The sequence below is a fragment of the Leisingera sp. CC-HEC093 genome, assembly GCF_059429195.1.
Genome location: NZ_JCAIJR010000004.1, coordinates 1 through 114,169, shown reverse-complemented (window position 1 = coordinate 114,169; position 114,169 = coordinate 1). Strand labels below are relative to the sequence as shown.

Genomic DNA, 114,169 nt, shown 5'->3' with positions numbered 1-114,169 from the left:
GGCCCCCTGAGCCATGTGGAAGTCACCGGCGAGCGCGAAGGCACCATCGTGCTGAAGGAACCCTTTGCACCGCTGTGGTCGATCGCGCTGCCGTACATCACCGGCAATATCGTTTCGAAAAAGGCCTGGGAGGCCGCGGGCGGCAAGGCGACCACCGATCCGCTGGCGGAATCCGGCCCTTACCTGCGAGACAGCTGGTCGCCCAAGGAAAAGACCGTGCTCAAGCGCAACCCGGACTGGAAAGGCGAAGCCCCCGCCTGGGACACCATCGAAATTCTACCGATCGACGACGAAAACACCGCGGAGATCGCATTCGAGGCCGGGGAACTGGACTTTACCCGTGTGTCGCTTGGCTCAGTCGCGCGCTACCGGGACGGTGTGCCGAACGGCGGAGCGCTGCTGGAATACCCGTCGCTGTATTATGCCTGGCTGGGCATGAACCTGGATCACCCCAAGCTGCAGAACAAGAAACTGCGCCAGGCGATCCAGCACGCAATTGACGTGCCCTCAGTTCTTGAGGCTGCCTATTTCGGTGCCGTGGAGCCGTCGACCGGCATCATCGCGCCGGGGCTGGTCGGCAACCGGCCGCAATCGCTGGTGCCGCCGCAGGCAGATTTTGCCAAGGCTGCTGAATTGCTGGCGGAATCCGGTGAAACCAACGTGACGCTGAAGCTCGACACGCTGAACAAGACCACCTTCACCACCGCCGCACAGGTGATCCAGGCGACGCTGGCGCAGATCGGCATCACGGTTGAGGTCAACGTGCTGGAGTCCGGGGCCTTCTGGGCCAGTGCGGACAACGAAGACCTGCAGCTGGTGCTGAACCGCTACTCGATGACCCCGGATCCGTATTACGCCACCTCCTGGTTCATTACTGACCAGATCGGCCACTGGAACTGGGAGCAGTTCAGCAACGAGGAGTTCGACAAGATCCACGCCGAAGCCTCGCAGCTGACCGACCAGGCCAAGCGGGATGAGATGTACCGGCGCGCGCAGGACGTGATGGAGGAGAGCGGCGCCTACCGCTTCCTGACCCATGAGGCGACGCCGGTGGTTCACTCGGCAAGCGTGGTTCCGGCGCTGCGGCCCGATGGGCTGGCACTGCTGCGCTACTTCGGCAAGGCCTGACACTCCCCACAGGCCCGGTCCTCCCCCCGGGCCTGACCTGGCACGGCTGCAAAATGCGGCGCAGCCGTGCCGTTTTTCCGCACAGCGAAAACAAGGGAGCCATGCGGCCATGTTACTTTATGCAACCCGGCGGTTCGCGCTGGCACTGCTGATCCTGATCGTGGCGGTCACCGTCATGTTCCTGATGATCCGCGCCGTGCCCGGCGATCCCGTCCAGATCATGCTGGGCCCGCGCGCCACGCCAGAGCTGCAGGCGCGGCTGACGGCGGAACTGGCACTGGATCAGCCGATCTGGAAACAGCTGCTGATTTTCTATGGCAACCTGATGCAGGGCGACCTGGGGATCGACGTATTCTCCGGCCGGTCGGTGACGGCGATTGTCTTTGAACAGCTGCCGCACACGCTGGCGCTGATCTTTGCTTCGATCCTGTGGTCCGCGCTTCTGGGGATCGGGCTGGGCGCCTATGCCGCCGCTCATCCCAATACGCTGATCGACCGCATCGCGGCCGCCATCTCAGTCAGCTTTGTGGCAGCGCCCGCATTTGTGGTCGCGCTGCTGTCGCTGCTGATCTTTGCTGTGCACTTGCAGTGGTTCCCCGCCATCGGCGCAGGCGAAGGCTTCTGGGGCCGCCTTGACCATTTGGCGCTGCCTGCCTTTGCCATCGGCCTCAGCTGGGTGGGCTACATCGCCCGGCTGGTGCGCGCCTCGATGCTGGAGGTGATGGGCGAAAGCCACATCCGCACCGCCCGCGCCTTTGGCATTCATGAACGCCGTGTGGTTATGGTCTATGCCCTGCGCATCGCCATTCTGCCGGTGGTCACGGTGATCGGCGTCGGCATGGGATTCCTGCTCAGCTCCGCGGTTTTTGCTGAGATTGTCTTTGCCCGCCCGGGGCTGGGCAAGCTGGTGATCGACAGTATTACCACCCGCAATTACCCGATCGTGATGGGATCGGTGCTGATCTCGACCGGCCTGTTTGTGGTGTCCACAGCACTGGCCGATCTGATCAACGCCTGGCTTGATCCCCGCGCCCGCACGGCAGTATAAGGAGGGCGTGAGATATGGCAAAATCCCGTTCCGAACTGGGCCAGATCCTCACCGGCGTCGCCCGCGACCCGCTGGGGCTGATGGGTCTGATCATCGTCGGCACCATCGTGTTCTGCGCCATCTTCGCCTATTGGATCGTGCCCTTCGATCCGATTGGTATGAACATCAAATCACGCCTGCAGGGACCGTCATGGACCCATCTTCTGGGCACCGACCAGCTGGGCCGTGATACATTCTCCCGCGTAATTGCGGGCGGCCAGGTGGCGCTTCAGGTTGCCTTGCCGGCTGTCTTTGGCGCCATGGCCATCGGCCTGACGCTGGGCATGATTGCCGGTTACGGGCCGAAATGGCTCGACAACCTGCTGATGCTCCTTTTTGACACCATCCGCTCCTTCCCGACTGTGATGTTTGCACTGGCGGTGGTGGCACTGGTGGGGCCGAGCCTGCAAACGGTGGTGTTCGTGGTGATGGCGACCTCCATCCCGACCTATGGCCGGGTGGCGCGGACCCAAACGCTGACCTTGCGCAATTCCGAGTTCATCCTGGCCGAACGCTCCATGGGCGCCAGCATGAAGCGCATTCTGGGTGTTCACATGTTGCCCAATATCGTCGGCGTGCTGGCGGTGCTGGCAGCAATGGACATTCCCACCGTGATCGCGCTGGAGGCCGGGCTGTCCTTCCTTGGTCTTGGGGTGAAGCCGCCAACGCCCAGCTGGGGCGCGCTGCTGAAGGACGGATATGCGCTGATCCGCCAGACCCCCTGGCTGGTGGTGGGCGGCGGGCTGCCGATCATCCTGGCAACACTTGGATTCACCTTCCTGGGAGAGTCCCTGCGCGACGTGGTTGACCCGAAACTGAGGAAACAGCGATGACCGATACTTTACTGGAAATCGACCGCCTCAGCGTCGACTATGAGACCGCCCGCGGCGATCTGAAAGCACTGCGCGATATCTCCTTTGACGTCCGTAAGGGCGAGATTGTCGGCATCGTCGGTGAATCGGGATGCGGCAAGTCCACTCTGATCTCCTCGATCCTGCGGCTGACCGCCCCGAACACCCGCTTCCGTCAGGGGGAGGTGCGTTTCAAAGGCGAAGACCTTCTGCAACTGCCGGACCGCAGGATGCGCGACCTGCGCGGTGCCGATATCTCCATCGTGTTCCAGGACCCGATGCAGACCCATAACCCGGTGCTGTCCATCGGCCAGCAGTTGCTGGATATCCAGCACCGCTCCAAGGCAACGAAGGCTGAGAAACGCGCGCGCGCCGCGCAGATGCTGGGGGCCGTCGGCATCCCGGACCCGGAGGCGCGGCTGGACCAGTTCCCGCATGAGTTCTCCGGCGGCATGCGCCAGCGGATTGCCATCGCCATGGCGCTGATGTCTGAGCCGGACCTGCTGATCGCGGATGAGCCGACAACGGCGCTGGATGCAACGCTGGAAGTGCAGATCATTGAACGGCTGCAGGAACTGCAGCAGGAATTCGACTGTGCCATCCTCTTTATCTCGCACCATCTGGGGGTGATTGCAGAACTCTGCGACCGGGTGGTGGTGATGTATGCGGGCGCCGTGGTCGAAAGCGGCGAGGTGCGCGAGATCTTCCACGACCCCAAGCACCCCTATACCCGCCGCCTGATCGACTGCGACCCGGGCCACATCAAGGAGCGCGCGCGCGTTCTGCCAACCATCCCCGGCGAGGTGCCGGATCTGGCCAACCTGCCCGGCGGCTGCATCTTCCGCGACCGCTGCGACCAGGCGATGCCGCGCTGCGCGTCGCAGGTGCCGCCACTGACACAGCTTGAGGACGGCCGCCACGCCGCCTGCTGGCTGAACGAGAAGGAGGCCGCAGAATGAGCCTGCTGGATGTACAGAACCTCAAGACCAGTTATGGCCCGGTCAACGTGCTGGCCGGCGTCAGCTTCACCGTGGAGCCGGGCGAGACCTACGCACTGGTGGGCGAAAGCGGCTCCGGCAAGACCACGGTGATCCGTGCGATTGCCGGGCTGGCCCCGGCGCAGGAGGGATCTGTGAAATTCGAGGACCGGGAGATCCGCGGCGCCTCGGAACGGGAACTGCGCCCCCTGCGCAAGGACATCGCGATGATGTTCCAGGATCCGGTCGGCAGCCTGTCGCCGCGCCTTACGATCCGCAGCCTGATCACCGAACCCTACCGCATCCAAGGCATGAAGGACCGCGACCTGGACGCCGAGGCCAAACGCCTCTTGGAGATGGTGAACCTGCCTGCGCATTTCGCCGACCGTTATCCCTATCAGCTGTCGGGCGGGCAGGCGCGGCGGGTTGGCGTGGCCCGCGCGCTGGCGCTGGAGCCGAAGCTGATCCTGGCGGATGAACCCACTGCGGGGCTGGACGTATCGGTGCAGGGGGAGCTTTTGAACCTGATGAACGATCTGCGCGAACGGCTGGGGCTGGCGATGGTGATCATCACCCACAACCTCAACGTCGTGCGGCACGTGGCCGACCGGATGGGTATCATGTACTTGGGCCGCCTGGTCGAGGAAGGCACGACAGAGGCGATCTTTAAGGAGCCGCGCCATCCCTATACCCGCTGCCTGCTGTCGGCAAACCCGGAACCCGACCCCGACGCCCGGCTGGAGCGCATCGCCCTGAAGGGCGAGCCGCCCAGCCTGCTGAGACGCCCCAAGGGCTGCGAGTTTCGCGAACGCTGCCCCTTCGCGCAGGACATTTGCATTCAAACCCCGCAATGGGAGGTCGAAAACGGCCACGGGCTGCGCTGCTTAGCACCTCTCAGCTGACGGCCTTCTGCTCGAAACCCCTCAACATCTGAAAGACCATGACCAGCACATTGTATTTTAACGGCGCTGTCCTGACGATGGACGCGGCCAATTCCTGCGCCCAGGCGGTGCTGACCGAGGGCGAAGTCACCCGCGCTGTTGGCGCTGAGGCGGACCTGCGCGCGCAAATGCCCGCGGGCACGCATGAGGTGGACTTGCAGGGCCAGACCCTGATCCCCGCCTTCATCGACCCGCACGGGCATTTCCCCGATCCCGGTTTCATCCGGCTGTTCCGGGTAAACCTCGCCTCAGCCCCCAGCGGCGACTGTCCGGACATCCCAACCGCGCTGGACCGGCTGCGGGCCAAGGCAGCCGAAACCCCTGCCGGGGAATGGGTGATGGGAGTGCTGTTCGACAATACCGCCATTGCCGAAGGCCGGATGCCAACACGCGCGGAGCTGGACAGTGTCTCAACCGAACATCCCATCTGGGTGATCCATGCCTCCGGCCACAACGGCGCCGCAAACTCGCTCGCGCTGGCGCACTGCGGCGTGAACCGGGATACGCCCGATCCCCTGGGCGGCCGCTTTGGCCGCGACCCGGACACCGGCGCGCTGACCGGGCTGATCGAGGGTCTTTCAGCAATGGGAGAGATGGGCGATACCGATTTCCTCATTGACCGAGAACGCTTCTGGGCCGGGTTCAACAGCTGCCGCGACGAATATCTGGCGCATGGTGTCACCTACGCTCAAAACGCCTGGGCCACGCGCAAGATGCTGGAGCATTTCGCCTCACTGCCCGCGGACCAGGACCCGGGCTATGACCTGATGCTGCTGCCGATCGGGGAACTGGAACCGGAGCTGAGCAGCGGCCCCGATGCGCTGGACTGGCCCGGCAATCCGCATTTCACCCTCGGCCCGCGCAAGCTGTTCACCGACGGGGCGTTCCAATTGCAAACCGCCTTGCTAAGCGCGCCTTACCACAAACCAGTGGACCCGGCGCACCCCTGCGGGATGTCATATGCGGATGCCGCTGAACACCGCCGCGAAGTAAAGAAGCTGCACGATCTGGGCTTTCAGATCCATTGCCACTGCAACGGCGATGCCGGGGCGCAGATGTTCATCGACGCAGTGGCGGAGGCGCTGGAGGCCAACCCGCGCGTCGATCACCGCCACACCATCATCCACGGGCAGGCCTTGCGCGACGACCAACTGCAGCAGATGGCGAAACTTGGGATCACCGTCAGTTTTTTCCCTGCGCATGTGCATTTCTGGGGCGACCGCCATTACGACACGTTTTTGGGGCCAAAGCGGGCAGAGCGGATTTCCCCCTGCGCCTCGGCGGAACGGTTCGGCGTGCGCTACACCATCCACAACGACGCTTCTGTCACGCCGACCCGGCCCATCCACCTGGCCCATTGCGCAGTGAACCGGCTGACCGCCAGCGGGCGGCGGCTGGGAGAAGCGCAGCGGATCAGCGCCTTGTCGGCCTTACGCGCCCAAACCATCGACGCCGCATGGCAGGTGTTTCAGGACGACATCCGCGGCTCCATTGAAGCGGGCAAGCTGGCGGATTTCGCGGTGCTGAACCGCAATCCGCTGGACGATCCGGACCAAATTGAGACCACCAAAGTCACCCGCACCATCCGCCGAGGGCGGACCGTCTGGGAGCAGGAACGCACATAATGCAAAGCAAACCGCGGATCGCCATTGCAGGCTTTCAGCATGAAACCAACTGCTTCGGCACCACCAAGGCCGGGCTGGCAGAGTTCGAGATGGCGGATTCCTGGCCTGCCATGCTGCACGGGGCGGAGGTGATCCGCGAGACCCATGGCATGAACCTGCCTATCGCAGGCTTTGCCCATGCGGCAGAGAAGGCCGGAATGCAGCTGGTGCCGATCCTGTGGTGCGCGGCGGAGCCCTCGGCGCATGTGACCGACCACGCTTTTGACACCATCTGCGGCAGGATCCTGAACGCGCTGCGCGCAGCCGGACGGCTTGATGGCATCTTCCTCGACCTGCACGGCGCAATGGTGACTGAAAGCCACCCCGACGGCGAGGGCGAAATCCTGCGGCGGCTGCGCGCCTGGGCCGGGCCGGACCTGCCCATCGCGGTCAGCCTGGACCTGCACGCCAATATCTCGCCTGCAACAGTAGAGCTGGCAGATTACATCGCGATCTACCGCACCTATCCGCATCTCGACATGGCCGAAACCGGCGCCCGCTGCGTGCCGGTGTTGCAGCACCTTCTGGCAGGCGACAGGCTGCACAAGGCATTCCGGCAGATGGACTGCCTGATCCCGCTGCACGCGCAATACACCGGCGCCGCACCAGGGCGGGATCTGTATGCCGCGCTGCCGCCGCTGGAGCAGGCAGGCATGCTCGCGGACATCGCGCTGGGGTTCACAGCAGCGGATTTCCCGGACACAAGGCCTTCCTGCGTCGCTTATGCCCGGACTGCCACCGCAGCGGTGCAGGCGGCGGACCACATTGCCGGGCTGTTCGCCAGGCTGGAGCCGCAGTTCAGCCACCCGATGCTGACACCCGGGCAAGCGGCAGAGATTGCCTGCCAGCCGCGCACTGGCAAACCGGTGGTGCTGGCGGATGTGCAGGACAACCCGGGCGCAGGCGGCACATCCGACACCACCGGCCTGCTGGCCGCACTGGCGCGGGCAGGCGCGCAGGGCGTGCTGATGGGGCTGTTTCATGATCCGGCGGCCGCCGCGGCGGCACATGAGGCGGGGCAGGGCGGCATTTTCCGCACAGCGCTTGGGGGACGCTCAGGCGCGGCGGGCGACCAGCCCTTTGAGGCGGAGTTCCAGGTTCTCGCGCTTGGCGATGGCAGCTGCCGCTATACCGGAGAGATGTATGGCGGCGGGGTGGCTGCGCTTGGCCCCACGGCGGCGCTGCGGCTGACGGGAGCCGGGGCGGACATCACCCTTGTTGTCACCAGCCTCCGCAATCAGTGCCTGGACCGGGCGCATTTCACCCATATCGGGCTGGATCCCGCCGCATACCGCACCGTTTGCGTGAAAAGCACCGCCCATTTCCGCGCCGACTTCGCGCCGCTCGCCAGCGCCGTCCACCCGGTTGCAGCTCCCGGCGTGTTTCCCTGCGATCTGACTCGTTTTCCGTACCAAAACCTGCATCCGGACGTCAGAACCGCCCCGCGATGACTCTTGGCGCGGCCCGGGTCACAGGATGTCGAGCGACACCTTCACCCGGTCCATCACCACCGAGGACGTAAACCGGCTGACATTGGATTCATCAAAGAAATACTCCTGCGTGAAGGTCTCGTATTCCTTGATGTCTTTGACGATGACCACAAGGATGAAATCCGCCTCACCGGTGGTGTAGTAGCACTGCTGGACCTGCGGCGCCTGACGCATCCTGCGCTTGAAGGCGTCCAGGTGCATCCGGCTTTCACGCTCCAGCACCACTTGCACGATCACCGTCATCTCGCGGCCCAGCTTGGCCGGGGACAGAATGGCGATCTCTCTCTCTATCACGCCGGTATCGCGCAGCTTTTTCAGCCGCTTCTGCACCGCAGGCGCCGACAGGCCAACCTCTTGGCTGATCGCCTCGGCGGTCAGCTGCGCATTGGACTGGATCAGCCGCAGGATGTCGTGGTCTTTGTTGTCCATGGCTGATTTTTGGTCCGGTTCGGCGGAAATGACAACGCGAAAACCCGCCGCAGGCACAACCAGCCGGCATCCTTAACCCGGTTTTGCGCACTCTTCACTGATGTGAAATCATTCAATGTGAATATGTCGCGGCCTGACGGATTGCGCCACCCAAGTGCCGGCAAGCCAGAGCACCGGCGACAGTATACTCAATTTTTTATAGCCCACTTCCGAAGGGTTGCCGGTTTTATACACCGTTCAAATTTGCGGCATCCATTTTGCGGAAATTCCATAAAACTTCATTTGCGCCGGTCCAACGGTACACACTTTCTTCAGGACTTTCCGGGTTAAGTCTCTTCTAAGCCCCGGTCTGCCCGGGCGCGAAAGACCGCAGGAGACCCTGGCCAATGCCCCGACTAACGAAACTGCCGCTGAAACTGAAACTGCCGCTGATCATGGTGGCACTGACGGGTGTCTTCCTGGTCACCGTGTCCGTGCTGGTCTATTCCATGGCAGAGCGCAGCATCCGGGAAAACGCCTTTGCCGCCCAGAAGATCGAGGCCAAATCCGGCGCTCAGGCGCTGGGGTTCCTGATTAAGGCCGCGCGTGCGGACGTGTCCAGCCTTGCCGGCCAGCCTGCGGTGTTCCGCGCGATCAGCAACTTCGAGCGGGTGATCGGCATGGTCGAGGAAGAGGATCCCATCGCCTATCTGAAACAGACCTATGCCACGGAAAATCCCAACCCGGCGCACCAGCGGGAGGAGTTGACCGATGCGGGCGACGGCTCCTACTACAACCAGTCGCATGTCACCTATCACCCCACATTCCTGCAAAGCCTGAGCCTCAACGGCTATCAAGACCTCTATCTGATCACCCCCGCGGGGCAAGTGGTCTACTCAGTGAAGAAGCAGGGGGATTTCATGACCGGCGTTCAAGAGGCACCGGACAGCGGCCTGGCCCAGGTTTTCCAGACCGCGCTGGAGGCAGAAGCGGGAACTGTTGCAGTGGCGGATTTCGCCGCATACAGCCACAGTCCGGAGGCCGCCGCCTTCATGGCCGCCCCAGTGTTTACCAAACGCGGCGGCATTGCCGGGGTGATTGCCATCCAGCTGGGCACCACCGGCGTCGTCAAGGCCTTGACCAGCAACCTGTCCGGCGGCACCCACCAAAACATATATGTGGTCAGCAGCGACGGTGTGGCCCGCAGCCCGTCTTCGGTCGACGGTCTGTTCCCGGTGTTGCAGAAGATGCCGGATTTGCCGCAGATCCTGGCCGCCAAAAGGCGCGAGACAGGCCAGTTCGAGGGCGTGGCCTCCTCGCTGGGGGAACGCGCCATAGCCCAGGTGATGCCGCTGGACCTGCCCGGTTTTGACTGGTCGCTGGTGCTGGAAACAGATGAGCACACCGCCTTTGCCGTGGTGGAGCGCATCCGCCTGATTGCCGCCGGCATGATCGGCGCTGCGCTGCTGGCAGCGATCGGGGTTTCCTGGCTGGCAGCGCGCAGCGTGACCCGCCCGATCCACGCCCTGCGAGAGGCCACCAATGCGCTGGCCGACGCCGACTATACTTCCGAAATCCAGGGGCTCGCCCGCGGCGACGAGCTGGGTGACCTGGCCCGCAGCCTTGACACCTTCCGCGGCAAGCTGAAGGAGGCGGATGAGGCTGCTGCCCGCGAAGTGGAGGCCGCCCGCCACACCGCCGCCGTGGTCGAAAGCATGAGCGCTGCCCTGGCAGAGCTGCAGCGCGGCAACCTGGCCTGCGACATCCAGGCGCCTTTTGACGGCCACTACGAAACCCTGCGGGAGAACTTCAACCGCAGCCTGAAGCGGCTGCGCGGCTCTATGGCAGAGGTGGTCGGTGCCGCCGAAAACGTCGGCCGCTTCTCCGAGGAGCAGCGCGGCGCCGCCACCGAGATGGCGCACCGCACCGAAGGCCAGGCCGCCACGCTGGAAGAAACAGCAGGCGCCATCCGCGAGCTGACCGGCGGCATCCGCGACACCGCCGACCGCGCAGGCCGGATGGACGAGACCATGCGCGGCGCCCGCAGCGAGGCAGAGCAGAGCACCGATGTCGTGACCTCGGCGGTGGAGGCCATGGACCAGATCCAGCAGGCCTCGGCCGAGATTTCCAAAATCATTAATATGATCGACGATATCGCCTTCCAGACCAACCTTCTGGCGCTGAACGCGGGCGTCGAAGCTGCCCGCGCAGGCCCCGCGGGCGCGGGCTTCGCGGTGGTTGCCTCCGAGGTGCGGGCACTGGCGCAGCGTGCGTCCAATGCCGCCGGCCAGATCAAGGGGCTGACTTCTGCCAGCGAAGAACACGTCGCCAACGGCGTCGCCATGGTGGGCCGCGCAGGCGATGCGCTGACCAGCATCATCGAACAGGTTTCGGCGGTGTCGGGGCTGGTAACGGAAATTGCTGACGGCGTGCGCGTCCAGTCGCGCGGGCTGGAAAAAATCGATGGCGCCATGCACCAGCTGGACAACATGACCCAGCAGAATGCCGCCATGTCGGAAGAGGCCGCTGCCGCCAGTCAGCTTCTGCAGCATGAATCACAAAGCCTGACAGACATCATCGGCCGCTTCGACCCGGGCGGCACTGGCGCTGCAGCAGCCACCGGGTTCCAAAGCGAACCGCAGCGGCTGATTGCCTGAACACGCTTTCCCCCGGCGCCTGCCCGGGGGAAAGCGCTCAACGGCATCCGGCATTATTTAACATAAGCAGGATTATCGGAATTAACCCTGTCGCCGCAAAGCAGTAATGTCACCCATCAGCAAAGCCGACTCTGAGTTCACTCGATCATTGCCGCAGTGCAGCCCGTAAAACCGGACCTTGCTCCACGGTGCAGCAATTCTAAGATCAAAGTTGGACAAGCGAGACAGCACTGCATTCGGCATTACGGCTGCCGTCGTTGCCCGTCTTCTTCAAGCCAAATGTTCGGGCAATTCGCTCAAAATTTCGGCGCGCATGGGCTGCATGAAAACCGCACTGGACCAGTTACCTTTACAGCCTTCTTCCGCCCACATCATGCTGTGCCGCATGCCCGATGCCCTTTCCATAATAGTTGTCGAAGCTGACCGTGAGCGCGCGTTCATGATTGTGGATGGGCTGCGCGAAGCTGGAGAATTCGACATGCAGGTCCTTTCGGAACCGTCAGGACTTGCACGTCAGATCCAGCTGCGTGACCCGGATGTTGTCCTCATCGATGTCGAAAACCCGTCCCGCGATGTACTGGAGGAATTGGCACTGGCATCCGGCACCAAGGACAGGCCTGTGGCGATGTTTGTGGACAGAAGTGAAGACGGGATGTCTTCGGCCGCCGTAGAAGCCGGGGTTTCGGCCTATGTGGTGGATGGGTTGCAGCCTGCACGGCTAAAGCCAGTTCTGGACGCCGCCATCGCCCGCTTCCGGATGTTTCAGCGCATGCGCACAGAACTGGCTGAGACCAAACGCGCCTTGGAAGAGCGCAAGGTCATCGACCGTGCCAAGGGGATGGTCATGAAGGCCAGGGGCATCGGCGAGGACGAAGCCTATGCGCTGCTGCGCAAGGCGGCGATGGACCAGAACAAGCGTGTCGCCGAGGTTGCAGAGGCACTGGTCACCGCAGCTGAGCTGCTGGCATGAGCCCGACGCGGATCCCCACAGGCTATGTACCGCTGACCGATTCAGCACCGCTTATTGCGGCGCAGGAAATGGGTTTTGCCGCCGAAGAACGGCTGACGCTGGAGCTGTACCGCGCGCCCTCCTGGTCGTCGCTGCGGGATATGCTGGCCTTTGGCCGGGTTGACGCCGCCCATATGCTCGCCCCGGTGCCGGTCGCTGCGGCGCTTGGCCTCGGCGGCGCCAGCCCGCCGCTGTCAGTGCTGTCTGTACTCTCCGTCAATGGCACCGTCATCGGTGTCAGCAACAGCCTGGCTCGCAGGCTGGCCGATGCCGGTCACACGTTTTCCTTCAATGACGCTGTATCCGCCGGCAGAACCCTGGGGCTCCATGGTGGTGGAACAGGGGGCAGGCGCGCTGCTGCTGCCTGGCCAAGCGGTCTGGTCCTTTGCGCCGGAAAAGGTGCTGGCTGTCCGCAGCACCTGGGCGGAGACCGAACCCGGCCTGTCCGGCCGCCTGATCCGGGCGCTGTGGCGCGCGGGACGCTGGCTGACTAACCCGGCCTCCCGCGGGCTGGCGGCCGAAATCTTGTCCTCCCGGAGGTATCTCGATCTGCCAGCCGAAATCATCGAGCGGGCTCTCTCGGGGACATTCACGGTCTCGGCGCAGGGCCTGCAGCGCGATGCGCCCGGTTTCATCGGGTTCCATGACGGTGCAGCTGGCTTTCCCTGGCGCAGCCAGGCCCAATGGATCGCCCTGCAGCTCGCACAGCGGAACAGCCTGGACCGCCAGGCGGCGCTTGCAAAGGCCGTGCATGTTTTCCGCAGCGATCTATACCGCAACGCCCTGAGCGGGACCGGTGCGGACTTGCCCGGCGCCTCTTCGAAACTGGAAGGCGCGATCAGCGCCCCGCTGCTGGCAGCGGGAGAACCGGAAGCCGTCAGCTTGCTGCAGAACCGGTTCTTTGATGGTCGCGTTTTTGACCCTCTGGCAGCGGATTGATGAAAAATCAGGCAGTTTTCCGGCAGGTCATGCTGCAGTGCAGAAAATTGTGCTGCATCAGCAAGGGAACTGTTGGCGCATCCCCGTTCTTCCGGCAGTTTGAATACAGACAGGCAACGGAGCCTGACTGAGAATTTTCCCGAAGACCGGGTTTCACTGAGCAAAGCCGCTCGACCCACCGCCACTCCTCCCGGCGGTGCGTGTCAGCGGCTTTTTCTGTTCCGCCCACTGGGCCGGACACAGCTAGGAAAAGGAAACAACCCGATGAAGAAACTCATCATGGCGCTTGCGGCCTCCACGGCACTGACCGGACCGGCGCTGGCCGGAACACTTGATCTGGAAAAAGATGTGCTGACCTTCGGCTTCATCAAGCTGACGGATATGGCACCGCTGGCAGTGGCTTATGAACAGGGATTTTTCGATGACGAAGGGCTGTTCGTCACGCTGGAAGCACAGGCGAATTGGAAAGTTCTGCTGGATGGCGTGATCGACGGCACCCTGGACGGCGCCCATATGCTGGCCGGTCAACCGCTGGCCGCGACCATCGGCTATGGCACCGAAGCGCATATCGTCACACCATTTTCCATGGACCTCAACGGCAACGGCATCACCCTGTCCAATGAGGTGTGGGAAATGATGAAGCCGAACCTGCCCACGGACGCGGACGGCAATGTCGCGCATCCGATTTCAGCCTCTTACCTGAAGCCGGTGATCGAAGACTTCAACGCCAAGGGCAAGCCATTCAATATGGGCATGGTGTTCCCGGTCTCCACCCACAATTACGAGTTGCGCTACTGGCTGGCAGCCGGCGGCATCAACCCCGGGTACTACTCGCCCGAGGACGTGACCGGACAGATCGGCGCCGAGGCCTTCCTGTCGGTGACACCGCCGCCGCAGATGCCTGCGACACTAGAGGCAGGCACCATCTCCGGTTACTGCGTGGGTGAGCCATGGAACCAGCAGGCTGTGTTCAAGGGCATCGGCGTTCCGGTCATCACTGATTACGAGCTGTGGAAGAACAACCCAGAGAAAGTTCTCGGCTTCACTGCCGAGTTTGCCGAGGAGAACCCGAACACCACCCGTGCCGTGGTCAAGGCTCTCATCCGTGCAGCCATGTGGCTGGACGAAAACGAGAATGCCAACCGCCCCGAAGCGGTGGAGATTTTATCGCGCCCAGAGTACGTCGGTGCCGATTACGAGGTGATCGCCAACTCGATGACCGGCACCTTCGAGTACGAAAAGGGCGACAAGCGCAATGTCCCGGATTTCAACGTGTTCTTCCGCTACAACGCCACCTACCCGTTCTACTCGGATGCCATCTGGTACCTGACCCAGATGCGCCGCTGGGGGCAGATTGCCGACCCCAAACCCGACAGCTGGTATGACGAAGTCGCCCGGGCGGTCTACAAACCCGAAATCTACCTCGAAGCCGCAAAAATGCTGGTCGATGACGGCCTGGCAAATCCCGAAGACTTCCCCTGGGACAGCAACGGCTACAAGGCCCCGACCCCGGCAGAGGACATCATTGACGGCATTCCCTTCGATGGCAAAGCACCCAACGCCTACATCGACAGCCTGCCGATCGGGCTGAAGTCCGGCCAGACCGTCGTCGGCAACGCCGTTCAGGGCTGACACCGCACGGGAGGCGTGCGGGGCGATACACCTGCAATGGCAAGCAGCGCACCCTCCCCAGCAATCCCAGAGGACCAGACAATGACCACCGTTGACCCCGACACGCTCAACTCCGAGGCGCGCCGCGCCCGGCTCTTCACCCGCATCAACAAGATGGACGCCTGGTTTCAGGTTCTTGGCCTGGCCTGGCTCACCCCGGTTCTGAAAGCCGCAGCCGGTGACAATCCCAAGGCACAGATGAGGGAAATTTGGCGCCTTCTGGCGGTTCCGCTTATCGCAATCGCCGCGTTTCTTGTTCTCTGGGGCACATTGGCACCCAAAGTGCGGACCTCGCTGGGCGCCATCCCCGGCCCGGCTGCGGTTTGGACCGAAGCCGTGAACCTGCACCAGGATGCGCAGGCAAAGGCCGCCAAGGAGCGTTCCCATTACGAAAAGGTTGAAGCCCGCAACCAGCGGTTCATCGACCGCGGGCAGCCGGAACGGGTCAAGGACATCCCCTTCACGGGCCCCCCATCCTACTACCAGCAGATCTGGACCTCGATCCAGACCGTCTTTTTCGGGTTCCTAATCGCCTCCGCGGTGGCAATTCCGCTTGGCATTCTGGCGGGCCTGTCCCCGGTTGCGAACTCCGCTATCAACCCTCTGGTACAAATCTTCAAACCCGTGTCTCCGCTGGCCTGGTTGCCGATCGTCACCATGGTGGTCTCCGCGCTTTACGCCACTAATGACGGGCTGTTCTCCAAGTCCTTCCTGGTCTCCGCGATCACCGTCACGCTCTGCTCGCTGTGGCCGACACTGATCAACACCGCGCTGGGGGTGGCTTCCATCGACAAGGACCTGGTGAATGTCTCCAAGGTTCTGAAAATGAACACCTACACCAAGATCACTAAGCTGGTGCTGCCCTCGGCCCTGCCGCTGATCTTTACCGGTCTGCGCCTGTCTCTGGGTGTCGGTTGGATGGTGCTGATCGCAGCCGAAATGCTGGCCCAGAACCCGGGCCTCGGCAAATTTGTCTGGGACGAATTCCAGAACGGCTCCTCCCAGTCGCTGGCCAAGATCATCGTTGCAGTCCTGACCATCGGCATCATTGGCTTCCTGCTCGACCGCGTGATGTATGCGCTGCAATCGCTCTTTACCTTCTCGAACAACCGGTGATCCTTTATGAGCGTTCTTGAATTCAACAATGTTTCCAAGAGCTTCGGTGAAGGCACCGTCCGCACCGACGTTCTGAAAGACATCAACCTGTCCGTCGAGGAGGGCGAGTTCCTCGTGCTCCTGGGCTTCTCCGGCACTGGCAAGACGACGCTGGTAAACCTGATGGCGGGTCTGGAAATGCCCTCCAAAGGCTCGGTCGCTTACAGAGGCAAGGAAATCACCGGACCTAGCCCCGAGCGCGGCGTGATCTTCCAGAGCTATTCGCTGATGCCCTGGCTCACAGTGAACGGCAATGTCTCCCTCGCCGTCGACACGATCTTCCCAACCATGGGCAAAGCGGAAAAACAGGCGAAGGTGGACCGTTACGTGAAGATGGTCGGCTTGGGCCACGCCGCAAACCGCCGTCCGGCGGAACTGTCCGGAGGGATGCGCCAGCGGGTCAATGTGGCACGCGCCCTGGCAATGGACCCGGAGGTGCTGCTGCTGGATGAGCCGCTCTCGGCACTGGACGCGCTGACCCGTGCCAATCTTGCAGACGAGATCGAGGCGATCTGGGAGGCGGACAAGAAAACCTGTGTCCTGATCACCAACGACGTGGACGAAGCGATCCTGCTGGCCGACCGCATCATTGCGCTGAACCCGGATGGCAGCCTGGGGGATGAGTTCAGAGTCACTATCCCCCGCCCCCGCGACCGGTCCGCGATGAACACTGACGAGACCTTCAAACGCCTGCGGGTTGAGGTGACCTCCTACCTGATGGATGCGGGCATCGAGGCCAAGACCGAAGGGGCGCGGATCCTGCCCGATGTAACCCCGATCCACGGGCTGCCCGCAGCCATTGCCGAGGCGTCGAAGTCGCTGACCGAAGAACGCTTTCTGGACTTCTCGCAACTGTACAAGATCTACCCGACCCCCAAAGGACCGCTCACCGTGGTCGAGGATTTCAACCTCAAGATCAACAAAGGCGAGTTCATCTCGCTGATCGGCCACTCGGGCTGCGGCAAATCCACCGTGCTGACCATGGCCGCCGGACTGAACCCAATCTCCAAGGGGGCAATCAAGCTCGACAGGAAACACGTCGAAGGCGCCGATCCGGAACGCGCCGTCGTGTTCCAATCGCCCAACCTGTTTCCCTGGCTCACCGCGCGGGAGAACTGCGCCATAGGCGTCGACAAGGTCTATCCCAAGGCCTCCCAGGCCGAGCGTCAGGACGTGGTGGAATACTACCTGGAGCGTGTCGGTCTGAGCGATGCCATGGACAAGCCTGCCAGCGCCATGTCGAACGGCATGCAGCAGCGGGTGGGCATTGCGCGCGCCTTTGCCCTGTCGCCCAAGCTGCTGCTGCTCGATGAACCCTTCGGCATGCTCGACAGCCTGACACGCTGGGAGCTGCAGGAGGTGCTGATGGAGGTCTGGTCGCGCACCAAGGTGACCGCCATCTGCGTGACCCACGACGTGGACGAGGCGATACTGCTCGCTGACCGGGTAGTGATGATGACCAACGGCCCCCAGGCCACCATCGGCAAGATCACCGAGGTCGGCCTGCCTCGCCCCCGCACCCGCAAGGCGCTGCTGGAGCACCCGGACTACTACACCTATCGGCAGGAGGTGCTCGATTTCCTGGAGGAATACGAACACGGGGCCAAGCCGGCCCCCAAACCAGCCTCAGACAAGATTGCAGCGGAGTAAGACCATGACCCAGAAACTCGTCATCATCGGGGCCGGCATGGCATCCGGCCGGGTGATTGAGCATCTGCTCGATGCGGACCCGGACGCCTATGACATCACCCTCTTCAACGCTGAGCCGCGCGGCAACTACAACCGCATCATGCTGAGCCCGGTTCTATCCGGCGATAAGACCTATGAAGACATCGTCACGCACAACGATGACTGGTACGCGCGGAACGGCGTCACTTGCCGCTTCGGTGAGCATGTCACTGCCATCGACCGGGCGCGTAAGGTTGTCACCGGCGAAAACGGCGAGGTGCCATATGACAAGCTGATTGTCGCCACCGGCTCCGCCCCCTTCATCATCCCGGTGCCGGGCCACGATCTGCCGGGGGTAATCTCCTACCGCGACCTGGACGACACCAACGCGATGATCGACGCCGCCGCCAAGGGCGGCAAGGCAGTCGTGATCGGCGGCGGCCTTCTCGGGCTGGAGGCGGCTGCGGGCCTGAAGGAGCGCGGCATGGACGTGACCGTGCTGCACCTGATGGGCCACCTGATGGAACGCCAGTTGGACGAGGCCGCGGGCTACCTGCTGCGCAAGGATCTGGAGGCGCGCGGCATCACCGTGAAGACCCAAGCCTCCACCAAGGCGATCCTGGGCGAGGACCGCGCCCGGGCGGTGCTGCTGGAAAGCGGCGAGACGCTGGGGGCCGATCTGGTGGTGATGGCGGTGGGCATCCGCCCCGAAACCCGGCTTGCAACCGATGCGCATCTGGATGTGGCGCGCGGCATCGAGGTGAATGCGCAGATGCAGACCTCGGCCCCGGATGTCTACGCTGTCGGCGAATGCGTGGAGTTCGATGGCCACCTGTTTGGCCTGGTGGCGCCGCTTTACGACCAGGCCAAGGTTTTGGCAGACAGCCTGCTGGGTGAGCGGAAGGCCTTTGTGGTCAAGGAGCTAGCCACCAAGCTCAAAGTCACCGGCTGCGACCTGTTCAGCGCCGGGGATTTTGCCGAGGGCGAGATCCGCGAGGACATCGTCTTCCGCGACCCCTCCCGCGGCATCTATAAACGCCTGGTGATCGAGGAGGACCGGCTGATCGGCGCCGTGATGTACGGCGACACAGCCGATGGCAGCTGGTTCTTCGGGCTGATCAAGGACGGCACAGATATCTCGGACATGCGCGACACGCTGATCTTCGGCCCAGCCTATGAGGGGGGGGCCTCCGCGGACCCTTTGTCAGCCGTTGCAGCATTGCCGCCTGAGGCGGAAATTTGCGGCTGCAACGGCGTTTGCAAGGGACAGATCACCAGCGCCATCGAAGGCGGCGCAACAGACCTCGGCGCAATCCGCGCTGAGACCAAAGCCAGCGCCTCCTGCGGCACCTGCACCGGGCTGGTGGAACAGCTGCTGTCGGTAACGCTGGGCGATGACTACGCCGCCCCCCAGGCCCAACCCATCTGCGGCTGCACCAGCCACACCCACGAGGACGTCCGGCGCCTGATCAAATCTAAGGAACTGAAGAGCCAGGCTGCGGTCTGGCAGGAACTGGGCTGGACCAGTCCCAACGGCTGCCACATATGCCGCCCCGCGGTGAACTACTACCTGCTGGCGGACTGGCCGCTGGAATATCAGGACGATCCGCAAAGCCGCTTTGTCAATGAGCGCAAGCACGCCAACATCCAGAGGGATGGCACTTTCTCCGTGGTGCCGCGCATGTGGGGCGGCCTCACCACCCCGGACGAGCTGCGGGCAATCGCTGACGCCGCAGATAGATACGATGTGCCGACGGTCAAGGTCACCGGCGGCCAGCGGATCGACCTCTTAGGGGTGAAAGGCGAAGATCTGCCCGCCATCTGGTCCGATCTGAACCGGGCAGGGCTGGTCTCGGGCCACGCCTATTCCAAGGGGCTGCGCACGGTGAAAACCTGCGTCGGCACCGATCACTGCCGCTTTGGCACCCAGGACTCGACCGGTTTGGGTATCAAGCTGGAGAAACACCTGTGGGGCTCCTGGACGCCGCATAAGCTGAAGTTGGCTGTCTCTGGCTGCCCGCGCAACTGCGCCGAAGCGACCTGCAAGGACATCGGCGTGGTCTGCGTCGACAGCGGCTATGAGATCCACGTGGGCGGCGCCGCCGGCATGGAGATCAAGGGCACCGAGCTCCTGTGCAAGGCCGGAACCGAGGAAGAAGCGATCGAGGTGATCTCGGCCATGACCCAGATCTACCGCGAGAACGCCAAATATCTCGACCGGATTTACAAGTGGCTGGCCAAGGTCGGGCTCGACTGGGTCAAGGAGCAAATTGTGAACGACCTGGATAACCGCAAGGCACTGGCAGAACGGTTTGCGCTGTCGCAATCCGTCTACCGAAAGGACCCCTGGGCCGAACACGCGCAGGACAGAACCACCCGGGCGCAATACGCCCCCCTTGCCGACCTTACTCTGGAGGCTGCGGAATGAACTGGATCGACATCGGCCATATCGACGATATTCCCCTGCGCGGCGCACGAGTGGTCAAAACGCCGCTCGGCTGCGTCGCCCTGTTCCGCACCGGCCCGGACGAAGTCTTTGCCGCCGACGACCGCTGCCCTCACAAAGGCGGCCCGCTGTCCGAAGGCATCGTGCATGGCCAAAGCGTGACCTGCCCGCTGCACAACTGGGTTTTCGACCTCAACACCGGCGAGGCGCAGGGCGCGGATGAAGGCCGGATCAGCACCTACCCTGTGCGGGTCGATGGCCGGCGTCTCCTGATTGATGGCGTTGCAATCGGTAAACGGAGCGCCGCGTGATGCCGGGTGCCGGCTGTAAGGAAACCCGCTCCACCTGCCCCTACTGCGGCACCGGCTGCGGCGTACTGCTGCGCCCGGATGGCGCGGGCGGGCTGGAAGTGCGCGGCGACCCGGACCACCCGGCCAACCGCGGGCGGCTCTGCTCAAAGGGGATGGCACTGGGGGAAACCGTAGGGCTGGCGGGCCGTCTGCTGGCACCGCAAGTGCAGGGCCGCGAAACCGATTGGGACAGCGCGCTGGACCTGGTAGCCCGCAAATTCCGTCAGACGGTGGATCAGCATGGCCCGGACAGCGTCGGGTTCTACCTGTCGGGGCAGATGCTGACCGAGGACTACTATGTCGCCAACAAGCTGATGAAGGGCTTTCTCGGATCGGCCAATATCGACACCAACTCACGCCTGTGCATGGCCTCCACCGTGGCCGGCCACAAACGCGCCTTCGGCACCGATACGGTGCCCGGCACCTATGAGGATCTGGAGCAGGCGGATCTGGTCGTTCTGGTGGGCTCCAACCTCGCCTGGTGCCATCCCGTGTTGTACCAGCGCATCCTGGCGGCCCGCGAAAACCGCGGCTCCAAGCTGGTGGTGATCGACCCGCGCCGCACCGCCAGCTGCGATCAGGCGGACATGCATCTGAAGCTGCGCGCGGGTAGCGACGTGGCGCTGTTCAACCGGCTGCTGGCAACGCTCTACGAGGGCGGTGCACTGGACGCGCAGTACCTGAGAAATGTGAATGGGCTGAGTGAGACGCTGGAAGCGGCCATTGCAGCCGATGCCTCGGTCACCGGGTTGTCTAGCTGCGAAATTACAGCATTCTGCAGCCTTTGGATGCGCACCGAAAAGGTAGTGACCATCTTCAGCCAGGGCGTGAACCAATCAACCTCCGGTGCGGATAAGGTCAACGCAATCCTGAACTGCCATCTGGCCGCCGGCCGCATCGGCAAACCCGGCTGCGGACCGTTTTCGGTGACCGGTCAGCCCAATGCCATGGGCGGGCGCGAAGTCGGGGGGCTGGCCAATATGTTGTCCTGCCATATGGACCTTGAGAACCCGCAGCACCGGGCTGCCGTGCAAGAATTCTGGAACGCACCGACGATGCCGGAGCGGGCTGGCCTGAAAGCGGTCGACCTGTTCCGCGCGGCAGGTAACGGACAGATCAAGGCACTGTGGATCATTCACACGAACCCAGCCGTCACCATGCCCGAAGCAGATGCCGTATCCGCCGCCATCAGGGCCTGCGATTTCACCGTGGTCAGCGACATCACCACCGCGACAGACACCGCCCGGCTTGCAGATGTTCTGCTGCCCGCCGCCGCCTGGGCGGAAAAGGACGGCACCGTCACCAATTCGGACCGCACCATCAGCCGTCAACGGACTGTTCTGCCGCCGCCCGGTCAGGCTCGCGCAGACTGGGACATTCTGGCGGAGGCAGGCAGGCGCATGGGCTGGGACACGGCGTTTGACTACCAGACGCCGACGGAGATCTTCCGCGAGCACGCAGCGCTTTCGGGCCTTGCCGGCAGCTTCGGGCTGGATTTCGACATCTCCGGTCTCGCCGGGATCTCCGGCCAGGAGTATGACGATCTGTCTCCGCAGCGCTGGCCGGTCAGCCGCAGTCGCCAGGGCGGCCGATTCTTTGCGGATGGGCAGTTCTTTCACCCGGACGGCAAGGCACGCATGCTGGCTGTCCGGCACCGCGCCCTGGCGGCCATGCCAAGCCAAGATTTTCCGTTCCGCCTGAACACGGGCCGCATCCGGGATCAATGGCACACGATGACCCGCACCGCTCGGTCCGCCCGCCTGTCGGGGCATTTCGCGGAACCCTTTGCTGATATCCATCCCCAGGACGCCAAGGCGCTGGGAGTGAAACCCGCGGACCTGCTGCGCCTGCGCAGCCCGCATGGCCGGGTCATCCTGCGCGCACGGATCAACACAGATGTGCAGCCCGGCGACCTGTTTGTACCAATCCACTGGACCGGTGAAACCGCCCCCTCTGCGCGCATCGATACGCTCGTCGCTGCCGTTACCGATCCGGTTTCAGGCCAACCTGAAAGCAAAGCGGCGGTTGTTGCAGTGGAACGCTTTCAACCCGCCTGGTACGGCTTTGCCGTTTCCCGCCACCAGATGACCCCGCGAACAGAGTATTGGGCGGTGGCGCGGACCGGCACCGGATACCGTGCAGAACTGGCCGGGCTCACTCCCATTACAGACCCAGAAACCGCTGCGCGGGACCTGTTCGCCATGCCGGACGCCGAGGTGCAATTGATGACAGACAGCCGTAAAGGCATTGCCCGGCTGGCCTTGTTTCAGAACGGCAAAGTCATGGCGGCGCTGTTTACCGCACCGGAGCCGGTAGCGGTCAGCCGGGACTATCTGGCGGGCCTGCCGGGCACCAGCGCCGCGGGCGTTCTAACCGGCCTTCCGGCGGCGGACCAGCCGGACCCCGGCCCGGTGGTCTGCGCCTGTTTCAACGTTGGGGCCAACATCATTCTGCAAGCTATCGAAAGCGGCGGGCTGCTGAGCCTAGAAGACGTCGGCATTGCCTTGCAGGCCGGAACAAACTGCGGCTCTTGCCGATCTGACATCGCCGGCTTGCTGGCACGGCGCCCATTTCCGCAGGCCGCAGAATAGGAAGACTTCGAATGACAGACGCTCCAGCAACTCAAGAAGCACAAGGCTCGCTTGCCCTGGTGGGCGCCGGACCCGGCGCACGCGACCTGCTGACGCTCCGCGCGATGCAAAGGCTGCAGCAGGCCGATACGGTTTTCTATGACCGCCTGGTTGATGAAGAGGTTCTGGAACTGGCCCCGCCCGCGGCTAAACGGGTCTTCGTCGGCAAACACGTTGGGGCCCACGCCTGGCCGCAGGACAAGATCAACGCGGTGATCGTGGCTGAGGCGCTGAAAGGCCGCCGGGTTGTGCGCCTCAAATCGGGTGACCCCGGTATCTTTGGCCGCGTTGCCGAAGAACTGGCCGCCGCCCGCGCCGCCGGCGTAGAGGCCGAGGTCGTTCCCGGGGTCACGGCCGCCTGCGCTGCCGCCGCGCAGACAGGTATCCCGCTGACCGAACGCGGCGTGTCGGACACACTTGTGCTGACCACAGCCAAATGCAAGGCCGGCGACCCTCTTCCCGACTGTGCTCGCTATGCAAAGCCAGGAACCACGATTGTCTTTTACATGGCCGTCAGGCAGGCATCCCGGGTACGCGACGGGTTGCTCCGGCTGGGCATGCCTCCATCTACTCCTGTCACGATTGCAGCGGATGTTTCCAAGCCCAACGCGCGAACGGTATTTTGCAACATCAGCGCGATACCGGAAACCATAGATCTGCACGAAATTTCCGGCTGCGCAACAATCGTCATCACATACCCCAAGCCCAGATCCGGGCAGATACCTCCCCAGGCAGCTGGGTCACGTCAGCAAATGGCACGGCCTGATTAACGTCAAGTCAGCAACTTCCAGACCCTTCTCGGCTAGATCGTTGTGGAAGGATGCGGTCCTGTGGAAATACTTTTGCTTGTTGAAGCACCCTTCGACCCAGTTTCGCAGCAGCTAAAGTAACCAACCGGAAACGATGCATTTTTTGGAACTCGCGCAAAGAGATCACGGGGCGTATTCTTGCATTGAACGGCCGTTTGGCGCTGGCTTCGTCAAGCTGCTGCCCGCAACGGCTATCACGATGGCTTTTGACATGTGGCGGCCGCGAAGCAGTCAATTACCGTGGTGCACTAACTACCAGGTTTATGGCCCCTAGCGGAAACGGCCCATTGCAGACACCCGACACAACCCGCCGCCGCAATGCAGCGGTCGTCAGAGCAGTCATTGGCAACCGGGTGCAGCATTTCAAACCATCCAGCACCTCCCGCGGGACCTTCCAGTCGTTCGCTGCGGCTGCGAAAAACCGGCGCCAAACAAGCCTCTTCCCCTAGCGACGGGCGGGAGGACGAAGCCGCTATCGCGGCAATGGCGCTTGTTGCTGGCGTAATAAGCCGATGCTGACGGCGCGTATTTTGCGATCTTGCTGACCTGTCTGACGATTGGGGTTTCTCAATCTGATGACAGGAGGTTCCCATGACAGAGGAGAAAATGAGCCCGCTGCGTGCGCGGATGATTGAAGATATGCGCATTCGCGGAATGTCACCGAAGACCCAGCAAGGCCATATCAGGGCGGTCAGGTACTTGGCCGAGTTCATCGGCCGCTCACCCGATACAGCGACACCGGATGAGCTGCGCGCGTACCAGCTTCACATGACAGATAGCGGCGTCTCGACCGGTGTATTTAACGCCAGGATCGTGTCGCTGCGCTTCTTTTTCGGTATGACCTGCGGGCGCGAAGAGATGAAGCGGTACATGCAGTTCCGGCGCAAGGCGAAGAAGCTGCCCGTTGTTTTGAGCGTCGAAGAGGTTGGCGATCTATTGGCGGCGGTTCCTGGACCGGGGCTGAAGTATCGTGCCGCCTTGGGGATCAGCTATGGTGCCGGGCTGCGCGCATCCGAAGTCTGCAATCTCAAGGTCTCAGATATCGACAGCGGCCGGATGCTGATCCATGTCGACGAGGGCAAAAATGACAAAGACCGCAAGGCCATGCTGTCACCTGCCTTGCTCGATCTGCTCCGGGATTACTGGCGCGAGGCGCGCCCCGAAGGTTGGCTGTTTCCGGGCAAACCCAAGATCATGGCGCTTTCACCGCGCCAGTTGAACCGCGCGTTCACCTCGGCCAAGCACATGGCTGGGATCAACAAACCCGCCACGCTGCACACCTTGCGCCACAGCTTTGCCACGCATCTGCTCGAGGCTGGAACGGACGTGCGGGTGATCCAGGTGCTCTTGGGACATTCCAAGCTCAGCACGACAGCGCGCTACACGCATGTCGCGACCAAGACCATCCGCGGCACTGTCAGCCCGTACGAGATGTTGGAGAAGCTGCAGGACCACACCGTCAGGCGGGGACTGGAGTAGCGGCTCAGGCGGTTGCCGCGCCCCCGGCTGGAGATTGCTGACATCTTTCGGAAGTATGGACCCACATATCGACGGGCCAATATGGGTCATGTCAGTCTCGGTCAACTGAAGGTAATGTCGGCGATAGAGGCTTGCCGAACCGACGCGCTCGGCGGCCACGTGGCCGCTTGCACCAAGTGCGACCATCACCACATTGCGTACAACAGCTGCAAGAACCGGCACTGTCCCAAATGCCAGGGACCTGCCGCTCGCGACTGGATGGAGGCGCGCGCAGAGGATTTGCTGCCGGTCGAGTACTTCCACGTTGTCTTCACTTTGCCAGCCGAGATCACCCGTATCGCCTATTGGAATCAGAAGGCGATCTACGGTCTGCTGTTCCGCGCATCTGCGCAAACCGTGATGACCATAGCGGCTGACCCGAAACGCCTCGGAGCAAAGGTCGGCATGACCAGTGTCCTGCACACATCGCACCAGAGGTGCGTTTCCTAAAAAATGAGGCGCGCCTTTGGCGCGACGGGATCGGCGCTGACACACCATCCCCACATCCACATGATTGTCCCCGGTGGCGGCCTGTCACACGACGGCACGAGGTGGGTCGCCTGCAAACCGGGGTTCTTTCTGCATGTGCGGCTATTGGCGCGGCTGTTCCGCCGCCTGTTCCTGGAAGGGCTCATGGATCGGCACCGCGCAGGTCAACTCACCTTCTTCGGCGACCTCAATAGCCTGGCACAGGCGGACAAGTTCGCGCAGTGGCTCTCCCCGTTCCGTAAATCCGACTGGGTGGTCTATGCCAAACCGCCCTTTGGAGGGTCCGAGGCGGTGCTGGCATATCTGAGCCGGTACACCCACCGGGTCGCGATCTCAAACCATCGCCTCGTCAGCGCCGATGCCGACACCGTCGCGTTCCGCTGGAAGAATTACAGGATCAAGCGCGGTGATCGCCAAAAGGTCATGCGTTTGGCAACGCCCGAGTTCATCCGCCGCTTCCTGATCCACGTTCTTCCCGATGGGTTCCATCGCATCCGCCACTACGGCCTGTTGGCCAGTGCTGCGCGCAAAACAAACATCACGAAGGTCCGAGCGCTGCTCGGTGTTCAAAACGCCGGTCAAACCACGGAAACAGAGCCAGAACCCGAGACCACCCCTCTCACTTTGCGCGAACCTTGCCCATGCTGTGGGGGCGACATGCGCATCATCGAGATCTTCCGGCGCGGCCAAAGACCAATGTCGCGCGCCCCACCCAAGGAGCGGGCCGCATGACACCAGACCTGTTCAACCAACGCGACATCAGCCGGCTATCCTTGGATGATCGGTCGAAACCGCTTGCGACCATCATTCGAAATGACGGCATAAAACGCATCATGCGCCCTCAATCGTTGAAATACTTACGACCGGGGTTGCCGAAAGCAAATGCATCAAAGGCATCTAACACAGTCAACCGCGCGCCCATGCAAACGTCAGCCTCACCCGTCGGTGCTCTTTCCCCATAGCTCGATCCCAGACCCCCGCGGCTTCCTCCTTCCGAGGTTTGTCAACGCGGGCCGCGCGTAGCTCTGAAGGCAAAGTTGCACCCCGGCCCACATCGAAAAACCTTCAGGGAAACGGTAGTTCACTAAAATTCTGCAAGTGCGAAGCCCAGACAACAAAAGCGGACCAGCTTTGCTCCTTGTTGGACTTTGTTGCACAAATCGGTTTGTGAGCGCACTTCCCCTTTCCCCGGACGGACTTATCCTACGGGCTCTGTGACAGGTATGCCAAGAGCCGTGTAGCGGTTGAGAACCGCGACGCGGACCTGGACTTCCGCGACTTGCCGCTCAAAGTCTCTCGCCATCAGGGATTGGCCGAGGAGTTTGATGCAGTTCATCTTGCTCTCGACGCGGCTTCGGCGGTGGGATCCGCTCCATCGTCGCCAGATCGCGCGGCCGAGGTAACGCGAAGCATTGACCGCTTCGTTGCGGGCGATGGCCCCGGCACTCGTGGGCTTCCAGGGTTTGGCATTCTTACGTGGCGGGATCACGGCATAAGCCCCTCGCGCCGCAATCGCGTCATGGCATTTGCGCGTATCGTAAGCGCCGTCTGCGGTCACCGATCCGACGCTCTGACCGGGTGGAATTTGGTCGAGTAGCTCCGGCAGCATCGGTGCGTCACCCACATTGCTGGTCGTGACCTCCACGGCCCGCACTTCCAGCGTTTCTTCGTCAATTCCTATGTGTATCTTGCGCCAGAGGCGGCGCTTGGGCGCACCATGCTTGCGCGCGTTCCACTCACCTTCGCCCTCCGCTTTGATGCCGGTGCTGTCCGCCGCCCGGCAGTGCATCACGCAGTGATGTCACGAGAGGGGATCAGCAAGTTCAGCGGGCCAGTGCCACCCTGGTAGGGCAGGCTCACGTTCAGCGTCTTCTGGCGGCGGCACAGGGTGCTATAGTCGGGCACTGTCCAGTCCAGTCCAACCAGCCGCAGAAGGCTTTGCACGACCCCGGTCGTTTGCCGAAGCGGCATCCCGAACAGCACTTTCAGCGTCAGGCAAGTCTGGATCGCAGAGTCGCTGAAACGCTGCTGGCGACCTCGCGTGCCGCTCGGTGGTGGCTCCCAGATCATCTCCGGGTCAAACCAAATCGACAGCGATCCGCGCTGCTTCAATGCTGCGTTATACGAAGGCCAGTTCCTGGTCTTGTACTTCGTCGGGGCCCAACTGCCCATGCTCCCCTGCTATCACTCTGGATCCACAAGATGAATCCCTCGCGGAATTTGTGCAACAAAGCCATTCGGACTGTTAATATACTCGCCGGTAAAATTCCCTTCCATTAAAGCAGTAAGAAATTCCAATTGCGCGTCACTCAATTGCATATGCCTGCATCCTTTCCATCACTTAATAGTTTGTTCACAGCGCCCTCAAGGTCACGAAGCGGGTCAATCCAAACTGACCAGTCCGCTTCTGTTGAACTCTCAGGAGGTTTCGGCCAATGACTTTCCAGGTCGCTTCCCGTAAAGAATGAGAACTGGACAGACACACCGCTAGATCTGACGGCTCCTCCCAAGCAGCTATGGGAATCCTTGAAGTTTGAATAAATTGGAAGGTTGGGCCAGCAGGTTATCTTCACGTCGTACCCGAAGAGATTTGGGTTCTGCAATAAGAACTCCTTTTTCCCGCCTTCTGATAGTTCAAAGAGCGGATGCCGATTTGGCCATTCGTCCAAAATCTCTTTACTCGCAATTCCGAATTTCAACTGCTGCAAACGGTAATTGCTCCCTCTCCCAAGCAGGGGCGTTGTTGCACAAAAGGTTGAGGGATTCACCTCGTGAATCCAATGTAGTAGCCGGAAGTCATGAGCAGACCTCCGAAGACGACCTACAAGACCACCAACTGGCAAAGCTACAATCAGGCACTGAGGCAGCGCGGATCACTGACCTTTTGGTTCGATCCCTCGATGCAGTGGGAGGCCATTCCGTCGGGGCGCCGCGGCCGTCAGCAGGCCTATAGCGATGCTGCGATCCAGGCCTGCCTCACCTTCAAGACACTCCTCGGGCTGCCGCTCCGCCAAGCGACCGGTTTCGTGGCGAGCCTGCTCGAACTGTCCGGGCTCGGCTGGTCCGCGCCGGACTTCAGCACTCTGTCACGTCCCATTGCCCGGCAGGCGATTTGCAAGGCAAATCTGCCGAGAGGGGCCAGAAGACCTTGAACGTGACGATCCCGTATCGCGGTTCCAAGGGGCCGCTGCATCTGCTCGTGGACTGCACCGGCATTAAGGTGGAAGGCGAAGGCGAGTGGCACACGCGCAAGCATGGCGGCTCGAAACGAAGGGTCTGGCGCAAGATCCACCTCGGGATCGATGAGGAAACGCTGGAGATCCGGGCGGTCGAGGTCACCTCCAGCAATGTCGGCGACGCGCCGATGCTGCCGGACCTGCTTGCCCAGCTGCCCCCGGATCAGGAGATCGCCACCGTTACAGCAGACGGTGCCGACGACACGCGCGCCTGCCACGACGCCGTCGCCGGCCGCGGCGCAGCAGCAATCATTCCGCCCCGCCGCAACGCGAGACCCTGGAAGCCGGACACGGCAGGAGCCCGAGCGCGCAACGAGATCCTGCGGACTTCAAAGTATCTTGGCCGGGCGCTGTGGCGGAACTGGAGCGGCTACCACCGACGTAGCAGGGTGGAGACGAAAATGAACTGCGTGAAGCTGCTCGGACAGAGGCTGATGTCACGCGACTTCGACCGCCAGGTTGCCGAAGTTCAGATCCGGGCGGCGGTCATGAACAGCTTCACTGCCCTCGGCATCCCGGTCACCGTGGCCCTGGGATAAGTGTATCCGGGAAAGGGGAACTGCGGTCATCAGCTGATTTGTGCAACAGCGCCACTCTCCTTGCATAAGGTAGCGAGGACGAGCGGACATGGACTGGTCATGGCTTCAGGCGCCATCGCCATGCTGATCCCGCCGCCCGAGCCTGAGCGGATGATTGCAACAGCAGCCTAGACCCCCAGGAACCGGTCCGCGGCGTCCGCGGGCAGCTCTGCAATCCGGCCCTCCCAGGCATTGCTGCCCTTGTTCAGGATCACCGCCCGGTCAGCGATGGCCGACAGCTCCTTCAGCGATTTGTCCACCACCAGAATCGCCAGTCCCGCCTCGCGTTTCAGCCGGGCAATCGCCGCCCAGATCTCCTGCCGCACCACCGGTGCCAGCCCCTCGGTCGCCTCGTCCAGGATCAAAAGGCGCGGGTTGGTCATCAGGGCGCGGCCAATGGTCAGCATCTGCTGCTCGCCGCCCGACAGCGACCCGGCGGCCTGCGCCCGGCGCTCCTCCAGCCGCGGGAACAGTTCTGCCACCTTGGCCATATCCCAGGGGCCGGGGCGGGCCGCGGCGGTCAGGTTTTCCTCCACCGTCAGCGGCGCAAAGCAGCGCCGCCCCTCGGGCACCAGACCGACCCCCAGCCGGGCGATCTTGTGCGACGGCAGCTGGCGCAGGTCGTGGCCGTCGAACCGCAGCGCCCCCTTGGAGGCCGCCAGCATCCCGCAGATCGTTTTGATGGTGGTCGATTTGCCCATGCCGTTGCGGCCCATCAGCGCCACCACTTCGCCCTCGCCGATCTCCAGATCGACCCCGAACAACGCCTGCGCCGGGCCATAGGACGCCTCAACCCCTTGCAATGACAACAGGCTCATGCGGCGTCCTCCTCTCCCAGATAGGCGCGGCGCACCTCGGCATTTGCGCGGATCTCATCCGCGGTGCCGGTGGCGATGATCTGGCCGTAGACCAGCACGCTGATCCGGTCCGCCAGGGCAAAAACCGCGTCCATGTCATGTTCTACCAGCAAGATCGGCGCCTCCTGCCTCAACCCGTCGAGGAACCCGGTCAGCGCCTTCGACCCGGCGGTGCCCAGGCCCGCCATCGGCTCATCCATCAGGAACAGATTGGGTTTCAGGGTCAGCGCCACCGCCACCTCCAGCTGGCGGCGCTGGCCGTGCGACAGGTCGGCGGTGCGGCGGTTGGCATCACCTGTCAGCCCGACCCGCTCCAGTGCCTCGCGGGCGGTCTCCTGCAGCGCCGCGTCCTTCATCACGTTACGGAAAAAACGGAATGGGCGGCCCTTCCCGCCAAGCGCCCCCAGCACCGCGTTCTGCAGCACCGTGTATTCCATCGCCAGCGCGGAAATCTGAAACGTCCGCCCCAGCCCCATCCGCGCCCGCGCCACGGTGTCCAGTGCGGTCACATCACGCCCCAGCAGCTCCACCGTGCCGCTGTCCGGCGCCAGGTTGCCCGCAATCTGCTTGATCAGGGTGGACTTGCCCGCGCCATTGGGGCCGATCAGCGCATGGATTTCTCCGGGCCGCAGGTCCAGCGAGACATCGCGGCTCGCCTGCAATGCGCCAAAGCTCTTATTCAGGCGCTCGGTTTTCAAGACCATATCAGCCATGCGCCTTCTCCCGTCCTGCAATCGCCCCGATCAGCCCGCCGCGGGCAAACAGCACGATGAGCAGCAGAAGCACCCCAAGGAAGATCTGCCAGTAGTCGCTGATGCCGCCCAGCAGATGCTCAAGCATGATGTACAAAGCAGCACCTGCGACCGGCCCGTAAAGCCGCCCCACCCCGCCAAGGATCACAAAAATCATGATCTCGCCACTGGTGTGCCAGCTGAGCATGGTGGGGCTGACAAAGCGGTTGAGATCGGCAAACAGGGCGCCCGCCAGCCCGGTGATGGCACCGGAAATCACAAAGGCCGTCAGCCGCAACGTGAACGGCGTGAGGCCCACCGCCTGCACCCTATCCTCGTTCTGCCGCGCCGCCGCCAGCGCCAGCCCGAAGGGCGACCGCGCCAGCCGCGCCGCAAAAACCAGCGCCAGGCAGAGGATCACATAAGCAATGGCAAAGAACTGGATCGGATCCAAAGTGTTGAGGCCGGGGAATTCATTCCGCACCCAGATCGACAGCCCGTCTTCGCCGCCATAGGCGCTCCAGCTGATCGCGAAGTAATAAAGCATCTGGCCGAAAGCGAGGGTGATCATGATGAAATAGACGCCAGAGGTGCGCAAGGACAGCGCGCCGATCACCAGCGCCGCGAGCGCGCTAAAAACAACCGCCACCAGCCAGATCAGCGGCATCTGATTGCTGCCCTCAAACAGAAACGGCCATTCAAACAGCGGCTCATAGTTCTGGGCGTGGGCGGCCAGGATTCCCATGGCATAACCGCCAATCCCGAAAAACGCCGCATGGCCCAGGCTGATCAGCCCGCCAAGGCCAAGGGCGATGTTCAGCCCCACCCCGGCCAGCGCCAGGATCGCCGCCTTGGTGGCCAATGTGATGATAAATGGCTCATCCAGGCTCCAGGCCGACAGCGGCACGATCAGCAGCGCCGCAATCATTGCCCAGTTGAGCAGGCTTTCCCGGGTCAGCATCATGCGCTCCCTCCATAAAGGCCAGAGGGGCGCACCAAGAGGATCGCCGCCATCAGAATGTAGATCAGCATCGACGCCAGCGACGCCCCGGCAGAGGCCGCGCTGGCCGGATCCATGAACAGGCCAAAGAGCTGCGGCAGGAACACGCCGCCCAGCGTATCGGTCATCCCAACCAACAGCGCCCCGGCCAAGGCGCCCTTGATGGAACCGATGCCGCCGATCACGATCACCACAAAGGCGAGGATCAGCACCGGCTCCCCCATGCCGACCTGCACCGACTGGATCGCGCCCACCAGCGCGCCCGCCAGCCCGGCCAGCGCCGCGCCCAATGCGAACACGAGTGTGTAGAGCTTGGAGATATCGACGCCAAGCGCGGCAATCATCTCCCGGTCGGCCTCGCCCGCGCGGATCTGGATGCCGATGCGGGTGCGCGCAATCAGCAGGAACAGCCCGGCAGCGACCCCCAAACCAATCAGGATGATCGTCAGGCGGTACAGCGGGTATTCAATGCCGCCCGGCAGGCTTATGGGTCCGGACAGATAGGACGGCACATCAAGGAACAGCGGGAAGGAGCCGAACAGCCAGCGCGTGCCCTCGGAAAAGATCAGGATCAGCGCAAAGGTCGCCAGCACCTGGTCCAGATGGTCGCGCCGGTACAGGCGCCGGATCACCACCAGCTCCATCAGCGCACCCGCAGCGGCGGCGGCAGCAAGGCTTGCCATCAGCGCCAGCAGGAAGGACCCGGTCCAGCCCGCCACCGCGGCGGCTGCAAAGGCGCCCACCATATAGAGCGAGCCATGGGCCAGGTTGATCAGCCCCATCACCCCGAACACCAGCGTCAGGCCAGCCGCCATCAGGAACAGCATGACGCCAAGCTGCAGCCCGTTCAGGATCTGCTCCAGAACAAGAATATAAGTCATTTGGAAGCTCTGCCGGGAGAAAGTCAGCGAACGCGGAGAGGCCAGCGCCTTCCCGCGCCCGGTTTCATCTTACATCTTGCACTCGCCTGCATAGGCGTCGGCATGATCGCTCAGGCCGGTGGCGATGATCTTATTGGTATAGACGCCGCCCTCCTTGATCACTTCGCGGACATAGATGTCCTGGATCGGGTGGTGGTTGTCACCGAATTTGAAATCGCCGCGGACCGATGCGAACTCCGCCGCCTTCAGTGCCGCGCGGAAGGCATCGGCGTCAGAGGCCTCCGCCTTGTCCAGCGCGCTCAGGATCAGGTTGGCGGTATCAAAGCCCTGGCTGGCATACAGCGACGGCAAGCGGCCGTATTTTTCCTGGAAGGAGGCGACAAATTCGGCGTTGGCCTCATTGTCGATGTCTTTGTTCCACTGCGAGGTGTTCTTCACCCCCAGCGCGGCATCACCCACCGCCTGCAGGATACCCTGGTCAAAGGAGAACGCCGGGCCGACCACCGGCAGATCGACGCCGCTGCCCGCATATTGCTTGAGGAAGGAAATCCCCATGCCGCCGGGAAGGAAGAAATAGACCGAGTCAGCACCTGAGGCGCGGATCTGCGCAATCTCGGCAGCATAGTCGGTCTGGCCCAGCTTGGTATAGATCTCACCGGCCAGCTCGCCGCCGTACATCCGTTTGTAGCCCGTCAGCGCGTCCTTGCCCGCCGGATAGTTCGGCGCCAGGATAAAGCTGTTCTTCAGCCCCGCCTCATTGGCATAGGCGCCTGCGGCCTCGTGCAGGTTGTCGTTCTGCCAGGCGACATTGAAGTAATTCGGATGGCAGCGCTTGCCCGCCAGAGCCGAGGGGCCAGCGTTGGGCGACAGGTAAAACACGTTCTGCGCGGTTGCTGCAGGCACCACCGCCATCGCCAGGTTCGACCAGATGATGCCGGTCATGATGTCCACCTTCTCGGACTGGATCATCCGGTCGGCGATCTGCACCGCCACGTCGGGTTTGCGCTGATCGTCCTCGATCACCACTTCGACGCCCTCCCGGCCGTCCTGTTCCATCGCCAGCATGAAGCCGTCGCGCATATCCACGCCCAGCCCCGCGCCGCCGCCGGACAGGGTGGTGATCATGCCGATCTTGGTGTCGGCCTGGGCCGCAGCCGCCAGCGCCGGGACCGCCGCTGCCATGGCGAGCATCCGAATGGTCTTCATTACGTCTTTCCTCCCTGAATATGCCCCGGCCCTTGGGACCTGGGTTCTTGATCAAATGCTTGCGACTTTAACGCCGCCCCGGCAGAAGCCAAGACCCGCCGCAGCCCGCATCCTTTCGGCTGATCTTGCGCCAGCCCTTGCGATAAGCCTACGCAGGCTTGAACATATATTTCAAGTATAAAATATATAGGGCAATTTTGTTTCCCTAATTGCCGCATTTGCGTGCTGGATCGCCTGTTGCAGATGCGAGGGGCCGGCCCCTCGCGCTCCCCGGAGCACTTTGGGAAAGATGAAACAGCGCTGCAGGCCCCGTGCTGGCGGCACCGGTCAGCCCGGGCCGAAACAGGCCGCCAGATGATCGATCAGCGCCCGGATCCGCGCTGTCAGGTGGCGGCTGGACGGGTAGACGGCGTACAGCGTTGCAGGATCGGTTTCCTGTTGTTCGAAAAGCACTTGCAGCCTGCCGTCGCGCAGGAACGGCAGCGCGGTGTAATGCGGGCAGCGGGCAATCCCGAGGCCGCGCGCGGCCATATGCACGACCGCCCGGGGCGAGTTGGCCCGGAAGCTGCCGCCGACGGCGATGGTCCGTTGCGCAGCCCCCTGGCCAAACACCCAGGCATCCGGCTGCGGCGAAGTCATCTGCAGCAGGCAGTTGCGGGCGGCCAGCGCCTCCGGTTCTGCCGGTTCGCCCTGTGCCGCCAGGTAGCCGGGCGAGGCCACCACCACCAGCCGCATGCTGCACAGCTTGCGCGCCACCAGCGTCGAATCCTTCAAGGCGCCGAAACGCACCGCCAGATCAACCCCCTCCTCCAGCATCGGCAAATGCCGGTCGGACAAAACCAGCTCCACCGAAACCTTGGGATGGGCCTGCTGGAACGGCTGCAGCGCTTCCACCAGCTCACGGCTGCCAAAGCCGGTTGGCGCGGTGATGCGGATGGGGCCTGCCAGCTCCTGCTGGCGCAGCTGCACCACATCCTCCAGCTCATCGAACTGCGCGAGCAGCGGCAGGCAGCGCTCCAGATAGGCCCGGCCTGTGTCGGTCAGGGTTACTTTGCGGGTGGTCCGGTTCAACAGCTGTGCACCCAGCTGCTCCTCCAGACGGGCGACGTATTTGCTGGCCAGCTTGGTGCTGATCCCCAGCTGCCGGGCGCCGGAGGTAAAGGAGCTTTGCGCCGCCACAGCAGCAAAGGCACGCATGCAGTCCAGCTTGTCCATCATGGGCCTCCGATGCCATCTATGAACAAGATGTACATAATCTTTCCCTGAATTGGAATATTATCGCCGAATGCAGCGCGGTGTATCTTCCCGGTGTCTTAGAAAACCAACGGCCCCTGCCGCAGCAAAGGACCCCAGACATGGCACTTCCAATCCGCATCCACAGCTTTCCCCTCTCCGGCCACGCCCACCGGGTGGAGCTGTTCGCCAGCCTCACCGGCATCGCCCATGAGGTGGTGAACGTCGACCTCGCCACTGGCGAGCACAAGCAGCCGCCCTTCCTGGCGCTGAACCCCGCAGGCCAGGTGCCGGTGATCGAGGACGGCGACACCGTCATCAGCGATTCCAACGCGATCCTGGTCTACCTCGCCCGTAAATACGCGCCCATCTGGCTGCCCTCTGATCCCGTGCAGGAGGCCGAGGTGCAGAAGTTCCTGACGCTGGCGGCAGGTGAAATCGCCTTCGGTCCGGCGGCGGCGCGGCTGATTACTGTCTTCAACGCCCCGCTGGATGCAGAATTCTGCGCCACCGTCGCGGCCCGCGTGCTGGGCAAGATCGACGCCCATATGGAGGGCCGCCGCTTCCTGGTCGGGGATACTCCCACCATCGCCGACGTGGCAGCATACTCCTACATCGCCCACGCGCCGGAGGGAGGCATTTCGCTGGAGCCTTACCCCAACGTCCGCGCCCTGCTGGCGAATATCGAGAGTTTGAAAGGTTTCAAGCCGATGCCCGCCACCAAGGTTGGCCTCGCGGCCTGATCCAGCAGGCGGCGGCCTCAGGGGCCGCCGCCGTATTTGTCCAGACACAGGAGGCTCCCATGCTCTATGACGCAGAAAGCCCCTCGCCCTTCCACGCGGGCGAACAGGAAATGCAGCGCCGCGCGGGCAAGCGCGACATGGCAGAAACCCTGGGCCGCCGGATGATCCGCCCCTTCATGCCTGATGAGCACCGGGAGTTCTTCGCCCAGTTGCCGTTCCTGGCGGCCGGCGCCGTGGACGATGACGGCTGGCCCTGGGCCAGCCTGCTCAGCGGTCCCCCCGGCTTTGCCGTATCGCCGGACCCGGAACACCTGCAGGTCACGCTGCGCGCCGCCAAGGGGGATCCGGTCCAGGCCGCTGTCCGCGCGGGCGCATCGCTTGGGCTGTTGGGGATTGAACTGCACAGCCGCCGCCGCAACCGGCTGAACGGGCGGGTCACGGCGGCAGGCCCGGACGGCTTCACCCTGCGGGTGGACCAGTCCTTTGGCAATTGCCCGCAGTATATCCAGGAGCGCGATCTGATCCCCGCCGCTGACCTGCCCCCTGCCCCCTCGCAGGCCTTTACCGGACTGCCGCCGCAGCACAGCGCGCGGATCGCACAGGCCGATACGTTCTTTGTCGCAAGCCACATCCCCGCCGCCGCAGACCCGGAACGCGAAGGCGTCGATGTCTCCCATCGCGGCGGGCGGCCCGGTTTTGTCCGCGTGGCGGGCAACACCCTCACCATCCCGGATTTTCGCGGCAACAACCACTTTAACACGCTGGGAAATTTCCTGCTGAACCCGCGCGCGGGCCTGGTCTTTCCGGACTTTGAAACCGGCAGCCTTCTGCTGCTGACCGGCACCGTGACGCTGCTGGAACCGGACCACCCGGATGTGGCCGCCTTTGAAGGCGCACAGCGCGGCTGGCAATTCACCCTGCACCAAGGCTTGTGGCTGGAAACCGCCCTGCCCTGGCGCACCGGTCCCGGCGGCTTTGCCCCTCAGACCCTGCGCACGGGCATCTGGGCAGAAGCCGGATCCGGTGCCGGGGCACCCGGCCCGTAACACACTCGCGGAACGCTCCCGCAGATTTCTCCGGACAAGACTGTCCAGGATCGCTGATGAATTGGACAGAAATGTCCAAAAGGAAGATTCGGGGCTGCTCCCCGGGTGTTCCGCGGCGGCAGACAGGGAGCAAGGCCATGAAGTCGCACTATCGTGCCGTTGTTATCGGGGGCGGCGTTGTCGGCGCCTCCGTCCTTTATCACTTGGCGAAATTAGGCTGGACAGACGTCTGCCTGATCGAACGCTCAGTGCTGACAGCCGGGTCCAGCTGGCACGCCGCCGGCGGCTTTCACGCGCTGAACGCGGACCCGAACATCGCCTCGCTGCAGGCCTATACCATCGACCTCCTATCGGAGATCGAACAGGAATCCGGCCAGACCGTCGACATGCATATGACCGGCGGCATGACGCTGGCAGGCACCCCGGACCGCTGGGAGTGGCTGCAATCGGCCTACCGCACCTTCCAGTCGATCGGTATCGACGACTGCCGCCTGATCACCCCGCAGGAAGCGGGAGAGCTGTGCCCGATCATGTCCACCGACGGCATCCTCGGCGGCATGTGGGCCGACCGCGAGGGCTATGTGGACACCACCGGCACCGTGCACGCCTATGCGGGTGCTGCCAAGAAACGCGGCGCGGAAGTGATTGAGAACAACCGGGTGCTGGAGCTGCACCAGGTGGAGGGCGGCTGGCAAATCGTCACCGAAAAGGGCACCATCCACGCCGAGCATGTGGTCAACGCCGCGGGCCTCTGGGCCAAGCAGGTGGGCCGGATGGCGGGCATTGAACTGCCGGTCTCGCCGCTCAACCATCACTACCTGATCTCCGACACCATTCCCGCGCTGGAGCGGCTCGACTTCGAGGTGCCGATGACCGTCGACCTCGAAGGCTTCACCTATATGCGGCAGGACCAGAAGGGCATCCTGCTGGGCATCTACGAGATTGACCACCAGCATTGGATGATGGACGGCGCGCCCTGGGAATACGGGTTCGAGCTGCAGCAGGAGGACCCGGACCGGATCGAGCGCGAACTGACGCTGGGCTTCGAACGCTACCCGGCGCTGCAAACCACCGGCGTCAAAACCTGGGTCAACGGTGCCTTCACCTTTGCCCCGGACGGCAACCCGCTGGTCGGCCCGGTGCGCGGCAAGCCCGGCTACTGGTGCGCCTGCGGCGTGATGGCAGGCTTTTTGCAGGGCGGCGGCGTCGGCAAGTCGCTGGCAGAATGGATGATCCATGGCGAGCCGGAGGCGGATGTCTTCGGCATGGATGTGGCGCGTTTCGGCGACTACGCCCAGAACAAGCGCTTCATTAAGGAAACCACAGGCCAGTTCTACACCCGCCGCTTTGTGATGACCTACCCGAACGAGCAGCTGCCCGCAGGCCGCCCGCTGAAAAAAGCCCCCGCCTATTCGGACATGACCCGCGCAGGCTGCCGCTGGGGCGCAAGTTACGGGCTGGAAATCCCGCTGTACTTTGCCCCGTCTGATGATTTCACCGAAACCCCGACCCTGAAACGCTCCAACGCGTTTGGGATCGTCGCAGACGAATGCAGGGCGGTGCGCAAGGCCGTGGGCCTTCTGGACATCTCCGCCTTCTCCCGGTTTGAGGTTTCAGGCGCAGGCGCCGAAGCCTGGCTCGACCGCATCATCGCCTCAAAACTGCCCAAACCGGGCCGTGCCAAACTGGCACCGATACTGTCGTCAGAGGGACGCCTCAAGGGCGATCTGACCGTCTTCAACTGGGGCGATGGCAGTTGGTGGATCATGGGCAGTTATTACCTGCGCGAATGGCACATGCGCTGGTTCCAGGACCACATGGACGAAGCGGTCGAGTTGCGCGATGTGACCGATGCCGTTACCGGCTTCAGCCTGTCCGGCCCGAACAGCCGCAAGGTGCTGGAAAAACTGACCGATGGCCCCATCGCTGACCAGCCCTTCATGGGCTGCGGCACCTTCGACATCGGCATGCTGCGCCTCAAGGTTGGCCGCCTCTCTGTCGCGGGCGAACTGGGCTATGAACTCCACTGCTCCTCTGCCGAACACATCACCCTGCGTGACACCCTGCTGGAGGCTGGCGCGGACCTTGGCATCCGCGAAATCGGCTTCAACGCGCTCCTAAGCCTGCGGCTGGAGAAAAGCTTTGGCATCTGGAGCGCAGAATTCACCCAAGGCTATACAGCGGCGCAGACCGGTATGGACCGCTGGATCGACTGGGACAAGGACTTCATCGGCCGCGAAGCAGCCCTAAAGGAACGCGAGACAGGCGGCCCCGCACAAATGCTGGTGACGCTGGAAATCGAAGCGACGGACGCCGATGCCAGCGGCTACGAACCTGTCTGGCACGGCGAAACCCGCGTCGGCTTTGTCACCTCCGGCGGCTATGGCCACACCACGGGCAAGTCGCTTGCCCTGGCCATGGTGGACCGCAAGGCGGCAGTAAAAGGCACCGAACTGACCGTCCATATCGTCGGCCAGGAACGCGCCGCGCGGGTGATTGCACCCTCTCCCTACGACCCATCCGGCACAGCGATGAGAGGCTGAGGCTATGACCATCGAAAACACCGGCGCCGCCCGCGGACGCAGACGGCGGGCGCGCGGGGGCGACGCCGCCCCTGCCCCGCAGCGCAATGTAAATTACCGCCAACTGAAAAACCCCTTCCCGATGATGGAGGTCTTCCCGCCGCATCAGATTGCGGAGATGCACGAAACCACGCTGAAAATGCTCGAGGAACTGGGCATGAAGGTGCTGCTGCCTGAGGCCCGCCGGATCTATGCCAACGGCGGCGCCCGCGTCGATGAAGACACCGAAATGGTCTATATCGGCCGCGACATCATCGAGGCGGCGCTGGCCACAGCCCCCCGCTCAATCACCTGCAGGGCGGGCAGCCGTGAACGCGACATCACGCTGGAACTCGGCAGCCTGGTGTTTCAGGCCGGTGCAGGCGCGCCCAATGCCACCGATCTGGAACGCGGCCGCCGCCCCGGCTCAGCCCGGGATTACCTGGAATACCTGCAGCTCACCCATCACTTTGACGTCTTCCACATGATCTCTCCCCAGGTGGAGCCGCAGGACGTCCCCATCCACTTGCGCCACTATTTCACCACCGAGGCGCAGATGACCCGGACCGACAAGTTCCCCTTCATCTTCTCGCGCGGCACGCCGCAGGTGATGGACTGTTTCGAGATGATCCGCGATTTCCGCGGGTTGTCGGATGCGGAATTCCGGTCTGAGCCGCGCTGCTACACCATCATCAACACCAACAGCCCGCGCACGCTGGACATTCCGATGGCGCAGGGCCTCATCGACTTTGCACGCCACGGGCAGGTTTCGATCATCACACCCTTCACCCTGATGGGCGCAATGGCACCGATCACCGTTGCAGGTGCCATCACCCTCAGCCATGCAGAGGTGCTGGCCGCCCTGACCCTCACCCAGCTGGCAAATCCCGGCGCGCCGGTGTGCTACGGCACCTTTACCTCCAACGTGGACATGAGATCCGGCGCGCCTGCATTCGGCACGCCCGCGCATTTTCAGGCTTCGCTGGCGGCAGGTCAGCTGGCGCGGCATCTTGGCCTGCCGTGGCGGTCGGCCTCAAACTGCAATGATGTGCAGGCGGCCAATGAAAACCAGATGGGCCTTTGGGGCTGCCTGATGGCCGGCGCCACCGTGATCATCCACTCCGCCGGCTGGCTGGAGGGCGGGCTGTCGGTGTCTTATGAAAAGCTGATCACCGATGCCGAAGTGCTGAACATGATTGCCGAGCTTTGCGCCGGCGCGCAGGCAGGCACGGAGGAAATCGGCTACGCCAGCGCGCTGACACAGGTGGAGCCGCAGGGGCATTTCTTTGCCGCGCCCCAGACCATGGACCGCTACAGCACCGAATTCTATCAGCCGGTTGTGCATGACTACGCCAATTTCGGCACCTGGACAGAACGCGGTGCCCTGGACGCCAACCAGCGCGCCACCCGGGTCTGGAAGGACATCCTGGCCCGTGATAACCGGCCCGCAACGGATGAAACCCGCGCCGAAGCCCTGAAGCGCTTCATCGCCAAGCGCACCGCAGAAGGCGGCGCCCCGCCGGAGAGCTGACATGGCCAGACGCGCCGCCCCGGTGCTGCACCGGGACAACCCCGATAAGGAACCCCTCAGCGGCCATGTGAAAGTCACGCCTGAGGACTGGCTGAACGTGGCGCGCGACCTTCTGGTCAGCGAGGGCGTGGCCGGGGTTAAGGTGCTGGCAATCGGCGAACGGCTCGGCGTCTCGCGCTCCAGCTTCTACTGGTACTTCAAAAGCCGCAACCACCTGCTGGAGGCGCTGCTGGACGATTGGGAGGCGCGCAACACCGCGCCCATCCTCGACCATTGCGATCTGCCCGCCGCCAATATCTCCTGGGCGGTCTGCAATTTCTTCCGCTGCTTTGTCGACCCGGACCTGTTCGACGCCAGCCTCGACTTTGCGGTCCGCGAATGGTCGCGCCGCGACGGTAAGGTGCGCAACCGGATCGACGCGGCGGATGCGCAGCGGCTGGCCGCGGTCACGGCCATGTATGAGCGCCACGGCTATGCCGCCTATGAGGCGGAGGCCCGCGCGCGCATTCTCTACTACATGCAATGCGGCTATCACGCGCTGGAGGTGCGCGAACCGATGCAGGCCCGCACCGCCCGGCTGGAAGGCTATCTGCTGGGCTTCACCGGGGTTGAGCCCGACCCGGAAGCCGTGGCCGCCGCCCGCGCCTTTGCGCAAGGAAAGATGCCCCGCTGACCGCACAGGCCGCGTTCACAATGGCTTGCAACGCGCGCCGCACAGCGCCTCAGGCTGGACAACTTTCCCCGCCTTGCCGCAGTACCCCCGCAGGGCCGCGCCGGGCGGAACCTTTGCGGGCCGCTGCACGTTACCAGTGGACAGCCGCCCGCCCGCGCCCGCGGCTCCCGAGGTTGTGACCGTCCCGTGGCTGCGAATCCCGCCGCAATGGCGCAGTCTTGACGGGTTAATGCCAGCCCCCCGGCCGGCCCCAAAGGAGCGAAGGAACCCATGTCCCAGCTATCCAGCACCGTCCTGGCGCTGCTCGAGTTTCTGTCCTACATCTTCATCTTTGCCATCGGCGCGGGCCTGCTGCTGGTTGCAGTGCTCTACATCCGCGACAAGACCCAGACCGCCAGCACCCTGCGCCGCAACTACCCGGTGATCGCCCGCTTCCGCTATCTGTTCGAGCATCTGGGTGAATTCTTCCGCCAGTATTTCTTTGCCCTGGACCGCGAGGAAATGCCGTTCAACCGCGCCGAACGCTCCTGGGTCTACCGCGCGGCCAAAAATGTGAATTCCACCGTCGCCTTCGGCTCCACCCGCGATCTGCGCCCGGCAGGCACCGTCTATTTCGCCAACGCGCCCTTCCCGGACCTCGAACATGGCACCACCCCGCCCGCGCCCGTTACCATCGGCCCCTATGCGCGCACGCCCTATACCACATCGTCTGTCTTCAACATCTCCGGCATGAGCTTCGGCGCCATCTCCGTCCCCGCCGTGCGGGCCTTGTCGCATGGCGCCAAAAAGGCCGGCATCTGGCTCAACACCGGCGAGGGCGGGCTGTCGCCTTACCACCTGGAGGGCGGCGCCGACATCGTGTTCCAGATCGGCACCGGCAAGTTCGGCGTGCGCAATCCGGAGGGCGGCTTTGACGAGGACAAGCTGCGCAAGGTGGCGGCGCATGACACCGTCCGCATGTTCGAACTGAAGCTTAGCCAGGGCGCCAAGCCCGGCAAGGGCGGCATCCTGCCCGGCGCCAAGGTGACTGAGGAAATCGCCGCCATCCGCGGCCTGACGCCGGGCAAGGACGCGATCAGCCCCAACCGCCACCCGGAGGCCGCCACCGTGGGCGAACTGCTCGACATGATCGCCTATGTGCGCGGGGTCACGGGCAAGCCGGTAGGCTTCAAGGCGGTGCTGGGCGCCCAGGGTTTCCTTGAGGGCCTGTGCCAGGAGGTCCTGGCCCGCGGTGCCGAAAGCGCCCCCGATTTCATCACCATCGACAGCGCCGACGGCGGCACCGGCGCCGCCCCGATGAGCCTGATCGACAACATGGGGATGCCCCTGCGCGAAAGCCTGCCGAAGGCGGTCGACGTCCTCACCCGCTATGGCCTGCGCGGCCGCATTAAGGTCTGCGCCAGCGGCAAGCTGATCAACCCGTCAGAGGTGGCCTGGGCGTTCTGCGCCGGTGCCGATTTCGTTGTCTCCGCCCGCGGCTTCATGTTCGCGCTCGGCTGCATCCAAGCGCTGCAATGCAACAAGAACACCTGCCCCACCGGTATCACAACCCATGACCCCAAGCTGCAGTTCGGCCTCGCCCCCCGCAGCAAAGCGGACCGGGTCGCCGCTTATGCCAAGAACATGGTCAAGGAGGCCACCACCATCGCCCACAGCTGCGGCGTGGCGGAACCGCGGCTGCTGAAACGCTACCACGCGCGGATCGTGCTGGACACCGGCCGCTCCGTCTCGATGGCGGAACTGTTCCCCGAACAGGCCGCCCAGCAGCACGCCGCGCAATAACCCCCGTTCCGAACCCGACAGGAGATTCCATGCCAGATTCCGCCCGCCCCGCCAAAGCCTCTGACCTGCTCGTCGCCGCGCTGGAGGCCGAAGGCGTCGACTATGTCTTTGGCGTTCCAGGCGAGGAAAACCTCGATCTGCTGGACTCCTTGCGTACCTCGAAAATCCAGCTGGTGCTGACCCGCCACGAGCAGGGCGCAGGTTTCATGGCGGCGACTTATGGCCGCCTCACCGGCAAGCCCGGCGTCTGCATGGCCACGCTTGGCCCCGGCGCCACCAACCTGGCGACACCCGCGGCCTATGCCCATCTGGGCGCTATGCCGCTGATCATGATCACCGGGCAAAAGCCGATCAAGAAATCGAAACAGGGCCGGTTCCAGATCATCGACGTGGTCAACCTCTTTGATCCGGTCTGCAAGATGTCCCGCCAGATCGTGCACGGCAACACCATCCCCGCCCTGATCCGCGAGGCCTTCCGCGTGGCAGAGGAGGAACGCCCCGGCGCGGTGCTGCTGGAGCTGCCAGAGGACATCGCAGCAGAGGAGACCGACGCCCAGGTCCTCTCCCCCACCCCGCGCAGTTACGCAGTGGCAAGCGGCAGCGTGCTCCAGGAAGCGGCGGAGATGATCCGCGCCGCCAAGATGCCGCTGATGCTGATCGGCGCCGGCGCCAACCGGCGCAAGGCGCGCGCGGCACTGTGCGATTTCATCGATCAGGTGCAAATCCCCTTCTTCAATACCCAGATGGGCAAGGGCGTGGCAGATGAACGCTCCGACCTGTTCCTGGGCACCGCGGCGCTGTCGGACGGCGATTACCTGCACTGCGCCATTGACCGCGCTGACCTGATCATCAACGTGGGCCACGACGTGGTCGAAAAGCCGCCCTTCTTCATGGAGCACGGCGGCACCAGGGTGATCCATGTGAACTACAAGGCGGCGCAGGTCGATCAGGTCTATTTCCCGCAGATGGAGGTGGTCGGCGACCTGGCGCAAAGCATCACCCAACTGGGCGAAATCCTCGGCGGGCCGCTGGATTGCGACCGCAGCTTTTACCAGCGCATGAAGGCAGAGACCGACACCCACATTGCCCAAGGCGCCGATGATCCGCGCTTCCCGGTGATCCCGCAGCGGCTGGTCGCCGACACCCGCAAGGTGATGGATGACTGCGATATCATCGCGCTCGACAATGGCATCTACAAGCTTTGGTACGCCCGCAACTATAAGGCCTACCACCCGAATACCGTGCTGCTGGACAACGCGCTGGCAACGATGGGCGCCGGGCTGCCCTCGGCGATGATGGCGGCGCAGCTGAACCCCGACCGGCGGGTGATGGCGATCTGCGGCGACGGCGGCTTCATGATGAACAGCCAGGAACTGGAAACCGCTGTCCGCCTGGGCCTCAATCTGGTGGTGACGGTGCTGAACGACAGTTCCTACGGCATGATCCGCTGGAAACAGGCGCATGTCGGCTTTGCCGACTGGGGGCTGCAGTTCAACAACCCCGACTTCGTGCAATACGCCGCCAGCTACGGCGCCACCGGCCACCGGATCACCCGGACCGAAGACCTGGCACCAACGTTCGAGGCAGCCTTTGCCGCAGGCGGCGTGCATCTGATCGACGTGCCGGTGGACTACAGCGAAAACCAGCGGGTGCTGATTGACGAACTGGCCGCCAAAACCTGCGCGATCTGACCGGCTGATCTGGCTGTTGCCCCTTTCCGCCGTAAGCTGCCGCCGCTATGACCGCGGCAGCTTACGCAAGGAAAGGCAGAAATCATGACCATCACCCGTATCGGCACCACCGCGCGCGCCAGCAAGATCGTCAAGCACAACGGCACCGTCTACCTCAGCGGCCAGGTGTCCGAGGCCGAAACCGCCGCAGAGCAGACCCGCGAAATCCTGGCCAAAGTCGACGCCCTGCTGGCAGAGGCCGGCAGCGACAAGACACGGTTGCTGCAAACCGTGATCTGGCTGTCGGACATGTCCTACTTCGCCGAGCTGAACGAGGTCTGGAACGCCTGGGTTCCCGAAGGCCACGCCCCGGCCCGCGCCTGCGGCGAGGCCAAGCTGGCGCGCGAAGTGCTGAAGGTGGAAATCATCGTGACCGCCGCCTGCGATTGACCCAAGCTGCCTGCCGCCGCGGCGGCCGGTGCACGGGGGGGTGCACAGAAGGTGTACAGGGGGTGCACGCACGGCACCCCCCGTTCCTACAGCAGGCCCATCTCAACTGCAGACCGCGGCGCAATCCCAAGATCGGTGAACCCCGCCATCCCCTCGCCTGCGGTATTGTCCTGCCGCATCAGCGCAACCTGCGCCGGGGTGATTGGCGGATGCGGCAGCTTTGCCAGCAGTGCCGCCGCAATCCGCCACAGCGCATAAGGCACCGGCAGAAGCAGGCGGCGGCGGCCGCTCCGGGCAGCCAGCCGCTGCAGGATTTCCCGGTAGGTAAAGACCTCCGGCCCGCCCAGCTCATAGACCTTGCGCTGCGCGCGGGGCCCGTCCAGCACACGGGCCACAGCCTCTGCCGCGTCGTAGACCCAGACTGGCTGCAGCCGGGTGCGGCCGGTGCCGAATAACGGGATAACCGGCAGTTTCTCAACGATCTTTTGCAAGTCCCCGAAAAAGGCGCCGCTGCGGCTGAACAGGACGCTGGGCCGCAGAATCACCGCATCCGGGCAGGCATTGCGCACCGCCACTTCGCCCTCGGCCCGCGCCCGCACATAGGCAGAGGGCGAATGCAGGCTGGCGCCGATGCCGGAGATATGAACCAGCCGCTGGCCGGGGGTCTCCTGCACCAGCCGGGCAATCCCGCGCGCCCCCGCCAGATGCACATCCTGAAAGCTCTGCTGCCGGGTCTCAGCGTAGAACCCGATGCAGTTGACCACCCAGTCCGCCCCTGCCAGTGCGCGCGCCATCACGCTCTGCTCCGCCAGGTCCAGCGGCACCTGCGCCACCCCCGGCGCCCATTCGTCCGGGACCGCCGCCCCGGGCGTGCGGGTGCCTGCGCTGACGCTGCAGCCCTGCTGCTGCAGCCGCCGCACCACCCGGCGGCCGAGAAAGCCCGTGCCGCCCAGCACAATCACACGCCGGGACCTGATCTTCATCTGAAAGCGCTCCCCTTCCGGGTCTGCGCCATCAGATAGCACGCCCGCCCCGCGGCGCCACATAGGCTCAGGGCTGCAGCCAAGCGTGGATCCCGCCTTCTTCTGGCCGGAAATATCCCCGGGGGAGCGCGAGGGGGCAGGCAGCCCCCTCGTTTCCGCCTGCGCAGATCAGCGCATCACAAAAGGGTCCGGGACCGGATCGTCGCTGGTGCGCAACCAGACCGTCTTGACCTTGGTGTAGTCCAGCGCCGCCTGCAGCCCGCCTTCGCGCCCGTGCCCGGACAGGCCGTGGCCGCCAAAGGGCGCAATCGGGCTGACCGCGCGGTAGGTGTTGACCCAGACAATCCCCGCCCGGATGCCCCGGATCATCCGGTGCGCGCGGGTGAGGTTCTGGGTGAACACGCCGGAGGCCAGGCCGAATGCGGTGCTGTTGGCAATCTCCATCGCCTCGGCCTCGGTCCCGAACTCCACCACCGACAGCACCGGACCAAAGAACTCTGTGGACAGGCAGGGCGCCTCCGGCGCATCGGAGCAATCCAGAACCGTCGGTGGGAAGTAGAACCCCTCCCCTTCTGCCGCCTTGCCGCCAGTGACCAGCTTGGCACCCGCCTCAACCGAGGCCTCGATCAGCCGCAGCGCATGGTCGCGTTGTTTCAGGGTGCAGAGCGGCCCGACCTCCGTCGCCATGTCATCCGGTGCGCCAATCACCACCGCTTCGGCTTTCTCCTTCAACCGCTTCAGAAACGCGTCCTTGATGCCCTTCTGGATCACCAGCCGCGATCCCGCGACGCAGCTTTGCCCGGAGGCGGCGAAGATCCCCGACACCTGTGCATTCACCGCGCTTTCCAGATCGGCGTCGTCAAACACGATAAAGGGCGACTTGCCGCCCAGCTCCAAAGAAGTGGAGGCAAGGTTTTCCGCCGAGTTGCGCACGATATGGCGCGCGGTCTCCGGCCCGCCGGTAAAGGCGACATGGGCGACCGATGCGTGGCTGGTCAGCGCCGCACCCGCCTCCGGCCCGCCGGTGATCACGTTCAGGACGCCAGCCGGGAAACCCGCCTGATCAAAGATACGGGCAAATTCCAGCATCGGCGCCGGGCCTACTTCCGAGGCTTTCAGCACCACCGTGCAGCCCGCTGCCAGCGCCGGGCCGATTTTCACGGCGGACAGGAACAGCTGCGAGTTCCACGGCACGATGGCGGCCACAACCCCCACCGGCTCGCGCCGCAGCCAGACCTCCATGTCCGGCTTGTCGATCGGCAGATGCGCGCCCTCGATCTTGTCCGCGAGGCCTGCATAATAGCGGTAGTAGTCCGCCACATAGGCGATCTGGGCCGAGGTCTCGCGGATGATCTTGCCGGTGTCGCGGGTTTCCAGCTTTGCCAGCTGCTGCGCGTTTTCCGCCACCAGATCGGCCAGCCGCATCAACAGCTTGCCGCGCTGGGTGGCACTCATCCCGGCCCACTCAGGGGAGAAAAACGCAGCCTCCGCAGCCCTGACCGCCCGGTCCACATCGCCTGCCGATGCGCTTGGCATCCGCGCCCAGGGTTTGCCGGTCGCGGGATCAAGGCTGTCAAAGGTTTCGCCTGCGTCCTCGAAAGCGCCGCCGATATACTGCTGGAAGGTCTGCATCAGCCCTCTCCCTTACTGAAACGCGGGCATCACTTGCGCGATGAACCGCTCAAGCGAGGCTTTCTTGCGCTCGAAACTCATGCTGCTGTCGATCCAGAACGCGTATTCATCATAACCCAGGGCCTCGTATTTTTTCAGCCGCTCGATCACCGCCGCCGGTTCACCGATCACCAGATCGCGCTCCATCGCCTCGGGCGAGTAGAACGGATGCGCGGCGATCTCCTCTTCGCTCAGCGGATCAATCAAGCCCTGGCTGACATCCCGCTTGTTCATGAACCATGCGCCAAAGTAGTTGTAGAAACGGTTCAGCTCCTCCGCCCCGCGTTTCACATCCGCCGCGCTGTCCGCGACATAGGTGTGCTGCAAGAGCATGATCTTGGGCCGCGGAACATCGCTGTGCTTGGCGCAGGCATCGTTGAACTTGCCCATCAGGTCGGCGATCTCCTCATCGCCCTTCCACAGCGGTGTCACCTGAACATTGCAGCCATTGGCCACCGCGAATTCATGGCTGTTGGGATCGCGCGCCGCGACCCAGATCGGCGGGCCGTTTTCCTGCAGCGGCTTGGGCGAGGAGGTGGTTTTCGGGAAGGAATGAAACTCCCCCTCCTGCGCGTAGTCGCCCCGCCACAGGCCCTGTACCGCCGGGATCAGTTCGCGCATCCGCTGGCCGGCCTCCCAGGCGTCCATGCCGGGCATCATGCGTTCATATTCGTAACTGTAAGCACCTCGCGCGATGCCCAGATCCAGGCGGCCATCTGTGATGATGTCGGTCATCGCCGCCTCACCGGCCAGCCGGATCGGGTGCCAGAACGGCGCAATCACCGTGCCGGTGCCCAGCCGCACGTTCCTGGTGTGCCGCGCCACGTCAATGAGGTTCAGGAACGGGTTTGGCGAGATGGTGAAATTCATCCCGTGATGCTCGCCCGTCCAGACCGCGTGCATGCCGCCGTCATCGGCGATTTTGCATAGCTGTATGAACTCGTCATACAGCTGCTTCTGATCCTGATCTTCGGAGATCCGCTCCATATGCGCAAAGAGGGAAAATTTCATGCGCCCTTGCTCCCTTTGGCAACGGGACGTACCTGCCCGCTGGTCTGATTGCCGTAATACACCCCGAAATTGCCCATCCGGGCCTCACTGGCGAACCGTTCCAGCATGGTGCAGACCGCCGCATCGGCGATATCCATCAGCGTGGATTGGGTCAGGGCCGTGAAAACGCCCTTGGCCGGTGTGCCGCCGGCCGATTGGCACAGGAACGAGATGTGCTGATGTTCGCGCGCTTCGTCCTCGAAGACTGAATAGATGAACCCCGGCTCCGCCTCGACGCCGGTTCCGGCAATCAGCCGGGCGAGCGCTGCGGAGGCGCCCTCCTTGCCCACCCGGGTTTCCGGCAGCGTCAGCTTGCCCTGATCGTTGCCCAAGAGCAGCACCTTGCCCTCATGCTCGATCAAGGCTGAGACGATCAGCTTGGCGCCCTGGCTGAGGGCCTCGGCCTCTGCCGCCGCCGTCACATAGGCGCCGCGGGCATAGCCCAGCCCCGGCGCGGGCGAGGTCTCAAACGCCTCCACCCGGCCGATCAGGATCAGGTGGTCGCCCGCCTCCACCCGGTTGTGCATGGAGCAGTCGAACCAGGCGGAAACGCCCGCAAATACCGGGCTGCCCTGCGGCCCGTTCTGCCAGCTGACGGCGGCAAAACGGTCCTCAACGGGCCGGGCAAAAGTGTTGGAGACGTCCTTTTGGTCCTCTGCCAGCACATTGACGGCAAAGCCCTCGGCCTGTTCGAACGCGGCGTAATTGCTGGAGGAATTGGCGATGCAGACCAGCACCAGCGGCGGGTCCAGCGACACCGAGGTGAAGGAATTGGCGGTAAAGCCGATGGGGTTTCCATCCGGGTCATGCGCCGTCACCACAGTAACACCGGTCATGAAGGTGCCAAAGGCGTTGCGTAAAGATCTCGGGTCGATATCGCTCATGACGGCTCCTCCCCTTCGTTCAGCCAGTCCCGCAAGGCGGCGTTGACCTCTGCGGGGGCGGTCAGGTTGACCATATGCCGGTGGCCGTCGATGACAACCGCCCTGCCCTGCGGCGCGGCGGCAGCCATGGCCTGCGCCATCTCCGGCGTCGAGTTCGGATCGCCATCGCCGGTCAGCGCCAAGAGCGGGCAGCGGATGCCGCCAAACCCGTCCGCATATGTGCTGTCGCCGCGGGCAAAGGCGGTATAGGCGGCGGCATAGCCGTTCAGGTTCACCGCCGACAGCCATCCAGCCACCTGCGCGCGGACCGCCTGGTCAGCCTCGCTCTCCCCGAACCACCGCGCCAGCGGCGTTTCCAGATCAAAACTGCCCGCGCGGATTTCCGCGGCGCGCGCTTCAACAGCCGCCCTGGCCTCGCCTGAGCGTTGGAACACCCCGTTCAGCAGCGCCACGCGGGACACGTTCTTTGGATGACTGACAGCATAACCGCCCGCAATCAGCGCCCCCATCGAATGGCCTGCCAACGACACAGGCCCCAAGTCCAGAGCCTGCAGAACGCCGTGCAGCCAGGCCACATAATCCGGCAGTTCCGCGCCATCAGGCAACGGCGCGCTGCCGCCGTGGCCGGGCATGTCCAGCGCGATCACCTGATGGGTCAAGCTCAGCGCCTCGACCTGTGGCCCCCAGGCTGCCGACTGCATGCCGACACCGTGGATCAGCACCAGCGGCGCCCCCTGCCCTGCCCTTACGCAGGTGACAGTGCCGTATGGTTCAGACAGCTGCAGGGTTGTCAGCGTCATGGCCCAGTTCCTTCAGGTCCTGATAGCGGTCGCCGATGCGGTGATGCGGCCGCCCGCCGATGGAGGCGCCAAGCGCGATCACAATCTCATCCGGCCCCGGCGCATCGGCCACAGACAGCTGGATGGTCAGGTAATGGCTGCGCCGCCCGCCGTCGTTCTTGTCCATCAGCGGGATCTGCAAGGGTGCATTGACTGGCCCACGGGTGTTGGTGAACGCGAGGTAGGATTTCGCCCCCACCGCCTCGCGGAAGTGGTTGCCGAAGCGCAGCGTGTGAATGAGGGCAGAGGCATGTTCCACCTCGCCATTGACGCCGACGATGGCGGATTTCCCGTAGCCCTCCACCCGGTCGCCGCCGCCTGCGGCCTCCAGGATCATCGCGGTCAGCTTCTCGCCCAGCCCCGGCGCGCAGTCTTGGATTGCCGGGCGCAGATCCTCGACAAACCCCTGCCCGGCCCAGGGGTTTCTGATCACCGCCACCGCGGCAATCATCTTGAGCGGGGTTTCCGCCGCCTTGCCGCCCTCGATCAGGGTTTCTTCGACATGCAGCAGCGTCTTGCGGATTTCGGCGGGCATGGGCGGATCTTTCCTGTCTGATTCCAGTTGCCGTAATATGGTATACCATCATACAGTATGTCAATGCAGACTTGTTCCGCCCTGCCCCCGTTGCTATCGGAAGAACCATGACAAGCCCCATCATGAGCAAAATCGACCACCCCCCGCAGACCCTGCGCGACATCGTGCAGGAGCGGATGCGCGAGGCGATCATCTCCGGCCAGTTCACCCCGGGCGAACGGCTGGTAGAGCGGCCGCTCTGCGACCAGCTCGGCGTCAGCCGAACCGTGGTGCGCGAAACGATCCGTTATCTGGAGGCAGAGGGGCTGGTGGAGATCCTGCCGGGAAAGGGCCCGATTGTGGCGCGGCTCACATGGGCCGACGCGCGGCAGATCTACGACATCCGCCAGATGCTGGAGACCGCCGCCGCCACCGCCTGCGCACAGAACATCACGCCGCAGCTGGCAGAGCGGCTGAAGGCGGCGCTGCTTGAGCTGCAAGAGGCGGTGGCCGCAGGCGTACCCACCCCGATGCTGCGCGCCACGACGGAGTTCTACCGGATCATCTTCGATGGCGCCGGCCACAACGTCGCCTGGGAAATCGCCCAGCGTCTGAACGGCCGCATCAGCCGGCTGCGGGCGGTGACGCTGTCGACCGCGGAGCGCCAGAAACCCGGCCCCGCCCATATGCAGGGCATCTGCGAGGCGATTGTGTCAGGAGATGCCGAAGCAGCCCGCACCGCCATCGAGCAGCACCTGAGCGACGCCAAAGAAACCGCAGAGCGGCTGCTGAGCGAAACATAGCCGTTTCCCTGCGAGGGAAACGGCCATGAAAAATCGATTTTTCATGGCAGAAATCCGCGCCGGATTTCTGCCTCCTTCAGATCAATCCAGGATGCCGGGCAGGTTCAGACCGTGCTCCCGCGCGCAGTCCTTGGCAATGTCATAGCCTGCATCAGCGTGGCGCATGACGCCGGTCGCCGGATCGTTCCACAGCACGCGGCCAATGCGGCGGTCGGCGTCCTCGCTGCCGTCGCAGCAGATCACCACGCCGGAATGCTGCGAGAAGCCCATGCCAACGCCGCCGCCGTGGTGCAGCGACACCCAGGTTGCGCCGGAGGCGGTGTTCAAGAGCGCGTTCAGCAGCGGCCAGTCGGACACCGCGTCAGAGCCGTCCATCATCGCCTCAGTCTCGCGGTTGGGGGAGGCCACGGAGCCGGAGTCCAGATGGTCGCGGCCGATGACGACCGGCGCGGACAATTCGCCATTGCGCACCATTTCGTTGAACGCAAGGCCCGCCTTGTGGCGGTCGCCGAGACCGATCCAGCAGATCCGCGCGGGCAGGCCCTGAAAGGCAATGCGCTCCTGCGCCATGTCCAGCCAGCGGTGCAGGCCTTCGTTCTCCGGGAACAGCTCCTTCATCTTGGCATCGGTTTTGCGGATATCCTCCGGATCGCCTGACAGTGCGCACCAGCGGAACGGGCCGATGCCCTTGCAAAACAGCGGGCGGATATAGGCGGGCACAAAGCCGGGGAAGTCAAAGGCATTCTCCAGCCCCTCCTCTAGCGCCATCTGACGGATGTTGTTGCCGTAATCCACTGTGGGCACGCCCATGGCGTGGAAATCGCACATCGCCTTCACCTGCACCTTCATCGAGGCACGGGCGGCCTTCTCCACCGCTTTCTTGTCGCTCTCGCGGCGTTCCTTCCACTCGCCCATGGTCCAGCCCAGCGGCAGGTAGCCGTTCACGGGGTCATGGGCAGAGGTCTGGTCGGTCACGATATCGGGGCGGATGCCGCCTGCTTCCGCGCGCTTCACCAGTTCAGGGAAGATCTCTGCCGCGTTGCCCAAGAGGCCCACGGATTTCGCTTCGCCCGCAGCGGTCCAGCGCTCGATCATCTCCAGCGCCTCGTCCAGGGTTTCAGCCTTTTCGTCCAGGTATTTGGTGCGCAGGCGGAAGTCGATGCTGTCGGGGTTGCACTCCACTGCCAGGCAGGATGCCCCGGCGAATACCGCCGCCAAAGGCTGCGCGCCGCCCATGCCGCCAAGACCGCCGGTCAGGATCCACTTGCCGGTCAAATCGCCGCCGAAATGCTGGCGGCCGGCCTCGGCAAAGGTCTCATAGGTGCCCTGCACGATGCCTTGGGTGCCGATGTAAATCCACGAACCGGCCGTCATCTGGCCGTACATCATCAGGCCCTTCTTATCGAGCTCGTTGAAATGATCCCAATTGGCCCAATGCGGCACCAGGTTGGAGTTGGCGATCAGCACCCGCGGCGCGTCCTTGTGGGTCTGGAACACGCCGACCGGCTTGCCCGACTGCACCATCAGGGTCTGATCTTCCTCAAGGTTCTTGAGGGTCTCCACGATCAGGTCGAAATCCTGCCAGGTGCGCGCGGCGCGGCCGATGCCGCCGTAGACCACCAGCTCATGCGGGTTTTCGGCCACATCCGGGTGCAGGTTGTTCATCATCATCCGCATCGGCGCTTCGGTCATCCAGGACTTGGCGGTGATTTCCGAACCGGTGGGCGGGAAGATGTCGCGGGTGTTCTTGCGGGGATCGCTCATGCCGAGGGCCTCCAGTTTTTGAGATCAGTCAGGATTTTGGTCAGATGGGTGCGCAGGTTGTCCGCGCGCTCCGGCAGATAGGTCCAGGGGGGGCTTTCCTGGCAATAGGTGGCCTGCGCCAGTTCCATCTGGATCGCGTGAAACCCACCCGCGGGCCGCCCGTAATGGCGGGTGGTCCAGCCGCCCTTGAAACGGCCGTTGAGGGTAGAGGTATAACCCTCCGCCGCCTCGCAATGGGCCACGGTCAGCGCCTCAATGGCCGCATCGCAGGTCTGCCCCATGTTGGTGCCCACGTTGAAATCCGGCAGGCGGCCTTCGAACAGGAACGGAATGCCGCTGCGGATCGAGTGGCAATCGTACAGGATGGCAAAGCCGTGGATTGCCTGCACCCGTTCCAGCTCTGCCGCCAGCGCGGTGTGATAAGGCACGTGATAGGCATCGCGGCGGCGGGCGATTTCCGCCTCATCCGGCTCCTTGCCCTCCTGCCAGATCGGCAGCCCGTCGAAATCCGTGAGCGGCACCAAAGTGGTGGTGTTTTGCCCAGGATAGAGACTGATACCGGCGGGATCGCGGTTCACGTCGATCACATAGCGGTGGATGGGAGTGCGGACTGTTGTGATGCCCTCCGCCAGCCCGGCGTAAAGGTCATGGATATGCCAGTCGGTGTCGGCCAGCGCCCTGCCTGTCTCGTTCAGGCAGGCCCAGACCTCCGGCGGCACATCGGTGCCGGTGTGGGGCAAACCCAGCACCAGCGGCGACGCGCCTTGGGTCACCTCGATCATGCCGTCACCTTCACGCCCGCCGTATCCGCCACCCGGCCCGCGCGCACCATGGCGCTGGCGGTTTCAATGTCGGGCGCCAGATAGCGGTCCTCTGCCAGCGCGGGGATATCCTTGCGCAGCATGCCCAAAACATCCTGCAGGCGCGCGGAGGTTTGCAGCGGCGCACGTGCCTCCACCCCTTGCGCGGCACAGAGCATTTCAACGCCCAGGATCACCGACAGGTTGGCGTTCATCTTCGACAGCCGCAGCGCACCGTGGGCGGCCATCGATACGTGGTCCTCCTGGTTGGCGGAGGTCGGCGTCGAGTCGGTCACGCAGGGATTCGCCAGATGCTTGTTCTCGCTCATCAGCGCGGCGGTGGTCACCTCTGCAATCATGAAGCCGGAATTCAGGCCCGGATCAGGCGTCAGGAACGGCGGCAGGTCGTGGCTGAGGGTCGGGTCGACCATCAGAGCCACCCGGCGCTGCGCGATGGCGCCGATCTCGGCCACCGCCAGCGCAATCTGATCAGCAGCAAAACCCACGTATTCGGCGTGGAAGTTGCCGCCCGAGACAATGCGGCCTTCGTTCACCAGCACCAGCGGATTGTCGGTGACAGCGTTGGCCTCGATCTCCAGTGTCTTGGCAGCCATGCGCAGCACGTCCAGCGCCGCACCGACCACCTGCGGCTGGCAGCGGATGCAGTACGGGTCCTGCACCCTTGTGTCGCCCTCGCGGTGGCTCTCGCGGATCTCGGAGCCGTCCATGATCCCGCGCATCTGTTGCGCAACGTCGATCTGCCCGGCATGGCCGCGCAGTGTGTGGATATCGGCGATCAGCGGCGCGGTAGAGCCCATAATCGCGTCCGTGCTCAGCGACGCAATTGCCATCGACGCCTCTGCCATGCGCCAGGCGTCAAACAGTCCGGCGAGCGCACAAGCGGTTGAAAACTGGGTGCCATTGATCAACCCCAAGCCCTCCTTGGGACCCAGCACAATCGGCTCTAACCCGGCCTTTTTCAGCGCATCCGCACTGGACATGCGGGTGCCCTCGAACGTGGCCTCCCCTGCCCCGATCATCGCCGCCGCCATATGCGCCAGCGGCGCCAGATCGCCCGATGCGCCGACTGACCCCTGCGACGGGATCACCGGCACCACGCCGCGTTCCAGCATCTGCTCGATCTGCTCAATCACCAGCCAGCGCACGCCAGAGGCGCCGCGGCCCATCGACAGCAGTTTCAGCGTCATCATCAGCCGGGTCTTGTCCTCCGGCAGCGCCTCCCCTACCCCGCAGCAATGCGAAAGGATCAGGTTGCGCTGCAGAGTAGCGGTGTCTTCCGGTGCGATCTTGGTCGACGCCAGCTTGCCGAACCCGGTGTTGATGCCATAGACGGCGTCCTCACCCGCGGCAGCTTCCGCCACCATCTGCGCCGCGGCCTCCACCGGCTCACGGGCAGAGGCGTCCAGCTTGGCCGGGGTCAGGTTGCGGTAGATATCTTCCAGCGTGGACAGGGTCACTGTGCCCGGAACCATCTGAATCATCTCGATCATTGTTTGCCCTCATAGATACGGGTGTAAAGCGGGTTGAAGCCGATGCGGTAGGCGAGCTCTCCGGGCGTTTCCACGTCCCAGACCGCCAGATCGGCGCGCATGCCGGCGGCGATCTGGCCGCGGTCCGTCAGCCCCAGCGCGCGGGCGGCATTGCAAGTGACGCCTGCCAGCGCCTCCTCCGGCGTCATGCGGAACAGGGTGCAGCCCATGTTCATTGTCAGCAGCAGCGAGGTCAGCGGCGAGGAGCCAGGATTGCAGTCCGTCGCCAGCGCCATCGGCACGCCGTGGGTGCGGAAGTGGTCGATCGGCGGCATCTGCGTTTCGCGGATGGTATAAAACGCCCCCGGCAGGATCACCGCAACGGAACCCGCGGCAGCCATCGCCTTGGCATCGGCCTCAGTCGCGTATTCCACGTGATCGACTGACAACGCGCCGTATTGCGCGGCCAGCGCGGTGCCGCCTTGATGGCTCAGCTGCTCGGCATGCAGTTTCACTGGCAGCCCCAGCTCCTGCGCGACCTTGAACACCCGTTCGATCTGGGCGGGCGCAAAGGCAATGTTTTCGCAGAAGCCGTCCACCGCATCCACCAGCCCCTCCGCATGGGCGGCGCGCAGCGCGGGAATGCAGACCTCGTCTATGTAGGCGTCGTCCTGGCCCTTGTATTCGCCGGGCGTGGCATGGGCGCCGAGAAAGGTGGTTTTCACCGTTACCGGGCGCAGCTCACCCAGACGGCGGGCGGCGCGCAGCATGTTGAGTTCGGTTTTCAAGTCCAGCCCGTAGCCGGATTTCACCTCCACCACCGTGGCGCCTTCGGCGATCAGCGCGTCCAGCCGCGGCAGCGCGCCCTGCACCAGATCCTCCAGCGCGGCCTCGCGGGTGGCCGAAACAGTGGAAACGATGCCGCCCCCTGCCCGCGCGACCTCCTCGTATGACGCACCGTTGAGGCGCATCTCAAACTCCATCGCCCGGTTGCCGCCAAAGACGATATGGGTGTGGCAGTCGATCAGACCCGGTGTGACCAGCCGCCCGGCCAGGTCCACATGCTTCCAGGGAAAATTGTCAGCTGACAATTCCTGCCGCGGACCGGACCAGACGATTTTTCCGTCCGAGATTGCAACAGCGCCGTCTTCAATCAGCCCGTAAGGCGCGTCCGAACGGGCCATTGTGGCCAGCTTGGCGCCGGTCAGAACGTAGTTCCCTGTCACGCAAAACTCCCTTGAGTCGCTTCATTGCCGATCCAGCAATAAACTACTTATTTATGCCATTATGTCTAGTCATAAAATAAGACAGCCGCGGCCACCCCGGCGCTGTCAGATGCGCCCATCCCGCGGTATCTGGGGGTGCAGATCGTCGATAATGACTGGATGCGCATGCGGGTGGCCGCCCTGCAGATGCGGATGGTCCGGCGGCAGATCCGGGTGGCTGTGCGCCACCGGTGCGGCGCTGCCCTTGGGCCACAGTCGCTGTGCCGCGGCCAGCCCCGCGGCAGCCAGAAGCGCCAGCACCAGCATCGCTGCCCCCGCGCCCCAGGCCGCCATCAGCCAGGCCGACAGCGGATAGAAGATCAGCCAGCAGGCATGCGACAAGGTGAACTGCGCGGCAAAGATTGCCGGGCGGTCCGCCGCATGGGCCGAGCGCGCCAACAGCCGCCCCGAGGGGGTCAGCACGGCGGAATAGCCCAGGCCGATCACGAACCAGGCGATTGCCAGCCGTGCAAATCCCAGCGGCTGCATCAGCGTTGTCAGCGCCAGCACCATCAGCGCGCCACTGCCAAGAGCCCCGCCTGTCAGCATCACGGTCCGGTCGCTGAGCCGCTCCAGCAGGCGCGGCAGCAGCATCGCCGCCAGCATTGAGCCGCCGCCGAAACAGGCCAGTACCAGCGCCACCGCACTTTCGCCCTGCCCCAGGCTGCCGCGCACCAGTACCACGGTGTTGACCAGCACCATCGCGGCCATTGCCGAAACCACCCAGTTCATTGCCAGCAGCCCGCGCAGCCGCGGGGTCTGCAGGTAGTTGCGGATGCCGCGGGTGGTGCGCTGCCAGATGGGCCGCGGTGCCTTGGGTTGCGGCGACGGCATGGCGATGGAGAGCAGCAGCAAGGCAGAGGCGGCAAACCCCGCCGCAGTGCCCCAAAACAGCGTCGAGGATGCGACCAGAACCAGCAGAGCCGCGGCCAGCATCGGGCTGATGAGGCTTTCCAATTCATAGGCCATCCGCGACAGCGACAGCGCCTGGGTGTAGTCCTTCTCTGCCGGCAGCACATCGGGGATCGCAGCCTGAAACGCGGGGGTGAACCCGGCTGAGGCAGATTGCAGCACGAAGATCAGCACATAGACCTGCCAGACCTCGCTGACGAACGGCAGGCAAACAGCGACAGCCATCCGCACCATGTCCAGCACGATCAGCATTCTGCGCCGGTCCACCTGTTCTGCCCAGGCGGCGGCAATGGGGGCGACGGTGACATAGGCCACCATTTTGATCGTCAGCGCCGTGCCCAGCACCAGCCCGGCGCGTTCGCCCGCCAGATCAAAGGCCAGAAGGCCAAGCGCCACGGTCGCCAGCCCGGTGCCGGTCAGTGCCACAATCTGGGCGAGGAAGAGATGCCGGTAGGTCCGGTTACTCAAAATGGACAGCATGTGGCCGGGTCCTTTGGCTGGAGATTTCGCAGCCACTTTGGCCATCCGGAGCTGCCAAAGGCAATGGCCTGATACGCCGGAACGTTGGGGTTGAGGACAAATTGTCAGCTGACAATTTCCGGGCAACCCATGTGATTTGGGCGTATCTCTGGCTTCTGCCGCCCCGGTTTCCGCACATTTTCCAGCCTCGCAGGAGGCGCGTCAGGGGCTTGTCAGCTCAACTCCTGCGCAAGATTGTCAGCTGACAATTTCGCCAATCTCAATCCCAATCCCAATCCGTGCCTGCCGCGCCAAGCTGCGGTCTGAGTTGCACACCAGACGGGTATCCGGTTTGCCCAAGAAAGCCGGAAATAGCAAAAACGTGTCAGCTGGCAAGTTCCGCCCGGGCACCTGCCTGCAGCAGCGCGTTCAGCATCGGGGCGGTGGAAAACTGTCCTGCGCGCGCCTTTTGCGCCAGCCGTCTGAGATAAGCGCCGGGGCTGCGGATGGTGGCGAGTTTTTCCAGTATGCACATCACCGCCGTTGCCGCGTCCTTACGTCCCATCGCAGCACGGGCGTCGCTCAGAACCGGCATCTCAATTCCCATCATGGGTGACAGGGTTTCCGCGATACGGTCGGCATCCTGCCAGTTGCGCAGCGCGCCAGGGTAATAGCTCTGCACCTCAGGGCAGGCACGCAGAACGGTGGCGAGATCATTGTCTTTCTCTGCATTGCTGCCGCTTGCGTCTGATTGCTGGATTTGAGGGCAGGGCGCTTTGGCCTGCGCTGCTTCAGAGTCAGAATCTTTTTTTAATGAATCCTGTATGTGCCGCTCATTCTGGCTGTCACGACCGCTCATTTCGCGCGCAAGCAGGCCGGTTTCCTGGGATACTTCCTGTGGCGCACGGCTGGCAATCTCACCGCTCAGCGCCTCGGCCATCGCGGTCAGTTCCGCTTCGCAGGGTTTGCGGCGCAGCAATTTGCGGGCGGCGTTCAGCAGCGCCTCTGCCGTGTCATCCGCCAGGTCCAGCAGTTGCTGCCGCAGCATCGCCACCTTGTCACGCAGCACCGCCAGGCGTTCGCTGCGTGCCTTGGCATCCAGTGCCGCGCCGAAGATCTGACTGGCATGGCGGGCGAGGGGGGAAAGGTCAAAGCCGAAGGCCATCGCGGTGTCCTCGCCAACCCGGCGGGCATAGCGTTTGCGGTTGGGGCTGTTCTTCCGGCTGACAATGCCGATGCGGGTAAGGGCAGCCAAGTGGCGGCGCAGGGTGCTTTCGGGCATCCCGTTCAGCCGCTCCATCAGCTTGCGGTTCGACGGGAACACGATGGCGCTGTCCGGTTCCGCAGGCAAGGCGCGCTCCGGAAAGAAGGTCAGCAGCGCCTTCAAGACGCCAAGGGTGCGGTGGCTCAGTTCAAAGTCCGCGGCGGCGTGCGTCAGCGCAGCCAGAAGGTCCCACTTGTCGTGAGTACCCGCCAACCGGCCGCACGGATCCTGCCGCCCAAATGCGATTTGGGACGCCTGTTCCATGATATTTTCACGAAAGACAAAGAATTCCCGCCCCCATGCAGCGCATGGAGTTGACAGTGACGAGTCTGAAGGGCTATTCCAAAGGTGCTAAATCTGAGAACGGCCTTCTGGGATGTAATGTCCTGGGGGGCTTTTCTTTTGCCTGCTTACGTGCCTCCTGTCCTGTTTTCTCTGCTCTTGCTCAGTCTTCCGGCTGCTCGGGCTGGTCTTTTTGCCAGCGGCCGTGAAGCTCTGCCATGATCTCTTCCGCGTTTTCGTCGAACCAGGCATCAAAGCCGGGCGCGTCCTTGGAGGAGATCGTCAGGGTGATGCCCTTGGCGGTTGTCTTGATGCTTGCGACCTCAGCGCCATTGCTGCCGGGAAGGGGGCGGGTTTTCGGCGGGGCAGGGGCTGGTTTCACCTCCTGCCGGTCGTTCTGGGCATGTTTCAGAACCGCCTCGAACCGGCCATCGGAGTCAAAGGTCGTGAAGTCGGGCCGGTTGGTTCGGGTGATTGCCCGGGCCCGTGCCGCGGGGTCCTGGAACAGCTTTACCAGCAGCATCCAGCGGTCTCGGCCGATGCCGGGAGCAGAGCCGATTGCGCGCAGGAAGGGCAGCTCAAACGCCGTGCCGACCTTGAGCATCCGCGAGACCATCGGCAGGTCGATCGACAGCGCTGCGGCGATTGTCGGCCGGTCATAGCCGCCGTCCTGCAGCTGCGCCGCAAAGGATGCCTTCTCGATGAAACTCAGATCCAGGCGCGAGGTGTTTTCCTGCCCCTGCGCCATCACCAGCGCGTGGTCGTCCAACTGCCGCACCATCGCCTTGACCGGCAGACCCAGTTCCCGCAGCGCCATCAGGCGGCGGCGGCCATAGACGATCTCGAACCGCCCCGGCGCTGTGGGATGCGGGCGCAGCAGCACCGGCACTTGCTGGCCGTAGGTCCGCAGGCTCTCCACCAGCTGGAGGTGCGCCGCGCCATTGAGCCCCAACCGGTCCTCGTATCCCGCGTCATCGATCAGGGCCGGGTCGATCTCCTGCACCGCGCTTTCCTGCAGCTTGCTGAGCGAGGATTGCAGCGCCCCGACGGCGCCGCGGGGCATCATCTTGGGTTTCGGCCCGCCAGCGGATGCTGCCGGGCTGCTGAGTGCCGTGCTGAGAATGCCTTTGCGTGCCATCAACGCCTCCATGCTTGTTGAAGGAGCGATTCTATTTCATCGTTAACTTGATTCAGTGAATCGACCGCACGGTCGTAGGTTGACCTGTGAAACATGGACCTTTCGACCTCATAAACGGTTTGCTGGGTCAGGCCTGCGTCGGAAATCGCGGTGGATTTCAGCATTGGCGCGACCATCACTTCCTCGCTGAACAGCTGCCGCAGAAATGCAACCACCTGTTGCTGCGGGCCGTCATTCGGCTCGTACCGGTTGATCAGGAACCGCAGGAAATCGAATTCCAGCGCGGCACCGGCGTTGGAAACCACATCCAGCAGTTCGGCAGACATCTGCAGGAACTGCGACATCGAAGCGATGTCGAGCATGTTCGGCACCACGGTGATGATCACGCCGGTGGAGGCGCAGAGCGCCGACATGGTCAGATACCCCAGCTGCGGCGGGCAGTCGAAGATGATCACGTCGTAATCCTTCTCGACCTCCTGCAGCGCCGCTGCCATGCGGGAGAAAAACGCGGGCTGCACGTTGTTGATCAGCGCCTGCGGGGTCTCATGCTCGAACTCCTGCAGGATCAGCCCGCCGGGGGCCAGGTCCAGATTGGCGAAGTAAGTTTCCTGGATGATGTCGCGCAGAGGCAGGGGCTCATCATAGCGGATTGCGTCATAAATCGTCCCTGTTTCGAGGAAATCGACCTCTGGCCGGTAGCCGAAAAGCGTCGTCAGCGATGCCTGCGGGTCAATGTCCACCGCCAGCACCCGGTAGCCTTTGAGCGCCAGCCGCTGCGCGGTGTGGATCGACGACGTGGTCTTGCCCGATCCGCCCTTGAAGTTCAGGAAGGACAGCACCTGCACCTTGTCGCCCTCGCGCCGTCCGCGGAGGTAGGTGCCGGGGGTCTTGGCCGCGGCATCCAGGATCTTGCGCATTTCCATCAGGTCGGCGGCGGAATAGTGGCGGCGGCCGCCCGGTGTGGTGTGCACCTCGGGGAATTTGCCGTCAAAATGCAGCTTGCGCAGGAAACTGGGGGAGATCCCCAGCATCTCTGCCGCCTCGCCGGCGCTGAACAGGCGCAATTCCTTCCTTGCATCCGGCGCGAAACTGGCCAGCATGTGGCTGTTGAGGGCCGCACTGAGGTTCTCCGCGTTCTCGCGGATACGCTGATTGATGTGGAGTGCTACTGCCACCTGCTGCCCTCTCGATAGTAACGCTGTTTTGCGTCAGCGCCTTATTTATCGTTTCTATACGCAATGCGCGCAGTGTTTTGCAATAGATTCCTTCATTTACAGGTTGCAGAAGCGATCAGCGGAGGAGTGCAAGATTGCAGGAAGTTCTGCAAAGTGCCAATTAACACACTGTAATTTATGTAAAAAATATTTTCTTCGGAGAGAATGGCAAGGCCATCGCAAAACCGGGTGTGACTTTGCATTTTGCGCAGCGCAAGATCCGGGCTGAGTCGCTGGGACACGGGAAAACCTGCAATTTCAGGCTCTAATCAGTGTCTGTGCGGGGGGATGGGGCAGGGCCGGTAGCGCCAGGCCGGTTCCGCCAGACGGAGTGTCGGTTTCTGCAACCGGATTTCGCAATCCTGCAGGTGAAACCGCATTCCTTAGGTGAAACTCACCGTCAAAGGAGACCCTTGCGATGACTGAGCAAGCCACTGCCACCCGCGCCCGCTCCGGCGGCCGCAATGCCCGCCGCGCCCTGCGCACCGCCCCCAAGTTCGACATGCTGCCCGGCCTGACCCGCAATATCCCGCTGTGCGAGGTGATGGACGGCGCCCAGGTCGAAATGATCGACAACGCCTCGATGGACATTCTGGAGAATGTCGGCGTCCAGTTCCGCGACCCGATCGCGCTGGAGGATTGGAAACGCGCGGGCGCCAAGGTTGAGGGCGAGCTGGTCTATCTTGACCGCGGGCTGGTGCGCGAACTGATCAAGACCATTCCAAGCGATTTCACCTACCACGCGCGCGACCCGAAAAAGAACGTGCGCCTGGGCGGCGAGCATTCGATCTTTGTGCCGATGACGGGCGCGCCGTTCCTGCGCGATCTGGACGACGTGCGCCGCAACCCGATGCTGGAGGATCTGGCGATGTTCCACAAGCTGGCGCATATGATGCCGGCGCTGCATTCCTCCGCCCACCATATCGTCGAGCCTTACGACCACCCGATCAGCCAGCGCCACCTGCGGATCACCTATTCGTCGATGAAGTACTCCGACAAGACGTTCATGGGCATGACCACCAGCCCCAAGAACGCCGAGGACGTGATGGACATGTGTGCCATCCTGTTCGGCGAGGATTTTCTGGAGGACCACCCGGTCACCACCGGCAACTGCAATGGCAATTCGCCGCTGGTCTGGGATGAAACCATGCTGGGCGCGATGCGCGCCTTCTGCAAACGCAAGCAGCCGGTGCTGTGCTCGCCCTTTGTGCTGGGCGGGGCCAACACCCCGGCCTCGGTCCCTGCCACTGTGGCGCAGCTGAATGCCGAGGCGCTTTCGGCGCTGGCCTATACCCAGGTGATCCGCAAGGGCGCGCCTGCGATCTATGGCCATTACCTGTCGACCGTCAGCATGAAATCCGGCGCGCCGATGGCCGGCACGCCTGAGATTTCGCTGATGAACTTCATGATCGGCCAAATGGCGCGCTACTACGGCGTGCCGTGGCGCACCTCCAACACTCTGGGCGGGGCCAAGACGTTTGACGCGCAGGCGGGGTACGAATCCGCCACCACGCTGCAGGCGGTGGTCCATGCGGGCGCGAACTACATCTGGCACTCGGCAGGATGGAACGAGGCCGGCATGCACTGCTCGGTTGCCAAGTTCATCGTCGATGCAGAGCAATGCGCGATGGCTTACCGGATGGCGGAAGGCCCCAAGTGGCACGACTTCGACCAGGCGATTGCTGCGGTGCCGGATGTCGGTCCCGGCGGCCACTATTTGGGCCACCCGCACACTCAGGAGAACTTCCAGGAGGCGTTCTTCATGCCGGAGCTGTTCGACAACAACTCAATCGAGCAATGGCAGGCTGAGGGCGGTGTCGAGATCACCGAACGCGCCCTGACCCGCGCCAAGAAGCTGCTGGCGGAATACCAGGAGCCGAAGCTGGACGCGGCCAAGAACGAAGAACTGCTGGAGTATATCGCCCGGCGCGAACGGGAAATCCCGGCAGCGGATGAGCTGAACCAGACTTACTAGGCTTCCTCCCCGACTGGCCCGCCCCAACGAAGATGGGCGGGCCTTTTTTTCCCACAGGGCACAGAACATGAAAATCGCGGAAATCCATATTTATCAGCACGATCTGCCGGTGAAGAACGGCCCCTACACGATGGCCAATGCTGAGGTCTGGGCGCTGGACACGACGCTGGTGAAACTGGTCGCGGACAACGGGCAGACCGGCTGGGGCGAAACCTGCCCGGTTGGCCCGACCTATGCTGAGGCCCATGCCGGCGGCGCCCGCGCGGCGCTGATGGCCATGGCCGAGGGCTTGATCGGTGCTGAGGTGGCGCCCGCGACCCTGCACCGGCAGATGGACGGGCTGTTGAACGGCCACAGCTATGCCAAGGCTGCCATCGACATTGCCGCCCATGACCTTTTGGGCAAGCATCTGGGTGTCAGCGTCTCAACCCTCTTGGGCGGCGCAGCTACGGACCGCGTGCCGTCCTACTACGCCACCGGCGTCGGTGCGCCGGACGACATTGCGCGCCTCGCGGCAGACAAACTGGAAGAGGGTTATCCGCGCCTGCAGATCAAGGTCGGCGGCCGCCCGGTGGAGCTGGACATCGAGACCATCCGCAAAGTCTGGGAGCGGATTGGCGGCTCCGGCATGCGGCTGGCGGTGGACGGCAACCGGGGCTGGACCACGCGGGATTCGCTGCGCGTCAGCCGCGAATGCCCTGAGATACCCTTTATCATGGAGCAGCCCTGCAACACGCTGGAAGATCTGCAGAAAATCCGCCCGCAGATCAGCCACGGCCTCTACATGGATGAAAACAGCACCAGCCTGAACACGGTGATCACTGCCGTCGGCACCGGGCTGGTCGATGGCTTCGGCATGAAGGTGACACGGATTGGCGGCCTGCAGCCGATGCGCGCCTTCCGCGACATCTGCGAGGCCCGCAACCTGCCGCACACCTGCGACGACAGCTGGGGCGGTGACATCATCGCAGCTGCCTGCACCCATATCGGGGCCACCGTGAAGCCTGGCCTGCTGGAGGGCGTCTGGCTGGCCGCCCCGTATATCGAAGGCAACTATGACGCGGCAAACGGCATCCGCATCGACGGCGGCCATATCGCCGTGCCGCAGGGGCCGGGCCTGGGCATCACCCCGGACGAGAGCCTGTTCGGCGCGCCGGTAGCATCCTTCTGAGTGGAGAGAATGAATGGAATTTCAGGGAAAATCTGCGCTGGTCACCGGCGCGGCGGGGGGCATCGGCGCCTCGATCGTTGAACGGTTGAGGGCCGCGGGTGCCAGGGTGGCCGTAGCCGACCGGGACACCAGCGCTATCGAGGCCGAGGCGCATCTGCCCGGCGACCTTCTGGATGCGGATTATGCCAACACGCTGCCGCAGATGGCGGCAGAGGCGCTTGGAGGCCTGGACATCGTCATCAACAACGCGGGCGTCATCACCCGCGGCCCGGTGACCGAGACGTCGGATGCCGATTGGGACCTGTCGATGGGTGTCAATGTCGAGGCGCCGTTCCGTATTTGCCGTGCTGCAATCCCGCTGATGGCAAAAAATGGCGGCGGCGCCATCGTCAACACCGCCTCCTGCTGGGGCGGCAGGAACCCGGGGCCGAACCATGCGCTTTATTGCATGACCAAGGCGGCGATTGCCTCGCTGACCCAATGCATGGGGATGGACCACGCGCATCAGGGCATCCGCATCAACGCGGTTTGCCCGAATGAGGTGAATACACCGATGCTGCGTACTGGCTTTGCCAAACGCGGCTTCGATCCCGACAGCGCGGTGGCGGAACTGGGCCAGACCGTACCGCTCGGCCGGATCGCCGAGCCGGAGGATATTGCCGATGTGGTGATGTTCCTTGCATCGGACGCGGCCCGCTACATGTGCGGCGCGCTGGTGGAGGTCAATGGCGGGAAACCGGTGTCATGAAGCGGTTTCAGGGCAAGGTTGCGCTGGTCACCGGCGGACGCAGCGGCATTGGCCAGGCGATTGCCCGGCGGCTGCGCGATGAAGGTGCCCGCGTTTTCACCGCGCAGCGCGGCAGAGATGCGGAGTTCGAGGCAATCGCGGCAGATTTCACCGACCCGGACAGCCCGGCGCAGGCGGTGGCGGACGCGGTCAGCCGGGCAGGGGGCCTTGATGTGCTGGTCAATAACGCCGGCATGATGCAGGAGGCGGGCGTCGAAGAGATGACCCTTTCCGACTGGCAGCGCAATCTGGCTGTGAACCTCACCGCGCCCTTCCTGATGATCCAGGCGGCCTTGCCTCACTTGCGTAAAAGCAAGGGCAGCATCGTCAACACTGGCTCAATCGAGGGGCTGGGCAGCAACCCCGGCCACGCCGCCTATTGCGCGTCCAAGACCGGCCTGCACGGGCTCACCCGCGCGGTGGCGGTGGACCATGGGGCAGAGGGCATCCGATGCAACGCGGTGGCGCCGGGCTGGATCGACACCGGGCTGAACCTGGATTTCATCGAGGGGATGCCCGACCCGGACGCCTTCCGCCGCGATATTGGCCGCATCCATCCGGTTGCCCGCACCGGCAAGCCGGAGGAGGTGGCGGCGCTGGTGGCCTTCCTGGCGTCAGAGGATGCGGGTTTCATCACCGGACAGGTCTATACCGTTGATGGCGGAAGGATGGCCAAGCTGAGCCTGCCCTGACTCAGGGCCTGGACCCTGGACTTGCCGGTCCTCCCCTGTTCATCTTTGCAAAAATACTCCGGGGGAGGCCGCAGGCCGGGGGCAGCGCCCCCTTAACCTGCTATTCCTTCCCGGACCGCCATTCTTTCCAGCGCAGATAGGTATTGGCGCCAAGCGAAGCAAAGGGTTCCGGCGGCAGCCTGGGCGGCATCGGCTGGGTCAGGAAATGGCTGGCGATTTGTGATCCGCCCTGCAGCACCAATTCCGCAACGCCCATGCCTTGCAACGTGCCGCGGGCGATGCCAAGGCCGTTCTGGCAGCAGGCGGAATAGACGCCCTGGTTCAGTTCTCCGAAAGCCGCAGAGCCATTGCGGCTGAGGCAGAGCATACCGGCCCAGCGGTGCTCCATCCGCACATCCGCCAGTTGCGGAAACCGTTCCTTGAACTTGCGGCCATGCACCCGGCCGGCGCTGCGCAGGCGCGCTTCGCTGGTCTCTATCGACGGGTTGAAGCTGGAGCAGGTACGGATCAGAATCCGGTCGCCGTAACTGCCCGAAATCCGCCGCACCGACGTGCCCATCGGGTCCGCAGGCGTGATCGACCAGCGCGGTGCGCCGCCAAGCCGTTTGATCTGCTCCGGCGTCAGGCGTTCGGTCATCGAGGCATAAAGGCAGATGTGCATCAGGCGGCGCTGGTAAAAGCCGAAGCTTTCCAGGTGGCCGTTGTTGGCCAGAATCACGCTGCCGGTGCTGATGCGGCCCTTGGGGGTGCTGACCACCCAGGCGTTGCCCTGCTTCTCAAACCCCGTAGCGGGTGTGTTTTCAAACACGCTGATCTGCCCTGCCAGATGCGCCGATAGGGCGCGGATATAGGCGGCGGGCTGGATCATCACGGTGCCCGGCGCAAAAAGGCCGGAGGTGTAATGGGGGCTGCCGGTCAGTTCCTGCATTTCTGCTTGCGAGTACAGCGTATGCGGTTCGCCCAGCCGCTCCAAATGGGCGGCGAAATCGCGGTTGTGCCGGTCGCCGGCATGGGTGGCGGCGGCGTTGATCTTGCCTGCAGGATCGAACATTTCCTGCGGCAGGGCGCTGTCTTCGGCCACCTCTTTGGCAAAAGCGATGGCCTTGCGGTTGAAGGCGATGGCAGCCTTGTCCGCTTGCAGCCCCGTTCCCGCGTAATTGTCCGAGGCCAGATCATGCGGCAGGTCGATCATGAAGCCGGAATTGCGCCCGGCGGAGCTTTCGGCGAAGCGCCCGGCTTCCAGCACCGCCACTTTCAGGCCGGGGTCCAGCTGGTGCAGGCGCCGGGCGGCGGACAGCCCCGCAAACCCGCCGCCGATGATGGTCACATCGGCGGTCAGATCGCTTTCCAGCACCGGCAGGGGACCTTGGGGCGGCAGGATGGCATTCCATCCCGCCGCGCCCGTTTGCCGGGGCAGGCGTTTGGCGGTGTAGGCGCTCAATCCACAGCCTCGTCGGCGTCGTCGGCCAGGTCGATCCAGATGGTTTTCAGCTGGGTGTACTGGTCGTGGGCATGGACGGAGTTGTCGCGGCCGCCAAAACCGGACTGCTTGTAGCCGCCGAAGGGCGTGCTGATGTCGCCCTCGCCAAAGCTGTTCACGGTTACCGTGCCTGCGCGGATCATCCGGGCGCCGCGAATGGCGCGCTTGGCGTTGGCGGTGAAGATCGACGCGCAAAGGCCGTACTGGGTGTCATTGGCGATGCGGATCGCCTCGTCAAAGCCGGTGACCTCGATTACCGACAGGACGGGGCCGAAGATCTCCTCGCGCGCCAGCACTGCGTCGTTGCCCGGCACCTCGACCACGGTTGCCTCGACAAAGGCGCCGTCAAGCGCCTTGCCGCCGATCACCACGTTTTCGGCCTGTTCCAGATAACCGCAGACCTTGTCGAAATGCGCGGGCGAGACCAGCGCGCCCATGCGGGTTTCCGGGTCCAGCGGGTCGCCCGCGTTCCAGGCCTTGGCGTGGTGCGCGATGCGCTCCAGCAGCTCTGCCTTCACATCCTTGTGCACGATCAGGCGGGAGGAGGCAGAGCAGTTTTCACCCATGTTCCAGAAGGCGCCGTTCACGACATGCGCGGCGACCCGGTCCAGGTTTTCGGCGTCGTCCATCACGATGGCGGGGTTCTTGCCGCCCATCTCCAGCACCACTTCCTTGGCGTTGCTTTCCGCCGAATAGGTCAGGAAGCGCTTGCCAGTCACGGTGGAGCCGGTGAAGGAGACCATGTCGATGTCCATGTGGCGGCCAATGGGTTCGCCGACTTCGGCGCCGCCGCCCGGAACCACGTTCAGCACGCCGCGGGGCAGGCCCGCTTCCATTGCCAATTCGGCAACGCGCAAAGCGGTCAGCGTGGTTTCCGCCGCTGGTTTTACGACTACTGAGCAGCCCGCGGCCAGCGCCGGGCCGATCTTCCATGCCAGCATCAGCAGCGGGAAGTTCCAAGGCAGCACCAGGCCCACCACGCCAATGGGTTCACGCACCACCATGGCGATGTGATCGTCGGAGGCGGGCGACACCTGATCATAGATCTTGTCGATGGCTTCGGCATGCCATTTCAGGCAGTGGATGGTCTCCGGCACATCGACGGTTTCGCAGTCATAGATGGTCTTGCCGCTGTCGATGCTTTCCATCACCGCCAGTTCATGGGCGTTGCGGGTCATCAGTTTGCACAGCCGGATCAGCACGTCCTTGCGCGCGGACGGATGCAGGCGGGACCAGCGGCCGTCGTCGAACGCCTCACGCGCCTTTTCGACCGCAAAATCCACGTCCGCGGCACCGCAGGCGGCGATATCCGCCAGCTTCTCACCGGTGGCCGGGTTCACGGTCTCAAATGTCTTGCCAGAGGCTGCCGGGCAGAACTTGCCGTCAATGAACGCGCCCGCCGGCAGGTCCAGATTGGCGGCGATGGATTTGTATTCGTCCTGAGTAAGCAAAGTCATTCCTTAACCCTCCGCCTCGATATCTGCGATTTTCTGTTTCAGCACCCGCACGACCTGTTCCAGCGCGCGTTTGTCGTCCTTGTTCAGCCCCTTCAGCGGTGCCCGCATGGCACCGGCTTCGATGCCGTTCATTGTGACGCCGTGCTTGATGGTCTGGATGAACTTGCCGCCCTGTTCGAGGACGCGCATCAAGGGCATCATCGCTGACATGATGCGGCGGCCCTTGGCAAAATTGCTCTCCAGCACGCAGGCGTTGTAGAGCGCGACGTGTTCGCGGGGCAGGAAGTTCGACCCGCCGCAGACCCAGAAGGGCGCGCCCCAGGCAAAGAATTCCAGCGCCTGGTCGTCCATGCCGCAGCCCAGCTGGATATGCGGATAATCGCGGGCCAAGAGATGCACCCGGTTGATATCGCCCGAGCTTTCCTTGATGCCGCAGAAATTGCGCGAGCGCCCCACCCGGTCGAGAAACTCCTCGCCCATCATGGTGCCGGTGCGGTGCGGGTAGTTGTACAGCATCACCGGCAGATCGGCAGCCTTGTCGATAGCCAGCGCATTCAATGCGTTTTCGCGGTCGGTCGGCACCGAGTAGGGGGGGGAGGCCAGCAGGATCGAATCCGCGCCGATCTCCTTGGCGCCTTCCGCAAGTGCAATGGCATCGCTGGTCAGCATCGCGCCGGTGCCCACCACCAGCGGCAGGCGGCCCGCCAGCCGTTCATGGGTGAAACGGGCCAGGGCGATGCGCTCTTCCACGGTCTGGGCATAGTTCTCGCCCGTCGAGCCGCCGGAGATCAGCCCGTGCACGCCGTTCTCAACCAGGTATTCGATCACCTCAGCCAGCGCGTCCCAATTGACGCTGCCGTCTTCGAAATGGGGTGTCACCACAGGGGTGTATATGCCCTCGAACCGGAATATTGGGGTCATTTCGTCCTCATGCAGGGGTTTTTCGCGCCACCGTTCCCAACGGCAGGTCAAGCCCGGCGGGCATGACGAACAGCTCGATCTGGTCGCGCGACAGGTTCCAATGGTCAATCGCCAGCTGGCCCGCCGCCGCCTCGTCGCCGGCCTCGATGGCGGCGATGATGGCGTCGTGCTGGGCGCTGGCCTCGCCCAGGTTCTCCGCCATCTGGCGGTCCTGGGGGCGGTAGAAGGTCATGCCGATGCGGGCATGATCGATCAGCAGCCGCTGGAAGGAGGGGGCAAGATAGATGTTGTCGGCCATCTCGCCGGTGATCTCGTGAAAGCGGTTGTTGGCCATCGCCCGGTCGGCGCCGGAGCCGGAGCGCAGCGCCGCCTTGAAATCCTCCTGCGCCGCCTTCAGCGCAGCAATCTGCGCCTCGGTGGCGTTTTTCGCCGCCAGCTTCAGCACCGCGCCATAGATCATGGGCGCGGCCAGGAAGAAATCCCGCAGGGTCATGTGCGACATCTCGCTGACCCGCGCGCCGCGGTTTTCCCGCAGATCGGCATAGCCCTCGCCGGCCAGCTGGCGCAGCACCTCCCGCAGCGGGGTGCGCGACAGCTGGAATTCCTCCGACAGTTTCGATTCGTCGAGATCGGCGCCCGGCCGCAGGGCAAGCGTCATGATGGCCGTTTTCAGGTGGCCATAAAGCTCTGCTTTCCTGTTTTTGGACGCGTCCTTCATCTCAGTCTCCATCGTTGCATCTGAACCTGTGCGGGCAGAATGACCCGGCGGCACAGGCCTGTGCAACCTGATTGCTCATTTTGTGTTATGAGAAAATACAAATTGTGTACAGAGAAAAAATGTGCTGTATGCTAGGAAAGTTTTCTGGAGGAGGGGAACAGGTGACGACGCAAGCTGACGAGGCGGTGATCGACTGCCGTAATCTGTGGAAGATCTTCGGCCGCCGCGCGGATGAGGCGATGAAAGCCGTTCAGGAACAGGGGCTTGGCAAGCTGGAAGTGCGCGACCGCTTTGACTGCGTGGTGGGGGTGCAGGATGCGACATTCAGCGTCGGGCGCGGCGAGATCTTCTGCATCATGGGGCTGTCCGGGTCAGGCAAATCGACCTTGATTCGCCATGTGAACCGGCTGATCGAGCCGACCTCCGGCCAGCTGTTCATCGAAGGTCGGGACGTCAATCAGCTCTCTGCCAGGGAGCTGCGCGAGGTGCGGGCTGAGAAGATCGGCATGGTGTTCCAGAACATGGCGCTGATGCCGCACCGCACCGTGCTGGAGAACGTCTCCTTCAGCCAGGAGGTGCGCGGCCACGACCCCAAGGAGCGCCGCGACAACGCGATGCGCGCGATCGATGCGGTGGACCTCAATGGCTGGGACCAGAAATACCCGGATGAGCTGTCGGGCGGGATGCAGCAGCGGGTTGGGCTGGCCCGAGCCATCGCCGCTGACCCCTCCATCCTCCTGATGGATGAACCTTTTTCGGCGCTGGACCCGCTGATCCGCCGCCAGCTGCAGGACAAGTTCATGTCGCTGTCGGCAGAGATGAAGAAAACCACCCTGTTCATCACCCACGACCTGGACGAGGCGATCCGCATCGGCGACCGCATTGCCATCATGAAGGACGGCGCGCTGGTGCAGGTCGGCACGCCGGAGGACATCGTGACCAACCCGGCGGACGACTATGTCGCCGATTTCGTCGCGGGCATTTCCAAGCTGGAGCTGATCTCAGCCGCCAAGATCATGACCCCCGTGGAGCAATACGAGCAGATGAATGGCCCGGCCAATAAGGACGGCTGGCCCGAGGCCCATCCCGGCCAGTCGCTCGACGATCTGGTGAACCTGTCGGTCCGGACCCAGCACCCGGTTGTGGTCAAGGCCGATGGGAAGCCGATTGGCATCGTCACCAAGAATGCCCTGCTGCGCGGCATCCAGGGCGATGTGGCAGACGCGGCCAGCCTGAAGCACTGAGGAGACGGCACCATGGCAGAAAATGAATTCAGCATTCTCGACCCGTTTTCAGCGGTTGATCTGGGGCTGGCGGAATCGGCGGACGGGGTCAAGCAGTGGGCGATTGCCAACCGCGCGCTGATCCAGCCGGTGAAGAAGTTCTTCAACGAAATGATCGTTGGCATCGACACTGCGCTGAATGCAGTGCCGCCGCTGGTCATGCTGCTGATCCTGATTCTGATCGCCTGGCAGGCCGCAGGCCGCCGGGTGGCGATCCTGGTCGGCGTCAGCATGGTTGTGCTCGGCTTTTTGGCGCCGAATGCGTGGGGACTGGCGATGACCACCTTGGCCATCGTGGTTTCGGCGGTGATCATGAGCTTCATCATCGGCCTGCCCCTGGGGGTGCTGGCCGGCAAGAATGACCGGTTCGAGGCGGCAATCCGCCCCGTGCTGGACACCATGCAGACGATCCCGGCGTTTGTGTACCTGGTGCCGGTTGTCATGCTGATCGGCATCGGCAATGTCTCCGGTGTGATCGTCACTGTGATCTTTGCGCTGCCGCCGCTGATCCGCCTGACCAGTCTGGGCATCCGCGGGGTCAATGCCTCAGTCGTGGAGGCCGCGCGCGCCTTTGGCGCCAGCCCGCGCCAGATTCTGTTCAAGGTGGAGCTGCCGCTGGCCACGCCCACAATCCTGGCCGGTGTCAACCAGACCATCATGCTGTCGCTGTCGATGGTGGTGATCGCCTCGATGATCTCCGTCAAGGGGCTGGGCAATGAGGTGCTGCGCGCCATGGGCCGGCTGGATGCGGGCAAGGCGCTGGTCGGCGGCCTTGGCATCGTGATCCTGGCCGTCGTGCTGGACCGCATCACCCAGGGCATGGGCCAGTCCGGCCGCGACCGCGGCCACCGCCACTGGTGGCAGGGCGGCCCCGTCGCCGCCGTGCTGCGCCTGGCCGGCAAAAACTGAACTTCACTTCAACTGAACACTAAGGGAGGACTTACATATGTTCAGGAAAACCGCTCTGGCTGCGCTGGCAGCCTCGACCATGCTGGCAGGCACTGCGCTGGCGGCAGACAAACCCGGCGACGGCGTCACCGTGCGCCCGGTGATCCAGCCGATCGCCGAGGAGATCTTTCAGCACCGCATCCTGTTCCGGGCGCTGCAGGACTTGGGCTATGACGTGGCCGAGCCGGAAGAGGTTCAGGCGCAGACCCTGCACCTGGCCCTGGGCACCGGTGACGCGGACTTTACCGCGGTGCACTGGAACGGCCTGCACAACACTTTCTTTGAGGAATCCGGCGGCGACGCGGTTCTGGAGAAGGTCGGCACCCTGATCGACGGCGCCCTGCAGGGCTACCTGGTCAACAAATCCGCTTATGACGCGGGGGTGCAGAACCTGGGCGATCTGAAAGATCCGGCCAAAGCCGCGATGTTCGACGCCGATGGCGACGGCAAGGCCGATCTGGCGGGCTGCGTGCCCGGCTGGGGCTGTGAGCGGGTGATCGAGCATCAGCTGGACGAATTCGGCCTGCGCGGCACCGTGAACCATAATCAGGGTGAATATAACGCCATCATCGCCGACACCATCGCCCGCAATGAAACTGGCGAGAACGTGCTCTACTACACCTGGACCCCTTATTGGGTGTCCGGCGTGCTGGTGCCGGGCGAGAATGTTGAGTTTCTGGCGGTGCCTTATTCTTCGCTGCCCGATGGCGCGACCGCGGAAACCACCTTTGACGGCAAGGACCTGGGTTTTGCCGTCGACAGCATCCGTATTGTCGCCACCGATGAGTTCTTGGCCGCGAACCCGGCTGCGGCCAAGCTGTTCGAGCTGGCAAAGATCGACATCAACGACATCTCGGCCCAGAACAAGCTGATCGCCGATGGCGAGGACAGCTCTGACGACATCGACAGCCACGTGGACGCCTGGATCGCGGCCAACCGCGAAACCTACGACAGCTGGCTGGACGCGGCCCGTGCGGCCGCTGAATAATAGCAGCCACACCCGTGCAACCGGGCTGCGCGGGGCAACCCCCTCGCGCAGCCCAAGCCATTCTGGGGCAAGCCATGACCAAGACACAGCATTTTGCCTTTCTCCTGGTGGAGGAGTTTTCGCATCTGGCGTTTTCCTGTGCGGTGGAGCCGCTGCGGATTGCCAACCTTGTCAGCGGCAAGGATCCGTATGACTGGTCGTTCGGATCAGAGAACGGCGAGACCGCGACCTGCTCCAACGGCTCGGTGACGCTGGTGCACTACGGGTTTGATGCGATCCCGAAATGCGACCGGCTGTTTGCCCTGTCAGGCATCCATATGCGCAGCCATGTGACCCGGCCGCTGCTGGCGGCCCTGCGCCGGGAAAAGGCGCGCGGCATCGCGGTCGGCGCGCTGTGCTCCGGTGCCTGGGTGCTGGCAGAGGCCGGGTTCCTCAATGGCATGCAGGCGGCAATTCACTGGGAATACCACGACAGTTTCATGGAGGCGTTTCCGGAGGTGAACCTGGTGCGCAGCGTGTTCGTGGCCGATGAAAAGCACGTGACTGCCTCTGGCGGCACCGCCACGGCGGACCTGATGCTGCATCTGATCGAGCAAGAGCATGGGTATGACCTGGCGGTCGCGGTAGCCGACCAGATGGTTTATAATGCCGTGCGCAACGCCACTGCGGAGCAGCGGGTGTCGCTGCAGTCGCGCAACGGTATGCGCAACGCCCATCTGGCCCGCGCCATCCAGATCATGCACGACCACATCAGTGACCCGGTGTCGCCCGCGGTGATCGCCGCGGAGCTTGGTATTTCCACCCGGCAGCTGGAGCGGCTGTTCGGCAAATTCCTCAACACCTCGCCCAAGAAATACTCGATGGAGATGCGGCTGGAGCGCGCCCGCAACCTGCTGATCCAGACCGAGGCGTCTGTTACCGAAGTGGCGCTGTCCTGCGGCTTTGACAGCCCGGGGCATTTTTCAAGGGTCTATAAGGCGGCCTTTAACGTGACCCCGATGCTGCAGCGCGGCCGGATCAGTTAGAGACAGGTCCCGCCGCTGCAACATTTCGGATTGGCGGATTTTCCGCCAATCCAGTGGTGTAGCAGGGACAGGACCCGCGCTCAGATCGTGACCACGACCTTGCCCATGTGGTTTGCCGCCTCCAGACAGGCATAGGCTGCGTCCAGTTCATCAAAAGAAAACTCCCGGTCGATGACCGGCTCGATCCGGTGTTCTGCCATGAAGCGTGACAAGCTCTCCAGATACGCGCGGGGGCCGACCATGATGCCGTTGATTGTGGCGCTGGCCATGAACAGCCCGTTCAGATTGGGCTGGGCGCCAAAGCCGGTCAGCACGCCGATCTGCGAGATCACCCCGCCGCCTGCCACCGCGGCAATGGACTGTTCGAAGGTCTGCGCCCCGCCCAGTTCCAGAATGTGGTCGGCGCCATGGCCGCCGGTGGCATCCCGGACGGCTTGCGCCCAATCCGGCGTCTCGCGGTAGTTGATCCCGAACTCTGCGCCCAGGTCTTTGGCGCGTTCCAGTTTTTCGTTTGATGAAGACAGGACAATCACCCTGGCCCCGGCAGCCTTGGCAAATTGCAGCCCGAACATCGCCACACCGCCGGTGCCCTGAACCAGCAGGAAATCCCCCTTGCCGATGGGGCGGCCCCGTTCGAACAGCGCCCCCCAGGCCGTCACTGCCGCACAGGGCAGGGTGGCCGCCTGGGCAAAGCTGAGATGATCCGGGATCCGCACCAGAGACGCCGCCGGGACCACGATCTGCCCGGCCATCACCCCGTCGCGGCTGCCGCCCAAGGCGCCGCCGCTGGCGGCGGGGTCGAACCGCCCGTCCAGCCAGTCGGGAAAGAAGGACGGGATAACCCGGTCGCCTGTCTTCCAGGCGGTCACATCCGGCGCAACCTCGATCACCTCGCCGGCTCCGTCCGACAACGGGGCAAGGCGGGGCAAGGCGCTTGAATCCAGCCCCTGGCGCACAATCAGGTCGCGGTAGTTGAGGCTGGCCGCCTTCATCGCGACCCGGACCTGGCCCGGGGCCAGGGGTGCGGGGGCGGCGGGCACCACGGACAGATCCGCCCCGCCGTTGTCGAAGGAGAGCGAATAGGCGCGGAAACCGGTTGCTTGCATGTTCATGGCTGAAATTCCTTTAATGTAGTGATCGATACATAAATAGACGGCTTGCCGCAGCTGTCAACGCATTTTATAGTCATCGTTATGAAAACAGCATCCAAGCCCCGCGGCAGGCCGCGCAAATTCGACGAAGACCAGATCCTCGACATTGCCCGCGACCTTTTCTGGCGGCAGGGATACGAGGGCACATCGGTCAAGGAGTTGACCGAGGCGATGGGGATCACGCCGCCCAGTCTTTACGCGGCTTTCGACTCCAAGGAGGGGCTTTATGCACGCGCGCTGGACCGCTACGCGCAGACCTATGGCGCAAGCCTGCTGGAGGGCATGGCGGAGGAGCCGGACTTGAAGCGCGCCTTCGCGCGGCTGATGCACAATTGTGTACGGCAGTTCAGCTCAGGGGCGGTGCCGCCGGGCTGCATGATATCCACCGGGGTGCTGCGCTGCGCACCGGAAAACGATGCCGTGGCCCGCGATCTTGCGGTGCGGCGGCTGGCCACTGCGGATCTATTGCTGGACCGGCTGACGGCGGACCGCAGCCAGATGCCCGCGAATACGGATCTGGAGGCGCTGGCCAATTTCTTTGCAATGGCGGTGGAAGGCATGTCAGTGCAAGCCCGTGACGGGATCGGCCGGCAGGCGCTGGAGCGGCTGGCGGAGCGGATCATGGCCGCCTGGCCTTAGACCGGGCCGGGCAAGGCAGGAGAACCGGAGGCACAGGTGAAATCTTCGCTGGCCATCAAAGGCGCATTTCCCATATTGAAATGAAACGCCCTCAACCGAGCCGCCAGCCAGGAGCCGCAGATGTCCCGCCGCCATTACAACCTGCCGCCGCTCACCACCCTGGCTGCGTTCGAGGCCGCGGCCCGGCATCTGAGCTTCAAGAACGCAGCGCAGGAGCTGTCTGTCACCCCCGGCGCAGTCAGCCATCAGGTAAAGGCGCTGGAGGCGGAACTGCAGGCGCCGCTGTTCCAGCGCAAGCACCGCGGGGTTGAGCTGACGGAGGAAGGCGAGGCGCTGTTTGAAACCTTGGCCTCGTCGTTTTCCAAGATTTCGCTCAGCCTCAAGACCATCCGCGACCGGCAGACTGGCGACACCGTGACCATCGGGTCGACCTCGGCAGTGGCCTCGCTGTGGCTGTCGCCGTTGGTGGTGCGGTTCTGGCGCAAGCATCCGGACGTGAACGTCAATCAGATGGTGCAGGACCGGCCGTTCCGCAGCATGCCGGATGTGGATTTCTACATTCGCTACGGACGGGATAGGGGCACCAGGCTGGAACAGACGGAGCTGTACCGCGATCACCTGGTGCCGGTGGGCAATGCGGAGCTGGCCGAGACACTGACCGGCTGCCCGCTGGAGGAACTGGCGCAGCAGCGGCTGTTGCATCTGGAGTCCGACGACAAGAGCTGGACCACCTGGGCCGACTGGTTCCAGCAGCTGGGTTACAGCGGCCCCATCGCGCCGGGCGTGCGGGTCAACAATTATGCGGTGGCGCTGCAGGCGGCGCAGGACGGGGTCGGGCTGGTGCTGGGCTGGCAGCGGCTGCTGAATCCGCTGCTGACAACCGGCCAGCTGGTGCCGATCGGCCCGCATGTGCTGGCGGCGCCGCACGGGTTCCATCTGGTGGGCCGCCCGGATGCGGAATTGTCGGAATCCGCCCGATTGCTTCGCAATTGGGTCATCGACGAGGTCAATCGAAGCTCAGATGAGCTCAGCTAACCTCAGCGCGAAAATTCCTGATATTGAGTGAATCTGCTCTCTCCCTTCAATGGCGCAAAACGCGCACATCTTTTCCCTGGTTTGGAGAGACCCAGATGAACAAGCATGACACGCTTGCCCCGGTGATGGCTCCGGTCAACGTGGCCAACGGCCTGCCGAACGCCCATTATATAGACCCCGCCGTCTTTGCCGAAGAAAAACGCTCGGTGCTGTTTGCCAACTGGTCCGGAATCGGCTTTGGCAAGGACGTTCCGGAGCCGGGCTATGCCAAGCCGGTGGACTTTTTGGGCATGCCGCTGTTGATCGTGCGCGACAAGGACGGTGAGATCGGCGTCTTTCAGAACACCTGCCGCCACCGCGGTATGATCCTGGTCGAGAAGGCAGGCAAGATCCGGGGCGCCATCCGCTGCGCCTATCATAGCTGGTGCTATGGCCTCGATGGCCGCCTGGTCTCCACCCCGCATGTCGGCGGCCCGGGCAACAACAAGCATGAAGACATCAAGCTGGATGAACTGGGCCTGGTGCGCATCCGCTCCTATGTCTGGCGCGACGTGGTGTTTGTGAACGTCGACGGCGCCGCGCCGGAGTTCGAAGAAGCCCACGCTGGCCTGCTGGAGCGCTGGAAGGAGTTTGAAACCCAGGTGCATCACGGCGGCCAAGATTCCGGCTTCAAGCTGGAAGTCAAAACCAACTGGAAGCTGGCGGTCGAGAACTACTGCGAGAGCTACCACCTGCCGTGGGTGCATCCGGGGCTGAACAGCTATTCCCGGCTGGAAGACCACTACAACATTGAGGTGCCGGGGCATTACTCCGGCCAGGGCACCCTGGTTTACCGCCAGATGAAGGGCGAAGACGGCAAGGTGTTTCCGGATTTCGAGGGGCTGAGCAGCAAATGGGACGAGGGCGGCGAATATGTGGCCGTTTACCCCAACGTCCTGCTGGGCGTGCAGCGTGACCATGCGTTCGCAATTATCCTGGAGCCGGTCGACACGGAAAACACCGTTGAGCACATCGAGCTTTACTACGCGAAGTCCAACGAGGACACGCCGGAGCTGGAAGACCTGCGCACCGAGAACGCCAAGCTGTGGAAGACCGTGTTCGAGGAAGACGTCTTTGTCGTTGAGGGCATGCAGAAGGGCCGCCACGGCGAGCTGTTCGACGGCGGCCGTTTCTCCCCTGCGATGGATGGGCCGACACACAATTTCCACGCTTGGGTGGCCGATCAGGTGACCAAAGGCCGCGAGGCATGAGTTCTTTCCTGCAAGACGGGCTGGCCAGGAACTTCCTGGCCGGAGAGTGGGCCGAGGGCGACGGCGGTGCGCGCATGGCCGTCGAGGATCCGGGCAACGGCAGCCATGTTGGCGACTGCGCACTGGCGGGCGAAGAAACCCTCGCCAAAGCGCTGGAAGCGGCGCGGGCAAGTTTCGAGCGCGGCGATCTGGCCGGGATGCAGCCTGCCAAACGCGGCCAGCTGATGCAGCGCATCGCGGCGGAAATCCGGGGCATTGCGGACGAGGGTGCTGAGCTGCTGTGCAGGGAAAGCGGCAAGAGCCTTAGCGCGGCGCATGACGAGTTTGAAGAGGCCGCACAGTATTTTGAATACTACGGCGGCATGGCCGACAAGATCGAAGGCAAGTCGATCCCGCTTGGCCCCGACTACGCCGACTTTACGGTCTATGAACCCTATGGCGTCTCTGCCCAGATCGTGCCGTGGAATTTCCCGGTCTCGATTGCCGCGCGGTCGCTGGCACCTGCGATGGCGGCGGGCAACTCGGTGATCATCAAATCGCCGGAGCTGGACCCGATGGCGCTGGCGATGCTGGGCGTGGCACTGGAACGGGCCGAGGTGCCTGCCGGGGCGGTTTCGATCCTGAACGGTATCGGCTCTGAACTCGGCGCGCGGCTGGTCGAAAGCCCGGCAGTGGATCAGATCGTCTTTACCGGATCGGTGCCGACTGGCCAGGCCATCCTGCGCGCCGCCGCCAACCCGGTAACGCCCGCACTGATGGAGCTGGGCGGCAAGTCCGCGGCAGTGGCGTTTGAGGACGCCAATCTGGATACGCTGATGTCCTCCCTGCAAAGCGGCATCTTCTATAATGCCGGCCAGGTTTGCTCTGCCATGTCACGGGTGCTGGTGCACCGCTCGATCTATGACGAAGCCGTCGAACGCGCTGCTGCGCTGGCAAACGGCCTCAGCGTCGGCCACGGGCTGGAAAATCCCGGCCTGACCCCGGTGATCTCTGCCCGCCAGCTGGACGGCATCGAAACCCTGACCGCGACCGCCCGCCAAAGCGGCGCGCGCGTGGCCTCCGGCGGTGCCCGGCTGGAGCGGGAGGGCTACTTCATGGCGCCGACAATTCTGGCAGATGTGGACCCGTCTGCCCGCGTGGCGCAGGAGGAGATCTTTGGTCCTGTCACCTGCTTCACCCCGTTTGATACCGAAGCCGAGGCGATTGCCATGGCGAACGGCACCGAGTTCGGGCTGGTGGCCGGTGTCTTCACCCGCGATCTGGCGCGGGCGCACCGGGCGGCGAACCGTTTGCGGGCGGGGCAGGTGTTCGTGAACGAATGGTTCGCGGGCGGCATCTCCACCCCCTTCGGCGGTGTCGGCAAATCCGGTTTCGGCCGCGAAAAGGGCTTGGAGGCGCTGTATAACTATGTGCGCACCAAGAACATCGCGATCTCGCTGAAGGGGTGAGTGGTGGAGCGCGCGGAACTCGACCAAGCGTTGTTGAAGGCGCATGAGGACAAGGACAGCGCAGAGCTGGTGCGGCTCTACACGCTGGCCGGTGATCAGGCGGAGGCAGCGGGCAACATTGACGCGGCCTGCTTCTACCTGACCCATGCCTTTGTCTTTGCGCTGGAGGCCGGGCAGCCGGAGGCGAAAGAGCTGAACCGCCGTCTGGCGGCGCGCGGCCGCGCGCATCCGCTGGAGCTGTGATACACGTTTCAGGGTGTTGTCCCCGCGGGGAAAGCACCCTGTTTTGGCCGGCAGGGGAGGGCCGGCCAATCTAATTTCAGAAGGGGAGGTTGGGGCATGATTCCAACGAAGATGGCAGCGGTCCTGCTGACCGGTCACGGCGGCATCGACAAGCTTGAGTACCGCACCGATGTGCCGGTGCCGCAGCCCGGACCGGGCGAAGTGCTGATCCGCGTTGCGGCGGCGGGCATCAACAACACCGACATCAACACCCGCATCGGCTGGTATTCCAAGGCGGTGGATGCCGACACCAACGCAGGCGGCGCCAGCGGGTTCGACAGCGTCAATGACGATGACGCCAGCTGGTCCGGCAAGCCGCTGGAATTCCCGCGCATCCAAGGCGCAGACGCCTGCGGCCATATCGCTGCGGTGGGGGAGGGGGTCGACCCCGCCCGCATTGGCGAGCGGGTTCTGGTGCGCAACATGCTGCGCACTTACGTCGATTACCGCCCCTATGAATGCTGGACCTTCGGCAGCGAATGCGACGGCGGCTTTGCTCAATTTGCGGTGGCGCCTGCGCGCGAGACCCATGCGGTGAACTGCGATTGGTCGGACGCGGAATTGGCCTCGATCCCCTGCGCCTATTCCACGGCGGAGAACATGCTGCACCGGGTGGGCCTGGGCGCGGAAACCGTGCTGATCTCCGGCGCGTCCGGCGGCGTCGGCTCCGCTGCTGTGCAGCTGGCGAAACGCCGGGGTGCCACGGTGATTGCGCTGTCCTCTGCCGCCAAGGCGGACGAGGTTCTCGCGCTTGGCGCCGACCGGGTGGTGGACCGCAATGCGGATCTGATCAAAGAACTGGGCGAAGGGTCCATCGACGTGGTGGTTGATCTTGTGGCGGGTCCGCAATGGCCCGATTTTATGGATGTTTTACGGCGTGGCGGGCGGTATGCCACCGCAGGCGCCATTGCAGGGCCGATCAGCGAAATCGACGTGCGCACGCTCTACCTCAAGGACCTGACCCTGATGGGCTGCACCTTTCAGGAGGATGAGGTGTTCGCCGATCTGATCGCCTACATCGAAGCCAGCGAAATCCGCCCGCTGGTCGCCAAGACCTATCCGCTGAACGATATCGCCACTGCGCAGGGGGACTTCCTGAGCAAGAAGCACACCGGCAAGCTGGTTCTGATGATCCCGGAGGTGTCCGGGTGAAAATAAAAAAGATCGAGCTCTATCAGCTGGACCTGCCCTATTCCGGCGGCGTCTACACCCTGTCGGGCGGGCGGGAGTACCGCAGCTTTGATGCCTCTTTCGTGCGCATCACCACCGACACTGGGCTGGAGGGCTGGGGCGAGAGCACGCCGTTCGGTTCCACCTATATCGCCGCGCATGCGCTGGGTGTGCGGGCGGGCATTGCTGAGATTGCGCCCTATCTGCTGGGCCGCGACCCGCGGCAGATGGACCGCATCAACGAGGCGATGGATGAGGCGCTTGTGGGCCACAACCACGTCAAGTCCGCGATTGACCTGGCTTGCTGGGATCTGTTCGGCAAGTCGGTAAACCTGCCGGTCTGCGAACTGCTGGGCGGCTCCACCGGCAAACGCCTGCCGGTGATCTCCTCAATCTATGCGGGCAGCCCCGAAGACATGCGCGCCCGCGTCGCGCAGCACCGGGAGATGGGCTATCTGGGCCACTCGGTGAAAATCGGCGCGCTGGACGGCGAGGGCGGCCCGGCGCTGGATGCAGAGCGCATTCGCGCGTCTCTGGCCGATCGGCAGCCCGGTGAGTTCTTTCTGGTCGATGCCAACGGCGGGCTGACGCCGGAAACCGCCCTGCGCATGCTGCGGATGCTGCCCGAGGGGCTGGATTTCGTGCTGGAGGCACCCTGCAAGACCTGGCGTGAGACCATGTCGCTGCGCAAACGCTGCACTGTGCCGATCATCCTGGATGAGCTGGTTCAGCAGGATGAGGATATTGCCCTGATGCTGGCGGAGGACGTGGCGGACGGCATCGGCCTCAAGATCTCCAAGGCGGGCGGGCTGACCCATGGGCGGCGGCACCGGGACATGTGCCTGGCCGCGGGCGCCACGGTCAGCGTGCAGGATACTGTCGGCTCCGCCATCGCGTTTTCCGCGATTGCGCATCTGGGGGCGACGGTGCCGGAGCGCTCCTTGCGCTGCATTCTGGACTGCCGCGATATGGTGACGCTGAAAACGGCGGAGTTTAACGCACCGGTCAAAGACGGCGGCGTTCTGGTGCCGGATGCGCCGGGGCTGGGCATCACCGTTGACCGGGGGCTGATGGGCGCGCCGCAGGCCGTCTGGGACGCCTGAATACGCAGTATTTGGTAGAATCAGTTTCAACGGGTTGTTGAGACTGACAGGCAGACTGGCCCGCCCCGGCGGAGCTTGCGGGAACGGGGTTGCCGTTTCCGCCTGCCCGCATTGACGGTTTCCCGAGACCCGTGAGCGCCAACAGTCTGATAAAAGCGCCCAGTGCACAGGAAATTGGAGCACAGGCAGGGGCACAGCCTTGCCAATCGGCGCCGAATTTGATTCGAGTGCGCCGGATAATCAGGACAGGCTGTGCGGATGTGCGGAAAACGGCATTTTGTGCGTTTTCTTTGCCGCCGCTGCCGGAACGGGGTAAGAACCGCCACGGGATTCGGCCTTGGAGGGACGTAGCGCAAATATGAAGACATTTAACTTGAGAAAGGGGCTGGATCTGCCGGTGACAGGCGCACCGGAGCAGGTGATCCACGACGGCCCCGCCATCACCTCGGTGGCCGTGCTGGGCCCCGACTATGTGGGCCTGAAACCCCGCATGCTGGTGCAGGAAGGCGAGGAGGTCCGCCGCGGAACTCCGCTGTTCTGCCACAAGGATGCCGAAGCCGCGTTGATGGTTGCGCCGATGACCGGCAAGGTTGTTGCGATCAACCGCGGTGCGCGCCGGGTGCTGGAGAGCGTCGTGATTGCGGTTTCCGATGCCGAAGACACCGGCATTGATTTCTCTGCCACCGGCAATGCTGACACTGCCGAAGGGCTGACAGAGAAGCTGTGCGCCGCGGGCCTGTGGACCTCTTTCCGCACCCGTCCCTATTCCAAGATGCCGCAGCCGGGGTCCAAGCCCGCCGCGATCTTTGTGACCGCGATGGACAGTGAGCCGCTGGCCGCCGACGCCGCCGTGATCATCAATGATGCGGCTGAGGCGTTTGAGGCAGGCCTGAAGGCCGTGACCCTGCTGACCGACGGCACCACCTATCTGTGCCAGAAGACAGGCGACAGCATTCCCGGTGCGAACCTTGCCGGTGTCGAGGCTGCTGGTTTCTCTGGTCCGCATCCCTCGGGCCTCGCTGGCACCCATATCCACTTCCTGCATCCCGTCCGCGCGAACGATCAGGTCTGGACCGTTTCCTATCAGGATGTGACCGCCATCGGCCGCCTGCTGCTGAGCGGCCATCTGGACCCCTCCACCGTGGTTGCCATCGCCGGTCCTGCAGCACGTTCCCCGCGTCTGGTCCGCACCGTCGCAGGTGCCTCCACCGATGAGCTGACCCGCGGCGAAATCGCTGCCGAAGGCCCTGTGCGGGTGATCTCCGGCTCGATCCTGTCGGGCCGCCAGGCGGCTGGTCCGCTGGCGTTCCTCGGCCGCTTTGCACGCCAGGTTGCGATCATCGAAGAAGACCGCAAGCAGATCCCGCTGGGCTGGATCCGTCCGATGGGCGGCAAATACGCCGTGCAGCCGGTGCTGGGCTCGGCGCTCAGCCGCAAGCTGTTCGGCCTGACCAGCAACCTCAACGGCGGCCGCCGGGCGATGGTGCCCACCGGCACCTTTGAGCAGCTGATGCCGCAGGACTACCTGCCGACGCAGCTCTTGCGCGCGCTGCTGGTGATGGACACCGACACCGCACAGGCGCTGGGTGCGCTGGAGCTGGACGAAGAGGACATGGGCCTCGTCGGCTTTGCCTGCCCGGCCAAGTACGAATACGGGCTGGCGCTGCGCGACTGCCTGACCAAGATTGAAAAGGAGGGCTGAGCCGGATGGGATTGCGCAGCTTCTTTGACAGGATCGAGCCTCATTTCGAGAAGGGGGGCAAGTACGAAAAGCTCTTCCCCGTCTACGAGATGGTGGAGTCCTTCCTGTATACCCCGAAAACCGTCACCTCGGTGGCGCCGCATGCCCGCTCATACGTCGATATGAAGCGGATCATGACCTATGTGGTGATCGCCACCATCCCGTGCATCCTGTGGGGCATGTGGAATACCGGCTATCAGGCGAACTCGGCAATTGCCGCGCTGGGTGCTGACGCGGCCACTGGCTGGCGGATCGCCATCCTGCAGATGTTCGGCATCTCGCTGGATGCGGCGAACCCGATGGCCAATATCGCGCACGGGTTCCTCTACTTCCTGCCGATTTACATCGTGACACTGGTTGCGGGCGGCATCTTCGAGGTGATCTTTGCCACCGTCCGCGGCCATGAGGTGAACGAGGGCTTTCTGGTCACCTCGATGCTTTATACCCTGATCATGCCGGCCTCCGCGCCGCTGTGGCAGGTGGCGCTTGGCATCATCTTCGGCGTGGTGATCGGCAAGGAAGTCTTTGGCGGCACCGGCAAGAACTTCCTGAACCCGGCGCTGGTGGGCCGCGCGTTCCTGTATTTCGCCTATCCGGCAAACATGTCGGGCGACGCTGTCTGGACCCCGGTTGACGGCTTCTCCGGCGCGACCGCGCTGGGTGTGACTGCCGCCGACGGCGTGCAGGCGCTGGCCGCCAAGGGCATCGAATGGTCGGATGCGTTCTTTGGCATCATCCAGGGCAGCTTCGGCGAAACCTCGACGCTGGCCTGCGCCATCGGCCTGGGTTTCCTGCTGTTCACCAAGATCGCCAACTGGCGCCTGATCGTCGGCTGCTTGGGCGGCATGATCGCCTTCTCGATGCTGCTGAACCTGATTGGCTCCGACACCAACCCGATGTTTGCGATGCCGTGGTACTGGCACCTGGTGCTGGGCGGCTATGCCTTTGGCCTGGTGTTCATGGTGACCGAACCCGTGTCCGCATCCCACACCAACGCGGGCCGCTACATCTACGGTGCCCTCATCGGCGTGATGGTGGTGCTGATCCGGGTGCTGAACCCGGCCTTCCCCGAAGGCATGATGCTGGCGATCCTGTTCGGCAACGTCTTTGCACCGCTGATCGACTACTTCGTCGTGCAGGCCAACATCAAACGGAGGGCGCGCCGCCATGGCTGATACCCAAAGCAAGGGCCTGATTGGCCGCTTCCTCGCCGCATCGCCGGATTCCGTCGGCAAGACCATCGTCATCGCCGTTGGCGTCTGCCTGCTGGCCTCGATGATCGTGTCCTCCGCCGCCGTGTCCCTGCGCCCGGTGCAGGAAGTGAACCGCAAACGCGACAAGCAGCTGAACGTTCTGCAGGTTGCCGGCCTTTATGAGCCGGGCGTCAAAGTGGCAGAGGCGTTTGCCGCCTTTGAACCGCAGGTGCTGGATCTGGAAACCGGTGAGTTCACCGATCAGTTCGACGCTGCCAGCTTTGACGGTCTGGCCGCCGCGCAGGACCCGGAGCTGAGCCGCGCGCTCGAGAACGACCCTGCGGGCATCGGCCGCCAGTCGCGCTATAAAACCGTTTACCTGCTGCGGGAGGAAAACGGCGATCTGGACAAGGTGATCCTGCCGATCCACGGCTATGGCCTGTGGTCGACCCTCTATGGCTTCATCGCGATTGAGGAAAACGGCAATGACATCTTTGGCTTGCAGTTCTATCAGCACGGCGAAACGCCGGGCCTGGGCGCCGAGGTGGACAACCCGCGCTGGAAGTCCCTGTGGAGCGGCAAGAAGCTGCATGACGAAAGCGGCGAACTGCAGATCAGCGTTGCCAAGGCGCAAGGCCCGGCCGGGCCGGAGCACCACATCGACGCGCTGGCCGGTGCGACGCTGACCTCTGTCGGTGTGGACAACCTGGTGAAATTCTGGATGGGCGAAGAGGGCTACGCGCCCTTCCTGAAAGCCCTGCAAGCGGGAGAGCTCTGATGGCGCAGACCAAGAAGGAAATGCTGGTCGACCCATTGGTCGACAATAACCCGATCACGCTGCAGGTTCTGGGCATTTGCTCGGCGCTGGCGGTGACGTCATCCTTGCAGGTGGCGTTTGTGATGACCCTGGCGGTGACCTTCGTGACCGCGTTCTCGTCGATGTTCATCTCGATCCTGCGCAATCAGATCCCCAGCTCGATCCGGATCATCGTGCAGATGGTGATCATCGCCTCGCTGGTGATCCTGGTTGATCAGGTGCTGAAGGCCTATGCCTTTGAAATCTCCAAGACGCTGTCGGTCTTCGTCGGCCTGATCATCACCAACTGTATCGTGATGGGCCGCGCCGAGGCGTTCGCCATGAGCAACCCGCCGGTGGCCTCCTTCATCGACGGCCTGGGCAACGGCATGGGCTATGGCCTGATCCTGATGCTGGTCGGTGTGATCCGCGAGCTGTTCGGCTCTGGCTCCCTGTTCGGCATCACCATCCTGGAAACCGTGAACAACGGCGGCTGGTATGTGCCCAACGGCATGCTGCTGCTGCCGCCCTCGGCGTTCTTCGTGATCGGCCTGCTGATCTGGGCTTTCCGCACCTGGAAACCGAACCAGGTCGAAGAGCGTGAATATAAAATCCAGAACGTGGAGGCGCACTGATGGAAGGGCTGATTTCACTGGCCGTTAAGGCCATCTTTGTCGAGAATCTCGCGCTCTCTTTCTTCCTGGGCATGTGCACCTTCATTGCGGTGTCCAAGAAGATCTCCACCGCGCTGGGTCTGGGGATTTCGGTGATGCTGGTGCAGGCCATCACCGTGCCCACCAACAACCTGCTGCTGACCTACCTCTTGAAACCGGGCGCGCTGGCCTGGGCGGGCTTCCCGGATGTGGACCTGACCTTCCTCGGCCTGATCTCCTATATCGGGGTGATCGCGGCGATGGTGCAGATCCTGGAGATGATCCTCGATAAGTATTTCCCGCCGCTGTACAACGCGCTGGGGGTCTTCCTGCCGCTGATCACGGTGAACTGCGCGATCCTTGGCGGTTCGCTGTTCATGGTGGAACGCGACTACAACTTCGCGGAAGCAACGACTTACGGCCTCTCCTCCGGCTTTGGCTGGGCGCTGGCGATCACCGCGATGGCGGGCGTGCGCGAGAAGCTGAAGTATTCCGACGTGCCGGACGGCCTGCAGGGCCTGGGCATCACCTTTATCACCGCGGGTCTGATGGCGATGGCCTTCATGTCCTTCAGCGGCGTCAAACTGTAAGGGAGCGTCTGAAGTCATGGAAACTTTCACGCTCGGCGTTGTCCTGTTCACGGTGATCGTGCTGGCGCTGGTGGCCATCATTCTGGCCGCCCGCTCCCGCCTGGTCGCGACCGGCAACGTCAACATCACCATTAACGGTGAGAAAACCATCTCAGTCCCGGCTGGCGGCAAGCTGCTGCAGACGCTGGCGGCTGAGAAACTGTTCGTTCCCTCCGCCTGCGGCGGCGGCGGCACCTGTGCCCAGTGCCGGGTGCGTGTGCATTCCGGCGGCGGTTCGATCCTGCCGACTGAGGAAAGCCACATCACCAAGCGCGAGGCGTCTTGCGGCGACCGCCTGTCCTGTCAGGTTGCGGTCAAGCAGGACATGCAGGTCGAGGTTCCGGAGGAAGTCTTCGGCGTCAAGAAATGGCGTTGCAAGGTGCGCTCCAACGACAACGTGGCGACCTTCATCAAGGCGCTGGTTCTGGAGCTGCCCGAAGGCGAAGACGTGAACTTCCGCGCCGGCGGCTACATCCAGATCGAAGCGCCGGAGCACCAGCTGGCCTATACCGACTTCGACATCCAGGAGGAGTACCGCGAGGATTGGGACCGCTTCAATCTGTGGCAGTACAAATCCGTGGTCGATGAACCGGTCGAGCGCGCCTATTCGATGGCGAACTACCCGGACGAGAAGGGCATTATCATGCTGAACGTCCGCGTCGCGTCGCCGCCTCCGGGCAGCAGCGACATTCCGGCCGGTAAGATGTCGTCCTACATCTTCAACCTGAAGCCGGGTGACGAAGTCACCATCTCCGGCCCGTTCGGCGAATTCTTCGCCCGCGATACCCAGAAGGAAATGGTGTTCATCGGCGGCGGCGCCGGCATGGCGCCGATGCGCAGCCACATCTTCGACCAGCTGAAGCGCCTGCAGAACCGCGACCGCAAGATCAGCTTCTGGTACGGCGCGCGCTCCAAGAAAGAGATGTTCTTTGTCGAGGACTTTGACCAGCTGGCCGAGGAATTCGACAACTTCGAATGGCACGTCGCCCTGTCCGACGCCCAGCCCGAGGATGACTGGAAAGGCTACACCGGCTTTATCCACAACGTTCTGTTCGAGGAATACCTCAAGAACCACCCGGCGCCGGAAGACTGTGAATTCTACATGTGCGGCCCGCCGATCATGAACCAGTCGGTGATCAACATGCTGCTGGATCTGGGTGTGGACCGCGAGGACATCATGCTGGACGACTTCGGCGGCTGAGCTGGAGAAGAGAGCGGAAAATCAGAAAGCCCCGGGTGGAAATATCCGGGGCTTTTTGCTGTCTTCAGAAACGCGCCGGGCAGGGGGTGACATCTGTACCCCCCCCGTGCACCTGCGGGGCGCTGTTACTCTGCCTTCAGCTCGCTGACGATATGGATGGTGATCGGGCCGGTGGAGAAGCCGCCGACGCCGAACGCCTGATGGTCGATGGTGGTGGTGGCCTCAAACGCGGCCCAGTCGCCCTGGTAATATTCGACCGCGCCGCCCAGGGGATGCGGGCCGAAGTGGGTCATGGTGGTGTCCAGCACCACGGGCTGGGTGGTGCCGTGGATGGTCAGGTCGCCGGTTACCTTGGCTGTGTTGTCGCCGGTCTTCTCGATCCCGGTGCTGACAAAGGTGATTTCCGGGTAGGCCGCAACCTCCAGGAAGTCGGCGCTGGACAGGTGGTCGTCCAGCGGCCCGAACCCGGTGGCGACGCTGTCCGCCTTGATGGTCACATTCAGGGTGGAGGCTTCGGGGTTTTCCGGATCCAGCACCAGGGTGCCCTGGGCGTCGGTGAATTCACCGCTCTGCATGGAAACGCCGGCGTGGCTCCAGCTGAAGCGGACCTCAGTATGGCCTTGGTCGGTCTTGTAGGTGCTGGCTGCAAAGACGGCGGGGGCGGCCAGCAGCGCGGCGGCGGCGAGGGAGGCAATCCTGATCATCATGGCAATTTTCCTGTCGGATGGAGGTCGGGCCGGTAAAGGCTCTTGTTACGTGAGGATGCGATTGATCCTGGATCAATGCTATGACATCTATTTTCGTGCATCCACCAGCAACGGCGGCACCGCCGCAATGTTCACCAACTCGTGAAGACCGAATGACCCCCAGCAAACGCGAAACCGCAATCTGGATCCTGTTGAACCGCGCCCACCGGCAGGCGCACCGCGACATGGAGGCAATGCTGCGCCGCGCCGGGCTGCCCGGCTTGCGCTGGTATGACGTGCTGTGGGGGATCGAAATGGCCGGGGAGGACGGTGTGCGGGCCTATGAGCTGACCCGCAACCTGTTGTTTGAGCAGTCCAACCTGTCGCGCATTCTGGCCCGGATGGTGAAACAGGGGCTGGTGCGCGAAACCGTGTTCGAACAGGACCGCCGCGGCAAGCTGCTGCATCTGACGGAAGACGGCGCGGCGCTGCGGCTGCAGATGTGGCAGATCTACGGCCCCGCGATCAAACAGGTGATGGCACCGCTGGACAGCGCGGAGGATCTGGAGGTGTTTCTGGAGCGCCTGCAAAAGACCGGCGGCGGGCCGTTTCTATGACCATCAGGCGCCGGGCTGAATATGACTAGGTCAGAACTGACAGAACCTTGGATCGCTGATTACAAGGCTACTTTGAGGCGAACCGGGCATTCAGAACGGGACATGCTAGAAATTGAATTGCGGGACTTTGCTGCCATTGACTGCTGACCTAACAAAAAATATCCACAAAGAATGGATGTGGTAAAAGTGTTCCCATATTTCTCAACTGACCGAGTTCACTCGGAACGCCGTTTTGCGATTGTGAGGCGGTCGGACGGGCTTTTTGCCATTGCCGATCAATACTATTACAGATCCGCTGACGAGGATGGTTCAGTCTATGCAGAGGGCTGGGCATCACTACCAGCTGATGGAATCTTCGCCAAGGAAGCTTTGGCTGAACAAGAGATCAACACACGAATAGCGGTTTGGGGCTGACGGCTTCGGGCTCAAACCGGAGTTTCGCTGCATCAAGCGTGAATGGCAGCAAAGCGTGCTGCCAGAATTGGTCCGCCCGAAGGCGGACCATCCGGTATGAGCCTCAGCCGACGATCATCTGCCTCATGCGCAGGGCTTCGTACTCCAGCTCTTTCAGGCGGAAGTTCACCACGTCGCCGACGGTGATCATGCCCGCCAGCTTACCGTCCTTGAGCACAGGCAGGTGGCGGAAGCGGCCCTCGTTCATTACCTTGGCCACGTCGATCAGCAGGTCGTCAGGCGCGCAGGTCTGGACCTCGCGGGTCATGATCTCCTCGACCAGCTGCGGCAGGGTATGGCCCGGTGTGTCCGCCAGGCGGCGCACGATGTCGCGTTCCGACAGAATGCCCTGCAGCGCGCCGTTCTGGTCGGTGACCACCAGCGCGCCGATGCGTTTCTCCTTCAATGCTTCCACCGCGTGTCCGACCGTGTCGTTGGGGCGGATCGCAAAGATCGCATCGCCCTTTGCCTCCAAGAGACTGGCGACGGTTGACTGGCCGTGCGACAAATTCGACTCGGCCGACTGGCTGTGGCTTTCCTGCCCGGCCTTGTCGCCCCGGGTGGGAGGCTGGTATGAGAACGGTGCCATGCGCGGGGTCTCCTCCTGTATCCTGCATCAGGTCATACCCCCATCTTAGCGGCGGATTATGATCGGGGAAGGGGCGAAATGACGCGAGCGCTAACAACGGCGGAAAAACAACATGTTCGAAACCCTTTACCTGACCCCTGAGACCGGCGCGCTGACGGTGTTCCTGGTGGTGGTTTGCGGCCACCTGTACCGGCAGAACTGGAAGACTGAAGCGCCGGGCGCGCGGTTCCGGTCCTGGCTTTACGGGGTGCCGGCTGCGATCGGCCTGCTGGCGCTGGCCTTTTTGCCACTGAAGTTCTGAGGCCTGACGCCGCGCGCGGTTTGACTCTGGCACGGGGCGAGGGCATAGCAGCGCAAGTTTTGCTGCCGGAGGTTGCCCTATGCCCAGCCTGACACCCAGAAAGTTCCTAGCTGCCCTTACCTTGCCCGCAATGCTGGCGGTGTCCGGCTGCTGGTTCGGCAGCGACCCGGAAGAGGTGCGGCTGACGGGCGAAACCATGGGCACCACCTACAGCGTGGTTGCCATTGGCGAAGATCTGGACCCGGAAGCGCTGGGGTCCGCTGTGGAAGGCACCCTGGCGGCGGTTAATGCCAAGATGTCGAACTGGGATCCGGCGTCGGAGGTTTCCACCTTTTCCGCTGCCCGCAGCACTGCGCCGGTGCGGGTGTCGCCGGAGTTTGCCCATGTGCTGGCGGCGGCGGGCGACGTGCACGCCAAGACCGGCGGCAAATTCGACGTGACCCTGGGACCGCTGATTGAGCTATGGGGCTTTGGCCCGCGCAAGCCCGAGGACCCGGTGCCATCGGATGAGGCCATCGCCAAGGCGCTGGAGGGTGTCGGCCAGGCGCGGCTTCTGGTGCTCGATGCCAGCGCCGGCACGCTCAGGAAATCCGCGCCGGAGACCGGCATCAACCTGTCCGCCATCGCCAAGGGCTATGGCGTCGATGCGGTGGCCGAAGCCCTGCACGGCTTCGGTGTCGAACACTACATGGTGGAGATCGGCGGCGATCTGGTGACCAAGGGCGAAAACGCCAAGGGCGAAGCTTGGCGCATCGGCATCGAAAAACCCGATGCGGCGGCGCAGACCGTGCAGCTGATCGTGCCGGTCAGCAATCACGGGCTGGCGACCTCCGGCGATTACCGCAACTACTTTGAACATGACGGCAAGCGCTATTCCCATATCCTTGATCCCGTTGCCGGGCGGCCGGTGACGCACAGCACCACTTCGGTCACGGTGATTGCGGAAAATGCCATGCTGGCCGATGCCTGGGCCACCGCAATGCTGGTTCTGGGCCGCGAAAGCGGGCTGAAGGTTGCCGAAGAGCATAAACTTGCCGTGTTTTTCATTGATCGGGACGTGCAAGCCGGCGCGGATGCCTATATGACAGCCGCAAGCAGCGCGTTCGAGGCGCTGACCGGAAACTGAAGCCGCGCCAAGCCATTCTGCGAGGGACCACTATGAGCACCTTTCTTCTGGCCTTCATTCTGCTGCTGATCGTCACCCTGGGCATGTCGCTGGGGGTGATCCTGATGGGCAAGAAAATCAAGGGCAGCTGCGGCGGCCTGAATGCGATTTCCGGTGCCGACAAATGCGTTGTCTGTTCCAAGGACGTGGACCCCGACAGCCCGCTGCGCGACAAGCTGCAGTGCAAGCGCGCGCGCAAGATGGTCGAGCAGATGGAGCGCGAGGCGCAGCAGGCCTGAGCCAGGCTGCGGGTTCCAGTTTCAGCTTATTCTGAAGGTTTCACCGCCACCACGGCGCTGCCCGGATCCTGGTGCGGCGCCCAGCCCTTGCCCAGGGAAATCTGCAGGCTGGCCCAGGCCAGCGCCAGGTCGCGGCGCGCGGTGATCAGGTTCAGCTCATTGTCGCGCAGCGCCTCTTCGGTGTTCAACAGGTCGAACAGGGTGATTTCGCTGGCGCGGAAGGTTTCGCGCGCCAGATCGGCAACCTTGACCCCAAGCCTGACGGCCCGGGCCTCGGCGGCGGCACGCTCGCGGACGGCGCGCAGGCTGCTCTGCTGCACCTGGACCTCCTCCACGGCGGAGCGCAGCGCGGCGCGGTAGTCGAATTCGGTGGCCTTGGCTTCGGCGATGGCGCTTTGGCGGGCGGCGTGCAGCACCGGGCGGTTGAACAGCGGCAGGGTCAGCTCCGGACCGATGGAAAAGAGATCGTTGACACCGCGCACCGCCTGAACCGAGCCGGTGACCGCCAGTGACGGGTACAGTTCAGCCTCGCTGACGCCGATGCTGGCGGTGGCGCTGCGCAGCTGGGCCTCGGCCAGCAGCACATCGGGGCGGTTGCGCAGCAGTGCCGCGGGCACCCCCAGTTCCGGCTGGCTGGCCGGGTAGGGCTGGCCGGCGCTGCCCTGCATCATCGCAAACACCTCAGCGGCGTCGCGGTCCAGGAGGGTTGCCAGGGCAAAGACCGACGCCTCGTAGCTGGCAACGAAGCCGGGCAGATCCGCCTTGGCGCTGACAACCTGCAGCTTGGTGCGTTCCACATCCAGCGCCAGGGCCGCACGGGCCTCCTGCAGTTCCAGCACAGTTGCCAGGATCTGTTCGCGCAGCTGGATGGTCTTGCGGGTAACAGCGGCGCCGCGCTGAAAAAAGCGGGCCTGGATATAGGTGCGGGTGATGGCGTCGATGATCGCCAGCCGGGTGGTGGCCATCTGGTAGAACTGCGCATCGCGGCCGGCCACCGCGCGTTCGGACCGGCGTTGAAACCCGCCAAACAAGTCAAAAACATAGGTGGCGTCAACCTGGGCCGCATCGGTGTTGCTGGAGCCATCGTCGGATTCCCGGCGCGAGAAGGTTGAGCCGGCCTCCAGACCGCCGCTGGCCTGCTGCGGGCGGCCGGTGCCGCGGCGCAGGGCCTCAGCCGCCTTCAGCCGTTCCTTGGCGGCCTTGAGGCCGAGGTTCTGCTGAAGCCCTGCTGCCACCAGTCGGTTCAGCGTGGCATCGTTCAGCTGCTGCCACCAGGTTTCGCTTGCGCCTTGTGCGGCGGCATAGGTGCGCGACTGGTAATAGGCCGCAGGCACCGCGAAATCCGGGCGGTGGTAGTCCAGGCCTGCGATGGTGCAGCTGCATAGAAAGCTGCCCGCCAGCAGCACGGATCGGGCTGTCCAATGGGGTCTGCTCATGTTCTGCCTCAGGGCGCCCTTATCGGCGGGCTTTGACCCAGCTTAGCCGCGGTTTGGGCCTGCCGCGAAACGGTTCCTGCGCCCGGCAGTCTGTTTGCCCGCTACTGATGCGCCCGGCCCACAGGCGGGCCTTGCGGAAAATAGCGGTTTTCTGGCGGTTTTGGCCTGTTCTGTGCGCCTGAAGCCGGGCAGAGTGCCAGGCCAGACCTGCCAGTCGGCGGGGCAGGAGGCGGCTGAGGCCCTGATCCGGGCCGCACCGGGAACGCAAGAGGGAGACCGGCCAGATGGACCTGCAGAAATTCTACATCGGCGGCGCCTGGGTGGCGCCGCATTCAGCCCGCGGATTTCCGGTGCTGAACCCGGCCACGGAACAGCAGATCGGGACCATCATCCTGGGGGATGAGGTGGATGTGAACACCGCGGTTGCGGCTGCCAGGGCGGCGTTTGACAGCTTCTCGCAAACCTCGCGCGCCGAACGAATCGCGCTGCTGGAACGTCTGCTGGAGATCAGCCGGGAGCGGCGGGAGGAATTGGCACAGGCATTGTCTGCCGAGATGGGCGCGCCGATCACCATGGCGCGGGACGCGCAGGCCGAGTCCGGGATCGGCCATCTGGAAGGCATCCTGGAGGCGCTGAAAACCCAGGAACTGCGCGAAACCCTGCCCAATGGCGATATCCTGGTGCGCGAACCGATCGGGGTTTGCGGCCTGATCACGCCCTGGAACTGGCCGGTGAACCAGATTGCGCTCAAGGTTCTGCCGGCGCTGGCAACAGGCTGCACCTGCGTGCTGAAACCGTCAGAGCATACGCCCATGTCGGCAGCTGTCTATGCGCAGATGATCCATGACGCGGGCTATCCGGCGGGTGTGTTCAACCTGATCCACGGTGACGGGCCGACGGTCGGCGCGGGCCTGTCACGGCACAGGGACGTGGACATGATGTCGTTCACCGGCTCGACCCGGGCGGGCATCGCGGTCGCCAAGGACGCGGCCGACACCGTCAAGCGGGTAACCCTGGAACTGGGCGGCAAGTCCCCGAACCTTGTGTTTGCCGATGCCGGCCTGCAGGAGACCGTCACCGCCTCGGTGCTGGAGTGCATGTACAACACCGGCCAAAGCTGCGACGCGCCCACCCGGATGCTGGTGGAGCGCAAGTGCTATGACCAGGTGCTGGAAATCGCCAGAGCCGCGGCCGAAGGCCAGGCGGTGGGCGACCCTGCGCAGGAAGGCGGCCACATCGGCCCGATGTTCGACCGCATCCAGTTCGACCGGGTGCAGGCCATGATCCAAAAGGGCATCGGCGAGGGCGCCACCCTGCTGGCGGGCGGCCTTGGCCGCCCCGAGGGGCTGGACACCGGCTGGTACGTCCGCCCCACCGTCTTTGCTGATGTCACCAATGATATGGCGATTGCGCAGCAGGAAATCTTTGGCCCGGTTCTGGTCATCATTCCCTTCGAGGATGAGGACGACGCCATCCGTATCGCCAATGACACGCCCTACGGACTTGCGGCCTATCTGCAGACCGGCGATCCGGAGCGGGCAGAGCGCGTCGCCGCACGGCTGCGTGCCGGCGCGGTGCATATCAACGGCGGCGGCTTCAACTACGGCTCGCCCTTCGGCGGCTACAAGCAGTCCGGCAATGGCCGTGAAGGCGGTATGCTGGGGCTTGAGGATTATCAGGAGGTGAAAACCCTGCACTTCGGCTGAGGCACGCAAGGTTTCATCTTTCCCCAAATACTCCGGGGAGCGCGAGGGGCCGGCCCCTCGCATGCGTCTGGCGCGTGCCGTAGGCCTGCCTTGCTGGCCGGGCGGCCGGCTTATGCTGCTGCAGTGCCGTAGAGCAGCCGCCCCAGATCGGAGAATGTGCTGGCCTCCGTGGTGAAGCCCAGCACCGCATCGCGGATTTCGCCGGCCCGGGCCACCCCCAGCACGGGCGCGGCGAATTGCATGAACTTGGCGGTGATCTCCTCCTGGCTGAGCGGCACCTCGCTGCCGCCGCGGGCGTGGATATCGCCTGAGCTGAGCTGCGCGCCATTGGTCAGGGTGACGGTCACATCAGCAGTGCGGCAGGCCGGAAAACGGGCATTGTGCGCATCGGTTTCGGCCACTGTGATGCGCGCGCGGATCGAGGCCGTCAGCGGGTCTGTCAGCCCTGCGCCGGAAATCTGCTCTGCCCCGATCCGGCCATGGGCGGCATAGGCGGCCACCGCGAAGGGCAGCGAGTACTGCGCCTGGCTGGTGGTGGCGGGCTGGCCCTGGAACAGGCAAGTGCCCTCGCGGAAGGTGTTCACATGGATGCGGGCGATCTGTTCATGGTGCAGGCTGTGTTCCAGCATCACCTGCCGCAGCCCGTCGATGGCGGCATGGGCCCAGCGGCAGATCGGGTAGGGCTTCACATACTGCTGCTCCATCAGCCAGTTCCGGCCAAGGTCCTGCCAGTAATGGGCGACCCGGTCCTCCTCCACCGTGATGGCGGGCGCGCCGGTAAAGCCCTTTTCCGCCAGCACTGCGGCAGAGATCCCCGCCAGCGCCCCCCAGGCAGAGCCGTCGTGCAGCATGGTGGGGCTGGCGATCTCGCGCATCATCTGGCTGCGGGGGCCGTGGTATTCGGCAATCCCCAGCGCCTCGCGCAGCCGGGCAGGGGTCAGGCCCCGCATGCGGGCGGCGATGGCGGCCACCCCCAGGGCGTTCCAGGCGCCCGAGGTGTGGTAGTCGCTGACCGTATTGTGCAACGACAGCGCCGCGCGGCCTGAGATTTCATAGCCCAGCGTGGTCAGCGCCAGAACCTCCGGCCCGGAGAGGTCCGGCACGGTTTCCGCCAGCGCCGCAATTGCCGGGATCACCACCACCCCGATATGGCCCTTGGCCGGGTTGAAACCGTCGTGGGCGTCCAGATTGTCGGTGGCCGCTGCAGCGGCATAGGCGGCGCCGGCGATGCTGACCCGGCGGCCGTCGAACAGCATCCGGGCGCTGAAGCCCTCTTCGCTGCTGCCATAAAGCGCTGCGGCGGTGTCGCGGGCAATGCAGCCGGCCTCCATCGGGGTGGCGCCGATAGTGATGCCCAGCGTGTCCAGGAACATCAGCGCTGCCGCGGTGCGGGTGGTTTCGGGCAGGTCTGCGGGGGACAGGCCGAAGGTGAAGTCTGCAACGCGGTTGAATGTGTCGGTCATTTGGGCGGTCCGTTTGCCAGGCTTTGACCAAGGGTAGGGGCAGGTACCGCCGGTGACCCGCAAATAAACCGGGGTCATTGGCCTGCATTATTTCGTGAAGTGAAAACTGGATACCGTTTTCCAGCGTTTCCGGAACGCGCACCCTTTGGAATTGCAGCCCCGGGCGAAGCATGGAAACATCAGCCAAAACCGCAGCCGGACCCATGATGAAGAATCTCCCTCACTTGACCTTCCTGCGCTCGTTCGAAGCCGCGGCACGCTATCTCAGCTTTACCTCGGCGGCGGACGAGCTGAACTGCACCCAGTCGGCGGTGTCGAACCACGTGCGGAGCCTGGAGGAGTTCATCGGCCGCCCGCTGTTCGTGCGCCATCCGCGGTCCCTGTCGCTGACCGATGTGGGAGAGGCCTATCTGCCCTCGGTCCGCCACGCGCTGCAGGAAATTGACAGCGCGACGCAATTGCTGATTTCGCAAAGCCACAAGCGGGAGGTGGTGATCTCCTGCCCCGTCAGCCTGGCGGAACGCTGGCTCTTGAAGGTGATCGAGGGGTTCTCAGCCGCGCATCCGGATATCGACCTGACCATCCACAGCACAATCTGGGTGGATGTGGAGACCAATGTCTCGGACATTTCGATCACCATCAACCATGTCGATGACGTGATTGGGCCGGCGGTCAAGCTGTGGGATGAGAAGCTGGCGCTGGTGTGCGCGCCGGGCTTCACGGTCGCGGGGGAGGTGCTGACGCGGCCTGAGCAGTTGGTGCAGGCCAAGCTGATCCACATCCTGGGGCGGCCGGTTTATTGGGAGAAGGTCGCCAAGCATTTCGGGCTGACCGGGATTGAGCTGAAGGGGGGGCTGCAGACCAATTCCTCTAACTTGGGGCTGGAGTTTGCTGCCAATGGGCTGGGCTGCGCGGTGCTGCCGAAAACACTGGTCCGGTCCCATGTGGCAGACGGGCGGCTGATGGAGCCGTTCGTCTTTGACGTTGATTGCCCCTGGACCTATTTCGCAACCTTCAAGGACAAGGCGGCGACACCTTCGGTCAAGCATTTCAAAAGCTGGCTGTTGAATGCAGCTGAAGAGATGCAGCTGTAGCCCGCCGGCGCTGACAGCGGCAGCATTGAATTTTGGCGGCGCCTGGCGTATATACACACATATATACACATGGAAGCTGCCAATGATTGAGACCAAGATCAGAAAAGTCGGAAACTCTGCCGTTATCACCCTGACGACGGAGATGCTGACGATGCTGGACGCCAAGGAAGGCGACACGCTGTTTGTGGTGCGCGGCGATGACGGCAGCCTGAGGGTGATGGCGCATGATCCCGCGGTGGCCGAGGCGCTGGCCGCAGCGGAACTGGTGATGGACGAAAACCGCGACCTGCTTCAGGCGCTGGCGTGAGCAAATTCACCTGGGTGCCGCTGGCGGCGGTGACCATCATTCATGACCGTCAGATTTCCCGCCATGGCGGTGCATCGGGGATGCGCGACAAGGCGCTGCTGGAGATGGGCTGTGCCCGGGCGATGAACCTGGCGGCCTATTCCGATGCGGGCGTGGCAGAGGTTGCTGCGGCTTATGCGTTTGGTATCGCCAAGGCGCACGCATTTGTGGATGGCAACAAGCGCACGGCCTTTGTGACCGCGGTGACGTTTCTGCGCCTTAATGGCTGCCAGTTCCGCCCCGACCCGGTGGAAGGCGTGCGGATGATGGAGGACCTGGCCACAGGGGATGTGGATGAGGCCGGATTTGCGCAGTGGCTGAAGGCTGGGATGCAAGCACTATAGAACAAAGCCGCCCTTTTGGGCGGATTTGCTGTTTTATATCAGGCCCGCAGCCGTGCACCCGAGGGGTCGAAGGCGGCGGCTTTCAGGATGCGCGCCTTGTGCGGTTTGCCGAGGATATAGACCTCAACCTCATCACCCGGCTGGGCAACCTTGGGGTCAGCATATCCCAGCGCCAGCGATTTGCCGACAGAATAGCCATAGGCGCCCGAGGTGACGCGGCCCACAGGTTTGCCGTCAGGGGTGAAGACAGGCTCGCCGCCGGAGGCATCGGCATCGTTCACCGCGTCGATTTCAAAGGCAGACAGCATTTCGCGCGGGGCATTGTCCTTTACCTTGAGATAGGCGTCCTTGTTGAGGAAATCCTTGTCCAGTTTGATGAGCCCGGCCAGGCCGACCTCCTGCGGCCAGTATTCCTGGCTGTATTCGCGGCCCCAAGAACCATAACCCTTCTCGATCCGCAGGCTTCCCAGCGCACGGCCGCCGACCGGGCCGCCGCCGAACTCCGCTGCGGCTGCGAGCAGGGCGGAGTACAGCTTGACCTGATCGCTTTCGGCGCAGTGCAATTCCCAGCCCAGATCGCCGGTGAAGGAGACGCGGATGGCCAGGCATTCCACACCTGCCACGTCGATGGTGCGCGAGCGCATGAAGCGGAAGTTTTCGTTCGTCAGGTCGGCATTAGTCATTCGCTGGAGCATCTCGCGCGACTTCGGACCCGCCACGTTGAACCCTGCAATGCGGTTGGTGGCGACCTCAAATGTGGTGCCCTCCGGCAGCTCAACCATGTTGAAGAAGCGCTGGTGATAGCGTTCCGCCATGCCGGAGCCGACCATCATGTATTCATCGTCGGCAACCTTGGTGATGGTGAAGTCGCCGGCCACGCCGCCGCGGACCGAGATCAGCGGTGTGAGGCAGGAGCGGCCCACCTCAGTCGGCACCTTGTTGGCGACCAGTTTGTCCAGCCAATTAAATGCACCCGGGCCTTTGATCACATAGTTGGCGAAGTTCGAGATGTCGATCACGCCGACGTTTTCGCGCAGCATGCTGACCTCGCGGCCGACCGGCTCCCACCAGTTTTGGCGGGTGAAGCTGTTGGTGTCCTGGGTGCCGGGAGTGCCGGAGAACCACAGCGGATGCTCCCAGCCGCAGTTCAGGCCAAAGACGCAGCCCATTTCCTTTTGCAGCTCATATGCGGGGCGCACACGGGCCGGACGGCCGGCGCTGCGTTCCTCGTTGGGGAAATGGATGGCGAAGCGGTGCGCGTACTGATCCTCGACCCGGGCCTTGGTGAATTTCTTGTCCGCCCAGTCGCCAAAGCGCGCCAGATCCCAGGCGAACATGTCGTACTGCGGCTCGCCCTCAATCATCCACTGGGCTGCCAGCAGGCCGAGGCCACCGGATTGGGAGAAGCCGGGGATGATGCCGGTGCAGCAGAAGTAGTTCTTCAGCTCCGGCACCGGACCCCAGATGGCGTTGGAGTCGGGCGACCAGATCATCGGGCCGTTGATGACACGCTTGACGCCTGCGGTCTCAGCGCAAGGAACGCGTTCGGTCGCGCGGATCACGTTTTCCATGATCCGGTCCAGATCGTCGGGGAACAGTTCGTGGGCAAAGTCCAGCGGCGTGCCGTTTTCGGCCCAGAACCGCATGTCCTTTTCATAGGCGCCGATCAGGAAGCCGTTGCCCTCCTGCCGGAAATAATATTCGCCGTCACGGTCGGCGATCGAGGGCAGGCGGCGGCCCAGCTTGGCGACCTCATCGATGGATTCAGTGACGAAATACTGGTGTTCGGTCGGCTGCAAGGGCAGGGTGAGCCCCGCCATCGCCGCCACCTCGCGGCCCCAGAGGCCGCCTGCGTTGACCACCCATTGCGTATGGATGTCACCCTTTTCGGTTTTCACAATCCAGCTGCCGTCGGGCTGCTGTTCGGTGCCGGTCACCGGGCAGAAGCGTTCGATCTGCGCACCCATGGCGCGGGCGCCGGCGGCATAGGCCATGGTGACGCCGGAAGGGTCCACATTGCCGCCATCGGGTTCGAACATGATGCAGCGGATGTCGTCGAACTGGGCCAGCGGGTGCAGTTCCTTGGCCTGCTCGCGGCTGACTTCATGGAAGTTCAGGCCGTAGTATTTCGCCTTGGCCTCCTGCAGGCGCAGCTGGTGCTCGCGCTCTTCGGTCTTGGCCAGATACAGGGAGCCGGGCTGGAACACGCCGCAGCCCTGGCCGGTTTCCTTCTCCAGCTCCTTATACAGATTCATCGTGTAGTGCTGGACACGGGTCACGTTGTTGTTGTCGTGCAGCCCGTGGATGTTGGCCGCCGCGTGCCAGGTGGAGCCTGCGGTCAGCTCGTCGCGTTCCAGCAGAACCACGTCCTGCCAGCCGAGTTTCGCCAGATGGTAGAGGATCGAGCAGCCGACCAGCCCGCCGCCGATGACAACTGCCTGTGCATGGGTTTTCATGCGTCATGTTCCTTTGCCTGCGTGCCTGAAACGGCGCGCCCTGCAGACCGGGGCGCGCCGCTAATTCCTTCCGGGCGACCCTAGCGGCGGCTGGCCTGGATGACCCGTGAAGAATTCAGGCCCAATGGCCCCGGATTCGATGGGTCATCCGGCGATTACCCGGTAATCTCTTTCATCACGCCCAGGAACTTCGCCACTTCACCGATGCTGTTGTAGTGGCACATGGACACCCGCACGCAGCTGTCCATGCCCAAGGGTTTCAGGATATTGCCAGAGTAATGGTCCGGCTTGCGCAAGTGGGTGCGGATGCCCTGTTCGTTCAGGTGTTTTACCACATCCACCGAAGGCACGCTGTCCACGGTCAGCGACACAAGCCCCTCGCGCGCCGGGTTGTCCGGACCGCCGAGGATGGTGACGCCTTTCATCTCCGCCAGGCCGGGCAGGTTGCCGGTGCCGTGGATCATCGCGTTGGTCAGCGCCGTTTCATGGGCGTGGATTGCTGCGCCTGCCGCCACGAATTTTTCGCGCCGGTCCGTGGCACCGCTGACTTCGCCGCCGAGCCATTCCAGATAGCCGGCCACATCCGACAGCGCCGCATAGCTGCCGGTGTCGCGGGTTCCCATTTCCCAGTTGTCCGCAGGCCCGCCGGTCAGCACGTTATGCGGCAGCTTGGTCAGCCGGTCCGAGATCCAGGCGAGCCCGTAGCCGTGGCGCGAGAACATCTTGTAGGGAGAGATTACATAGCCATCGACACCATAGGCGGTCAGGTCAATACGACCATGGGCGGCGTGCTGGATGCCGTCAACGATGATGTAGCATTCCGGTGCCACCGCGCGGATGGCTGCGGCGCAGGCGGCCACATCCACGCCCATGCCAGTGACCGGGGAGGTATGGACGATGGTCGCGACGACAGTGCCCGGCGTGACCGCCTGTGCATAAGCTTCGGCTTTGATTGTGCCGCTGGCGTCATCATGGGGGATCAGGACGTGGCTTTGCCGCGCCACCCCGGCCCAGCGGGCGCAGGCGGAGCGGGTCGCAGGATGCTCCAGCGTAGAGCCCAGCACGGTGCCGCCCCCGGCGGTGGCGAGGCAGGCGTTCATGATCAGCCGGAACAGCAGCTCTGTACCGCTTTCGCCAACAAAGAACTGGCCGCCGGGCGCGTTCATCATCACGCGCATGTCCTCTTTGGCTTTGTTGATCACCCGCGCCAGTTCGTGGCTGCCGGGGTTGTCGCGGCCTTGGTTGTCGGGGATCGCGGCATAGCGCGCGGAGGTCTCCACCACCGAATTCAGTGTCAGCGCGCCGCCGGCGTTTTCAAAGAAGACGCGGCTACCCTGCTGCGGGCAGTCCTCCACCTGGGCAAAACGGGTGCGGATCTGATCCAGCAGGGCGTCAGTGATCTGGGGCATGGCATGTCCAACCGGGAAAGTGTTTGATTTGCCGCTACAGTAGGGCGGTTCCGGGCCAGCGGCATGCGAAAAATTCCGGGGCCGAGGGGCAGAAATCCCTGTGGCTGACTGCGCGCTGATTTTGCCTTCACATTTATCTACATTATTGTATACAGTCTGGAGCACGAATCCCGGGCTCTCCCCGGGGCAGGTTTCACGCAGGTTTTGGGGGTCCCCATGAAGAACACGATGAACGGTGCCGAGGCGATGGTGCGCTCATTGGAGGCGCATGGGGTCACCCATATCTTTGGCTTGTGCGGTGATACTACGCTTCCCTTTTACGATGCGATGAACCGGCTGGAGCACGGCATCACCCATGTTCTGACCCGGGATGAGCGCAGCGCGGCCTATATGGCCGACGGGTTTTCCCGTGTGACCGGACGGGTAGGTGTTTGCGAAGGGCCGTCCGGCGGCGGCGCCACCTACATCCTGCCGGGGCTGATCGAGGCCAATGAAAGCTCCTATGCGGTGCTGGCGATCACCACCGACATTTCCGTGGGCTCCTACGGAAAATACCCGCTGACCGAGGTCAACCAGGAGGTCCTGATGGGGCCGCTGACCAAGTTCAACACGGTGATCAAGCGCGGCGACCACATCCCGCGCATGGTGCGGCAGGCGTTCCGGGCGATGGCCACCGGCCGCTCCGGCTCAGCGCATCTGGGGCTGCCTTATGACATCCAATATGACGCCGTTCCGGCCGATGACATATGGGGCGACCCCAAGCACCAGAGCTACCCCGCCTACCGCGCGGCGCCGGAACCGGGCGCAGCCGAGGCCGCGGTTGAGGCCATCCTCACCGCAAAATCGCCGCTGATCGTCTGCGGCGGCGGCGTGGTGATTTCCGGCGCGACGGAAGAGCTGGGCACGCTTGTCTCCCGCCTCGACATTGCCGTGGGCACCTCGATCTCCGGCAAGGGATCGCTGGCCGACACCCATCCGCAGTCGCTGGGCGTGGTCGGTTCCAACGGCGGCACGGATGAAACCTGGGAGATGATGGAAGGGGCCGATCTGGTCGTCTTCATGGGCTGCCGGGCCGGGTCCACCACCACCTCGCGCTGGGAAGCCCCGAAGCCCGGCCAGAGAATCGTACATTTCGATAATGACCCGATGACCATCGGCGCCAACTACCCGACTGAGGCCGGCGTGGTGGCCGATCTGAAACTGGCGCTGCAGGCGGTGAACACCTATCTGGACAGCCGCGAGGGCGACCTGCCGTCCTTTGGTGCTGCTGCGAAAATCGCCGACATCAAGCAGCGCAAGTTCGCCAAGTTCGAGGAACTGGCCAATAGTCAGACCGAACAGGTCCTGCCGGAGCAGATTGTTCATGCTCTGAATCAAAACCTGCCGGAAGACGCCATTGTGGTGTCCGACCCCGGCACCAGCTGCCCCTATTACAACGCCTATTCGCAGCAGAAGCATCCGGGCCGCCAGTATATCACCAACCGTGCCCATGGTGCCTTGGGGTATTCGCTGTCAGCATCGCTCGGCGCGTGGTTCGGGCGGCCCGGCTCCAAGGTTGTGGGGATGATGGGCGACGGTTCCTTCAACTTCACCTGCGGCGAGCTGGAGACCGTGGTGCGCTGCAATGCCCCGATCACCTATGTGGTGTTCTCCAACGCGAACTTCGGCTGGATCAAGGCGAGCCAGCGGGACGATTGCGAAAAGCGCTATTACAATGTGGATTTCAACCGCACCAGCCACGCTGCGGTGGCGGAGGCGTTCGGAGTCAAAAGCTGGCGGGTGGAGCGGCCGGAGGATCTGGACCAGGCGTTCAAAGAGGCCTTTACCCATGACGGTCCGACCTTGATCGACGTGGTCTGCCAGGCATTGGAGGACTCCGCCGCGCCGGTGCGCCGCTGGATGGGCTGAAGCCGGTCAAAACAGATGGAACAGAAGGCCGGGAACCTTGCGTTTCCGGCCTTGTCTCTTTCGCCGGACGCCCGCTATGACTCTGCGGATCCCGCAGTCTGGAAAGGCGACCCAATGGACAAACCCACCGCTCCTAAATCCGGTGCCATGCTGCACCTGCGCGGAAACTCCTTGGCAGAGGGCGACCCGGTGGCGCTGCCGCTGACGCAAAGCTCCATGTACCACCTGCCCGGCGACTGGACCGGCGGCCCCAGCTATGGCCGGGTAGACAATGCCACATGGGAGCATCTGGAGCACGTGCTGGGCTATCTGGAGGACGCGCCTGCGCTGGCGTTTCCATCGGGCATGGCGGCGATTTCGGCGGCGCTGTTTGCCACCTTGAAAGCAGGGTCGAAACTGCTGATCCCGTCTGACGGATATTATGTGACCCGGCGGCTGAGCGAGCGGTTTTTGCAGAACCTTGGCGTGGAAGTGCACCAACGCACGACCACCGGTTTTGCCGAGGGCGGTTTTGACGGCTTTGACGTTGTTTTTGCAGAGACGCCTTCGAATCCCGGACTGGATCTCTGCGACCTGCGTGCGATTGCCAGTGCCGTGCACGCCGCAGGCGGGCTGCTGGTGGTCGACAACACCACCATGACCCCGCTGGGCCAGCGCCCGCTGGAGCTGGGCGCGGATGTGGTCGTCGCCTCTGACACCAAGGCGCCGGGCGGCCATTCCGATGTGCTGATGGGGCATCTGGCCACCCGCAATGGAGATGTGTTGCAAGCCGCGCGTGAATGGCGGCAGTTCGGCGGCGGCATCCCCGGCCCGCAGGAGGCCTGGCTGGCGCACCGCGGGCTGGAAACTTTGGAGGTGCGCTTTGACCGGATGTGCAGCACCGCAGAGGTGCTGGCCGAACGGCTGGCGGCGCATCCGATGGTACAGGGCATCCGCTTTCCGGGGCTGGCATCCGACCCCTCGCACGAACTGGCGAAACAGCAGATGGTGCGGTTCGGCTTTCTGATCTCGATCACCCTGGACAGCGCCGAACAGGCCGACGCCTTCATCAACACCTGCCCGCTGATCCGCTCCGCAACGTCGTTCGGCGGGGTGCATACCTCGGCTGAGCGCCGCGCCCGCTGGGGCGATGCGGTGGCGCCGGGATTCGTGCGGCTGTCGGTCGGCACCGAACCGGCAGAAGAGTTGTGGAGCGCAATGGCCGCCGCGCTGGACACGCTGCAAGGGTAGCGGCGCAGAAGGGGGGATCCGGGTCAGGTCAGCGCCTGGTACAGCGACAGAAGCCAGTTGCAGAAGGTTTTGACCTCCTCCCGCTGGCCTGCCCGGTCATTGACCACAATGTAATGCGAACGCCGTTTCGGCAGCTTGTACGCGGTTGGGACAACGACCAGCCCCTGCTCGATGTATTGTTTGGCAAAGCTTTCCAGCACCATCGTCACCCCATGGCCCGCCGCAACGGTCTGCAGCGCCAGCAGGGAGGAGTCCGCCTTGAGCCAGTCCGCAGGCGTTTGCAGGTTCAGCCCGTGCAGCTCCGACAGGCGGCCCCAGTCGGTTTCGGAGCCGAAGATCTGCACTACATCAGACCCTGCCAAATCGTGGATGGAAGGACTGCCGCCCAGATCGCGCAGGTACCCGGGGCTGCAGACCGGCACCGCATTCTCGTGGCCCAGATGCAGAACCTCGTTCTCCTGCCAGTCGCCGCCATAGCGGACGTCGATGTCCAGCCCTTCCTCATCAAAACGGCTGGCCCAGACCGATGTGGTCAGCTGCACCAGAATTTCCGGGTGCGCCGCCTGAAAGCGGCCAAGCTGGGGCGCGATGACCAGTGCCGCACAGGAGATCGACGCCCGCACCCGGACCACACGCTTGCGTTTTTGGCCGAACAGTCCGGCCGTGGCCTGCTGCATGTCGATGAAGGATTTGCGGATCGGCTGGGCATAGGCCTGGCCGGTGTCGGTCAGTGCCACCCCGCGGGGCAGCCGTTTGAACAACTGGGTGTTCAGGTGCTTTTCCAGCAGCCGGATCTGCTGGCTGATGGCGGCGGGGGTCAGGCCCAGCTCCTCGGCGGCGGCAGAAAAGCTGCTGAGCCGCGCAGCAGCCTCAAAGGCCTTGAGCCAGGTGACATGGGGCAGATCGGTCATGGACAAGCTTTAAGCACAGTTAGGCCATAGGGGCAAAACGCATTGTTTGATTTACGCCTAATGCGCTGCGCAATCTGATGGAAAACCAACGGAACCGGGCGTGCCATGGCGCAGACATTTGACTTCATCATCGTGGGCGCCGGATCGGCAGGCTGTGTGCTGGCCGACCGGCTGACCGCCAATGGCCGCTACAAGGTGCTGCTGATCGAGGCCGGCGGCAGCGACCGGCGGTTCTGGATCAAGATCCCGGTGGGCTATGGCTTCACCTTCTCGGACGCCAGGGTGAACTGGCGCTATTCCGCCGCGGCGGATCCGGGGCTGAACGGGCGTGCGGCCTATTGGCCGCGGGGCAAGGTGCTGGGCGGTTCCAGCTCAATCAACGCGATGGCCTATGTGCGCGGGCTGCCGCATGATTTTGATGATTGGGAGGCGGCAGGCGCCGCCGGCTGGGGTTGGGAGAACGTGCGCCGCAGCTATGAAGCGCTGGAGAGCAACGATGAATGGCACCAGGGCCGCCGCCGGTTGCGCGGGGCAGGGCCGGTACGGGTCAGCGACCTCAGCGAGCGGATGCATCCTTTTGCCAGGAACTTTTTGGCGGCAGGGCAGGATATGGGCTGGCCGTTTCTGCCCGACATGAATGCCGCGGCGGAGGCTGGGGCTAATACCCTGCCCAGCGAGGGCATGGGCTATGTCCGCAGCACGGTAAAGGACGGGCGGCGCTGGTCCTCGGCCGATGCGTTCCTGCGGCCTGCAATGAAGCGCGGTAATCTGTCCGTGATCAGCGGCGCGATGGTGGAAAAGGTACTGACCGCAGGCGGGCGGGCCACCGGGGTGTCTTTCCGAGTGAACGGCCAGCCGCAAACTGCCTTGGCAGCGCGCGAGGTCATCCTAAGCGCGGGGGCGGTGAACTCTCCGCAGCTCTTGCAATTGTCCGGCATCGGCCCGGCGGCGCTGCTGCAGCGGCACGGGATTAAGGTGGCGCAGGATCTGCCGCAGGTGGGGCAGGGGTTGCAGGACCATCTGGCGGTTTCGCATTTCTTTTGGGCCAATACCGCGACGCTAAACAACCGGTTGGGCAGCCTGGCCAAACAGATCAGGGCCGGGATGCAGTATGTTCTGACCCGCAAGGGGCCGCTGAGCGTGCCGGTGAACCAGTGCAGCGGCTTTGTCCGCACGGCGGGCGCGGCACTGCCGGATGTGCAGGTTTACTGCAACCCGGCGTCTTATTCGACGCAGGCGAACGGCAAACCTCAGATCGACAAGGACAACGGCTTCCTGCTGTGCGTGCAGCCCAGCCGCCCCGTCAGCCGCGGGCAAATCAACATCCAGTCAGCCGACCCAATACAGGCCCCCTTGATTGAGCCGAATTCGCTTTCGGCAGAGGAGGACAAGGCCACGGCCATCCGCGCCAGCCACCTGCTGCAGGCGCTGGCTGCCACCCCCGCTATGAAACAGGTAACGCGGGAGCGGCGGGTGCCGGATATTGCCGGGATGGATGACGCCGCACTGCTGGACAACTTCCGCGAACGCGCAGGCAGCGTGTTTCATGCAAGCTGCACGTGCCGGATGGGGCATACTGCTGCCGACTCGGTGCTGGATGCCCGGCTCAGGGTTCACGGGATGGCCGGTTTGCGGGTGGTCGACGCCTCGTCATTCCCGAATGTGACCTCAGGCAACACCAATGCACCTACCATGATGCTGGCCGCCCGCGGCGCGCAGATGGTTCTGGACGACAATGAAAACAGGCCCTTGGCGGCTGAATGACAGGGATTTTCAGATGAAGCTCGACAAGATTGAAACCTTTGTGTTCGGCAACCCGCCGCCGCGCCACGGCGGGCGTTATTTCATCTTTGTGCGCCTGACCACCGCCTGCGGCATCACCGGCGTGGGGGAGATTTACAACGCAACTTTCGGCCCGGACCTGTGCTGCGCAATGGCAAAGGAGATGTTTGCCCGCCAATTCGAAGGCTGCGATCCGCACCATATCGAGAAGCTGTGGCGCAAATCATATGGCGCCGGGTACACGCTGCGGCCGGATGTGACGGTGATGGGGGTCTTGAGCGGGCTGGAAATGGCCTGCTGGGACATCATCGGCAAGGCTGCGGACAAGCCGGTTTACGAGCTGATGGGCGGCCAGGTGCATGAGCGGCTGCGCAGTTACACTTACCTCTATCCGGCAGAGGGCGATGTGTACCCGGACCCGGACACGCCCAATGTCTACAACGACCCGGACATGGCCGCTGAAGTTGCTCTGCAGCAGGTGGAGCAGGGCTTTACCGCGGTGAAGTTCGACCCCGCCGGGCCGTATACGATCTATGACGGCCATCAGCCGCGGCTGGAGGATCTGGAGCGCAGTGAGATGTTCGTGAAGCGCATCCGCGAGGCGGTTGGCACCCGCGCGGACCTGCTGTTCGGCACCCACGGGCAGTTCACCGTCTCTGGCGCCAAGCGGATGGCGCGGCGGCTGGAACCCTATGAGCCCCTGTGGTTCGAAGAACCGGTGCCGCCGGAAAACCCCGCCGACATGGCAGAGGTGGCACGGTTTACATCCGTGCCGATTTCCACCGGCGAGCGGCTTTGCACCAAGCATGAGTTCGCCCGGGTGCTGGAGGCTGGTGCGGCCTCAATCCTGCAGATGGACTTGGGGCGGGTCGGCGGCCTGCTGGAGGCCAAGAAGATCGCATCCATGGCCGAAACCCGGCAGGCCCAGATCGCGCCGCATCTTTACTGCGGGCCGGTGGTGGCGGCGGCGAATATCCAGATTTCCGCCTGCAGCCCGAATTTCCTGATACTCGAGTCGATCGGCACCTTCGAAGGCCCCTATATGTCCTGCCTGAAATCCGCGATCACCTGGGAAGAGGGCTATGTGATCCCCTCCAAGGAGCCGGGTCTGGGCGTGGAGCTGGACGACGAGGCCATCGCCGCCAGCCCCTATACCGGCAGTGAACTGCACCTGGAATTGGCGCAGGAGCCGGTGGTTCAATAAGCGTACGCCCCGGCATTATCTGCCGGGGCACATGGCACCCGGCAGCAGTTTGACAGGGAACTTGGCGCGGACCTCTGCGTCGAGCTTGCTGCCGAAGTAGTTCGGGTAATGCTCGCCCAGGATCCTGTCCGGAACCTCGCGGTCGATCATGATCTGCTTGCCCGCCTTCCCTCAGGTATCCGTCAGCTCCCGGTCCATCAGGCCGGGGCAGACATATTCTGTCTCCGTATACTGCGGCGTCTGGGTGTTGCCGAGGAAATGGCCCGGGCCGGTGGCACAACCGCGGATCACGTCGGCTGAGAGGGTGTCGTCGCTGACCTCGATCCCGCGCAGGGTGCGGAAAGCACAGGCGGCCGTGTTCGCTGAGGTAGGCGCCCATGGACAGCACCAGCTCCAAGTGTTCCTCTGCCGGGCCGCCGCTGCGGCGGCGGGTTCGGGTCTTGGTGACGTCAAGCAAATAGCGGCCTCCGGGGCAGGGTCAGGGCGGATCCGGGCTAAAGGGTAGGGCAGATCTGCTCAGATCATGTTGAAGTAGCTGCGGTAGAAGCCGGGCAGGCTCCATTCCATTTCCGACAGCGGACCGGGCACGAAGCGGTGCGAGTTCACGCCCTCCTGGTTGTGGCGGATGATGCGCTCATCATCGAGCGAAGTGACATGCCACAGCCAGGTCAGCGCTTCCTTGTCATAGTCGCGCCCCTCGTCAGCATCGCCGCGCACGTACCAGGCAATCTGAATGTCGGTCTCCTGCAGGCCGCGGGGGACAAAACGGTAGCCCACCAGATGGTCGGCATAAATCAGGAAGTAGTTCAGCGTACCGATGGCCAGATCTGTGGCTCCGCCGTCATGGCCGCTGAGCGCCCCCAGCGGCGGCGCCAGCGGCTCGCCGCTCCTGCTGCCGGTCTGGTAGCCGGGAAACAGCGGGTAGCGGCGCCAGTAGACGTCGGCGCCGGGCGCCTGCGCATTGGGGCCTGTCAGGTCCAGTTCTTCTACCGGCAAACCTATGGCAGCGGAACGTTCGCGCAGTGCCTCGCCGTATTTCTCCACATCCGCCGGATCCTTGAGCGAGTGGCTGCGGGAATACTCCTGATGCGATGGGGCGCAGTGATAGCACTCCAGGTAATTCTCCAGCGCCAGCTTCCAATTGGCGGGCACCGGATAGGAGGCTTCATGCGCGAGTTTCAGGTTCTCCAGCTGCATCGGCGCAGACAGCGGCGCAAGCCGGTTCAGGCTTTCCTCAAGCGGGGGCGGATTGTCATCGGCGCAGACAAAGATCAGCCCCTGGAAGATCTGCACCTGCACCGGAAACAGCCCGTATTCGGAGGGGTCGAAATCCGGCCCCATGGCGCGGCCGCCGCGCAGTTTCCCGTCCAGCCCGAAGGTCCAGGCGTGGTAGGGGCAGGAGAACACCCGCGCAGTGCCCTGTTTTTCCAGGCACACGCGGGAGCCGCGGTGGCGGCAGACATTCAGATGCGCGCGGACGTCGCCGTCGCGGTCGCGCACAACGATCACCGATTCCGGTCCGTAGTCGAACAGGAAGTAATCGCCCGGCTCCGCGATCTGGCTGACGTGGCCGACCCAGATCCAGTTGCGGTTCCAGAACATCTTTATGTCGTGTTCATAAACCGCTTCCGAGGTGTAGAAATGGCGGTCCAACGCAAAACCCTCGCGGTGGCTGTCCATCAGCTCACGCATCACTT

General features: G+C 63.6%; 99 protein-coding genes and 4 pseudogenes (1 of these 103 cut by a window edge). 65 read left to right on the top strand and 38 right to left on the bottom strand.

Going from position 1 to position 114,169, the window contains the following annotated elements; all coding sequences use genetic code 11:
* From AC5STB_RS21790 to AC5STB_RS21760, 7 genes are all read left to right on the top strand, one after another.
* Positions 1-1,128: the 3' portion of an ABC transporter substrate-binding protein gene (locus AC5STB_RS21790; RefSeq protein ID WP_495444957.1), read on the top strand. Its footprint begins 435 nt before the window's first position; 1,128 of the gene's 1,563 nt are visible here — the last part of the coding sequence; its start codon lies off the left edge, out of view; it ends in the stop codon at positions 1,126-1,128.
* A 109-nt stretch (positions 1,129-1,237) separates the two neighbouring features.
* A complete protein-coding gene (locus AC5STB_RS21785; RefSeq protein ID WP_495444956.1) occupies positions 1,238-2,176 on the top strand; it encodes an ABC transporter permease in 939 nt (312 codons plus the stop codon).
* Positions 2,177-2,190: 14 nt separating this feature from the next.
* Positions 2,191-3,048 (top strand): ABC transporter permease, encoded by an 858-nt coding sequence (locus AC5STB_RS21780; RefSeq protein ID WP_495444955.1) that lies wholly within the window; start codon positions 2,191-2,193, stop codon positions 3,046-3,048.
* Positions 3,045-4,025, top strand: a complete 981-nt coding sequence (locus tag AC5STB_RS21775; protein WP_495444954.1) for an ABC transporter ATP-binding protein — start codon at positions 3,045-3,047, stop codon at positions 4,023-4,025. The genes AC5STB_RS21780 and AC5STB_RS21775 overlap by 4 nt, the downstream gene beginning before the upstream one ends.
* Positions 4,022-4,945 carry an oligopeptide/dipeptide ABC transporter ATP-binding protein gene (locus AC5STB_RS21770; RefSeq protein WP_495444953.1) on the top strand — a complete coding sequence of 308 codons (924 nt, stop codon included), beginning with the start codon at positions 4,022-4,024 and terminating at the stop codon, positions 4,943-4,945. The genes AC5STB_RS21775 and AC5STB_RS21770 overlap by 4 nt, the downstream gene beginning before the upstream one ends.
* Positions 4,946-4,983: 38 nt before the next feature.
* Positions 4,984-6,609, top strand: a complete 1,626-nt coding sequence (locus tag AC5STB_RS21765; protein ID WP_495444952.1) for an amidohydrolase — start codon at positions 4,984-4,986, stop codon at positions 6,607-6,609.
* Positions 6,609-8,099 (top strand): M81 family metallopeptidase, encoded by a 1,491-nt coding sequence (locus AC5STB_RS21760; protein ID WP_495444951.1) that lies wholly within the window; start codon positions 6,609-6,611, stop codon positions 8,097-8,099. The genes AC5STB_RS21765 and AC5STB_RS21760 overlap by 1 nt, the downstream gene beginning before the upstream one ends.
* Before the next feature lie 18 nt (positions 8,100-8,117).
* Here AC5STB_RS21760 and AC5STB_RS21755 read toward each other — a convergent pair whose 3' ends face one another.
* Positions 8,118-8,567 carry an Lrp/AsnC family transcriptional regulator gene (locus AC5STB_RS21755; RefSeq protein WP_495444950.1) on the bottom strand — a complete coding sequence of 150 codons (450 nt, stop codon included), beginning with the start codon at positions 8,565-8,567 and terminating at the stop codon, positions 8,118-8,120.
* Positions 8,568-8,953: 386 nt separating this feature from the next.
* On the opposite strand from AC5STB_RS21755, the gene AC5STB_RS21750 reads away from it, so the two are divergent.
* The 14 genes and pseudogenes from AC5STB_RS21750 to AC5STB_RS21685 all read left to right on the top strand — a co-directional run bounded on the left by AC5STB_RS21750 (position 8,954) and on the right by AC5STB_RS21685 (position 26,849).
* Complete coding sequence (locus AC5STB_RS21750; RefSeq protein WP_495444949.1) at positions 8,954-11,203, top strand: methyl-accepting chemotaxis protein; 2,250 nt, start codon at positions 8,954-8,956, stop codon at positions 11,201-11,203.
* A 385-nt stretch (positions 11,204-11,588) separates the two neighbouring features.
* Positions 11,589-12,173: an ANTAR domain-containing response regulator gene (locus AC5STB_RS21745; protein ID WP_495444948.1), complete on the top strand. Its 585-nt coding sequence runs from the start codon at positions 11,589-11,591 to the stop codon at positions 12,171-12,173.
* Positions 12,170-12,415, top strand: a pseudogene (locus AC5STB_RS21740) (ABC transporter substrate-binding protein); the annotation flags it as partial. The gene AC5STB_RS21745 and the pseudogene AC5STB_RS21740, both read left to right, overlap by 4 nt.
* 88 nt (positions 12,416-12,503) lie before the next feature.
* Entirely contained in the window at positions 12,504-13,151 is a 648-nt protein-coding gene (locus AC5STB_RS21735; RefSeq protein WP_495444947.1) for an ABC transporter substrate-binding protein, read from the top strand.
* A 264-nt stretch (positions 13,152-13,415) separates the two neighbouring features.
* Positions 13,416-14,783, top strand: a complete 1,368-nt coding sequence (locus AC5STB_RS21730; protein WP_495444946.1) for a CmpA/NrtA family ABC transporter substrate-binding protein — start codon at positions 13,416-13,418, stop codon at positions 14,781-14,783.
* Between the two features lie 81 nt (positions 14,784-14,864).
* Positions 14,865-15,938, top strand: coding sequence for an ABC transporter permease (locus AC5STB_RS21725; RefSeq protein ID WP_495444945.1), 1,074 nt, complete (start codon positions 14,865-14,867; stop codon positions 15,936-15,938).
* 6 nt (positions 15,939-15,944) lie between these two features.
* Positions 15,945-17,627, top strand: coding sequence for an ABC transporter ATP-binding protein (locus AC5STB_RS21720; protein WP_495444944.1), 1,683 nt, complete (start codon positions 15,945-15,947; stop codon positions 17,625-17,627).
* 4 nt (positions 17,628-17,631) lie between these two features.
* Positions 17,632-20,073 carry a nitrite reductase large subunit NirB gene (gene nirB / locus AC5STB_RS21715; protein WP_495444943.1) on the top strand — a complete coding sequence of 814 codons (2,442 nt, stop codon included), beginning with the start codon at positions 17,632-17,634 and terminating at the stop codon, positions 20,071-20,073.
* Positions 20,070-20,402 carry a nitrite reductase small subunit NirD gene (nirD, locus tag AC5STB_RS21710; RefSeq protein ID WP_495444942.1) on the top strand — a complete coding sequence of 111 codons (333 nt, stop codon included), beginning with the start codon at positions 20,070-20,072 and terminating at the stop codon, positions 20,400-20,402. Before nirB ends, nirD begins: the two co-directional genes overlap by 4 nt.
* A complete protein-coding gene (locus AC5STB_RS21705) occupies positions 20,402-23,032 on the top strand; it encodes a molybdopterin-dependent oxidoreductase (protein ID WP_495444970.1) in 2,631 nt (876 codons plus the stop codon). Before nirD ends, AC5STB_RS21705 begins: the two co-directional genes overlap by 1 nt.
* An 11-nt stretch (positions 23,033-23,043) precedes the next feature.
* Entirely contained in the window at positions 23,044-23,841 is a 798-nt protein-coding gene (gene cobA, locus AC5STB_RS21700; protein WP_495444941.1) for a uroporphyrinogen-III C-methyltransferase, read from the top strand.
* A gap of 630 nt (positions 23,842-24,471) precedes the next feature.
* On the top strand, positions 24,472-25,359 hold the full coding sequence (locus tag AC5STB_RS21695; RefSeq protein ID WP_495444940.1) for a tyrosine-type recombinase/integrase: 888 nt from the start codon (positions 24,472-24,474) through the stop codon (positions 25,357-25,359).
* 12 nt (positions 25,360-25,371) lie between these two features.
* Positions 25,372-26,619: pseudogene (locus tag AC5STB_RS21690) on the top strand (IS91 family transposase).
* Complete coding sequence (locus AC5STB_RS21685) at positions 26,616-26,849, top strand: hypothetical protein (RefSeq protein ID WP_495444939.1); 234 nt, start codon at positions 26,616-26,618, stop codon at positions 26,847-26,849. The pseudogene AC5STB_RS21690 and the gene AC5STB_RS21685 overlap by 4 nt, the downstream one beginning before the upstream one ends.
* Positions 26,850-27,085: 236 nt before the next feature.
* On the opposite strand, the pseudogene AC5STB_RS21680 reads toward AC5STB_RS21685, so the two are convergent.
* Positions 27,086-28,059, bottom strand: a pseudogene (locus tag AC5STB_RS21680) (IS5 family transposase).
* Between the two features lie 12 nt (positions 28,060-28,071).
* The gene (locus tag AC5STB_RS21675) at positions 28,072-28,206 is read right to left on the bottom strand and encodes a hypothetical protein (RefSeq protein ID WP_495444938.1); all 135 of its coding nucleotides are present in this window, start codon (positions 28,204-28,206) and stop codon (positions 28,072-28,074) included.
* Between the two features lie 479 nt (positions 28,207-28,685).
* Between AC5STB_RS21675 and AC5STB_RS21670 the strand changes: the two are divergent.
* A pseudogene (locus AC5STB_RS21670) lies at positions 28,686-29,662 on the top strand (IS5 family transposase).
* A 167-nt stretch (positions 29,663-29,829) separates the two neighbouring features.
* Here AC5STB_RS21670 and AC5STB_RS21665 read toward each other — a convergent pair.
* The 6 genes from AC5STB_RS21665 to AC5STB_RS21640 all read right to left on the bottom strand — a co-directional run bounded on the left by AC5STB_RS21665 (position 29,830) and on the right by AC5STB_RS21640 (position 35,591).
* Complete coding sequence (locus tag AC5STB_RS21665; protein ID WP_495444937.1) at positions 29,830-30,519, bottom strand: ABC transporter ATP-binding protein; 690 nt, start codon at positions 30,517-30,519, stop codon at positions 29,830-29,832.
* Positions 30,516-31,271: an ABC transporter ATP-binding protein gene (locus tag AC5STB_RS21660; protein ID WP_495444936.1), complete on the bottom strand. Its 756-nt coding sequence runs from the start codon at positions 31,269-31,271 to the stop codon at positions 30,516-30,518. Before AC5STB_RS21660 ends, AC5STB_RS21665 begins: the two co-directional genes overlap by 4 nt.
* Positions 31,264-32,253: a branched-chain amino acid ABC transporter permease gene (locus AC5STB_RS21655; RefSeq protein WP_495444935.1), complete on the bottom strand. Its 990-nt coding sequence runs from the start codon at positions 32,251-32,253 to the stop codon at positions 31,264-31,266. Before AC5STB_RS21655 ends, AC5STB_RS21660 begins: the two co-directional genes overlap by 8 nt.
* Positions 32,250-33,170 carry a branched-chain amino acid ABC transporter permease gene (locus AC5STB_RS21650; RefSeq protein WP_495444934.1) on the bottom strand — a complete coding sequence of 307 codons (921 nt, stop codon included), beginning with the start codon at positions 33,168-33,170 and terminating at the stop codon, positions 32,250-32,252. The genes AC5STB_RS21655 and AC5STB_RS21650 overlap by 4 nt, the downstream gene beginning before the upstream one ends.
* A gap of 69 nt (positions 33,171-33,239) precedes the next feature.
* Positions 33,240-34,376, bottom strand: a complete 1,137-nt coding sequence (locus AC5STB_RS21645; protein WP_495444933.1) for an ABC transporter substrate-binding protein — start codon at positions 34,374-34,376, stop codon at positions 33,240-33,242.
* 327 nt (positions 34,377-34,703) lie between these two features.
* Positions 34,704-35,591 (bottom strand): LysR family transcriptional regulator, encoded by an 888-nt coding sequence (locus AC5STB_RS21640; protein WP_495444932.1) that lies wholly within the window; start codon positions 35,589-35,591, stop codon positions 34,704-34,706.
* A gap of 140 nt (positions 35,592-35,731) precedes the next feature.
* On the opposite strand from AC5STB_RS21640, the gene AC5STB_RS21635 reads away from it, so the two are divergent.
* From AC5STB_RS21635 to AC5STB_RS21600, 8 genes are all read left to right on the top strand, one after another.
* Positions 35,732-36,352: a glutathione S-transferase family protein gene (locus tag AC5STB_RS21635; RefSeq protein WP_495444931.1), complete on the top strand. Its 621-nt coding sequence runs from the start codon at positions 35,732-35,734 to the stop codon at positions 36,350-36,352.
* 59 nt (positions 36,353-36,411) lie between these two features.
* A complete protein-coding gene (locus AC5STB_RS21630; RefSeq protein WP_495444930.1) occupies positions 36,412-37,398 on the top strand; it encodes a pyridoxamine 5'-phosphate oxidase family protein in 987 nt (328 codons plus the stop codon).
* A gap of 137 nt (positions 37,399-37,535) precedes the next feature.
* Complete coding sequence (locus AC5STB_RS21625; RefSeq protein WP_495444929.1) at positions 37,536-39,941, top strand: GcvT family protein; 2,406 nt, start codon at positions 37,536-37,538, stop codon at positions 39,939-39,941.
* Positions 39,942-39,945: 4 nt separating this feature from the next.
* Positions 39,946-41,490 carry a trimethylamine methyltransferase family protein gene (locus AC5STB_RS21620; protein WP_495444928.1) on the top strand — a complete coding sequence of 515 codons (1,545 nt, stop codon included), beginning with the start codon at positions 39,946-39,948 and terminating at the stop codon, positions 41,488-41,490.
* Position 41,491: 1 nt separating this feature from the next.
* Entirely contained in the window at positions 41,492-42,163 is a 672-nt protein-coding gene (locus AC5STB_RS21615) for a TetR/AcrR family transcriptional regulator (RefSeq protein WP_495444927.1), read from the top strand.
* A 270-nt stretch (positions 42,164-42,433) separates the two neighbouring features.
* The gene (locus AC5STB_RS21610; RefSeq protein ID WP_495444926.1) at positions 42,434-43,945 is read left to right on the top strand and encodes an FMN-binding glutamate synthase family protein; all 1,512 of its coding nucleotides are present in this window, start codon (positions 42,434-42,436) and stop codon (positions 43,943-43,945) included.
* Between the two features lie 29 nt (positions 43,946-43,974).
* Positions 43,975-45,636 (top strand): acetolactate synthase large subunit, encoded by a 1,662-nt coding sequence (locus AC5STB_RS21605; protein WP_495444925.1) that lies wholly within the window; start codon positions 43,975-43,977, stop codon positions 45,634-45,636.
* 84 nt (positions 45,637-45,720) lie between these two features.
* Positions 45,721-46,065, top strand: a complete 345-nt coding sequence (locus AC5STB_RS21600; protein ID WP_495444924.1) for a RidA family protein — start codon at positions 45,721-45,723, stop codon at positions 46,063-46,065.
* Positions 46,066-46,151: 86 nt separating this feature from the next.
* Here the strand turns inward: AC5STB_RS21600 and AC5STB_RS21595 are convergent, their stop codons facing one another.
* The 6 genes from AC5STB_RS21595 to AC5STB_RS21570 all read right to left on the bottom strand — a co-directional run bounded on the left by AC5STB_RS21595 (position 46,152) and on the right by AC5STB_RS21570 (position 52,027).
* A complete protein-coding gene (locus AC5STB_RS21595) occupies positions 46,152-47,048 on the bottom strand; it encodes a complex I NDUFA9 subunit family protein (protein ID WP_495444923.1) in 897 nt (298 codons plus the stop codon).
* A 168-nt stretch (positions 47,049-47,216) separates the two neighbouring features.
* Positions 47,217-48,680: an aldehyde dehydrogenase gene (locus AC5STB_RS21590; RefSeq protein ID WP_495444922.1), complete on the bottom strand. Its 1,464-nt coding sequence runs from the start codon at positions 48,678-48,680 to the stop codon at positions 47,217-47,219.
* A 12-nt stretch (positions 48,681-48,692) separates the two neighbouring features.
* Positions 48,693-49,730 (bottom strand): LLM class flavin-dependent oxidoreductase, encoded by a 1,038-nt coding sequence (locus AC5STB_RS21585; protein WP_495444921.1) that lies wholly within the window; start codon positions 49,728-49,730, stop codon positions 48,693-48,695.
* The gene (locus AC5STB_RS21580) at positions 49,727-50,653 is read right to left on the bottom strand and encodes a flavin reductase (protein ID WP_495444920.1); all 927 of its coding nucleotides are present in this window, start codon (positions 50,651-50,653) and stop codon (positions 49,727-49,729) included. Before AC5STB_RS21580 ends, AC5STB_RS21585 begins: the two co-directional genes overlap by 4 nt.
* Positions 50,650-51,453, bottom strand: a complete 804-nt coding sequence (locus AC5STB_RS21575) for an alpha/beta fold hydrolase (RefSeq protein WP_495444919.1) — start codon at positions 51,451-51,453, stop codon at positions 50,650-50,652. The genes AC5STB_RS21580 and AC5STB_RS21575 overlap by 4 nt, the downstream gene beginning before the upstream one ends.
* Positions 51,425-52,027 (bottom strand): amino acid synthesis family protein, encoded by a 603-nt coding sequence (locus AC5STB_RS21570; RefSeq protein WP_495444918.1) that lies wholly within the window; start codon positions 52,025-52,027, stop codon positions 51,425-51,427. The genes AC5STB_RS21575 and AC5STB_RS21570 overlap by 29 nt, the downstream gene beginning before the upstream one ends.
* 107 nt (positions 52,028-52,134) lie before the next feature.
* Between AC5STB_RS21570 and AC5STB_RS21565 the strand changes: the two genes are divergently transcribed.
* On the top strand, positions 52,135-52,809 hold the full coding sequence (locus AC5STB_RS21565) for a GntR family transcriptional regulator (protein ID WP_495444917.1): 675 nt from the start codon (positions 52,135-52,137) through the stop codon (positions 52,807-52,809).
* 81 nt (positions 52,810-52,890) lie between these two features.
* Here AC5STB_RS21565 and hutU read toward each other — a convergent pair whose 3' ends face one another.
* From hutU to repA, 8 genes are all read right to left on the bottom strand, one after another.
* Positions 52,891-54,573 carry a urocanate hydratase gene (gene hutU / locus AC5STB_RS21560; RefSeq protein ID WP_495444916.1) on the bottom strand — a complete coding sequence of 561 codons (1,683 nt, stop codon included), beginning with the start codon at positions 54,571-54,573 and terminating at the stop codon, positions 52,891-52,893.
* A complete protein-coding gene (gene hutG / locus AC5STB_RS21555; RefSeq protein WP_495444915.1) occupies positions 54,570-55,355 on the bottom strand; it encodes an N-formylglutamate deformylase in 786 nt (261 codons plus the stop codon). Before hutG ends, hutU begins: the two co-directional genes overlap by 4 nt.
* The gene (gene hutH, locus AC5STB_RS21550; RefSeq protein WP_495444969.1) at positions 55,352-56,875 is read right to left on the bottom strand and encodes a histidine ammonia-lyase; all 1,524 of its coding nucleotides are present in this window, start codon (positions 56,873-56,875) and stop codon (positions 55,352-55,354) included. The genes hutG and hutH overlap by 4 nt, the downstream gene beginning before the upstream one ends.
* Before the next feature lie 5 nt (positions 56,876-56,880).
* Positions 56,881-58,089 (bottom strand): imidazolonepropionase, encoded by a 1,209-nt coding sequence (hutI, locus tag AC5STB_RS21545; RefSeq protein WP_495444914.1) that lies wholly within the window; start codon positions 58,087-58,089, stop codon positions 56,881-56,883.
* A gap of 105 nt (positions 58,090-58,194) precedes the next feature.
* Positions 58,195-59,520 (bottom strand): MFS transporter, encoded by a 1,326-nt coding sequence (locus AC5STB_RS21540; RefSeq protein ID WP_495444913.1) that lies wholly within the window; start codon positions 59,518-59,520, stop codon positions 58,195-58,197.
* 364 nt (positions 59,521-59,884) lie between these two features.
* On the bottom strand, positions 59,885-60,976 hold the full coding sequence (gene repC / locus AC5STB_RS21535) for a plasmid replication protein RepC (RefSeq protein ID WP_495444912.1): 1,092 nt from the start codon (positions 60,974-60,976) through the stop codon (positions 59,885-59,887).
* A 232-nt stretch (positions 60,977-61,208) separates the two neighbouring features.
* Complete coding sequence (gene repB, locus AC5STB_RS21530) at positions 61,209-62,183, bottom strand: plasmid partitioning protein RepB (RefSeq protein WP_495444911.1); 975 nt, start codon at positions 62,181-62,183, stop codon at positions 61,209-61,211.
* Complete coding sequence (gene repA, locus AC5STB_RS21525) at positions 62,183-63,358, bottom strand: plasmid partitioning protein RepA (protein WP_495444910.1); 1,176 nt, start codon at positions 63,356-63,358, stop codon at positions 62,183-62,185. The genes repB and repA overlap by 1 nt, the downstream gene beginning before the upstream one ends.
* A 457-nt stretch (positions 63,359-63,815) precedes the next feature.
* Here repA and AC5STB_RS21520 point away from each other — a divergent pair, with 457 nt between their 5' ends.
* The 4 genes from AC5STB_RS21520 (at position 63,816) to AC5STB_RS21505 (ending at position 68,022) form a co-directional block, all read left to right on the top strand.
* Entirely contained in the window at positions 63,816-65,372 is a 1,557-nt protein-coding gene (locus AC5STB_RS21520) for a trimethylamine methyltransferase family protein (protein WP_495444909.1), read from the top strand.
* A gap of 67 nt (positions 65,373-65,439) precedes the next feature.
* Complete coding sequence (locus tag AC5STB_RS21515; protein WP_495444908.1) at positions 65,440-66,543, top strand: mandelate racemase/muconate lactonizing enzyme family protein; 1,104 nt, start codon at positions 65,440-65,442, stop codon at positions 66,541-66,543.
* A 13-nt stretch (positions 66,544-66,556) separates the two neighbouring features.
* Entirely contained in the window at positions 66,557-67,291 is a 735-nt protein-coding gene (locus AC5STB_RS21510; RefSeq protein WP_495444907.1) for an SDR family NAD(P)-dependent oxidoreductase, read from the top strand.
* Positions 67,288-68,022 carry an SDR family NAD(P)-dependent oxidoreductase gene (locus AC5STB_RS21505; RefSeq protein ID WP_495444906.1) on the top strand — a complete coding sequence of 245 codons (735 nt, stop codon included), beginning with the start codon at positions 67,288-67,290 and terminating at the stop codon, positions 68,020-68,022. The genes AC5STB_RS21510 and AC5STB_RS21505 overlap by 4 nt, the downstream gene beginning before the upstream one ends.
* A 100-nt stretch (positions 68,023-68,122) precedes the next feature.
* Here AC5STB_RS21505 and AC5STB_RS21500 read toward each other — a convergent pair whose 3' ends face one another.
* Genes AC5STB_RS21500 through AC5STB_RS21485 form a run of 4 tightly spaced genes read right to left on the bottom strand, consistent with a single transcriptional unit; the run spans position 68,123 to position 72,598 of the window.
* A complete protein-coding gene (locus AC5STB_RS21500; RefSeq protein ID WP_495444905.1) occupies positions 68,123-69,463 on the bottom strand; it encodes an NAD(P)/FAD-dependent oxidoreductase in 1,341 nt (446 codons plus the stop codon).
* Positions 69,460-70,959 (bottom strand): aldehyde dehydrogenase, encoded by a 1,500-nt coding sequence (locus AC5STB_RS21495; RefSeq protein ID WP_495444904.1) that lies wholly within the window; start codon positions 70,957-70,959, stop codon positions 69,460-69,462. The genes AC5STB_RS21500 and AC5STB_RS21495 overlap by 4 nt, the downstream gene beginning before the upstream one ends.
* A gap of 3 nt (positions 70,960-70,962) precedes the next feature.
* Positions 70,963-71,880: a dihydrodipicolinate synthase family protein gene (locus AC5STB_RS21490; RefSeq protein ID WP_495444903.1), complete on the bottom strand. Its 918-nt coding sequence runs from the start codon at positions 71,878-71,880 to the stop codon at positions 70,963-70,965.
* 7 nt (positions 71,881-71,887) lie between these two features.
* Entirely contained in the window at positions 71,888-72,598 is a 711-nt protein-coding gene (locus AC5STB_RS21485) for a GntR family transcriptional regulator (RefSeq protein WP_495444902.1), read from the bottom strand.
* Between the two features lie 161 nt (positions 72,599-72,759).
* On the opposite strand from AC5STB_RS21485, the gene AC5STB_RS21480 reads away from it, so the two are divergent.
* The 4 genes from AC5STB_RS21480 to AC5STB_RS21465 all read left to right on the top strand — a co-directional run bounded on the left by AC5STB_RS21480 (position 72,760) and on the right by AC5STB_RS21465 (position 76,842).
* Positions 72,760-73,842, top strand: coding sequence for a quaternary amine ABC transporter ATP-binding protein (locus AC5STB_RS21480; RefSeq protein ID WP_495444901.1), 1,083 nt, complete (start codon positions 72,760-72,762; stop codon positions 73,840-73,842).
* A gap of 12 nt (positions 73,843-73,854) precedes the next feature.
* The gene (locus AC5STB_RS21475) at positions 73,855-74,790 is read left to right on the top strand and encodes an ABC transporter permease (protein WP_495444900.1); all 936 of its coding nucleotides are present in this window, start codon (positions 73,855-73,857) and stop codon (positions 74,788-74,790) included.
* Positions 74,791-74,827: 37 nt separating this feature from the next.
* Complete coding sequence (gene proX, locus AC5STB_RS21470) at positions 74,828-75,817, top strand: glycine betaine/L-proline ABC transporter substrate-binding protein ProX (protein WP_495444899.1); 990 nt, start codon at positions 74,828-74,830, stop codon at positions 75,815-75,817.
* A 74-nt stretch (positions 75,818-75,891) separates the two neighbouring features.
* The gene (locus tag AC5STB_RS21465; protein WP_495444898.1) at positions 75,892-76,842 is read left to right on the top strand and encodes a GlxA family transcriptional regulator; all 951 of its coding nucleotides are present in this window, start codon (positions 75,892-75,894) and stop codon (positions 76,840-76,842) included.
* A gap of 80 nt (positions 76,843-76,922) precedes the next feature.
* Here AC5STB_RS21465 and AC5STB_RS21460 read toward each other — a convergent pair whose 3' ends face one another.
* Positions 76,923-77,954: a zinc-dependent alcohol dehydrogenase family protein gene (locus AC5STB_RS21460; RefSeq protein WP_495444897.1), complete on the bottom strand. Its 1,032-nt coding sequence runs from the start codon at positions 77,952-77,954 to the stop codon at positions 76,923-76,925.
* Between the two features lie 81 nt (positions 77,955-78,035).
* Between AC5STB_RS21460 and AC5STB_RS21455 the strand changes: the two genes are divergently transcribed.
* The 13 genes from AC5STB_RS21455 (at position 78,036) to nqrF (ending at position 91,133) form a co-directional block, all read left to right on the top strand.
* Entirely contained in the window at positions 78,036-78,632 is a 597-nt protein-coding gene (locus AC5STB_RS21455) for a TetR/AcrR family transcriptional regulator (protein ID WP_495444896.1), read from the top strand.
* Positions 78,633-78,752: 120 nt separating this feature from the next.
* On the top strand, positions 78,753-79,667 hold the full coding sequence (locus AC5STB_RS21450; protein ID WP_495444895.1) for a LysR substrate-binding domain-containing protein: 915 nt from the start codon (positions 78,753-78,755) through the stop codon (positions 79,665-79,667).
* Between the two features lie 95 nt (positions 79,668-79,762).
* The gene (locus AC5STB_RS21445; RefSeq protein ID WP_495444894.1) at positions 79,763-80,917 is read left to right on the top strand and encodes an aromatic ring-hydroxylating oxygenase subunit alpha; all 1,155 of its coding nucleotides are present in this window, start codon (positions 79,763-79,765) and stop codon (positions 80,915-80,917) included.
* Positions 80,914-82,365, top strand: a complete 1,452-nt coding sequence (locus tag AC5STB_RS21440) for an aldehyde dehydrogenase family protein (protein WP_495444893.1) — start codon at positions 80,914-80,916, stop codon at positions 82,363-82,365. The genes AC5STB_RS21445 and AC5STB_RS21440 overlap by 4 nt, the downstream gene beginning before the upstream one ends.
* Positions 82,366-82,368: 3 nt before the next feature.
* On the top strand, positions 82,369-82,608 hold the full coding sequence (locus AC5STB_RS21435) for a hypothetical protein (RefSeq protein WP_260004526.1): 240 nt from the start codon (positions 82,369-82,371) through the stop codon (positions 82,606-82,608).
* A 96-nt stretch (positions 82,609-82,704) separates the two neighbouring features.
* Complete coding sequence (locus AC5STB_RS21430) at positions 82,705-83,799, top strand: alcohol dehydrogenase family protein (RefSeq protein ID WP_495444892.1); 1,095 nt, start codon at positions 82,705-82,707, stop codon at positions 83,797-83,799.
* On the top strand, positions 83,796-84,920 hold the full coding sequence (locus AC5STB_RS21425; RefSeq protein ID WP_495444891.1) for a mandelate racemase/muconate lactonizing enzyme family protein: 1,125 nt from the start codon (positions 83,796-83,798) through the stop codon (positions 84,918-84,920). Before AC5STB_RS21430 ends, AC5STB_RS21425 begins: the two co-directional genes overlap by 4 nt.
* Positions 84,921-85,278: 358 nt before the next feature.
* On the top strand, positions 85,279-86,622 hold the full coding sequence (locus tag AC5STB_RS21420; protein WP_495444890.1) for a Na(+)-translocating NADH-quinone reductase subunit A: 1,344 nt from the start codon (positions 85,279-85,281) through the stop codon (positions 86,620-86,622).
* Between the two features lie 5 nt (positions 86,623-86,627).
* On the top strand, positions 86,628-87,836 hold the full coding sequence (locus tag AC5STB_RS21415) for an NADH:ubiquinone reductase (Na(+)-transporting) subunit B (RefSeq protein WP_495444889.1): 1,209 nt from the start codon (positions 86,628-86,630) through the stop codon (positions 87,834-87,836).
* On the top strand, positions 87,829-88,632 hold the full coding sequence (locus AC5STB_RS21410; RefSeq protein WP_495444888.1) for a Na(+)-translocating NADH-quinone reductase subunit C: 804 nt from the start codon (positions 87,829-87,831) through the stop codon (positions 88,630-88,632). Before AC5STB_RS21415 ends, AC5STB_RS21410 begins: the two co-directional genes overlap by 8 nt.
* On the top strand, positions 88,632-89,285 hold the full coding sequence (locus AC5STB_RS21405) for an NADH:ubiquinone reductase (Na(+)-transporting) subunit D (protein WP_495444887.1): 654 nt from the start codon (positions 88,632-88,634) through the stop codon (positions 89,283-89,285). The genes AC5STB_RS21410 and AC5STB_RS21405 overlap by 1 nt, the downstream gene beginning before the upstream one ends.
* Complete coding sequence (nqrE, locus tag AC5STB_RS21400) at positions 89,285-89,893, top strand: NADH:ubiquinone reductase (Na(+)-transporting) subunit E (RefSeq protein ID WP_019296950.1); 609 nt, start codon at positions 89,285-89,287, stop codon at positions 89,891-89,893. Before AC5STB_RS21405 ends, nqrE begins: the two co-directional genes overlap by 1 nt.
* A gap of 16 nt (positions 89,894-89,909) precedes the next feature.
* Complete coding sequence (nqrF, locus tag AC5STB_RS21395) at positions 89,910-91,133, top strand: NADH:ubiquinone reductase (Na(+)-transporting) subunit F (protein WP_495444886.1); 1,224 nt, start codon at positions 89,910-89,912, stop codon at positions 91,131-91,133.
* 125 nt (positions 91,134-91,258) lie between these two features.
* Here the strand turns inward: nqrF and AC5STB_RS21390 are convergent, their stop codons facing one another.
* Positions 91,259-91,840, bottom strand: a complete 582-nt coding sequence (locus AC5STB_RS21390) for a YceI family protein (RefSeq protein WP_495444885.1) — start codon at positions 91,838-91,840, stop codon at positions 91,259-91,261.
* Positions 91,841-91,992: 152 nt separating this feature from the next.
* Between AC5STB_RS21390 and AC5STB_RS21385 the strand changes: the two genes are divergently transcribed.
* Together AC5STB_RS21385 and AC5STB_RS21380 are read left to right on the top strand one after the other, a co-directional pair.
* Complete coding sequence (locus tag AC5STB_RS21385) at positions 91,993-92,436, top strand: MarR family winged helix-turn-helix transcriptional regulator (RefSeq protein WP_495444884.1); 444 nt, start codon at positions 91,993-91,995, stop codon at positions 92,434-92,436.
* Between the two features lie 171 nt (positions 92,437-92,607).
* Positions 92,608-92,850, top strand: coding sequence for a hypothetical protein (locus AC5STB_RS21380; protein WP_495444883.1), 243 nt, complete (start codon positions 92,608-92,610; stop codon positions 92,848-92,850).
* A gap of 103 nt (positions 92,851-92,953) precedes the next feature.
* Here the strand turns inward: AC5STB_RS21380 and AC5STB_RS21375 are convergent, their stop codons facing one another.
* Entirely contained in the window at positions 92,954-93,478 is a 525-nt protein-coding gene (locus AC5STB_RS21375; protein ID WP_495444882.1) for a CBS domain-containing protein, read from the bottom strand.
* Positions 93,479-93,590: 112 nt separating this feature from the next.
* On the opposite strand from AC5STB_RS21375, the gene AC5STB_RS21370 reads away from it, so the two are divergent.
* From AC5STB_RS21370 to nqrM, 3 genes are all read left to right on the top strand, one after another.
* On the top strand, positions 93,591-93,779 hold the full coding sequence (locus tag AC5STB_RS21370; RefSeq protein ID WP_495444881.1) for a hypothetical protein: 189 nt from the start codon (positions 93,591-93,593) through the stop codon (positions 93,777-93,779).
* 79 nt (positions 93,780-93,858) lie between these two features.
* Complete coding sequence (locus AC5STB_RS21365) at positions 93,859-94,905, top strand: FAD:protein FMN transferase (protein ID WP_495444880.1); 1,047 nt, start codon at positions 93,859-93,861, stop codon at positions 94,903-94,905.
* Positions 94,906-94,937: 32 nt separating this feature from the next.
* Positions 94,938-95,183, top strand: coding sequence for a (Na+)-NQR maturation NqrM (gene nqrM, locus AC5STB_RS21360; protein ID WP_039174020.1), 246 nt, complete (start codon positions 94,938-94,940; stop codon positions 95,181-95,183).
* A 26-nt stretch (positions 95,184-95,209) separates the two neighbouring features.
* On the opposite strand, the gene AC5STB_RS21355 is transcribed toward nqrM, so the two are convergent.
* On the bottom strand, positions 95,210-96,619 hold the full coding sequence (locus AC5STB_RS21355) for an efflux transporter outer membrane subunit (protein ID WP_495444879.1): 1,410 nt from the start codon (positions 96,617-96,619) through the stop codon (positions 95,210-95,212).
* A gap of 284 nt (positions 96,620-96,903) precedes the next feature.
* Here AC5STB_RS21355 and AC5STB_RS21350 point away from each other — a divergent pair, with 284 nt between their 5' ends.
* Positions 96,904-98,325: an aldehyde dehydrogenase family protein gene (locus AC5STB_RS21350; protein ID WP_495444878.1), complete on the top strand. Its 1,422-nt coding sequence runs from the start codon at positions 96,904-96,906 to the stop codon at positions 98,323-98,325.
* A gap of 110 nt (positions 98,326-98,435) precedes the next feature.
* Here the strand turns inward: AC5STB_RS21350 and AC5STB_RS21345 are convergent, their stop codons facing one another.
* Complete coding sequence (locus AC5STB_RS21345) at positions 98,436-99,788, bottom strand: MmgE/PrpD family protein (protein ID WP_495444877.1); 1,353 nt, start codon at positions 99,786-99,788, stop codon at positions 98,436-98,438.
* 206 nt (positions 99,789-99,994) lie between these two features.
* Between AC5STB_RS21345 and AC5STB_RS21340 the strand changes: the two genes are divergently transcribed.
* The 3 genes from AC5STB_RS21340 to AC5STB_RS21330 all read left to right on the top strand — a co-directional run bounded on the left by AC5STB_RS21340 (position 99,995) and on the right by AC5STB_RS21330 (position 101,572).
* The gene (locus tag AC5STB_RS21340) at positions 99,995-100,882 is read left to right on the top strand and encodes a LysR substrate-binding domain-containing protein (protein WP_495444876.1); all 888 of its coding nucleotides are present in this window, start codon (positions 99,995-99,997) and stop codon (positions 100,880-100,882) included.
* Positions 100,883-100,964: 82 nt separating this feature from the next.
* Positions 100,965-101,189, top strand: a complete 225-nt coding sequence (locus AC5STB_RS21335) for an AbrB/MazE/SpoVT family DNA-binding domain-containing protein (protein ID WP_495444875.1) — start codon at positions 100,965-100,967, stop codon at positions 101,187-101,189.
* Positions 101,186-101,572, top strand: a complete 387-nt coding sequence (locus tag AC5STB_RS21330) for a type II toxin-antitoxin system death-on-curing family toxin (RefSeq protein ID WP_495444874.1) — start codon at positions 101,186-101,188, stop codon at positions 101,570-101,572. Before AC5STB_RS21335 ends, AC5STB_RS21330 begins: the two co-directional genes overlap by 4 nt.
* Before the next feature lie 38 nt (positions 101,573-101,610).
* Here AC5STB_RS21330 and AC5STB_RS21325 read toward each other — a convergent pair whose 3' ends face one another.
* Together AC5STB_RS21325 and AC5STB_RS21320 are read right to left on the bottom strand one after the other, a co-directional pair.
* Positions 101,611-104,028 carry a GcvT family protein gene (locus AC5STB_RS21325; RefSeq protein ID WP_495444873.1) on the bottom strand — a complete coding sequence of 806 codons (2,418 nt, stop codon included), beginning with the start codon at positions 104,026-104,028 and terminating at the stop codon, positions 101,611-101,613.
* A 155-nt stretch (positions 104,029-104,183) separates the two neighbouring features.
* Complete coding sequence (locus AC5STB_RS21320; protein WP_495444872.1) at positions 104,184-105,437, bottom strand: aminotransferase class V-fold PLP-dependent enzyme; 1,254 nt, start codon at positions 105,435-105,437, stop codon at positions 104,184-104,186.
* Between the two features lie 216 nt (positions 105,438-105,653).
* Between AC5STB_RS21320 and AC5STB_RS21315 the strand changes: the two genes are divergently transcribed.
* Together AC5STB_RS21315 and AC5STB_RS21310 are read left to right on the top strand one after the other, a co-directional pair.
* Positions 105,654-107,345 (top strand): thiamine pyrophosphate-binding protein, encoded by a 1,692-nt coding sequence (locus tag AC5STB_RS21315; protein ID WP_495444871.1) that lies wholly within the window; start codon positions 105,654-105,656, stop codon positions 107,343-107,345.
* A 114-nt stretch (positions 107,346-107,459) separates the two neighbouring features.
* Complete coding sequence (locus AC5STB_RS21310) at positions 107,460-108,575, top strand: cystathionine gamma-lyase (protein ID WP_495444870.1); 1,116 nt, start codon at positions 107,460-107,462, stop codon at positions 108,573-108,575.
* Between the two features lie 23 nt (positions 108,576-108,598).
* Here the strand turns inward: AC5STB_RS21310 and AC5STB_RS21305 are convergent, their stop codons facing one another.
* The gene (locus tag AC5STB_RS21305; RefSeq protein ID WP_495444869.1) at positions 108,599-109,486 is read right to left on the bottom strand and encodes a LysR substrate-binding domain-containing protein; all 888 of its coding nucleotides are present in this window, start codon (positions 109,484-109,486) and stop codon (positions 108,599-108,601) included.
* Between the two features lie 105 nt (positions 109,487-109,591).
* On the opposite strand from AC5STB_RS21305, the gene AC5STB_RS21300 reads away from it, so the two are divergent.
* Positions 109,592-111,250, top strand: a complete 1,659-nt coding sequence (locus AC5STB_RS21300) for a GMC family oxidoreductase (RefSeq protein WP_495444868.1) — start codon at positions 109,592-109,594, stop codon at positions 111,248-111,250.
* A gap of 13 nt (positions 111,251-111,263) precedes the next feature.
* Entirely contained in the window at positions 111,264-112,472 is a 1,209-nt protein-coding gene (locus AC5STB_RS21295; RefSeq protein ID WP_495444867.1) for a mandelate racemase/muconate lactonizing enzyme family protein, read from the top strand.
* 15 nt (positions 112,473-112,487) lie between these two features.
* Here AC5STB_RS21295 and AC5STB_RS21290 read toward each other — a convergent pair whose 3' ends face one another.
* From AC5STB_RS21290 to AC5STB_RS21280, 3 genes are all read right to left on the bottom strand, one after another.
* Positions 112,488-112,622 (bottom strand): hypothetical protein, encoded by a 135-nt coding sequence (locus AC5STB_RS21290; protein ID WP_495444866.1) that lies wholly within the window; start codon positions 112,620-112,622, stop codon positions 112,488-112,490.
* 21 nt (positions 112,623-112,643) lie between these two features.
* A complete protein-coding gene (locus tag AC5STB_RS21285) occupies positions 112,644-112,925 on the bottom strand; it encodes a trimethylamine methyltransferase family protein (protein ID WP_495444865.1) in 282 nt (93 codons plus the stop codon).
* A gap of 63 nt (positions 112,926-112,988) precedes the next feature.
* On the bottom strand, positions 112,989-114,167 hold the full coding sequence (locus AC5STB_RS21280) for an aromatic ring-hydroxylating oxygenase subunit alpha (RefSeq protein WP_495444864.1): 1,179 nt from the start codon (positions 114,165-114,167) through the stop codon (positions 112,989-112,991).
* Between the last annotated feature and the right edge of the window lie 2 nt (positions 114,168-114,169).

What these genes read in the sequence shown, in the direction of transcription:
- AC5STB_RS21785 (WP_495444956.1), top strand. Translation starts at nt 1,238, where the DNA reads ATGTTACTTTATGCAACCCGGCGGTTCGCGCTGGCACTGCTGATCCTG.
- AC5STB_RS21780 (WP_495444955.1), top strand. Translation starts at nt 2,191, where the DNA reads ATGGCAAAATCCCGTTCCGAACTGGGCCAGATCCTCACCGGCGTCGCC.
- AC5STB_RS21775 (WP_495444954.1), top strand. Translation starts at nt 3,045, where the DNA reads ATGACCGATACTTTACTGGAAATCGACCGCCTCAGCGTCGACTATGAG.
- AC5STB_RS21770 (WP_495444953.1), top strand. Translation starts at nt 4,022, where the DNA reads ATGAGCCTGCTGGATGTACAGAACCTCAAGACCAGTTATGGCCCGGTC.
- AC5STB_RS21765 (WP_495444952.1), top strand. Translation starts at nt 4,984, where the DNA reads ATGACCAGCACATTGTATTTTAACGGCGCTGTCCTGACGATGGACGCG.
- AC5STB_RS21760 (WP_495444951.1), top strand. Translation starts at nt 6,609, where the DNA reads ATGCAAAGCAAACCGCGGATCGCCATTGCAGGCTTTCAGCATGAAACC.
- AC5STB_RS21755 (WP_495444950.1), bottom strand. Translation starts at nt 8,567, where the DNA reads ATGGACAACAAAGACCACGACATCCTGCGGCTGATCCAGTCCAATGCG.
- AC5STB_RS21750 (WP_495444949.1), top strand. Translation starts at nt 8,954, where the DNA reads ATGCCCCGACTAACGAAACTGCCGCTGAAACTGAAACTGCCGCTGATC.
- AC5STB_RS21745 (WP_495444948.1), top strand. Translation starts at nt 11,589, where the DNA reads ATGCCCGATGCCCTTTCCATAATAGTTGTCGAAGCTGACCGTGAGCGC.
- AC5STB_RS21735 (WP_495444947.1), top strand. Translation starts at nt 12,504, where the DNA reads ATGACGCTGTATCCGCCGGCAGAACCCTGGGGCTCCATGGTGGTGGAA.
- AC5STB_RS21730 (WP_495444946.1), top strand. Translation starts at nt 13,416, where the DNA reads ATGAAGAAACTCATCATGGCGCTTGCGGCCTCCACGGCACTGACCGGA.
- AC5STB_RS21725 (WP_495444945.1), top strand. Translation starts at nt 14,865, where the DNA reads ATGACCACCGTTGACCCCGACACGCTCAACTCCGAGGCGCGCCGCGCC.
- AC5STB_RS21720 (WP_495444944.1), top strand. Translation starts at nt 15,945, where the DNA reads ATGAGCGTTCTTGAATTCAACAATGTTTCCAAGAGCTTCGGTGAAGGC.
- nirB (WP_495444943.1), top strand. Translation starts at nt 17,632, where the DNA reads ATGACCCAGAAACTCGTCATCATCGGGGCCGGCATGGCATCCGGCCGG.
- nirD (WP_495444942.1), top strand. Translation starts at nt 20,070, where the DNA reads ATGAACTGGATCGACATCGGCCATATCGACGATATTCCCCTGCGCGGC.
- AC5STB_RS21705 (WP_495444970.1), top strand. Translation starts at nt 20,402, where the DNA reads ATGCCGGGTGCCGGCTGTAAGGAAACCCGCTCCACCTGCCCCTACTGC.
- cobA (WP_495444941.1), top strand. Translation starts at nt 23,044, where the DNA reads ATGACAGACGCTCCAGCAACTCAAGAAGCACAAGGCTCGCTTGCCCTG.
- AC5STB_RS21695 (WP_495444940.1), top strand. Translation starts at nt 24,472, where the DNA reads ATGACAGAGGAGAAAATGAGCCCGCTGCGTGCGCGGATGATTGAAGAT.
- AC5STB_RS21685 (WP_495444939.1), top strand. Translation starts at nt 26,616, where the DNA reads ATGACACCAGACCTGTTCAACCAACGCGACATCAGCCGGCTATCCTTG.
- AC5STB_RS21675 (WP_495444938.1), bottom strand. Translation starts at nt 28,206, where the DNA reads ATGCAATTGAGTGACGCGCAATTGGAATTTCTTACTGCTTTAATGGAA.
- AC5STB_RS21665 (WP_495444937.1), bottom strand. Translation starts at nt 30,519, where the DNA reads ATGAGCCTGTTGTCATTGCAAGGGGTTGAGGCGTCCTATGGCCCGGCG.
- AC5STB_RS21660 (WP_495444936.1), bottom strand. Translation starts at nt 31,271, where the DNA reads ATGGCTGATATGGTCTTGAAAACCGAGCGCCTGAATAAGAGCTTTGGC.
- AC5STB_RS21655 (WP_495444935.1), bottom strand. Translation starts at nt 32,253, where the DNA reads ATGATGCTGACCCGGGAAAGCCTGCTCAACTGGGCAATGATTGCGGCG.
- AC5STB_RS21650 (WP_495444934.1), bottom strand. Translation starts at nt 33,170, where the DNA reads ATGACTTATATTCTTGTTCTGGAGCAGATCCTGAACGGGCTGCAGCTT.
- AC5STB_RS21645 (WP_495444933.1), bottom strand. Translation starts at nt 34,376, where the DNA reads ATGAAGACCATTCGGATGCTCGCCATGGCAGCGGCGGTCCCGGCGCTG.
- AC5STB_RS21640 (WP_495444932.1), bottom strand. Translation starts at nt 35,591, where the DNA reads ATGGACAAGCTGGACTGCATGCGTGCCTTTGCTGCTGTGGCGGCGCAA.
- AC5STB_RS21635 (WP_495444931.1), top strand. Translation starts at nt 35,732, where the DNA reads ATGGCACTTCCAATCCGCATCCACAGCTTTCCCCTCTCCGGCCACGCC.
- AC5STB_RS21630 (WP_495444930.1), top strand. Translation starts at nt 36,412, where the DNA reads ATGCTCTATGACGCAGAAAGCCCCTCGCCCTTCCACGCGGGCGAACAG.
- AC5STB_RS21625 (WP_495444929.1), top strand. Translation starts at nt 37,536, where the DNA reads ATGAAGTCGCACTATCGTGCCGTTGTTATCGGGGGCGGCGTTGTCGGC.
- AC5STB_RS21620 (WP_495444928.1), top strand. Translation starts at nt 39,946, where the DNA reads ATGACCATCGAAAACACCGGCGCCGCCCGCGGACGCAGACGGCGGGCG.
- AC5STB_RS21615 (WP_495444927.1), top strand. Translation starts at nt 41,492, where the DNA reads ATGGCCAGACGCGCCGCCCCGGTGCTGCACCGGGACAACCCCGATAAG.
- AC5STB_RS21610 (WP_495444926.1), top strand. Translation starts at nt 42,434, where the DNA reads ATGTCCCAGCTATCCAGCACCGTCCTGGCGCTGCTCGAGTTTCTGTCC.
- AC5STB_RS21605 (WP_495444925.1), top strand. Translation starts at nt 43,975, where the DNA reads ATGCCAGATTCCGCCCGCCCCGCCAAAGCCTCTGACCTGCTCGTCGCC.
- AC5STB_RS21600 (WP_495444924.1), top strand. Translation starts at nt 45,721, where the DNA reads ATGACCATCACCCGTATCGGCACCACCGCGCGCGCCAGCAAGATCGTC.
- AC5STB_RS21595 (WP_495444923.1), bottom strand. Translation starts at nt 47,048, where the DNA reads ATGAAGATCAGGTCCCGGCGTGTGATTGTGCTGGGCGGCACGGGCTTT.
- AC5STB_RS21590 (WP_495444922.1), bottom strand. Translation starts at nt 48,680, where the DNA reads ATGCAGACCTTCCAGCAGTATATCGGCGGCGCTTTCGAGGACGCAGGC.
- AC5STB_RS21585 (WP_495444921.1), bottom strand. Translation starts at nt 49,730, where the DNA reads ATGAAATTTTCCCTCTTTGCGCATATGGAGCGGATCTCCGAAGATCAG.
- AC5STB_RS21580 (WP_495444920.1), bottom strand. Translation starts at nt 50,653, where the DNA reads ATGAGCGATATCGACCCGAGATCTTTACGCAACGCCTTTGGCACCTTC.
- AC5STB_RS21575 (WP_495444919.1), bottom strand. Translation starts at nt 51,453, where the DNA reads ATGACGCTGACAACCCTGCAGCTGTCTGAACCATACGGCACTGTCACC.
- AC5STB_RS21570 (WP_495444918.1), bottom strand. Translation starts at nt 52,027, where the DNA reads ATGCCCGCCGAAATCCGCAAGACGCTGCTGCATGTCGAAGAAACCCTG.
- AC5STB_RS21565 (WP_495444917.1), top strand. Translation starts at nt 52,135, where the DNA reads ATGACAAGCCCCATCATGAGCAAAATCGACCACCCCCCGCAGACCCTG.
- hutU (WP_495444916.1), bottom strand. Translation starts at nt 54,573, where the DNA reads ATGAGCGATCCCCGCAAGAACACCCGCGACATCTTCCCGCCCACCGGT.
- hutG (WP_495444915.1), bottom strand. Translation starts at nt 55,355, where the DNA reads ATGATCGAGGTGACCCAAGGCGCGTCGCCGCTGGTGCTGGGTTTGCCC.
- hutH (WP_495444969.1), bottom strand. Translation starts at nt 56,875, where the DNA reads ATGATTCAGATGGTTCCGGGCACAGTGACCCTGTCCACGCTGGAAGAT.
- AC5STB_RS21540 (WP_495444913.1), bottom strand. Translation starts at nt 59,520, where the DNA reads ATGCTGTCCATTTTGAGTAACCGGACCTACCGGCATCTCTTCCTCGCC.
- repB (WP_495444911.1), bottom strand. Translation starts at nt 62,183, where the DNA reads ATGGCACGCAAAGGCATTCTCAGCACGGCACTCAGCAGCCCGGCAGCA.
- AC5STB_RS21520 (WP_495444909.1), top strand. Translation starts at nt 63,816, where the DNA reads ATGACTGAGCAAGCCACTGCCACCCGCGCCCGCTCCGGCGGCCGCAAT.
- AC5STB_RS21515 (WP_495444908.1), top strand. Translation starts at nt 65,440, where the DNA reads ATGAAAATCGCGGAAATCCATATTTATCAGCACGATCTGCCGGTGAAG.
- AC5STB_RS21510 (WP_495444907.1), top strand. Translation starts at nt 66,557, where the DNA reads ATGGAATTTCAGGGAAAATCTGCGCTGGTCACCGGCGCGGCGGGGGGC.
- AC5STB_RS21505 (WP_495444906.1), top strand. Translation starts at nt 67,288, where the DNA reads ATGAAGCGGTTTCAGGGCAAGGTTGCGCTGGTCACCGGCGGACGCAGC.
- AC5STB_RS21495 (WP_495444904.1), bottom strand. Translation starts at nt 70,959, where the DNA reads ATGACTTTGCTTACTCAGGACGAATACAAATCCATCGCCGCCAATCTG.
- AC5STB_RS21490 (WP_495444903.1), bottom strand. Translation starts at nt 71,880, where the DNA reads ATGACCCCAATATTCCGGTTCGAGGGCATATACACCCCTGTGGTGACA.
- AC5STB_RS21485 (WP_495444902.1), bottom strand. Translation starts at nt 72,598, where the DNA reads ATGAAGGACGCGTCCAAAAACAGGAAAGCAGAGCTTTATGGCCACCTG.
- AC5STB_RS21475 (WP_495444900.1), top strand. Translation starts at nt 73,855, where the DNA reads ATGGCAGAAAATGAATTCAGCATTCTCGACCCGTTTTCAGCGGTTGAT.
- proX (WP_495444899.1), top strand. Translation starts at nt 74,828, where the DNA reads ATGTTCAGGAAAACCGCTCTGGCTGCGCTGGCAGCCTCGACCATGCTG.
- AC5STB_RS21465 (WP_495444898.1), top strand. Translation starts at nt 75,892, where the DNA reads ATGACCAAGACACAGCATTTTGCCTTTCTCCTGGTGGAGGAGTTTTCG.
- AC5STB_RS21460 (WP_495444897.1), bottom strand. Translation starts at nt 77,954, where the DNA reads ATGAACATGCAAGCAACCGGTTTCCGCGCCTATTCGCTCTCCTTCGAC.
- AC5STB_RS21455 (WP_495444896.1), top strand. Translation starts at nt 78,036, where the DNA reads ATGAAAACAGCATCCAAGCCCCGCGGCAGGCCGCGCAAATTCGACGAA.
- AC5STB_RS21450 (WP_495444895.1), top strand. Translation starts at nt 78,753, where the DNA reads ATGTCCCGCCGCCATTACAACCTGCCGCCGCTCACCACCCTGGCTGCG.
- AC5STB_RS21445 (WP_495444894.1), top strand. Translation starts at nt 79,763, where the DNA reads ATGAACAAGCATGACACGCTTGCCCCGGTGATGGCTCCGGTCAACGTG.
- AC5STB_RS21440 (WP_495444893.1), top strand. Translation starts at nt 80,914, where the DNA reads ATGAGTTCTTTCCTGCAAGACGGGCTGGCCAGGAACTTCCTGGCCGGA.
- AC5STB_RS21430 (WP_495444892.1), top strand. Translation starts at nt 82,705, where the DNA reads ATGATTCCAACGAAGATGGCAGCGGTCCTGCTGACCGGTCACGGCGGC.
- AC5STB_RS21420 (WP_495444890.1), top strand. Translation starts at nt 85,279, where the DNA reads ATGAAGACATTTAACTTGAGAAAGGGGCTGGATCTGCCGGTGACAGGC.
- AC5STB_RS21415 (WP_495444889.1), top strand. Translation starts at nt 86,628, where the DNA reads ATGGGATTGCGCAGCTTCTTTGACAGGATCGAGCCTCATTTCGAGAAG.
- AC5STB_RS21410 (WP_495444888.1), top strand. Translation starts at nt 87,829, where the DNA reads ATGGCTGATACCCAAAGCAAGGGCCTGATTGGCCGCTTCCTCGCCGCA.
- AC5STB_RS21405 (WP_495444887.1), top strand. Translation starts at nt 88,632, where the DNA reads ATGGCGCAGACCAAGAAGGAAATGCTGGTCGACCCATTGGTCGACAAT.
- nqrE (WP_019296950.1), top strand. Translation starts at nt 89,285, where the DNA reads ATGGAAGGGCTGATTTCACTGGCCGTTAAGGCCATCTTTGTCGAGAAT.
- nqrF (WP_495444886.1), top strand. Translation starts at nt 89,910, where the DNA reads ATGGAAACTTTCACGCTCGGCGTTGTCCTGTTCACGGTGATCGTGCTG.
- AC5STB_RS21390 (WP_495444885.1), bottom strand. Translation starts at nt 91,840, where the DNA reads ATGATGATCAGGATTGCCTCCCTCGCCGCCGCCGCGCTGCTGGCCGCC.
- AC5STB_RS21385 (WP_495444884.1), top strand. Translation starts at nt 91,993, where the DNA reads ATGACCCCCAGCAAACGCGAAACCGCAATCTGGATCCTGTTGAACCGC.
- AC5STB_RS21380 (WP_495444883.1), top strand. Translation starts at nt 92,608, where the DNA reads ATGGATGTGGTAAAAGTGTTCCCATATTTCTCAACTGACCGAGTTCAC.
- AC5STB_RS21375 (WP_495444882.1), bottom strand. Translation starts at nt 93,478, where the DNA reads ATGGCACCGTTCTCATACCAGCCTCCCACCCGGGGCGACAAGGCCGGG.
- AC5STB_RS21370 (WP_495444881.1), top strand. Translation starts at nt 93,591, where the DNA reads ATGTTCGAAACCCTTTACCTGACCCCTGAGACCGGCGCGCTGACGGTG.
- AC5STB_RS21365 (WP_495444880.1), top strand. Translation starts at nt 93,859, where the DNA reads ATGCCCAGCCTGACACCCAGAAAGTTCCTAGCTGCCCTTACCTTGCCC.
- nqrM (WP_039174020.1), top strand. Translation starts at nt 94,938, where the DNA reads ATGAGCACCTTTCTTCTGGCCTTCATTCTGCTGCTGATCGTCACCCTG.
- AC5STB_RS21355 (WP_495444879.1), bottom strand. Translation starts at nt 96,619, where the DNA reads ATGAGCAGACCCCATTGGACAGCCCGATCCGTGCTGCTGGCGGGCAGC.
- AC5STB_RS21350 (WP_495444878.1), top strand. Translation starts at nt 96,904, where the DNA reads ATGGACCTGCAGAAATTCTACATCGGCGGCGCCTGGGTGGCGCCGCAT.
- AC5STB_RS21345 (WP_495444877.1), bottom strand. Translation starts at nt 99,788, where the DNA reads ATGACCGACACATTCAACCGCGTTGCAGACTTCACCTTCGGCCTGTCC.
- AC5STB_RS21340 (WP_495444876.1), top strand. Translation starts at nt 99,995, where the DNA reads ATGAAGAATCTCCCTCACTTGACCTTCCTGCGCTCGTTCGAAGCCGCG.
- AC5STB_RS21335 (WP_495444875.1), top strand. Translation starts at nt 100,965, where the DNA reads ATGATTGAGACCAAGATCAGAAAAGTCGGAAACTCTGCCGTTATCACC.
- AC5STB_RS21325 (WP_495444873.1), bottom strand. Translation starts at nt 104,028, where the DNA reads ATGAAAACCCATGCACAGGCAGTTGTCATCGGCGGCGGGCTGGTCGGC.
- AC5STB_RS21320 (WP_495444872.1), bottom strand. Translation starts at nt 105,437, where the DNA reads ATGCCCCAGATCACTGACGCCCTGCTGGATCAGATCCGCACCCGTTTT.
- AC5STB_RS21315 (WP_495444871.1), top strand. Translation starts at nt 105,654, where the DNA reads ATGAAGAACACGATGAACGGTGCCGAGGCGATGGTGCGCTCATTGGAG.
- AC5STB_RS21310 (WP_495444870.1), top strand. Translation starts at nt 107,460, where the DNA reads ATGGACAAACCCACCGCTCCTAAATCCGGTGCCATGCTGCACCTGCGC.
- AC5STB_RS21305 (WP_495444869.1), bottom strand. Translation starts at nt 109,486, where the DNA reads ATGACCGATCTGCCCCATGTCACCTGGCTCAAGGCCTTTGAGGCTGCT.
- AC5STB_RS21300 (WP_495444868.1), top strand. Translation starts at nt 109,592, where the DNA reads ATGGCGCAGACATTTGACTTCATCATCGTGGGCGCCGGATCGGCAGGC.
- AC5STB_RS21295 (WP_495444867.1), top strand. Translation starts at nt 111,264, where the DNA reads ATGAAGCTCGACAAGATTGAAACCTTTGTGTTCGGCAACCCGCCGCCG.
- AC5STB_RS21290 (WP_495444866.1), bottom strand. Translation starts at nt 112,622, where the DNA reads ATGATCGACCGCGAGGTTCCGGACAGGATCCTGGGCGAGCATTACCCG.